The organism is Blautia intestinalis (genome assembly GCF_014297355.1).
Taxonomy (GTDB): domain Bacteria; phylum Bacillota; class Clostridia; order Lachnospirales; family Lachnospiraceae; genus Blautia_A; species Blautia_A intestinalis.
On record NZ_JACOQE010000001.1, the window covers coordinates 57,672 to 173,014 of the forward strand.

A 115,343-nucleotide genomic window follows, 5' to 3' on the forward strand; every position below is an offset into this window, starting at 1 on the left:
AGAGCTCGCAGGACTGCTTTCGGAATATACAGACCGTCCGGTGACTTATGCCGGAGGGATAGGAAGTATGGAAGATATCGAACTCCTCAGAAAACACGGCAAGGGGCGGCTGGATGTGACGGTCGGAAGTGCGCTGGATCTTTTCGGAGGGACGATTCCCTTTGAAACACTAATAAATTTATAAAATCAGGAGGTATCTATCATGAGTGACGTACTGGAAACAATCAAAAGCAGAAGAAGTATCCGCAAATACAAGAGTGACATGGTTCCGCAGGACAAACTTGGAAAAATCATCGAAGCAGGAACCTATGCGGCAACCGGTATGGGCAAGCAGTCACCGATCATCATTGCGGTAACAAATAAAGAACTCCGTGATAAACTCTCTGCGATGAATGCAAAGGTCATGGGCGTAAACAGTGATCCTTTTTATGGCGCACCGGTTGTACTGATCGTACTTGCAGATAAGAGCAGACCTACATATGTATATGACGGAAGTCTTGTCATGGGAAATCTGATGCTGGAGGCAGAAGCACAGGGAATCGGAAGCTGCTGGATCCACAGAGCAAAAGAAGAATTTGAAAGTGAAGAAGGCAAAGAACTTCTGAAATCACTTGGAATCGAGGGCGACTACGAGGGAATCGGTCACTGTGTACTCGGCTATACGGACGGTCCGGCTCCGAAAGCCGCACCGAGAAAGGATTCCTATGTATATTATGTAAAATAAAGGAAAACTCGTTTTACAGAAGAGGTCAGTGGGGAAATTTACCACTGACCCTTTTTTGTCCATTGAAAACAGAAACAGAATCTGAATATAATGTAGACAATAAAAATAATGATTGCCAGAGATGGAGGAAATACCAATGAACAAACTTAAACATGCGGCAGCAAAGAAGGTTTTTGCAGGAGTTGCTGATTATGCAGTCGCTCAGGTGCACAAGAATCCTGAAGCGGCATATGAAAAACTGATCGATACTGCTGAGAAATATTTAAAAGATTTTGGAAAGGGCGTAAACTGGGATTACCTGAGAAAAGTTGCCTGTAATCCGGAATATACATTAAACCGTTATGTAACATCCATGGTTCAGGATCTTCATCCGAATGTTCTGAAGACAACTCTGATGAACCTTGGATTTGAGGCTTTTTATAATGGAACAAAGACCATTCACGAGATGAGAGAAATACATAAATGTAACATCCCGTGGATCATTCTGATGGATCCTACCAGTGCATGTAACCTGCACTGCACAGGATGCTGGGCAGCAGAATACGGAAACAAACTGAATCTTTCCTTCGACGACATGGATTCCATCGTAACACAGGGTAAAGAGCTCGGTATCTATTTCTATATGATGACCGGCGGTGAACCGATGGTAAGAAAGAAAGATATCATCGAACTCTGCAGAAAACATAACGACTGTGTATTCTTTGCTTACACAAACGGTACACTTGTTGATGAAGCACTCTGCAAACAGATGCAGGAAGTAGGAAACCTCTTCCTTGCACTGAGCGTTGAGGGTGAACCGGATATCAACGATATGCGTCGTGGCGAAGGTGTATACAACAAAGTTATGCATGCAATGGATCTTCTGAAAGAGCACGGCCTTGTATTCGGTACATCTATCTGCTACACAAGCGCCAACTACAAGAGCGTTACAAGCGAAGATTTCATTCAGATGCTTGTAGAGAAAGGATGCCGTTACGCACTGTATTTCCATTATATGCCGGTTGGAAATGCAGCATCTGTTGATCTGCTCCTGAATCCGGAGCAGCGAATTTATGTAAAGAACCGTGTAAGAGAGATCCGTAACATGGAACATGGACCGGGAATCTTTACCATGGACTTCCAGAATGACGGTGAGTTTGTAGGCGGATGTATCGCCGGAGGAAGAAACTACTTCCATATCAATGCAAACGGTGATGCAGAACCATGTGTATTCATTCACTATTCAAATGGTAATATCCATGAAAATACGATCCTTGAGATTCTGAAACAGCCGCTGTTCATGGCGTATCATGACAATCAGCCGTTTAATGACAATATGCTTCGTCCGTGCCCTATGCTGGAAAATCCGGAGATTCTGCAGCGTATCGTAAAAGAATCCGGTGCACACTCCACAGACCTTCAGTCTAATGAGACAGCAGAGCATCTTTGTGGCAAATGTCTACATTATGCAGAAGAATGGGCGCCGGTAGCTGAGAAGCTCTGGGCAGAAGAAAAGGCTGAAAAAGCAGCAAAAGCAGCCGCTAAATAAAATTTTATAAAGAAATCATACAGCTCCATCCGTGACAGGTATCTGGAAATTCTGAATACTACCGGGTGGAGCTTTTTTGCGTTATAGTCTGAAATATTCTGGAACCAGAGAGAAAAAGCAACGGAAAGTGGTGCGTATGAGCGTTTCCGATGCCGAAAGGGCCAGAACCAGAGGGAAAAAGCAACGGAAAATGGTGTGTATGAGCATTTCCGATGCCGGAAGAGCCAGAACCAGTATTTATGGAAAAAGTTGTGTAACAGTGCTATGCAGACAGTAACAACAGGTACAAAAAAGTGTGAAGAAAGTGTGAAAAAATGTGGACAATGACAAGATCTGAGAGATATAATTAGAGCATAAAATTTATAAGGAGGGCAGATGCATGAAGAAGAAAAAACTGGCGTTGCTGCTGGCTGCGGCCATGACAGTGACAAGCCTTGACAGCACGGCTATGATGGTCACAGCAGCAGATTTTACTTCTGAAGAAGTGCAGGAACAAAGCGTAGAGCTTACGGACGAACCATCCGAAGCTGCAGTGGAAACAGACGCTGAAACCGAAGACGGGGGGGCTTTTTCAGACAGCTCATCAGAAGCTGAAAATGTAGAAATTGCCGAAGAACCGGAAGAAACAGGCGAAGATACCCAGCTCGACATTCAGGAAGAAGATTCCTCTGCTGAGGATGTGTTTGGAGCAGAGGGCGAAATCTCTGTGCAGGCGGATGGAGATTCCGGTACAGGAATCGATGAAGGTGAGGGTGACCTTGGAGACAGCAATTCTGAAGTATCTGCAACAGAGATGACACTGGGTGAGGTATATCCGGTAAAAATTGTTGAAGCAGGAAAAACAGTCTGGTTTAAATTCACCCCTGCAGAATCAGGAAGATATGAAATTTATTCTACAGGAAGGTTTGATACGTATGTGGAATTTTACGGTACAGACCCTACAGGAGACCGCATAGCTGAGAACGATGACGGTAACAAGGGTGTTAATTTCAGTCTGAAATGGAATTTAGAAGCAGGCAAAACCTATTATTACCGCACGAGGATGCTTAGTGAAGACGTTAAAGGCACATTTAATGTGCAGATAGTACAAAAGAAGGTATTAAGTGTAGAAGCCTCGGATGTTTTGACGGAGGGTATTGCAGGGACTGCTTTTTATACGTATGCAGATCTGACAGTTAAATCTGCAGATGATACGGTTATTTCAACAAAATTATCCTATAATGATAGGCAAGTGAGTGTATATGATGATTCCGGGTATATAGGCTCAATAAGCGTTTCTCTGACAAAAGATGGTCAGGAATATTCTCTGGGAGACTATCTTAATGCGGGCACTTATACAATGAAATTTGTGTATAAGAATGATGGGGAAGAGGAAGCATCAGTAGAAAGTATTCCATATACAGTGACAATCAGGGATGCAAATGATATCACGAACTCACCCCTGTATAAAGGAAGTCTGTCTCTGAATGAAACGACAGAGGTAAGTACACCACGCAAAGGCGTGGCTTACTATAGCTTTACAGCACCGGCAGATGGTGATTATTACATGACAAATTGTAAATCAGATTTTTCTGTCTATAGAGTAAATAGTGAAGGAACTGTTTATTATGCTGGACAGACCTGGACTGATTTGAAAAAGGACGACAGAGTTTATCTGCGTTTCTATGGCGGCAACTATTCCGACAGTGATAAAGAAACTGTAAGTGTTACAGTAAAACCGATAGTTGACATGGAATCTATGGTTTATGTAGCAGATTCAGACAGTGCGATAGACGGCCTGGAGAATCCGACTGTGTGGGAAAATATGCCCGGCAGACTGAGACTGACAGATAAAGAAGGCGGAACAGAAGAAATCGTACCAACCTGGGATAGCACTTTACGGCTTGCATCCGGATACAATATACACAATGAGGTATACACGATCAATGCGGATAAGTCAGAAACTAAATTTGAACGGTATGATGAGGAGAATTATGAAGCCAGACCATTTCCGGCTGGCAACTATAAAGTAAAATTTACATTATATGACAACAATGATTCAAAAACTGATATAACAGCAGAAACCACCTTCACTGTGAAGGCTCTGGACTACAAGAGCTTACCTGAACTGACAAAAGATTCCAATGCAATCGCTGCCAGCGGATCATATTATAAATGGTACCGCTTTACACCATGGAAAGACGGATATTATCATTTTGAGTGGCAGTCTGCAAAGGGAAATGGAAATTCAACTGGCTTTGACAGAAAATGGTATCGTATAGAGGATGGAAAACCTGTACTATACGACAATTATTGGGGTATCGAGGATGGCAATTCTGAACTGATAAAAGGTACACAGTATGTTATAGGAATCAAGTCTGCAACGGACAATCCTGTTACATTGAATATCACTAAAGAACCAGTAGCTGTTGAGATGAAGAATCTTGTTTATTCACCGAATCCGATGACGTTTACAGAAGGATTTGACGATGTCAGGCTGGATAAACTCAAGGGAACCGTTGTCTTTGACAATGATACAACAAAGGCTGTTTCCATGGGATATGAGGATTATGATAATGATCTGTCATATATGCTTGAAAATTCGGACGGTAATGCTGTTGATACGTCAAATCTTTCGGCTGGAAGCTATTCCTATACAATTTCATATAATGGAATCAAAGTGGCTTCTATTCCGGTTGCTGTCGTAGAACCGGAAATTACAGCGGACCTCAAAGCAGACAATGCCGGTATTGTGAAAAATAGCGGTTCTCAGATGATTGTTTCCTTTACACCGGAGAACTCTGGCAAGTATGAGCTGAATTTTAACGCAGGAGTAAGAAGCGTAAAATTAGCAACGAAAAATGAAGACGGTACATATACGCAGATAAATAGCTGGAGCAATTATTATGATAATCTGTATTCTGTATATGCAACGTTGAATGCCGAAACTACATATTATTTTGGAATTTCAGCAGAGGATTGTTATCAGGAGCTGCAGGTCACACCAAAGCTTCTTGCAGAACCTGTAAAGATTGAGACAAAGCTGCTGGAGAACAGAGAATACATAGAAGAAATTGATGATTTCAGAGATGTAAAGCTGGAAACAACAGTAACCTTCAGTGACGGCACTACAAAAAAAGTTTCAAACAACGAGACATTCGATGGATATAAAATAGAATATGAAGGATGTCTGGATGGTGAAGCTGAATATAACAGATTTTACTCTTATAGTAGTCTGAAACCGGGTACATGGAATATTCGCCCATGTCTTGTAGACGCAGATTCAGATGATGATGAGAGTGATATAGAGGGAGCTCTGACAGGAACTGAAATAACCATTAAGGTCAATTTGCTGAATGAAAAAATGTCAGCGTTTACTCCATTAGAAAAGGACAAAAAAACAGATGTAAAAGCAACGAATCAGGCACTGTACACCTTTACAGCAGATGAAGAGGGAACATATGTGCTGTCCGGCGAAGCGGAAATAGAAGGAACAGCATATATTTATGATGCCGAAGATGAGGATTGGTATGTATGTGGTCTTTCTGAAGAATTGAAACTTGCAGCAGGACAAAGCTGCGTGATCAAGCTTCAGCCATACTTTGACACCACAATTACAGTGTCCAAAAAAACTGAAGAAATTCCGGATCCAGATCCGGGTGACAAACCGACAGGAGAAACGACAAAGGATTTTGAGCTTACAGATGGAATGTCCGAAAAAGAGATAATAGTTGCAAATGTGGGAGATGTTGTATCTGCAACATTTACACCTCCGACAGATGGATATTATCGAGTAGATATCAGTGATATCAGTGATGATGAAGCCTATGTTTCAACTTCTTTATATCGTGATGATAATAGAGATAATATAACAACAACTTCATCCGATGCGTTAACCTGGAAGCTTGAAAATGGAAAGAAATATACCTATAAATTTGAACTTCGGGAAGAGGAGACGGATGATTACATAAGAGGAAGCTTCAAAGTATCTTTCCGGAAGGTTGAAATAAAAACAATCAAAAATATCGAACTGGTTTTGAAGGATGAATATCAGGCATCTGACTGTACGCTGTTTGATGATCTGTACGACTTCTATAATACAAAGATAACCTATCAGGATGGATCATCCAAGATCTATGAAAGGTTATGGGGCACAGATGAGTATGGAAATCAGTGGGATACGACTCATAAGGAAGACGAATCCACCAGTTATGCTTCAAAGGCAATTAAGCATCAGATATCTTTCAGGTATCTTGGAACAGGAGAGAGTGACTGGAAGGATATCGGCCAGCAGTCGATTAATATTACGGCACTGGCTTCCTTTGACGAGCTTGCAGTTAATAAAGAGGTGATGCCATTTAAAGATGAAGCAGAGAGGAAATATTACAGATTTACAGCACCGGAAACAGGAACCTACCGGTTTGACAGTAAGATGATCGGAACCCATTCATTAGGTGTTGATATATATACAATAGACGGTGCCTATAACGGCAACGAAAATCGATGGCAGTTAGAGAGAAAATGGATGAGTCAGACATATTTAGAAGCCGGAAAGGCAAGTTGCTATCTGCAAAAAGGTCAAACCTATGTAGTACAGGTTAACTGGCATTATGATGAAGATGCAAGTACATCTACTCTTCAGATTAAAAAAATAAAAACTCTGAAATCCATTGAAGTGGAAAAAAGACCTGATCAGACATCCGTGCTTCCGGGAAATTCTGATTTTCGTCGTGTTTCTCTTGATGGAATGACGATTAAAGCAACTTATACGGATGGCTCTGTGGAAAAAATTGTATATGGAAAAACTGATTCACAGGGAATGACATTCGATATTTATTCCACTAAATGGATAAATGATAAAATCTGCAGAGTAATGGTCGAGATGGGTGGCTATAAGGCATCCTTTGATCTTGAGGCCGCAAGCTGGGATGATGTTCCGGCACTGACACTTGAAAAAGAAGAAAATATAGTGTCAACAGCCAACAATGTGGCATTTCGCAGATTTGTACCTTCTGAATCCGGATATTATTCATTCAGCGGCAAGAATTGCTGGATACAGCTTTATGACTCCAGTGCGAAGGAAGGTCTGACTAAGGATCGCGCTTATCTGGAAAAGGGTGTACCTTACTGGGTTTATATCTATGTAACAAATCCGAAGGAAACTGCAACCATAAAAGTTCTTACAGGTGCCTGCCAGTGGGAAGTACTTGAAGAAGTTGAAGCAACCTGTACAAAAGATGGAAAAGTTGTGAAGAAATGCAAAACTCATGGTGATACAATTACAATGATCGACAGTGCACGCGGACATGAATGGGGTGCATGGACAACAATCAAAAAGCCGTCCTGCGCTGATGGTGAGCAGCAGCACGTTTGCGGCGTCTGCAAAACAGTCGAAAAGCGTTCCATCAAAGCAACTAAGGCACACAGCTTCTCTGCATGGAAGGTGATCAGAAAGGCAACTGTCCTGGCAGAGGGAACACAGGAGCGTACCTGCAGTGTATGTGGTAAGAAAGAAACTGCTTCCATAAAGAAGCTTCCGGCAACAATCGCCCTCAATGTCAAAGGAACGATTCCGCTGAAAGTGAAACAGTCCTTTACCGTAAAAATTACAATGGGTGCGGGAGACAGAGTTGTTTCCTGGAAGACAAGCAATAAGAAATACGTTTCTGTTAAGAATGGCAAGATCAAAGGCCTCAAAGCAGGAAAGAGCGCAACAATTACTGTTCAACTTGCAAGCGGTAAGAAGGCAAGCTTCAAAGTAAAAGTTCAGAAGCCTGCAGTTGCAACGAAGTCCATCAAGGTTACGAATACAGCAACCGGCAAGAATCAGGGCAAGAAAGCAACGCTGAAACGTGGCCAGAGCCTGAAACTTAAAGCTGCACTTACACCGGTAACAAGCTTGCAGAAAGTTACATGGTCCACTTCCAACAAGAAGATCGTAACTGTCAGCAAATCCGGTGTGATCAAAGCAAAGAAAAAAGGTAAAGCTACCATTACTGTGAAGTCCGGAAACAAGAAATACAACATTAAGATCACAGTAAAATAAATCAGTTTTCATGAAAGGAAACCCTCATGGCGGAAGCTGTGGGGGCTTTCTTTAGCTTTAAGTTCATGAACATAAAAAAACCGGGAATAATGCAGCATTTTCTGAGTTTGTCGAAAGAATGTAAAAAAAGTGTGGAAATCATGGACAGTGACGGGCTGAAATTATATAATTACGACATAAAATTTCTATAAGGAGGGCACATGCATGAAGAAGAAAAAACTGGCATTGCTGCTGGCAGTAGCTATGACTGTAACAAGTATGACAGCACTGCGATGATGGTCAATGCAGCAGATTTTACTTCTGAAGAAGTGCAGGAACAAAGCGTAGAGCTTATGGACGAACCACCCGAAGCTGCAGTGGAAACAGACGCTGAAACCGAAGACGGTGGGGTGCTTTCAGAGAATTCATCCGAAGATGAAAGCATAGAAATTACCGATGAACTGCAGGAATCCGCGGATACCGAGGGCGAAGACACCGGGATCGATGTTCAGGAAGAGGACGAAGCTTCGCCGGAAGATGTATTCAGTGCGGGGGATGAGATTGCTGTACTGGATGACGAAGTAAAGTCTGTATCGGCAACGAATGTTCTTTTGGATGGTGTTGCGGGGATTCCATTTTATACATCTGCTGATCTGGAGGTTACATATACAGGCGGAAGAGATGCCGTAAGAACATGTCAGTTTAACTATGAAGAGGTTAGTTTAAGGGATAGTTATACAACAGATGGTACGGAGATCACAGTTACATTAGAGGTGGCCGATGGGAATACATATGGTCTTGGAAGCAGACTGGCGGCGGGAACTTACACAATGAAATTTACCTGCGGAGATATTGTAAGTGAGCCATATAGAGTCAGTATAAAGCAGATGAGTGAATCTCCGTTGTATAAAGGCCCTGTAAATCTGAATCAGGATACAGAAGCAGAGAGCCCTCTTCAGGGGGTTGCTTATTATAGTTTTGAAGCTCCGGCAGCAGGAAACTATTATATGGATACCTGTGATTCAAACTATAGAGTGTATGTAGACGATGGTAAAAACAGTTATTCTGTTTATGAGAGCAGTAACTGGTATCAGGAAAAGCAGCAGACTGCTTATATAGGCTTTTATGGAGGCAGTCTGAACAGTGATGCAAATGAAGATGCCATTATGAAAATCAAAACACAGTCGGATATTACGTCTGTTGAGTATACTTCAGAGTCTGCGGCTGCGATAGAAGGCCTTGACAATCTGTGGCGGTATAGTTATATGCCGGGGCTCCTTAAACTGACATATAAAGATGGTACAACAGATACGCTCAGAGCAGAGTTTGGAAATACGGTATCTGATAAGCAGGGGCATGCAGTTTATTCAGAAACATGTGCTGTTGACGGAGAAAAAGAAACTCCGATTGACTGGGACAAGATAGGAAATGTACTTCCTGCCGGAAAGTACAGAATCCATTTTATGTTACAGCTAGAGGAACAGGATTCTGACAATTCAGTAAATACGCATACAGATCTGACAGTTAATAAGCTGGATTATGACAGCCTTACACCACTGGAGCTGGGAAATCATGAATTAGAAGCAGGTGAACTTCAGAAAAAATGGTATAGTTTTAGTCCGGAAGAAGCAAGTAAATATTATTTTAAGTGGAATGTAGGAGATTATTCCGGTGATTCAGAAGGATTTGTGAAAATCTGGTATAAATATGAAAATGGAAAACTTGATTCGTGCTTCGATCATTGGAATATGGAAAGGGGCGAGGTAAGCGTTTCCAAGGGTGTAAAATACATTGTAGGTGTTGTCAGTGAAAGAGGCAGGAAGGTTTCATTAAATCTTACAAAAGTGAAAACACTGAAATCCATCAAGATGACAAAACGTCCTGAACAGACCACGTTACTGCCTGGAGACAGAGCATGGGTTTCCCTCAGGGGAATGGAAATCACTGCATCTTATGCAGAGGGTGATGATGAAACAATTGCTTTCGGACAGACAGATTCACAGGGCATGGGGTTTAAACAAAATGGCAGTTATACATGGGAAAATGAAGACCTCTGCCGTGTACCGGTAAGCATGGGCGATCGCCAGATTTATGTAACATTTGAGGCTGCTGACTGGAATGATGTTCTGAAGATGGAGTTTGGTACAGAAGAAAAACTGGATACTGCACCTGGAAACCAGACAATTCGCAGATTCATCCCGGATAAGTCCGGATATTACTCCTTCAGTGCAACGAATGCTTATATAGATGTTATAGACTCCAAAACAGAGAAATGTCTCAGTGCGGAGAAAGCATATCTGGAAGCTGGTAATACATATCAGATTTATGTTGTAGCGTTGGAAAAAGATGTTATTCTCAAGGTTGGGGATGTTCCCTGCGAGTGGGAAGTAAGTGAACGGATTCCAGAGACCTGTACTACAGACGGAAAAATTGTAAGAAAATGTAAAGCTCATGGTGAAACAAGTACTACACTGGAGAGTGCTCCCGGTCATGACTGGAGCAGATGGAAGGTGACGAAGAATGCCACAGTTCTTGCAGAAGGTGTTCAGCAGCGCAGCTGCAGTGTATGTGGTAAGACAGAGACTGCATCTGTAGCGAAACTTCCGGCAACGATTGCTCTCAATGTCAAAGGAACGATTCCGCTGAAAGTAAAACAGTCCTTTACCGTGAAGGTTACAACCGGTGCAGGAGACCGTGTGAAATCATGGAAGTCCAGCAACAGTAAAGTTGTTTCCGTTAAGAATGGCAAGATCAAAGGCCTGAAAGCAGGAAAGAGTGCAATGATCACGGTACAGCTTGCAAGTGGCAAAAAAGCAAGCTTCAAGGTAAAAGTTCAGAAGGCAGCAGTTGCAACGAAGTCCATCAAGGTTACAAATACAGCAACCGGAAAGAATCAGGGCAAGAGTGCAGCACTGAAACGTGGACAGAGCCTGAAACTTGCAGCCGTACTGTCACCGGTGACCAGTGTGCAGAAGGTTACATGGTCTGCTTCCAACAAGAAGATCGTAACCGTCAGCAAATCCGGTGTGATCAAAGCAAAGAAAAAAGGTAAAGTTACCATTACTGTGAAGTCCGGAAATAAGAAATATACAATTAAGATCACAGTAAAATAAACATATATGCGAGAAACAAAAAAGTCGAAAATCGTTGCCCAAAATGCCTTGAATAAAAAGGGAAAGAATGCTAGTATGAAATCAAAGCAGAAGTTCGAAGTGGTAAAAGAAAAAGAACAACATGTTCCGTGATTCCTGCCCGAATTTCTTCGAAAAAACAAATCGGAGGTTATCGCGATGAGTATATTCGAGTACGACAAAGAGGAAGAAGAACGGAAGCTTCGAAAGGCAGAATACGAGGCGGGGGTAGAAGCCGGAAAAAAGGAAACAGCAGTAGTGATGAATAAAATGAAGTTTCCGGTGGAGAAGATCGCAGAGGTACTGCAGGTAGACAAAGATGTGATTGTGAAATGGATCGAGGATAAATAATATCATTCAGGAAACCCTCATGGCGGAAGCTGTGGGGGCTTTCTTTTGGCTTCTGCTAACGTTGGGCTTTCTTTTTTGCCTGCTTTGTATTAGAATAATAGTACTGAGTACAATGTAACGAACGGATTGGAGAAACTATATGAAGGTTGTGATTTTAGCGGGTGGTTTTGGTACCAGAATCAGCGAAGAAAGCCATCTGAAACCAAAGCCTATGATCGAGATCGGGGAGAAACCGATTCTCTGGCATATCATGAAGATGTATTCTGCTTATGGATTTAATGAATTTGTGATCTGCTGTGGATATAAGCAGCATGTCATTAAAGAATGGTTTGCGGATTATTATCTTCACAACAGCAATATTACCTTTGATTTCACCCAGGAAAATAAAATGATCGTGCATAACAATGTGCTGGAGCCATGGAAGGTGACACTGGTAGATACCGGGCTGAATACTATGACCGGCGGCAGAATCAAGCGCATCCGGGAATATCTTGATGATGATACATTTATGCTGACCTATGGGGACGGTGTTGCAGATGTCAACATCAAAGAGCTTCTGGAGTACCACCGTTCACACGGGAAGATGGCAACGATCACAGCCGCCCAGCCGGGTGGACGATTTGGCATCCTTGATATCAAAGAAGACGGAATGATCACCAACTTCAAAGAAAAGAAAAAAGAAGACGGCGGCTGGATCAATGCCGGATTTATGGTATTGGAGCCCTCTATCATGGATCTGATCGAGGGTGATGATACAAACTTTGAGAAAGGCCCTCTGGTGCAGGTAGCGCGCATGGGACAGTTAAATGCCTATAAGCACAAAGGCTTCTGGCAGTGCATGGATACACTCCGTGAAAAAAATCTGCTGGAAGAGCTCTGGCAGAGCGGAGAGGCACCGTGGAAGATCTGGAAATAAATATATATAAGAGAGTGAAGGCGAAATTATGAAATCATACAAAATAGCAGTCGCAGGTACAGGATATGTAGGTTTATCACTTGCGGTTCTGCTCTCACAGCACAATGAAGTACATGCAGTAGACATCATACCGGAGAAGGTTGATCTGATCAACCACCGCAAATCCCCGATACAGGATGATTATATTGAGAAATACCTTGCAGAAAAAGAACTGAATCTTACAGCAACAACAGACGGTGCATCCGCATACAAAGATGCAGATTTTGTTATCATTGCAGCACCGACCAATTATGACAGCCGTAAGAACTTCTTTGATACATCCGCAGTTGAGGCGGTGATCGAGCTGGTAATGTCTGTCAATCCGAATGCAGTCATGGTTATCAAATCCACGATTCCGGTTGGATACACCGAGTCTGTACGTAAGAAATATCAGTCTTCCAATATTATTTTCAGCCCGGAATTCCTGAGAGAATCCAAGGCACTTTATGATAACCTTTATCCGTCAAGAATCATTGTCAGCACAGACAAAGACGATGCTCATCTTACAGAGGCTTCTCATACATTTGCCGCACTTCTCCGGCAGGGCGCAATCAAGGAAGACATTGATACACTGTTTATGGGATTTACAGAGGCTGAGGCAGTGAAGCTTTTTGCCAACACTTATCTGGCACTTCGTGTATCGTACTTTAACGAGCTGGATACTTATGCGGAGATGAAGGGACTGGATACACAGGCGATCATCAACGGTGTCTGCCTGGATCCTCGAATTGGCAGCCATTACAACAACCCGTCCTTTGGCTACGGCGGATACTGTCTCCCGAAAGATACGAAGCAGCTTCTTGCAAACTATGCAGATGTACCACAGAACATGATGTCTGCAATCGTAGAGAGCAACCGTACACGTAAGGACTTTATTGCAGACCGTGTACTTCACATGGCAGGATATTATGATTATTATAATCGCGGGGATTTCAGCGCAGACTGTGAAAAAGAATGCGTGATCGGTGTTTACAGGCTTACCATGAAGAGCAATTCCGACAACTTCCGTCAGAGCTCTATTCAGGGTGTTATGAAGCGTATCAAGGCAAAAGGAGCTACGGTTGTTATTTATGAGCCGACACTGGAAGACGGCAGTACATTTTTCGGAAGCCGTGTAGTGAATGACCTTGCGAAGTTTAAAGAGATGAGCCAGGCAGTCATTGCCAACAGATACGATACGTGTCTGGACGACATCAAAGATAAAGTTTATACCCGCGATATTTTCAAAAGAGACTAAAGCGGTTTCATGGAGGAAGACTTTTGAGCGGAAAGGCAACGAGCTGCGATTACTGTGCGAATTATGTGTATGACGAGGACAGTGAGAGCTATTATTGTGATGTAAACCTGGATGAAGACGAATACTATCGTTTTATCAGTACAGAATACAAGGAATGTCCGTATTACCGAAACGGAGATGAGTACCGGGTAGTGCGCCATCAGATGTAAGGGAAACGGAGAAAACAAATGATTACAGTAGAGCTGGATAATTTCAGCCTGAAAGAAATCTGTCAGTCCGGACAGTGCTTTCGGATGTACGAGACAGAAGAAAATACGTATGAGCTGATTGCCGGAGATCAGTACCTGAAAATGACGCAGGACGGCGGTATTGTAAATTTCCACTGCAGCGATATGGAATTTATCTGTTACTGGGTGCCATATTTTGACATTGATGCGGATTACAGCAGCTATATAGCAAAAATAAATCCCAGAGATACTTATCTGAGTGCCGCGGCTGAGTGTGGGAGCGGCATCCGTATTCTGCAGCAGGATCTGTGGGAAATGATCATCACGTTTCTGATCTCACAGCAGAATAATATTTCCAGAATCCGTGGCTGTGTCGAACGGCTGTGCGAGGCTTATGGAGAGAAAAAAATCTCCGGAGAAAAAGAGTACTACGCGTTCCCGAACCCTGAGAGACTTGCGGCAGCATCGGAGGACGATCTGCGTGGTCTTGGGATGGGTTATCGGGCGCGTTATATTGTGGAGACGACGAGAAGTATTCTGAATGGAGAAATCTCGCTGGACAGGATATATCAGTACCGATATTACTCTCGGGCGAAGCAGGAGCTTCTGAAGCTGAGTGGTGTGGGGGAAAAGGTTGCGGACTGCATCTGCCTGTTTGCGTTGCATCATATGGATGCATTTCCGATTGATACGCATATCCGCCAGGTGCTCGATGAGCATTATAAGAGAGGGTTCCCGAACCGGCGATATCGTGGCATGAGAGGCATCATGCAGCAGTATATTTTTTACTATGAACTGAATAAAAAATAAGATTCGAGATCTGTCAGATTTCCTTTAATTTAAATGGAAGTCAGACAGATTTTTTTGACTTTATAGGAAATTACTCCGTAATGTGAAAAATGTGCGGAGAATTTATATTACAGAAAAGTTAAATGAAAATAACAAGTGTATTTCGTACTGTTTATACATGAAAAATATTATCAATTACAATTTAATTGAGAAAAAAAGTCGATTATGTGGTTAGAAAAAGCTAACGAAAATATGGACATTGAAAAATTTTTATGATATAAAAATACAGGTTAGAAGAAACTAACGGAAAAGAAAGAGGAGGAAGAACATGGCTAACAAGAATTTGTTAAAGAAAATTGCACCGGTTATCTTAAGTGCTACAGTAGCAATGACAGGGATGCCATCTGCAGCTTTTGCAGCCGAATTTTCAGATGAGGATATGATTCTGAATGAAAATGCAGAAGACGAAGAAAGTGATGTGGAAATCACAGATGAGGATGCCGCAGCAGACAATACCGATACAGATGTTACAGTCGAAGATGCAGAGGAAGAAGATGCTGAGACTGTCGATGAAGAAGAAAATACAGAGGCTGAAGATGCTTTTGGCACAGAGGCTGATGAGGGTGCTTTCAGCGCAGAAGATGAGGCAGACGCTGTTTCCGGTGATTTTGTATATGGCACAGCAAATATTCCATATGCCGATTTCTTTTATGGCGAAATGAATGATGTAGCGCAGAATGCGACAATGCAGTTAGATGCAGCAGATCCTGTGACAGCAGTAGGTTATCGCGATGAAGGTATGTATGATGCAGTTACAAGCTGCACAAACAACAAATCCAAAAGATATGATACATCCTATTATACAGAAAACACAGAGAACGGAAGCGTGACTCTTGAAGGAATTAAGGCCGTTAATATTGCAGTTCCGGCAAGCCTCTATAATGATGCAAAGAAAGCAATTGAAGAAGGGAAAAGCTGCTCCAATCAGCTCCTTAAGATTGCAGGCAGTCTCGAGAATGTAAGTGAGACAGCACCTGCCTCAGGAGAATACAAAATCCTGAATGGTGACGGAACACTGACAGCAATGACTACAGAAACAAAAGAACTGAATGTTGAATCTTCCATCACTGCATCCTCTCCATGGGGAAACTATCAGGTCAGCGTGGAATTTGGCAACAACAATCCAGATCAGCCAACAACAGCAAATATGATGGGTGTTATCTTTGAAACATCTGACGGTGAAAAATATGGAATGGAACATTCTCAGAATCTGTGGCTTCGTACAGGTGAGATTGCATTTGCTGTAAAGGATGGTTTCGTTGAACCACATAAGAATACAATCGACAGTAAACGCAGCGCAGGCCTTGAAGGAAAAACAATTACAAAGATCACTTACCTTGTAAAAGATGGTGCGGATATTGTTATTCCGACAAATCTTCTCTGCAAATACAAACTTGCAGACGGTCAGGGAATCACCGGACCGGAAGAGAAGGTTGTATATACAAACAATACATTTACACCGACCAAAGTACAGCTGACTTATAATGTGCCGGAAGGCAGCAGTTACAAACTGACCTCTGTAGAGTATGGCGGACAGGTGCTCAGTGAAGGCAGCTACAATGATTATACATATGATGATTCAACAAAAGTATTATCAGTATACGGAGGTGTCTTTGCGAAGACGGGTGTAGGTACTTATACTCTTACCTTTACAGACAGCTCCGCAGCTCCTTATGAAGACATCACAGTACCGATCGTATTGAGTGCAGATGATACAAAGGTTACCTTTGCTATCCAGAACAACAAGCTGGTGAAGGTTGACCCAAATGGTTCCACTACCTATGAAGTAAAAGATTATATCAAAAACATCACTGCTATCAAGGTTGACGGTCAGGCACTTGGCGGAAGAAAAGCCAATATCAGTGAAATTGCAAAGTCAGTATTTAATGAAAGCACAGGTGCTGTAAACTTTGATGCAAAAGTAAACAATGCTGCCGTATTTGCAAAGGGCGACGGCGGAAGCTACGAAATAGAGCTGACAGCATCCGGATTTAATACAGTTACAGGAACTGTTACACAGGATTCCGGTGAATACAAATACGTATACGCAGGACTTACATGGGATCAGTTCTGGGCATCTGAGGGTGTATACGAAGCAACAAATACTTCAGCTTCTGAGGACAAAGACAGACGTGGCGAAAGTGATATGGGCGGTTTTGATGCTGTCACAAGAGCAACTGCAAACCATGGTCTCCACAGAGGAAGTTTCCAGACAATGGCAACTGTTTACGATGTGAATGGAAAATCTTACGAACTTGCCGGATGGAAAGACAAAACAACAATGATTCTTACAGACGGAAACACTGTTTCCTGCAGTAAAGGAAAAATAAACGGTGCAGATGTCGCTGAGTATACAGTAACCGGTCTGAAATATATTCCGGTTAAAGTAAAAACAGCAGATTATGATGCATTCAAGAAGGCATTTAAAGTAGTAGAAAACGGCGAAAAACTGTTTGGCGGTTATGCTGAAAACAATCTTAGTGCTTATGAAGAAACAGCAGAAGTCAATGCAAATACCAACGGACTTAAGACTGCGACAAAGACAGCTGATGGATTTACATTCAGCGCAAGAGCAAACGGAACAACTTCCGGCCTTAAGGGAGAAGCGCTGAAAACAGCAGATGGCATTACGACTAAAATGAAGCCGGGAAGCGGTAGCTACGGTGAATTCCTCCGTGTAGACCTTACAGGCAACTATGGCGGTCTCGGTGGTGCAATGCAGGCTGTAAAATGGACATATTATGGTGATGACGATACATACAGCAATGCACTTCAGAGCTATGGTACAAAATTTGCGGCAGACAACTGGATGCACAAATTCCACGGTATTCAGCTTGGCCTGACAGATTCTGTACGCTGCAAACTTCCGGCAGATACTGACGGAACAGGATACTGGGAAGTAACCGTTTACGGTCTGGGATACAGCGATTATACATTTAGGTTTCAGGCAACAGACGAAAATATTGCAAAATCGGCAGGCGATGCAGATTCCACACCACTAAAAAATATTATTGCGGAAGCAAAAGCACTTAAAGAGGCAGACTACACACCGGACAGCTGGGATACTCTTGTAAACGAGCTGGAAGAATGCGAAGACATGCTGGCTAATATCGCAAATCAGACCCAGTATGGAATTGAAGAGCAGATTGGTCACTTAAGAGAAGCAATCGACAGCCTTGTAAAAGCAGAATTCAAACTGAATCAGACATCAGCAACACTTTACAGTGGTGCAGCCGTTACTCTGAGTGCAACAACAAATCTGACAGGTGATATTACATGGAAATCCAGTGATGCAAAAGTAGCGACTGTAGATGCAAAAGGTACTGTAACAGCCGTGAATGCGGGAAGAGCAACTATCACGGCAGCGCTTGGAAAAGTTTCTGCAACATTCACTGTAACAGTTAAGAACCCGTCGATCACAGCAAAAGCAGACAGTTCAGTTATTTACACAAAATCAAAAACTACTACAAAGATTAATGTTGCGAAAGACGGAGTAACCGGAAATGCGACATTCAGATCCAGCAATAAAAAGGTAGCTACTGTAAGTGCCAATGGTATTGTAAAAGCGAAAAAAGCTGGAAAAGTAAATATTACAGTTCAGGTTGGAAACCACAAACAGGTTGTTAAGATCACAGTTAAGAAACCAACTATGAAGCTTACAAAAGCTTCTGCGAAACTGAAAAAAGGCAAGAAGGTTACAATTAAAGTAAAGGCAGCACCAGTTTCAAAAGTAACATTCAAGAGCAGCAATAAAAAAGTTGCAACAGTCAGCAGCAAGGGCGTTGTAAAAGCAAAGAAAAAAGGTACTGCAACAATTACAGTAAAATGCAATGGAATTACAAAGAAATTCAAAGTAACTGTAAAATAATTCCTTTATAAAAAATATACAAGAGAACGGGGGCTGTTTATAACTGCCCCTTCTTTTGTATGTTAAGGGGTAAATGAAATGCATAAAAAGAATCTGATAAAACTCCTTCCTGCAGTAGCAGTAATCATCGCAGTCGCATCGGCGGGGCTGCAGACAGAAAGTGAGTTGAAAAATGAGAAAACGGTTCAGGCAGCAGAAAATAAGATCGTTGAATCAAAAGAGCTGAAAAGTCTTTTGACTTCGGCTTACTTTAGTGAACCGGAGAACGCGGATGAAGAAGAAAGTCTGTTGAAGACGGGCAGCAAAAAAAAGAGCAAAAAGAAAAAAGCAGGAATCACGACAGGCAAGGCCAAAGCACTTCCGGAGAAATCAGCAGAAGCTTCCGGTCAGGGACAGGGCTCTACTACGACTCCGACCACATCGGTTCCAAAAGACGGATATAAGGATGGCACTTATCAGGGAAGTGGAACAGGATTTGGCGGAACAGTTACCGTGCAGGTTACAGTTGCTGACGGGAAAATTACAGCAATTGATATAGTAGATGCATCCGGAGAGACACCATCTTACTTTGCATCTGCAAAAGGTGTCATCAGTAAAATGCTGGCAGGGCAGACTCCGAATGTAGATGCGGTCAGTGGCGCTACGTATTCCTCAAACGGTATTATTCAGGCCGTCCAGAATGCACTTTCCAAAGCTGGAAACAGTAAAACTAAAGTGACAAAAACAAACAAGAAGAATAACAAAACAAATAATAAAACAAATAATAAAACGACGAAGCCGGTTGAAATTCTAAAGCCATCAGAAAATGTTACTTATAAGGATGGAACATATACGGCAGAGGCTGAAGGGTTTGATGGATTGGTAAAAGTAACCGTCATGATCAAGAATGGAAAAATAACTGCAATCTCAAATACAAATACAGATACAAAACAGTACTTTAACAAAGCATGGCAGAAGATACAGCCGAAAATTTTGCAGAAACAGGCTGTCTATGGCGTGGACACAGTGAGTGGGGCGACATTTTCCTCAAATGGTATTTTGCAGGCTGTGCAGAAAGCACTGGAAAAAGCAGCAGTAAATACAACACCGATACCGCAGCCGACCGCAGTTCCACAGCCAGAACCGACAACGCCGACCGTGAAATACAAAGATGGCGTTTACACAGGAAACGCAAGGGGCTACTCAGGCATTGTAACAATTACTGCTACAGTAAAAGATGGAAAGATCACAGAACTGAGTAACACAAACAGTGATACAGGTTCGTATTTCAGAAGAGCCTGGAGAGTTATCCAGCCGGCAATCCTTGAGAAGCAGACCGCTGACGGAATCGATACAGTGAATGGAGCAACTTTTTCCTCAGAAGGAATTATCGGAGGAACACAGGAAGCGCTGAAAGCAGCGCTGATCTCAGCAACACCAGAGCCGACGGAAACACCAAAACCAACGACGGCTCCATCTGTAACACCAAAGCCGACAGCGACACCAAGCCCTGCTCCGACAGCAACCCCGACGACCGCACCTGAAGCAACCCCGACACCGGATCCTGTCCCGACAGCAACCCCGACACTGGCAGAAACTCCAGCTGGACAATATGTAGACGGAACCTACACTGGAAGTGGGGAAGGAAATTATGGTCCGGGCAGTGTAACAGTAACTGTGACTGTTGCGGGAGGTCAGATTACATCTGCTTCTTATACGACAGAGGATGATGAAGAATATTTTACAGATGCATGGAATGGGATTTATGGTCAGATTATGGGAAAACAGACAGATGAAGGCATTGATACAGTAAATGGATCTACCTATTCTTCGTATGGAATCATTGAGGCATTTCAGAATGCCCTCAGTCAGGCAAAACGGCAGTAAGTTGTTATATTTTAAGCGCAAAAGGAGAAAATGGAATGAAATACCAGAGTTTTTGTATGAGAGTTTTGTGTCTTCTATTGATTCTGGCAGCAGTAATAGGCTATAATTCAATGCAGAAAAAAGATACGCAGGATCAGGTGACACGGGAGCTTACACAGGTTGAAAAACGTGTGGACGCACTTGAGGAGCAGCAGAAAGAAATTCTGGCCGCTCTCGAGGAAGCAGCCCAAAATCAGGAAAATGCAAACGCGCAGGCAGAGACCGGCGCAAAAGAGAATACATCAAAAGAAGATGCAGCAGACAGCGAAGCTACAGATGCTTCCGAAAACTTCTACAAAGACGGTTCCTACACCGGTTCCGCACAGGGATTCGGCGGAGCGATCGAGGTTCAGGTGACATTAAAAGACGATGAGATTACAGATATTCAGGTGACAAGTGCATCAGGTGAAGATTCTACATATCTCTCCCAGGCACAGAGTGTGATAAGCTCGATCATATCTGCACAGAGCACAGACGTGGATACTGTATCAGGCGCTACATTCAGTTCAACCGGTATTATCAACGCTGTTATTGATGCCCTTGGAAAGGCGGAAAACGAATGAAAAAGAAGCAGAGAAAGGTCCGGCTGATCCGGACTGCGATACAGCTTGGGTTTTTCATTTTTTATCCGGCACTTTTTTCCACGGCATTTGCAGGAGTTAAATCAATTTTTCAGGCACTTGCCGCACATCAGCCGATCACATGGAATTCTTTTCTTGATGTGACAGGTGTGCTTCTTGTAATTACAATCCTGTTTGGAAGGCATTTCTGCGGATATGCGTGTGCATTTGGTTCGCTTGGTGATGCCATGTATGAGCTGACACTTTTTATCCGGCAGAAGATTTTTCATAAAAAGGGGCGCCATGGTTATCCGGAAAAAGTGGTGCGGGCACTTCAGAAAGTGAAATATATTCTTCTGGCCTTTTTGCTGCTTTCCATACTGACCGGATGGTATGCAAAGCTTCAGGGCATGAGCCCCTGGGATGTTTTTTCCATGCTGACTGCCGGAAAACTTCCGAATGCTTCCTATAAGATCGGAATCGTACTTCTTATTCTTATTCTGATCGGGATGTGTACGCAGGAGCGTTTCTTCTGTCAGTTCCTTTGCCCGATGGGGGCTGTTTTTGCAATGATGCCGATACTGCCGACAGCGCTTTTTCACAGAAACCGTGGGAAATGCCCGGCGAAATGTGGCCTTTGCAAAAAACGATGCCCGGCGCATCTGGAAATTGACGGAGATACCCCACTTTCGGGAGAATGTATTTGCTGCCATGCCTGTGAAGTGACCTGTCCGCGTAAAAATATACAGATTGGACCGGTGAAGGACCGGGAAACGGAGAAAAAATGAGGAATAAAAAGAAGGTTGTGACCAGTCTGCTCTGTGGTGTGAGCAGTTTGGTGCTGGCCGCGGTGCCTGTAATGGCAGACGCTGATATACAGAAATATACGAATACTGATTTTGCAATGGATACAGTCGTCTCAGAGACACTGTATACAACAGGTAAGGATCTGAATGAGACTGTCGGTGATAAGATCCGCGAAATTGAGACAGGACTGCTTTCATGGACTGATGAGAATTCGCAGATCGCGAAGCTAAATGCAGCTTCCGGTGAAACGGCAGAAGTATCCGATGAACTTGCCGGTTACCTGCAGAAGATTTTTCAGCTGGCGGAGGATTCTGGCGGAGCATTTGATCCGACGATAGGCAAGATCATACGTTTATGGGATATTGACGGAGAGAATCCACATGTGCCGGAACAGTCAGAGCTGGACGAACTTCTGAAAGATGCCGGATACGAGAAAGTATCTCTGGACGGAGATAAGGTAACACTGGAAAAGGGTGCCACACTTGATCTCGGGGCGACAGGAAAGGGGATCGGCTGCGATGTGGTCGCGGATTTTCTGAAAACACAGACCGAAGTGTCCGGAATGATATTGAATCTTGGCGGCAGCAGTGTAATGGCGTACGGCGAGAAACCGAATGGCTCCGACTGGAAGGTGGCGCTGACTGATCCGCGTGATACAGAGGGAGATTATCTCGGTGCGATCACGCTGAACGGAGGCGAGTTCCTTTCTACCTCCGGAGACTATGAGAAATATTTTATGGAGGATGGAAAGCGTTATCATCATATTTTAGATCCGAAGACGGGATATCCGGTGTGGAACGGCCTGGACTCTGTTACAGTTATCTGTGACAGTGGATTACTGGCGGATGGACTTTCTACCGCATGTTTTGTACTGGGGATGGAAGACGCGTTAAAGCTTCTGGATAAATACGATGCAGATGCAGCGTTTGTGGATGAGGATAAGAATGTTTATCTGACATCAGGGATGAAAGACCGGTTTGAACTGATGAAGAATACCTATACAGTCAGGGATTTGCAATAAAATTGATGCAGAGTATTGATTATGACTATCAGTACTCTGCATGTTTTATTTAGAAATGGATTCGTTTTAAAACTTCGTTCGTCAGGGTTCCGATCAGAAGCCCGGTGATGACACCGGAGATCAGAAGAGCCGGTGCATAGTAGATCAGTCCGGAAGTCATAGTGATGAGACTTGCGATGATCAGCTGTCCGATGTTGTGGGAAACACCTCCGGCAACACTGATGCCAAGAAGACTGAAGCCGGAAAACCTCTTCATGAGTGTCATGACGGTGAGACTGAGTGCCGCACCGGCAAGGCTGTAGAGAATGCTGAACAGATTTCCGAACATGAATCCGATCACGATGATACGGACGACGGAAACAAGCGCGGCTTCCTTCCATGTATATTTCTCCAGTATAAAAAGAACTGCCAGATTGGCAAGTCCAAGCTTCATTCCCGGGATTCCTGCAAAAAAAGGAATCAGTGATTCTACATAACCGAAAATGATAGCAACTGCGGCAAAAAGGCCGAGATATGAAAGCTTTTTCTGATTCATATGTGACATCCTTTATATTCAGACAACAGTATCAAACTCAGGGGAATCATCTTCAGAGGCGTCCCCCTTTTCCCCCTCTATAACAACCTTATTTGGCAGGCAGACGATTGTACCGCCTGTACTGTCGACCGCTTTTTGTTTCATGCAGAGGTGATCCGGACAGTTGGCTTCCGTCATGTGGATTTCTCCGTTTTTAATTTCACATACATTGGTATCATTGATGCGGATCACCTGATCCTTTGCAAGGGAGTAGATGCCGTATTCTTCACCGTTTACCGTGATTTGGACAGTCCCATAGTGACCGCGTCGGATAAAGTACATGCCAGTCCAGAGAATCAGGGCAAAAACAACGATGCCGATGATAAAAGTCAGTTCCTTTTTTTTCAAAGAGAATTCCCCCGAGTTTTCATTTTTCAAAATCAAGTCAGTAGTTCGCTGATTATCATAGCACATGAAACAGAGGTTTGACAAGAAAAAGTTAGTGCTGACGAACGAGGGCGGAGATTTTATGCCAGGCAATGAGGTGGTCACACTTTATTTAAGAAATATTCATTGTTTTATACGGTGGAAAGTGGTAAAATAGTAGGGATTTCTTAAATAGGGTAAATACGGATGATTTCGTATATAAAAGTGATCAGAATAAATATAGAAACAGGAGTTTGATATGAATTTATTTCAAAAAGTATTCGGAACACGAAGTGAGCATGAAGTAAAGCGTATTATGCCGCTTGTAGAGAAGACAGAATCTCTTCGTCCGGAAATGCAGAAATTAACAGATGAACAGCTGAGAGACAAGACCAGAGAGTTCAAGAAACGTCTGGGTGAGGGAGAGACACTGGATGATCTTCTTCCGGAAGCTTTCGCCGTAGTACGTGAAGGTGCGAAGCGAGTTCTTGGTATGGAGCATTACCGTGTACAGATCATTGGTGGTATTATCCTGCATCAGGGACGTATCGCCGAGATGAAGACCGGTGAAGGTAAGACACTTGTTTCCACACTTCCGGCATATCTGAATGCACTGGAAGGCAGGGGCGTTCACATCGTAACCGTCAATGACTATCTGGCAAAACGAGATGCTGAATGGATGGGTAAGGTTCATGAATTCCTTGGTCTGACTGTCGGTGTGGTACTCAATGACATGAAACCGGAAGAACGCCGTGAAGCATACGGATGTGATATTACTTATGTAACCAACAACGAACTGGGATTTGATTACCTTCGTGACAACATGGTTATCTATAAAGAACAGCTGGTACAGAGAGATCTGCACTACTGCATCATCGATGAGATCGACTCCGTCCTGATCGACGAGGCACGTACACCTCTGATCATTTCCGGACAGAGCGGCAAGTCCACAAAGCTCTACGAAGTGTGCGATATCCTTGCACAGCAGCTTGAACGTGGTGAAGCGAGTCACGAAATGACAAAGATGGCTGCCATCATGGGAGAGGAAGTTGTCGAGACCGGTGACTTCGTTGTAAATGAAAAGGACAAGATCGTCAATCTTACTGAGCAGGGTGTCAAGAAGGTTGAGAAATTCTTCAATATCGAAAACCTTGCAGATCCGGAAAACCTTGAGATTCAGCACAACATCACACTGGCACTCCGTGCACACAATCTGATGCACAAAGACCAGGATTACGTTGTGAAAGATGATGAGATTCTGATTGTTGATGAATTTACCGGACGTATCATGCCGGGACGTCGTTATTCTGACGGACTTCATCAGGCAATCGAAGCAAAAGAGCATGTTAAGGTCAAGAGAGAGAGCAAGACTCTTGCAACCATTACATTCCAGAACTTCTTTAACAAATATGACAAGAAGGGCGGTATGACCGGTACAGCTCTTACCGAGGAAAAAGAGTTCCGTGATATCTACGGAATGGACGTTGTAGAGATTCCGACCAACAGACCTGTACAGCGTAAAGACCTCGAAGATGCCGTATACATGACAAAGAAAGAAAAATTCAACGCAGTTGTTGAGGCGGTTAAGGAAGCACATGCAAAGCAGCAGCCGGTTCTGGTCGGTACGATCACAATTGAGACTTCTGAACTCCTCAGCAGAATGCTTCGCCGTGAAGGTATCCAGCACAATGTACTGAATGCGAAGTTCCATGAGCTTGAGGCTGAGATCGTTGCACAGGCTGGTCAGGCAGGTGCTGTTACGATCGCAACCAACATGGCAGGCCGTGGTACCGATATCAAGTTGGACGATGTGGCAAGAGAAGCCGGCGGTCTGAAGATCATCGGTACAGAGCGTCATGAGTCCAGACGTATTGACAATCAGCTCCGTGGACGTTCCGGACGTCAGGGAGACCCGGGTGAATCCCGTTTCTACATCTCTCTGGAGGACGACCTTATGCGTCTGTTCGGTTCTGAGAGATTGATGAAGGTCTTCACTTCTCTGGGTGTTGCCGAGAATGAGCAGATCGAGCATAAGATGCTTTCCAATGCAATCCAGAAAGCACAGGAGAAGATCGAGTTCAACAACTTCGGTATCCGTAAAAATCTTCTGGATTATGATCAGGTTAACAATGACCAGCGTGAGATCATCTATAAAGAACGTCGTCAGGTGCTGGATGGTGAGAATATGCGTGATACCATCTACAAGATGATCACAGATATTGTAGACAGCACAGTAGATATGTGCTTCTCCGATGAGGTGGAGTCTGTTGACTGGAATCTGGATGAGTTCAATCCTATGATGACTTCAATCATTCCGATCGAGCCTCTTACGACTGAGAAGGTTCAGGGCAAGAGAAAAGATGCGGTCAAACAGCAGCTGAAGGAAGAGGCAGTGAAGCTTTATGAGATGAAGGAAGCTGAGTTCCCGGAAGCAGAGCAGCTTCGTGAACTGGAACGAGTAGTTCTTCTGAAATCTATCGACAGCAAGTGGATGGATCATATCGATGATATGGAACTTCTTCGTCAGGGTATTGGTCTTGTAGGATATGGCCAGAAGGATCCGGTTGTTGAGTACAAGACGAGAGCGTTCAAGATGTTTAACGACATGATCGACGCTATTCAGGAGGATACGGTTCGTATGCTGTATCATGTTCATGTAGAGCAGAAGATTGAGCGTGAGCAGGTAGCGAAGGTTACAGGAACGAATAAGGATGATACTTCGGTTAAGAAACCGGTTCAGAGAAAAGAGGACAAGGTTTATCCGAATGATCCGTGTCCGTGCGGAAGCGGCAAGAAGTACAAACAGTGCTGTGGACGTAAACTGATGAAGGCATGATAAAGATATAAAGACAGAACACCCTCCATATATTGATTTACAGGTAACCGGATAACGATCTGGCGAACTAACTGCCAACTATGACTATACATTCTCTCAGGAGATCCTTCGAGAATGAGTCACCGTAGGCAGTGGATTTTGCCAGTATCTAAAAGCATCCGGTAAATTACCTGTTCATTCAATATATGGAGGGTGTTCTTGTTTATATTCAGCCGGTGGTGAACCGCGCGACGCGCCAGTCTGTCGGATGTGCAGCCAGAACAACGGAAGCCACGCTGAGTCTGTCGGATGTGCAGTCAGAACCATGGAAGCCACGCTGAGTCTGTAGGTTGCGCATGTGTTTTAATATTAGAAGAATTTTGCGATTTCGCTGATCTCTTTGCGTGGTTTGCGGGTCGGTTCTTCGGCGGCTTTGCCGACTGCGATAACGGCTGCGATGGTTTCTGTTTCAGGGATGGAGAGGATTTCGCGCAGTTTGTCAGCTTCGCGGAGCCCCATGATCAGGGTGGAAAGCCCGAGGTCGGTAGCTTTGAGAATCAGGTTTGCGTTCTGCAGCCCGAGATCGTAGCATCCCCATCCGTTTCCGAGTTCGTTATCTGGTGTGCCGTCGGTCTGGAAACCTGCGCGGTTATGTACGAAGGTGGTAACGATCAGCGCAGCATGTTCGGATTTTTCTGCATTTCTTGCGCCCGGAAGACAATTCTTGCGGATTTTGTTAACGATCTCTTCGGATAAAACACAGTAATAACGGCCGGTCTGGGAGTTTTTCCATGAGGGTGCTTCCTGTGCGGCGCGAATCAGTTCTTCCATCTGCTCTCTGGTGACAGATACATTCGGATCGTATTTACGAACCGATCTTCTTGTTTCAAGTACTTTCTGAAATTCCATGAAATTCAGTCCTCCTTATGTAAGAATTTAAAGGGTAAAAACGGTATACAGAGAAAAATCTGTATGTCATAATTATGACATTTTATCTGAAAGATTGCAATTATGTGGTGGTAGTTTGCAAAGTTTTGGTTGTATGTGAGACCGATAATCAATAACAGATATTCCATATGATCTCCTTTCCTGTGATAAAGGCATAGAACAAAAAAAGAGACTTCTACCACATCAAAAATGATTGGTAAAAGTCTCGTTGATTACAACAATAACCGGATATGTCAAATAAAATTTTTTATTTTGCGGCTTTACGAGCTTCTTTTATTAATTATGATTTTGGGAGCGTGTCCTTATAATCCTGGTATTTGCCTTCAGTAACCAGTTTTGCATATGCGTCATATGCGTCTTTCAGAGTATCGTATTTTGTACCGGCATTGATAAGCTGCTGATGATTGGTATAAGTAAGATGCTCTGCGATGGTCACATATTTGGAACTATTATTATTTCGGACAGCCGTGGTTGTTTCGGAAACATAAAATTTGTTATCAGCAGTACTTATTATAACGGGGATTGTTCGATTTGCCCCCACAGTATCTGTATGTACGGAAGTCCAAAATAAATATCTCTTAGATTTGTTAGAGGCGCTTCCCAGATATGCCCAGGTACCATTGTTTAATAAACTGTCTTTTTTAATCTTAGAACGCACGGAGGGAAGCATAGAGGAATTTGGACAGTTGGAATCGATTTCGAAGTAGTTATTATTGGCTTTGATCAATTCGTCAAGGACCCCACTTTTCTGTATTGGCTCATCCAGATTTTCGTTAATATCAAAGAAATATTTTTCTGTACTGTTCCCACTTCCACCTTTCCAGTTAAACAAAACACCGTTTTCAGTGAGAGAAACTTCACATACTCCTCCCTTGACCGGATCACCTATCCAGTGCTCGGTGTCCCCCTCGCCGTTAGTATGAGAAATACCGCCAATTGATACTGTGTTCATAGACTGCCAGCCAGCTATTTTCTGTTTCAGTGGTACAACTTTTGTTGTAGTCTGATTTTCTGTTGCATCTTCTATCATCAGCTCATCATATGCCGAGCGGACATTTGCAAGATCAACAGATTCCCGGCTCCTTTCAATATATTTTGAATAAGCCGGGGCGAGCAGCCCGACAAGAACTGCAAGAATGGAAACAACAACTATAAGTTCTATAAGTGTAAATCCTTTGTTCCGGTTTTGCATTTTATATTTACCTCAAAGCATAAAAAATCAATAGTAGGTTTTATAATAGCATTTATTTGCTAATACTGCAATCCGGAAGAAATGTAATAATTATGAATTTATTTCAATAGCAGAAATATACTAGTTCCTGACCTCATCTACGATATTTTTAATAATATCATCTGCAGGTACGGGCTGAGGCCGCCTGTTGTCAAATTCTGTAGTAAGAAGATGAAGTTTGTAATGTGCCTCCGGGTATTTCTTTTGTTGAAGAAGCGTCTGGAACGCTGTTATTTCTGCCGGAAGTTTTTCCTGATATTCGATAAATCCCTCAGGAAGATAATCGGTTGGAACAGGGGATTCACTTACACTATCCGGATCAGGGGATGTGGCGCGAGTTCGAAAGGTCTCTGAAAATGAGGAGAGACTGTTTAGAATTTTCTCGCAGTAGCGTTCGGCTTCCGGATATCGCTGCATGTCCATGAGATAAGTGATTCCAATCATATGAGTCAGAATGTCGTGGTTCCATTTGCGGATATTTTGTTTAAGATTATCCATAGAAATTCTCCTTTCCGTTGTGCATTGTAAGGCGGGCAAAAACATCCCGTACATGAGGATAGCGTGAACGGCTGACCGGGACGGAAACGCCGTTTCGCAGGGTGATGCAGGTATGATGGAGTGTCCTGACCTGATAAAGATTTACAGCAAAACTTTTGTGACAGGAGCAGAACTGTGAACCCATACGATTCAGAAGATCCTGCAGCTTTTCATTTGCGGAATAAACATGAGTTGCTGTATGAATGCAGGTTTGTCGGGCAATATGTTCCAGATAAAGAACATCGTTCTGCGGAACCTGATATTCTTTATAGGAAAACTGAAAATAAAGGTAATGTTCTCCACGAAGAGCATATTTTTCGTGGGCGGCTGTCAAAGCTTTGGGCAGGTATTCAAGGAGTTTTTCCTTGTTCACGAAATAGAGGTGTGAAGTTTCGTAAACGTCAGAAGCAAATTCCAGATACTGACTGACAAAAATAATCTGTGTATCGCCATTTATCTTATTGATTCTTTTGGCAACGGTAATTCCGTTGACGGATTGAGCTCCGAGATCGATATCTGTAATTACAAGCGTATAAGGGCAGCCGTGATCAGTAAGCGTATTCAAAAATTCAGTACCGGATGAAAAAAATTTTACCTCGTAAGGTACTGTGACACATGACTGCAGAATCGATCGGATTATTTCGGTGTAGACATAGTCGTCTTCGCAAACTGCAATTCTTATCATAATTTTTCTCCATGAATGTTCATGTTTTTTGAATAGCGTTTATTATATACTGGACACGGGCAGACTTCAAGTATATAGACGGGTAAATCGTTCGAGATACATCGACAGAATCAGACATGAGAAGGGGCATTTCCGAACTGTTTTTTGTAAGAGCGTACAAAGGTCGTATAGTCATTAAAACCGCTCATCTGCGCGGCTTTTATGACCGGAGACCCTTCATTTATCAGAGAACGCGCGAGGAGCAGACGTTTACTTGTAATGTAGTTGTGGATCGTGTATCCGGTCTCATTTTTGAACTTTCGCATCATATGATATTTGCTGAAAAAAAACTTCTCAGAGAGTCGGTCAATCGAGAGATCTTCGGTTAGATTACGGTTGATATATTTCAGAAGCTGTTCAACCTGAGAATCAGAAGAATAAGATCTGCGGTCAGGGATGGCGCTGGTCTGCAGAAAAATACGGTTGACATAAACCATAAACTGCGTAAAAAGAGCATTGCTGAGTATTTCATCACCAAAGTCCTGATTTTTTATGGAATTTTCAAGTTCACGCAGAAGATCACGGAGATGTTCCTGGACAGCAGAGTCTACGCGGACGAGGTTAAAACTGCGGTCAGTTGCTTTCTGGAAACAGGTATTTAATTCCTGCATGGAAAGGTCGTCGCGGATCCAGAAAATGTAACGCTCATATGGAACGGACGGATCAATTTCCGGTTTGTGGATCGCGCCCTGACTGACCAGAAGGATATCCCGTGGTTTGAGATGGTAGGCTTTTCCCTCAATGTGATAGGTGACTTTTCCGGAAAGAAAGACGATGATCTTGTGAAAATCATGGTAATGGTAAGAAAATTCACGGTCTGTGCGGTCATTGATGTGGAACAGACGGAATTCTTCTTTGAGATAACCTGTTTTTTCTAGTGTGTACTGCGAATAATCCATGGAAATCCTCCCGGAAAAAATAATTTTTGCATCTGTTTTAATTATAGAAAAATTCTTGTAAAAAGAAAAGTGGTATTATATCATGAGATTTAGAAAAATATTGATTTTTATCAGGGAGATATGGAAATGGAAAAGAGAAGAAAATTAAGCAAAAAAATCATAAGGGTTTTGCTTACGTTTATGTTGCTTGTGACGAGTATGGCGGTATCGGTTCCGGCAGCGCCCAGGATCACGATCCGCGATGGAAAAGTTTATCAGAATAACAAACCGGTCACGAATAAAATCGTGGGTTCAAAGGCAAAAGGATATTATTATGTGGATAAGACCGGGCGAAAGGTAAACACGAGAGAAATCCGCCAGGCAGTTGATTTTGTAATGAGAAATTCAAAAGCAGGAGACAGCAGGGCGAAACGTCTCAAAGTCTGCTACAGGGCATTGCAGACTTATCCGTATTTCGGAATGACAAATCGTGCGCCGAAAGCGAAAAATCTGTCTTCTTATGCGAGATATATGTTTAGCCGTCATCGTGGAGACTGCTATTATTATGCATCTACGATGGCATATATTGCGCGTGTACTCGGTTATGACAGCCGTGTAGCGGTAGGAGGCGTGACTGCGCGAGGACCGGCGGCACCGCTTTCTCTTCATGGATGGTGCGAAGTGAAATACGGAAAAAGCTGGAGAATGCTTGACTGCAGTATGCAGCGTGCACATCTTGACAGGAATCTTTGCCTTGTCACAAGAAAGAAATATCCGTTTCGTCTGCGCTGTGATAAAGTTTATACCATGACAGTTAAGAAGGCGAAGGTAAAATGGTCCTGAAGTTGAGGGGGTGAATTTTCCAATTGCTTTTTAGGGGAGATGAACGCATTTTTTGCAATATAACAAGCATTTTATTCTATATACATTGTAAAAACAAAACTATATACTGTAGAAAAAGGTGCGTATATTGTGAAAGAGAGGGTTTCGTCATGGAAAACAGCATTACAATGATTAAATATCAGGGACTTGGTAATGATTATCTGGTACTCGATCCAAATAAAAACCGTGTACAGCTTCAGGGAAAAAAGATTGCTCTCCTGTGTCAGAGAGGATTCGGGCTTGGCGCGGACGGTGTGCTTTACGGACCGGTCGAGATCAACGGAAAAATGGGTGTCCATATCTATAATTCTGATGGAAGCGAAGCTGCAATCAGTGGCAACGGTGTCCGCATTTTTGCAAAATATCTGATTGATCATGAATATGTGAAAGAGCAGAAGTTCAGCATTGAAACGCTGTCCGGTCCGGTTGAGGTAGAATGTCTGAACAGCCGTGCAACAGAATTTCGTGTGAACATGGGCAAAGCATCTTTTATTTCCAGAGAGATTCCGGTTACCGGAGAAGTCCGTGAAGTCATTAATGAAACTTTCACTTTTAATAAGAAAGATTACAAGGCAACCTGTTTGACTGTCGGAAATCCGCACTGTATTATTTTTATGGATGAAGTCAGCCCTGAGATTGCAAAAGATCTTGGACCATATGTGGAGAATGCGGATGAGTTTCCGGAAAGAATGAATCTTCAGATCTGCAGACGAATCGACAGCGGAAACCTGGACATCGAAATCTGGGAAAGAGGTTCCGGATACACCAAAGCCTCCGGTACAGGAAGCTGCGCAGCAGCCGTTGCAGCATACAGACTGGGGTTGACCGAAAGCCGCATCAACGTAAATCAGCCGGGCGGCATAATCCAGATCGATATCAAAGATGACGATACGATCTATATGACCGGAAGTGTTGGATATGTAGCTGATATGAGCGTGGCAGAGAGTTTTTTCTCATGACAATAATTCATAAATAAAAAGAATCTCCGGAATTTTAATCTGTGCGAAAAACAGATTGGGATTCCGGAGATTTTTGTTTTGTATCAGCAATAGCGAAGAAGAATGACTGATTCAAAAGTGTCTCCGCAGTCGTTCCACTGCCAGCTTCCGTCATATTTGCGGCAGATATCTTCAATGATAGAAAGTCCTAATCCATGATAAACAGAATCTTTCTTGGTGGTACTGTGGTTGAATACTATCTGAGGATCTTTGGTATTTCTGACAAGGATCGAGAGAAAGCCTTTTGAAGTTGTCAGTGACAGGGACAGATTTTTTTTTAAATCCTCAGAGGAACGGCAGGCCTCAATCGCATTATCCAGTATATTAAACAGAACACTGCTCAGATCCGAAGGCTGAATCATTGATTTTTCAGGAAGAAAGATTTGGTAATCTACGTGGATACCGGCTTGTTCTGCGAGCATTCGCCTGGATTCCAAAATGGCAAGAATGAGATTGTCCTCGCAATAGGGATGAAAACGCTCCCGCTGGAATGTCTCAAGAGTTTCATGAATGAGTTTTTCTGCTTTTTCACAATTACCGGTGTGCAGCAGGTTCCGGACAGTATGCAGCGTTTCGGTAAACTGTTTCTGTGTTTTGAGCAGGTCGTTTTCCTGCTGTTTTACTAACTGTAAGTGTTCGGCGTTTAAAGCCTGCTGTTTCTTTAGCAGGTTAAGTTCCGCTTCTGTTTTCTGACCGATAAAAATCTGCATCAGGAGCCGGTACAGATTGTAGCAGACGACAAGTGCGGACAGACATGTCAGTAAGAAAAAAAGATTCAGGTATTGTACGGTATAGTGTGACAGAAGATAAAATATCTGAAAAAGGATTAAAGAAATAATGAAAGTTATTTTTCTTCTCATAATACAGAATCCTCCTGACTGACAGATATGCAGGCAGAGGGCTGCTCCTCAGGTTTCGAACTGTTAAGTAATACGGAAGAACAGTATCTTTCTGCTTCATCTGCTTTACGGGTGCGTGTGAGATACTCCAGAGAAAGCAGATGATTTTCTATATCGTGATTCCACTTCCGTATTTTGACATATTCCTGTTTCATTTCTTCCGACACTTCCATCTGCTGTTTCAGCAACTCCATTTTGTGAAGATTCCGGTTGAAAGCAATTTGCTCTTTTTTGAATAAATGAAGCCCATGTATAAACAACGGGAAAGTTATACAGCAGCAAATAATATACAGAAGAACGGGGATAAGACTCTGCTGGAATTTGTAATACTGCGTAAATTCTGTTGTAATCAGGGGATGAATAATCGGCAGAGTAATGAGCAGTAACAAAGAGAATTTTAAATAATTAATACACTTCTTTAAGAGCGAGAAAATATTTTTATAAAACAAATAGCCAAAAGAAAAAATCATTATTTGTATCATCAGCTTTTCGTGGAAACTGCAAAGTGAATATATATTTGAGGCGGTGTATGCAGGCTGGTGAAAGAAATGGTTGTAAATCTGTATGTAAATATTTATGGACAGGATTTCGGTCAATATGGCGGTGAGAAGAAAGATAAAATAGGACAGAAGTTTTTGTTTTACCGGTCCTCTGAACAGGAAAAATACATTAAGAAAGATAAATAACTGCGACAGAGTCGTTGCCTCGGAGGCATGCTCATACAACTTGATAAATTGAAGCGCCCACAGAATAAAGAAGGATGCTAAAACGTGAATATAAATTTTGAATTTGTCCGTGCAGGAAAAAAGCTGCATAAAACAATATACAGGAATAACGGAATAATATACCGCAGTGAGCATTGTAAATGCCAGATTCTTTAACATCACAGGTCCTCGTTTTGACTTTTTAGCAGCAGCTGCGCAAAGGCATCTTTGGTTGACTGGTAACAGTTACGGCTTACAGGAAGGCGCGTGCCGTCAGAAAGCTCAATACCGGCATGACTTAAGGTATATATGGCATTTATATTGACCGCGAAGCTTTTGTGACAGATGCAGAAATCAGGCCGTAGTTGATCGATGAGATCCTGGATTTTGTCGCGGCAATAGTAAATCTGAGATTTTGTATGTATTTCGGTATTTCGCAGTTTGCGTTCCATATACAGAATGTCGGAACGGAGAATGCGGTAATCCCGAGAAAGATAACTGAAACAAAAATACTGCCGGTGAAGCTCGGACAACTTGCGACAGGCAGCCGAAAGCGCCCTGGGAAGATACTCTTCTATTTGCTGTTTGCTGACAAAATAAACGTGGTTTGTCTCATAAACAGCTGAGGCGTACTGAAGATACTGACTGATAAAAATAATCTGGGTTTCTGAATTGGAAAGATTGATCTTTTCGGCAAGATGAATGCCGGACATATCTCCGGAATCAAGCTCAATGTCCATCAGAACGATCTGGTAAGGACATTTTTGATCAGTGATCCGGGCAAGAAAATCATCCGCGGAAGTATAAATATCAACGTCGTATGCCGCCTGAAGACAGGAACAGGTCAGGTCGTGGATTTGTTTGCAGTGAATAGAATTGTCTTCGCATATGGCAATTTTTAACATATAGGCACCTCTGATCAAATAATAGAAATATTATAGCACAGTTTCAGCCCATTTTGTGGAAAATCAAAGAAAAAACTCCATCATATATGAAAGAGGTTTCGTATACGATGGAGTGTATTTGTTTATCCGTGTTAATATGGATTGGACAGTTGGGATATTTTATAAGTCCTTTGCCTGAAGTAGTTGAAGCTGCTCTTTTAGCATAGTAATGTCAGCAGATAATTTTTGCATCTGATGATCTTTTTCTGCTAATTGATTTTTTTGCTGGGCAATCTGGGCTTTCTGTTCATTAATAGTTTCCTGTATTTGGTCTACCATGTATTTTACGGTATTGCGGTCAAGAATTTTTAATTCCTCTGAAAATATTCCCATAAGCTCCTCCACATTCCGGCATATATTGTATACATGCTCATATATGACTTTGAATTCTGGGTAGACTGTGATAAGGTCAATAATCTGTTCTGGTTCGTCCATACTCAGAAATGCAAGCCAGGCGTCCAATTTGTTCTTGATACCTTTATTTTGTACATTCTCACGGAAAATGTCAAGTGGAATAAAGATATAATTTTGCAGAAGATCTATATTGAGACCGGTGTCAGATTCCTGATGGAATGTATGTACATATTTATTGGGAAATTCAGCAAATATTCCGGGACTTGTGTCCATTAAAATAATCGTATAAACACCTTTCACATCTTTATATGTGAATTTTTCTTTTTTCTGACTGCGGGCTGTTTTGTATTGGCGTAGCAGGAGATCAGAGGAATAACAGGCACTTCGTTCACCTGGAAATGCATAACCGATTTTTTGTACTTCCACATTGCAATAAGTACCATCTTCAAAACGGACTACAATATCCATGATAAGAAGTGACTGTTCATCTGCTATTCTACTGGAATCTCCCGGTAGAACTTCTACAATTTTTACCTCTCTTTGCAACAAGACACTTAAGAAATTTTCCAGCCGTTCCGGTACAGTTTTGGGATTCATAATTTCTTTAAAAAAGGAATCATATAACATTTTTACACCGCGAGCTCCTGAGCAGAAATCCAGAAACTCCTGCCGTTGGTGTTCTTTCAGACAATAGAATTTTTCCGTGAGTTTTACATTCGAATCAATCTCTTTTAAGATATCGTGTTTGTTTCGGATCATAGGGAAGTATTGTTGAAGTTTAGTTGGCATAGACATTTTCCTTTCATGTAGTGTAAGTTGGAGAATTTTGTTTCAGAAATGAAACTTGTAAGAATGCCCTGATAGGCATAGAAATTTAAGTAATGAAAATATAGCACATATTATACTTGAAAAACAAGAAAAATCGTTCGTCAAGTTGTTGCATATTGCGACATATTAAGAATTATTACAGCGTGGGCATTTTTTTAACGTGAAATTGGGATTAACGGTTAATTATGTATGCAAGTATATATGTTTATGTTGAGAGTGAAAATAAATGGAAATATGTGGTAAACTAAAAGAAAAGATTATATGGGAGGATTGGCTATGGAAAATTTGAAAAGAATGATAAAAAAGGTAATGATATTTTTATTGATTTTTGCGTTATGTGTTCCGGCAATGGAGCTTAACAATGCTCAGGCGGCAAAGTTATCATCCAGAAAAGTAGATAAATTATATTCGAATGCATTGAATAAATGGATTTCTCATCCTAAAAGAATGAAAATTACAGATGATTTGCGTGCGCGTTCCGGATGGAATTATAATGATACGGGAAAAAAGGTAGATATACACAGGATTTATTGTTCAGATATGTCAATGTGGATGAAAAAAGATCTAAATGCAGATGGGATTCCGGAATATCTTGCTTATTTGCCACAGGGGCAGATGCTTATTTTAACAATATACAAAAATAAAGTCAAAGTTTTAGGAGTGATACAGACTACTTCATGGGTTGGTCCCAGTGTTTATTACAACAAAAAGACAAATACTTTTACAATTACAGCTACGATTAATGCAAGAACTGTTTCACGTAATGTGTATAAGATACGAAAAGGTAAGATGTATCGGGTAGCAACATTGTCAGATTATGTAGGAATGGTAATGAATATAAACGGGTATCAGCCAATTTACAGATATCTAAATGGTAAAAAAGTTTCAAAAAAGAGGTATTATAAATACTACAATAAATATTGCAAGAAAATGAAATATATTAAATGGACAGCAAATCAGGGATAAAACGAGGAGGAAACATACATGAACACAGTGAAAAAGAAAATTTTGCACTATGGGATGCTTTTAGGAATAGGGTTGTTTTTATTCTTTCTTGTAGCAGGCGCGCAGCCGGTGAAGGCATTTTCAAATACAACTACAATCAGTGCAAATGGAAAAACATTTTATCTGACAGAAAGTTCTTTGAGTTCGCAATATAAAAATAACAGTAAGTTATATTTGAAAACCAGTTATGGAAGAAAACTTGTTGCAAGTATGAATTATGACGGAGATGCAGGAATAAGTTATAGTCTAAGTTATGGGAAGAAACTGTATTTTTGTGTTGAAAGTTCAGGTTTATACTACAATACATATACATACACGATTGGAAAGAAAGGCTTCCAGAAGGAAAGGAATAACCTTAAGCTGATAGAGCGAAGAGGAAAAAATGCAATTGCTTATATACATGAGGCAACAGATGTAGGGCCTAATCGGTATTGTCTGTATAATCTTTCTTCAAGAAAATGCAAAAATCTCGGTTATGGATATGGCATAAAATTTACAGGAAAACGAGTTTATTATGTAAAAGTTTCTCAGGATTTGAAACAGGCGCAGGTGATTCGTTGCAACTATAATGGGTCAAATAAAAAGGTACTGAAAAAATTGAAAAGCTCATGGAGGATGTCGAACTTCAGATTTGTTAATGCACACAAAGTTCGTTATCGCATCAGCACGTATTATAACTGGCAGTACAAGAGTGCAAATAAAACTGCAAAATTTTAAAATGTATTTTCCGGAGAGCGGGAGCAGCGCGAGCTGTTCCTTTTCTCCTTTCTTTAGCGCAAAATGGGGATTAACTGCTAATTATGTACGTAGATATGTCTGTTTATGTTGAGAGCGAAAAATGAGGGAGAAGATGTGGTAAATTAAAGAAAAAACACTATGCAAGGGGGAAAACAGATGAAGAAGAAAATAACAAGAGTATTATTTTCGCTTGGAATGGCAATGTCATTATTTGCTACACAGATAGGTGGTGCATTGATTGTAGAGGCAAGTGCACAGAATGATATAAATTTCGAGTTTATTATGGATGATGGAAATAGTATAGATGGAGAAGATGGAACGGAGATCTCAGGAGAGACGGGAGTTGAGGATTCAAATTCTGAAGACAATGAGGAGCCTTTAAAGATGGAGGCTGATGGAGACACTGATCCGGAAATAGAATTTGGAGATTCAGACTCTAATAATGGTAGTGTTTTCCAAAGTGATTCGGAAATTGAAATAGAAGAAAGTTCAGATACGGATGCGTTCGATGCAGGAGAAAAAGACGCAATAGAAATGTATGCGTCTTATAATAGCAATTGGAGATATTGGAATCAATGTCAGTCTGATGACTATTATATGAGAAAGTGGGGATGTGCGGTAGTTGCACAGGCAAAATTATTGTATGAGACAGGCGTTGACCGTTCGTCAACATTTAATCCCGACTCCTTTTTTGTATGGGAAAGAAATAATGGATACGCTGAGGAAACAACCTATCAATTGAAAACAGGATATGCGCCAACAGCATATGCAAGTCAAAAAGGAAAAAATTTAGAGTATTTGGGAAACTGGAATTCTGATGCAAATCAACTTTGGTTTAATATTAATGCAGGGTACTATACTATAGTAAAAGTCCCAGGACATTATGTATATCTTGATAATGAAAAATCTAAAGCTACAGGTCAACTTTATTGCGATGATTCCTCTGACTCGACGCCTTTTAACAGTCCACAACCTTTAAGTAGATATAGTTCGTGGTTAAGTTGCTATGTTTACAGATCCAATGGCAATGGAGGTGGAGCCGTTGACAGTGGAATCAGTACTTCATGGAGTGAATGGGAGGACAACGTTACAGAAACGAATGCATGCATTTACGGAAAGATTGATGTGAGTCAGCGCGTTCAGTTTACTGGAGCGGGAGTCAGTATTTGGGATGATGCAGGTAATTTGATTCACCAGAGTTCAGAGGGAACATCTGTAAATTATAATTACATGCAGATTAGTTATAATTTGCAAACTGAGCTGGGAGTGACATTATCTCCGGGACGAAACTATACATATCAAATGTTTGCTGATTTTGGTGGTCAAAGATATTATGGAAATAAGAAAACATTTAAAACTGCCGGACAAAGCAATAAAGTTCCGATTGGAAATGTAGATATTATAGAAGGCAGAGATGAGGCGGTCTATGTAAGAGGATGGGCATTTGATCCCGATACTGTTAATAGTAGTCTCTCAATAGATATTTATATTGGCGGTGAATTTGTTCAGAGAATTACAGCAGATCAGGAGAGACCGGATGTAGAGAAGGCATTTGGGGGAGTGGGAAATTTCCATGGATTTGATGCTGTGATAAATACAAAAAAGACTGGAAATCAGACAGTAGATGTTTGGGCTTTAGATACCAATCCACAGGGTCAGAATATTAAAATCGGAAGCGGAAATGCGGATATTACAATTGATACTGAGAGACCAGAGGTAAAAGTTAGTTTTGATTATGTGGGAGATGGCATTATTTCCTATGAAGTTGAAGTTTCAGATAAAAGCAAGACGAAAGTAAAATTTATTAATGATTCAGTGGTTTATCCGCATACAATATATGAAACAGATTACAGTATGCAAAAAATTCATAGGTTTACTTTTGACACGCAAGAAATAACGAGAAAAAGTACATATGATTTGTGGTGCTTGAAGTTGATTGTAGAAGATGAATCTGGAAACAAAAACGAAATAAGGGGAATGAACTGGACTGATGTATACGATATGACAAAAGTGCAACGTATTGTATTGCTGAAGGGAGGAAATAACTATTTACTGGACGAACTTAGTCCGAAGGAAGAGCAACCTTATTATATTACGTATGCGGTTAAATCCGATATCGCAAAAGTAGAGAATTATGAAATAATACCTAACTCGGTGGGTGTAACATGGCTTGCGTCCTTGAACATTAAAACTGGGAAAATACGTGCTTCTTGGGGAAAGTTAATTGAAGTAGTAGACAAAGAACAAGTGTGCCTGAATAAAGAATATGCAGAATTACATACAGTTGGGGACACTGTGCAATTGGCGTCAGACGTTACTCCGATAAATGTGACAGATAAATCAGTCACATGGTCCAGTAGCGATGAAAAAATTGCTACAGTATCGAAAAGTGGTCTTGTAACTGCCAAAGGCGAAGGCTGTGTAGATATTATTGCGACAAGTAAAATAAATAATGTTCAAGCAGTTTGCAGAGTAAATATAAAGGATACACAGCAACGGTCAAATGGGGGAACGGTAAATGCACCAACGGTGAAAGTACCAACAGGTTCTCTGAATCTGAACAGTATTTTATTAAAAGAACGTCAGAAGACAAATGTGCTGAAAGTATCTGGTCTGGCAACCGGTGATTATATCAAATCCTACAGTAGCAGTAATAAAAAGGTATTTACGGTTTCATCCGGTGGAAAGATTACTGCAAAGAAAAAAGGAACGGCAACATTGACGGTGACGCTGGCAAGTGGAAAGCAGTTGAAGGCAAAAGTCAAGGTGCAAAAAGGAACTGTAAAAACTTCCAAGATCAGTGTGAAAGAAAAAAACGTATCTTTAAAGAAGGGAAAGAAATACCAGATAAAAGCATCTATTTCTCCGCTCACCAGCCAGGAAAAGGTAATTTATTCTACCTCGAATAAGAAGATAGCAACCGTTGATAAAAAAGGAAAAGTAGTAGCGAAAAAGAAAGGAAAAGCAGTTATTACTGTAAAATCAGGAAAGAAGAAAATTAAGGTGAAGATTACCGTAAAATAATTTAAGAAGTAACAAAACAATAAAAGCTCCATCATATATGAAAGAGATTTCGTATATGATGGAGTTTTTCGTTTATAAAAGCAGTCCTGCGTTTATAGACAGAATTTGTCAAACTTTTTTCTTGCCTCGCACACGCAGAAATGCTAAAATAATCACATCATTTATTTATCTTTTGATCTGGCGTTTCAGCCGAAAATCTCAAATTAATGTAAAGAAGGATATGTAAAGATTGAATTTTTATAGTGAAGTTCGTATAATTAAAATAAGAACAAAAAGTTCTTAAAACGCATATCCAGAAAGAGAGGTGTGATGGCAAAAAAGGATATTCCTTCAATCAACTACTTTAAAGATAAAACACGGATAGCCGATCTGCTGAATGTGTATCTGTATGGTGGAAATAAAATCATAAGCCCGCAGGATGTTTCTGAGCTGAATCCGATACTGGCAAAATCATGGTGGAACGATAAGGAATTGAAGACAAATGTAAATATTACAGATGTTCTTTTTGAAGCTAAGATTCCAGTTGGAAAAGAAAACGATGTAAAGAATGCTGATAACGATATACAGAAGATACCGATTATCATATCCATTCAGAATCAGTCAGATATCAGTTATGTGATGCCGGTGCGCGTGATCAATGCAGATGCAAACGGCTATTATTTACAATGGAAAGACATTGAGCGAAAACACAAAAGAGAAAAACAGACATGGGCAGATCACGGAGAATTTTTATCAAAATTTAAAGAATCTGACAGGCTGAAACCAATTCTTACAATCGTTATCTATTTTGGGAAAGATAACTGGAATGGAGCAAAAAGCCTGAAAGAGATTACAGATCTGAAAGTCTGCCCGTTACATATACAAAAGCAAATGAAGGATTATTCTATTAATCTGATAGAAGTACGGAATTTTTCTGATGTTGAAAAATTTACTACTGACCTCAGAGAAGTTTTCGGATTTCTGCAAAATGATGGGAACAAACAACAATTAGAGAAATATGTAGAGAAGCACAGAGAAGGACTGCTCAGTCTTGAAGAAGATGCATATGATCTGATATGTGTGATGTCCGATATGAAAAAACTACAGGAACTTAAATCAGAATTAAGACAGGAGGGAGGCTGTAATATGTGTAAAGGTCTTGAAGAAATAATAGAAGATGAAACACGGCAACGGGAAACTTTAGTAAATATCTTGTATGAACATTTATATAATGATGAGCGAATGGGAGATATGAAGCGTGCATTTACAGATAAGGATTATCGCAGACAACTGATGAAAGAGTACGGATTGCAAGTAGAACCATATAGTTTTTCGTAATAGTAATTTTTAACACACTTTTCAGAATAGGGAGCAGCGCTGGCTGTTCCTTTTCTTTCTATATTATGGTATCATAATGGAGGCTTTTAGCGTGACACTACAACACAACAAACACAGGAGGAATTTCCATGAATATAACAATGCTCGGAACGGGAAATGCAATGGTGACGGAATGCTACAACACCTGCTTTGTGCTTCAGGATGGGGAGAAACATCTGCTGGTTGACGGCGGCGGTGGAAACACTCTGCTTCGCCAGTTGAAGCAGGCCGGTTTTGCCTGGCAGGATATGCGAGAGATTTTTGTGACTCACAAGCACGTCGATCATCTGATGGGAATTGTCTGGATGATCCGCATGATCTGCCAGCATATGAAACAGGGACAGTATGAAGGAGAAGCATGGATCTACGGTCACGATGAAGTGATCGGTCTGCTTAAAGAGATGGCAGAGCAGCTTTATCCAAAGAAACTGACCGATTTTATCGGCAAACGTCTTCATCTGGTTGTGGTAAATGACGGTGAGGAGCGTACCCTTATGGGACATAAGGTGACATTTTTTGACATTCGGTCCACAAAGGCCAAACAATACGGATTCTGCATGGACATGGGAAACGGTGAAAAACTGACCTGCTGTGGTGACGAACCATACAATGAATGTGAGAAAAAATATGCCGAAAACAGCAAATGGCTGCTTCACGAGGCTTTTTGCCTGTATGACCAGGCGGATGTGTTCCATCCATATGAAAAGCATCATTCCACAGCGAAAGATGCCAGTGAACTCGCAGAACAGCTTGGCGTAAAAAATCTGATACTTTATCACACCGAGGATAAAAATATTGCCCGCCGTAAACAATTATATACAGAAGAAGGCAGGAAGTATTTCCACGGCAGTCTGTATGTGCCGGAAGACCTCGAAAAGATTGAATTATAACGGATTTTATGTTATTGTATTTTTGATAACTGTTCAGCAGAAAGCACTGCACAGTTACTATGATTATTATAGAAAGAAGGTGAAGCTGTGGTTGAATTAGATCAGTTCAAGAGCATTCTTGCAACATACACAGAACCATTAGTGGAAGTGAGGGATTCACTTTGACCTCGCTAACAAAGAGCAGCGGGTTGAAGAATTAGAGCGTGAGATGGAAGCGCCTGATTTCTGGGATGACGCAGAAGTTTCCCAGAAAAAAATGAAAGAACTCAAAAGCATGAAAGACGACATGGAGATTTATCACAGTCTGGAGAGCCAGATGGAAGATATGGAAACCATGATCGAGATGGGCTATGAGGAAAATGATCCGGAGATCATTCCGGAGATTCAGGAGATGCTGGATGAATTTGAGAAAAACTTTGACAGCATCCGTGTTAAGACATTATTATCCGGAGAATACGACAGCGAAAATGCAATTATCAAGCTGAATGCAGGAGCAGGCGGCACAGAGGCCTGTGACTGGTGCGGCATGCTTTACCGTATGTACAGCCGTTGGGTAGACCGTAAGGGATTTACCATGGAAGTACTGGATTATCTGGATGGTGATGAAGCCGGTATTAAGTCTGTTACTTTTCAGGTAAATGGCGAAAATGCCTATGGTTATCTGAAATCCGAAAAGGGTGTACATCGTCTCGTACGTATTTCACCGTTTAATGCAGCCGGTAAGCGTCAGACCTCATTTGTATCCTGCGACGTTATGCCGGATATCAAGAAAGATCTGGATGTAGAGATCAATGACGACGACATCCGTATCGATACTTATCGAAGCAGTGGTGCCGGTGGTCAGCACATCAACAAGACTTCATCTGCGATCCGTATTACGCATTTTCCGACAGGAATCGTAGTACAGTGCCAGAATGAACGTTCACAGCACATGAACAAAGACAAAGCCATGCAGATGCTGAAAGCAAAGCTGTTCCTTCTGAAACAGCAGGAGGCAGAAGCCAAACTTTCCGGTATCCGTGGTGAAGTGACAGATATCGGATGGGGTAATCAGATCAGATCCTATGTAATGCAGCCGTACACGATGGTAAAGGATCACAGAACAAGTGAAGAAACCGGTAATGTAGATGCTGTTCTGGACGGCGAGATCGATCCGTTCATCAATGCATATCTGAAATGGATCGCACTGTCAAAGAAAACGGCTGAACAATAATAAATTCAGCCTTGGAGCCTGTCAGGATTCATAAAAGCCATTGCAGAAGCGGGCATAATATGGTAATATATCCCTCGTAGGAGAACACGTGTCTCTTATAAACGGACATATCTCCGCGGGGGTATATACTGTAAAGAATGTGGATTCAACAGGAGCAGGAAATTGGAAATGGAAAAAACAACACAGAAGAAAAAGTATTTTGTAGTCAGGGAGCGGGCAGTTCCGGAGGTATTGCTGAAAGTTGTACAGGCAAAGAAATTACTGGATTCCGAGAAGGTAAGTACGGTACAGGAAGCAGCAGAGCAGACCGGGATCAGTCGAAGCTCCTTTTATAAATATAAGGATGATATTTTTCCGTTTCATGAAGAAACGAGAGGAAAGACGATCACCTTTATCATTCAGATGGATGATGAGCCGGGAATTTTGTCTGTAGTCCTTCAGGCCATAGCGCATTTCCATGGAAATATTCTTACGATTCACCAGAGTATTCCGATCAATGGAATCGCAACGCTCACGCTCAGTGTGGATATTCTGCCGGGCGAGGGTGACGCGGAAGCCATGATAGAAGAAATTGAGAGTCAGGAAGGAATCCATTATCTGAAGATACTCGGTAGAGAATAGATAAAATTTATGAACTGTAACATATTACACAGGAGGAAGACATGATAAATATTGCGGTATTAGGATACGGTACAGTTGGAAGCGGTGTAGTGGAAGTCATCAACACAAACCACAAAAGCATCAATAAGCGCGCAGGCGCGGAGATCAATGTAAAATATGTTCTGGATCTGAGAGATTTTCCGGGTGACCCGGTCGAAAAGGTTCTCGTACATGATTATGAGATTATTGCAAACGATCCGGAAGTCGATATTGTAGTCGAAGTTATGGGCGGAATCGAGCCGGCATATACCTTTGTAAAACGTGCACTTGAATCAGGCAAAAGTGTCTGCACATCAAACAAAGCTCTGGTTGCGAAGCATGGTCCGGAGCTGATGGAGATTGCAAGCGCAAAGAACATCAACTTCTTATTTGAAGCAAGCTGCGGTGGCGGAATTCCGATCATTCGTGCGCTGAATTCTTCTCTGACAGCAGATGAAATCGATGAGATCACCGGTATCCTGAATGGAACGACCAACTACATGATGTACAAAATGGCGACAGAAGGATCAGAATTTGACGCAGTTCTGAAAGAAGCACAGCAGAAAGGCTATGCAGAGGCAGATCCGACCGCGGATGTTGAGGGTTATGATGCATGCCGCAAGATTGCAATCCTGTCTTCTCTTGCATATGGCAGATTTCTCAATTATGAGGATATTTATACTGAGGGAATCACAAAGATCACGCCGGAAGATATGGAGTATGCCGAAGAACTTGGTATGACGATCAAACTCCTCGGTACGAGCCGCAAGATCGGGGATGATTCTTTTTATGCAATGGTTGCACCGTTCCTTGTAGGTCAGACCAGTCCGCTCTACAGTGTAAACGATGTATTCAATGCAGTTTTCGTACATGGTAACGTGCTCGGTGATGCGATGTTTTACGGAAGCGGAGCCGGAAAGCTTCCTACAGCAAGCGCCGTTGTTGCAGATGTTGTGGATGAAGCAAAACATCTTCACAGAAATATCATGACAAACTGGTCCAGCCGTCCGCTGAAGCTTATGACAATGGATGAAGTCGAAGGAAGATTCTTTGTACGTGTCAAAGGTACGACGGTAGAGCAGGTGGAAACCGTGTTTGACAATGTGCAGATCGTAAACCTTAAAAATCTTCCGGGCGAATTTGGATTTATCACAGAATGCATGAAGCAGGGTACATACGAAGAAAAGGTACATAAATTAAATGGTAATGTAATTACCATGATCCGTGTAAAGGATTGAAAATATAATTCCGGGAGGAAGCTATGTTAATAGTAAAGAAATTCGGCGGCACATCTGTAGCGAATAAAGAAAGAATCTACAATGTTGCGAACCGATGCGTAGAAGAATACAAAAAAGGCAATGACGTGGTGGTTGTGCTTTCTGCAATGGGAAAATACACTGATGAGCTGATCACCATGGCAGAAGATATCAACGAAAAACCGCCAAAAAGAGAAATGGATATGCTTTTTACAATCGGTGAGCAGATGTCTGTATCACTGATGGCAATGGCTCTTGACAAGCTTGGAGTACCGGCGGTATCTCTGAATGCATTTCAGGTATCCATGCATACGACCAGTGTACACGGCAATGCACGTCTGAAACGAATTGATACAGAGCGTATCCGCAGAGAACTGGAAAACCGCAAGATCGTAGTTGTCACAGGTTTTCAGGGAATCAATAAATACGACGATTATACAACGCTTGGAAGAGGCGGTTCCGACACGACAGCCGTTGCACTGGCAGCAGCCCTTCATGCAGATGCATGTGAGATCTATACAGATGTGGATGGCGTTTATACTGCTGATCCGCGAAAAGTGCCGAATGCACGCAAACTGAAAGAAATCACTTATGATGAGATGCTGGATCTGGCAACGCTTGGAGCCGGTGTGCTTCATAACCGTTCTGTCGAAATGGCGAAAAAATATGGCGTACCGCTGGTGGTACGTTCCAGTCTGAATAACAGTGAAGGAACTGTCGTAAAGGAGGAAGTAACAGTGGAAAGAATGCTGATCAGCGGAGTGGCTCTTGACACAGACGCTGTACGAATTGCCGTGATCGGACTTAGAGATGTGCCGGGTGTGGCGTTTAAATTATTTGATGTACTTGCCAAAAAACATATCAACGTAGATGTGATCCTGCAGTCTATCGGACGTGCCGGCACGAAGGATATTTCCTTTACTGTTGACGGCAAAGATCTGGATGATGCGATGGCAGCACTGGAAGAACACAAAATACGCCTTGGCTATCAGGAACTGCATGCCGAAAGAAATATTGCGAAACTTTCTATCGTCGGAGCAGGTATGATGAGCAATCCCGGAGTAGCAGCTAAGATGTTTGAAAGTCTTTACAATGAAGGAGTCAACATCAACATGATCTCTACTTCCGAGATTCGTGTCACCGTTCTGATCAACGAAAAAGACGGCGTAAGGGCAATGAACGCTGTACATGATGTTTTTAATCTTGCGGACTGATTCAGCAGATTAAATAAATAAAAAGCACAGGGGGCAATTACTTATGAAAATGAAAACATTAGCGATGGTACTGACAGCATGCATGATGATGGCACCGGTATCTGCATTTGCAGCAGATGCGACAGAAGAAGCGGCTGCCGAAACAACAGAAGCAGCAGGAGAAGCGACTGATTCTGAGATCGCAGAGGGGCTGGGAGATGACATCTACAGTTTCAGCATGGAGTTTGACGGTCAGATAATGAAATTTCCTATGACATATCAGGCGTTTACTGATATGGGGTGGGAATTGAGTTCAAGAGAAGATCCGGATACAAAGGTATCCACCAATTCTTATGGATTGATGACGTTTAACAAGGGTGCAAGCAGTGTTTATGCAGATGTGATAAACCTTGGAATCAACGAAGCAGGACTGGAAGACTGTCTGATCGGTGGAATCACGGTGGATGGCTCATATGATATTGATCTGAGTACCGTTTCTGTGAAGCTTCCGGGCGGTCTTGAATTAGGCAAAGCCACACTTGATGACATCAAAGCTGCATATGGAGAACCGAGTGACACATACGAAGGCGATCTTTATACAAAATTAACCTATGAGAAGGATAGTTATCAGGAAGTAGAACTTTCTGTATATAAAGATGACAATACTCTGAAAGAAGTAGATCTGAGAAACTTTGAGGAACCGGAAGATTATGATAAGGGAACAGTCAGCGATGAAGTTCCGGATATTGTTACTTCTTATGAAACACCGACAGCGCTTGGTGACGATATGCTGGATACAGCTGTCGAATACATGGGAGATCTTTACAGTCTTCCGGCACCGGTATCTGCATTTACAGCAAACGGATGGGAAATCCAGGATGCAGAGGACACTCCGTATGTAGAGGGCGGCGGAATTGCATTTATTGATATGATGAAAAACAATCAGAGCATTCATTTTTCTGTTTATAACGAGACAGAAAATGCAACGGCTCTTGAGAACTGTTTTGTCAGAGAACTGTCTTTCGCAACTTATGATCCGGAAAGCATTGAAATGAAACTTTCCGGAGATATTACACTTGGAGCGGACAAGGCAGAGCTTATTAAAAGGGCAGATGAAAAAGGTTACATTTCCGAAGAAAATGATGATTATTTAAGAATTTATCCGAATAAAGATGCGAAGATCAGAAACTATGTGGAATTCTGGTTTAACAAAGATGAAGACAGCAACAAAGCTGCTTCCGTAACAGCTCATCACGAATAAAAACGGAAGAACTTTTTTCAAAACTGCTGAAAAGGAGTTTTTATGAACGGCAGTATAAAATACTGGAAAAAACAGGCAAAAATGAACCTCAGTGGACACTGGGGTTCTGCAATTGCCGGTGTACTCGCAGTTGGCGCGGTAACTTTTATCGGAAATATACTTTCCATACAATTATTTCCCGGAAGCACACTATGGCCAATGGTGGCAGGACAGGTCTTTGTATTTGTCTTTTCACTGATTGCCATGGTCTTTCGGGCAGGATACAGCTACATGCTTCTGAATATGGCTCGTGACAGGGAGGTTTCCTTAGGAAACCTTCTTTATCTGTTTCACAACGGACCGGATCGGGTGCTGGTGGCAGGATTTATTCTTTCACTTCTGAATACTGTGGCGCAGCTGCCATTTTACTACGTGTCATTTATAGTGAAAGCAGGAAACACGGAAGCAGAGCAGATTGCATGGATCGAGCTGTGTCTTGTGATGCTTCTGGTTGGAGTTGTTCTGGAGGTAATCCTGACGAGCCCGTTTATGCTGACTTTCTGTCTGCTTGCAGACAGTCCGGAAATGGGCGGAATAGAAGCACTGAAAACAAGTGCACGTTTGATGAGAGGACATATCCTGAAATACTGGCTGATGATGCTCAGTTTTATTCCGCTGGCGATTTTATCGCTTTTTTCGATGTATATCGGTCTTCTCTGGCTCTTCCCGTATATTTATATGAGTGAGACAGTTTTTTATATGGAGCTTATTGGTACAGAGCCGCAAAATAATACATTTTACAGTGAGACATAAAGGAGAATACAATGGACATTATTCAGGTCATAACCAGAGAACTTAAAGTAGAAAAATGGCAGGTGGAGGCAGCTGTCAAACTTATTGATGAAGGCTGCACAATTCCTTTTATTTCCCGTTACCGTAAAGAAGCTACAGGTTCTCTGAATGATGAACAGCTTCGTACACTTCACGAAAGACTGACATATCTTCGTAATCTGGAAGACAAGAAAAATCAGGTGCTCGGAAGCATCGAGGAACAGGGCAAACTGACACCGGAACTGAAAAAACAGATTCTGGATGCGCAGACACTTGTAGTCGTTGAGGATCTTTATCGTCCTTATCGTCCGAAACGTCGTACACGTGCAATCATAGCAAAAGAAAAAGGTCTGGAGCCACTGGCAAATATTATTATGCTTCAGATGACAAATAAATCTCTTGAAGAAGAGGCAAAGGCATTTTTGTCCGATGAAAAAGGTGTGGAAACGATAGAAGATGCGATAAATGGCGCAAAAGATATTATCGCAGAGCATATTTCTGATGAAGCAGATTACCGTATCTATCTCCGTAAATTTACCATGGACAAAGGAACTGTAGTATCTGCAGCCAAAAATCCTGAGGAATCTTCTGTTTATGAGATGTACTATGAATTTGAAGAACCGATTAAAAAACTTGCAGGACATCGTGTACTTGCGCTGAACCGTGGTGAAAAAGAAAAAATGCTCACTGTCAAGATCAGTGCACCGGAAGACGAGGCAATGGGATGGCTTCAGAAACAGGTGATCACCAGAGATAATCCGGTTACAAAACCGGTTCTCCGTGAAGTTGTAGAGGACAGTTACAAACGTTTGATCGCGCCGGCAATTGAGCGTGAGATCCGAAGTGACCTGACTGAAAAGGCAGAGGACGGAGCAATTCATGTATTTGGCAAGAATCTGGAACAGCTTCTGATGCAGCCTCCAATTGTCGGCAAAGTGGTACTCGGATGGGACCCTGCATTCCGTACAGGATGTAAACTGGCAGTTGTAGATGAGACCGGAAAGGTTCTCGATACAACAGTTATTTATCCGACTGCGCCGACAAACGATGCAAAGATCCGCGCGGCAAAGGAAACTCTGAAAAAACTGATCAAAAAATATAATGTATCTCTGATTTCTCTTGGAAACGGAACTGCATCCAGAGAATCTGAACAGATCATTGTAGAACTTCTCAAAGAGATTCCTGAGAAGGTACAGTATGTGATCACAAATGAGGCAGGTGCGTCTGTATATTCTGCAAGTAAGCTGGCAACGGAAGAGTTCCCGAATTTCGATGTAGGACAGAGAAGCGCGGCTTCGATCGCAAGACGTCTGCAGGATCCGCTTGCAGAGCTGGTTAAGATCACACCGCAGTCTATCGGTGTCGGTCAGTATCAGCATGATATGAACCAGAAGAAGCTTGGCGAGGCTTTAAGTGGAGTAGTTGAGGACTGTGTAAATAAAGTCGGTGTGGACCTGAATACAGCATCTGCGTCCCTTCTGGAATATATTTCCGGCATCAGTAAAGTGATTGCTAAGAATATCGTTGCATACCGTGAAGAAAACGGCAGATTTGAAAGCCGTCGTGAGCTTCTCAAAGTAGCGAAACTCGGACCGAAAGCGTTTGAGCAGTGTGCAGGTTTTGCGCGCATCACCGGAGGCAGGAATCCTCTTGATGCGACAAGTGTGCATCCGGAAAGCTATGAGGCAGCAAAGAAAGTTCTTGAAAAGCTTGGCTACACACCGGAAGATATTATGGGTGGTAAACTGAGTGGTATTTCAAAGCAGATCAAGAACTATAAGAAGCTTGCAGAAGAGCTCGGAGTCGGTGAGCCGACACTTCGCGATATTGTAAAAGAACTGGAAAAACCGGCACGAGATCCGCGTGATGAAATGCCGAAACCGGTACTTCGCACAGATGTACTTGATATGAAAGATCTCAAAGAGGGCATGATCCTGAAGGGAACTGTCCGTAATGTCATTGATTTCGGGGCATTTGTGGATATCGGGGTTCATCAGGATGGACTGGTGCATATCTCCGAGATGAGTGAGAAATATATCAAACATCCGCTTGAGGCAGTGTCCGTTGGGGATGTGGTGGATGTAAGAGTACTTGGAGTGGATATGAAGAAGAAGAGAATCAGCTTGTCCATGAAGGGGATTAAGTAAAACAAAGTAAATAGTATATAAAGGATCGGCAGATATTCGCTGCTCATGACTGGGTGTGAGGATGAGGTGTGCAGGATGAATGTGCATTGATTTCAGAAACGGCTTCATCGTCCAGAAATACTAAGATTATTCCCGTCTGTTAAATACATGGATCAAAAGTGCAAAACTCGCCTGACGGCTCAAACATTGCACTTTATGCTCCATAACACAGCCAGGATATAATCAAGTATTTCTATGGACTCTTGCAGATGTTTCTGAAACCAATACACATTTCACCTGCACAAGCATCTTCTCATTACGATAGGTCATAGAGCGAATATTTGCAGATCCTTCTTTATTTTATCGCTTTTTACAGCAATCCCCATCGTCCTGGACAGCGCTATTGGCAGTTGTGCGCGGGATGGAAGCAGTGCAGCGCGCCACCGAAATTATCCTATTATAGATTGCTTTGAACGGCGCGCGGTCCGGGTACCCTCCTGGCAGGAGGTAGCTGAGTAGGATAAAATAAGATAAAAAAAGAATCGAATACAAAAATTGCAATAAAGAAAATATGAAACATATAGAACAATGTAGCATAAAACGAAGTTGTTTTACTCCACAGCAACAAAAAAGATATATGATTCTTCAACATCTGCAATCATCCCGGAAGCTCTTAGGAATGTTCCGAATGTGTTATTCATAAAAATCACATTGTTTGAGCGACAGCGAGTTTGTGATTTTTATGAATGCACTTAACATTCGGGTTATTCCTTAGTACTTCCAGATGATGAAGCCGTTGAAAAATCATATATCTTTATAAGTTGCGTGAACTATCAACATCTTTATAAGTTGCGTAAATTAAATCTTTTTTTACTCCCTTATCCTAGCTCAGCAGAGCAGAATCATTACTAAACTCCTGTCCGCTTGCTTTCTCAAACTGATCCAGCAGATTTCTCACGGTAAGTTTCTTTTTCTCCTCGCCCTGAATATCCAGAATAATCTTACCTTCCATCATCATGATCAGACGATTTCCATGTGTGATCGCATCCTGCATATTATGAGTGATCATCATAGTTGTCAGATGGTCACGGTTGACGATCATTTCTGTGATTTCAAGTACCTTGGCTGCGGTCTTCGGGTCGAGGGCAGCAGTATGCTCATCCAGAAGCAGAAGCTTTGGTTTCTGCAGTGTAGCCATCAGAAGTGTCAGTGCCTGACGCTGTCCACCGGAGAGAAGTCCGACCTTGGAAGTAAGACGGTCTTCCAGTCCGAGACCTAAAACTTTCAGCAGTTCTTTATATTCTTCACGCTCTTTCTTTGTGATTCCCGGTTTTAGTAAACGTGTTTTGCCACGGCGTTTTGCAAGAGCAAGGTTTTCTTCGATTCCCATAGTAGCAGCAGTTCCGGTCATAGGATCCTGGAATACACGACCGAGATATGCGGCTCTTTTGTGTTCGGATAATTTGGTGACATCGATACCATCGATAATGATCTGTCCTTCATCGACCTGCCATGTGCCGGCAACTGCATTCAGCATGGTAGATTTACCGGCTCCGTTACCACCGATAACGGTAACAAAATCACCTTCATTCAGTGTGAGGTTCAGACCGTTCAGAGCCACTTTTTCATTGATGGTTCCCGGATTAAATGTTTTATATATGTTTTTCAGCTCAAGCATCAGTTGTTACCTCCACGTTTCGTAGGTTTTGTAAAATATTTTGTTTTCCAGTAAGGTACTGCAAGGAAGACAGCTACAACAAGTGCAGACAGCATCTTCAGAAGGTCAGTGTCGATTCCGAGCCAGATAACTGTCTGAAGTACCAGATAGTAGAGAATAGAACCGAATGCAACACTCAGAAGACGAAGTGCAAAATTGCGGAAAATACGTCCGAAGATTGCTTCACCGATGATGACTGCAGCAAGACCGATAACGATTGCTCCACGTCCCATGTTGACATCGGCAAATCCCTGATACTGTGCAAGGAGTGCACTGGAAAGTGCAACCAGACCGTTGGAGATCATCAGGCCGAGTACTTTACATACGTTGGTATTGATTCCCTGTGCACGGGACATATTCGGATTACATCCGGTAGAACGGAGTGAACATCCGAGTTCTGTTCCGAAGAACCAGTAGAGAATTGCAATCAGTACGACGACAAAAACAGCAACGATCAGAATGGTATTCTGATAAAATGGAACACCTTTTACATTACGAAGGGAAACAAGAAGATTGTATTTGTTTCCGTTGACTGCCTGATTTGCCTTGCCCATGATCTTGAGGTTGGCGGAGTAGAGACCAAGCTGTGTCAGGATTCCGGCGAGGATTGCCGGGATTCCCATAAAGGTGTGAAAGATTCCGGTTGCGAGTCCTGCCAGCATTCCGGCTCCGGTAGCGGCAAGCATAGATACCCAGATGTTATGACCACTCATCAGCATCATGACACAGACAGCACCGCCGGTACACATGGTACCGTCAACAGTCAGATCGGCAACATCCAGAATACGAAAGGTAAGATAGACACCAATCGCCATGATTCCCCAGATCAGCCCCTGCGCGGCTGCACCCGGGAGTGCGTTTATTAAGCTAAGAATATTCATTTTGTGATTCCTCCTGACGACACAGAAAGCGAGAAAGGATATTCCTCTCCCGCTGTCTGTATAAATTTGTGTTTTGGGCTTAATTATGAGAAAAATTATTCAGCTTCTTCAGTTGTTTCTTCTGCTGTATCGTCTGCAGCATCTGCAGCATCCTCAGAAGTTTCTTCTTCTGCGTCTGCACCGATTGCAACATAGTCATCCGGAACTTCGATTCCGAGTTCTTTACAGATTTCAGGATTGTATTCTTTTGTGAACTGTGGTGCATACTCGATCGGCATTTTGGAAATATCTTCACCGTCTACCAGAACTTTCAGAGCCATCTTACCGGTAGCAACACCGAGGTCATAATAGCTGATGGAAAGAGTGGCAACACCGCATCCCTCGCAGATACCTTCTTCACCGGCGATTACCGGAACTTTCTCCGGAAGGCAGATGTTATTGATGATTTCTGTGTTGGATGCAACGGTGTTATCTGTTGGTAAGTAGATAACATCACTTTCTGTAGCAGCTGTTGTAGCTACGGAAGAAAGATCGTTGGAATCTGAGAATGCATAGTATTCACAGGTATAACCTAATTTCTCAAGAGCTGCTTTTACTGTATCCACCTGATACTGGGAGTTTGCTTCTGCGGAGCAGTAAACAAGTCCGACATTTTTGGCATCCGGGAAGAGCTCGTTAAGCATTGCCGCCTGATCTTCAAGTGGAGCAAGGTCTGAGGTACCGGAAATATTATTTCCAACAGTTCCGTCAAAATCGTCAAGGTCAAGTGCTACACCGTATTCTGTAACAGAGGTTCCGAGAATCGGGATATCTGCTGTACCTGCTGCAGCTGCCTGAAGAGCAGGAGTTGCGTTTGCAAGAATCAGGTCTACATTATCGGAAACAAAGTCTGTGATGATAGTAGAACAGGTATTGGAATCACCCTGTGCGTTCTGCTCATCAAATGTTACTTTGTCGCCAAGTTCTTCTGTAATGGCATCTTTGAAGCCCTGTGTTGCAGCATCCAGAGCCTCGTGCTGTACGAGCTGGCAGATACCGATGTTATAAGTTTTATCGTCAGCATCATCTGCTGCAAATACGCTGACACCACCCATGCCAACTACCATTGTTGCAGACAGAACGCCTGCTAAAATCTGCTTTTTCATATTTTAAGTCCTCCTGTATTGTTGATTCACGTTCGAATCGAATTAACTTTTTAAAGTATAACGCTTTAACGCGAAGAAGTCAAGAAGTAATAAAGAAAATAACTCAAAATCAACATAAACGGAATGGAAAAATGAATAAAGCGAATATATTTTGCGGATTCCTTTCTTATAAATATACAAAAAAAATTAGGGTGTCAAATAAATAGTATGTTTTTGCTTGAATTTATTGACAATTCACAAAATGACATGTATAGTAAAAGCACTTGCAAAGAGGCGTAACAGTAATTGTTGTGCCTCTTTTGTTCGGTAACAGGAGTAAGAGGAGAAAATGGAGGAAAGAAAGATGAAAAAAGCATTGGCAATTGGACTTGCAGCAGCAATGGCAGTTACGATGACCGCACCTGTATATGCAAGTGATGACAGTGAAAGTGGTGCAGGCATTGCAAAAGAAGATTTAAAGATCGGAGCAATCTACATCGGTGATGAAAACGAAGGATATACAGCTGCACATATGGCTGGTATCGATGAGATGGTAGAAAATCTTGGACTTGATGATTCACAGGTTATCGAAAAAACTCTGATCGGTGAAGACGAAGGATGCTACGATGCAGCAGCAGACCTTGCAGATCAGGGATGCCAGATCATTTTTGCAAACAGCTTCGGACATGAGACCTATATCCTTGAAGCAGCAGGAGAGTATCCGGACGTACAGTTCTGCCATGCAACAGGAACTCAGGCAGCAGCAAGCGGACTTTCCAACATGCATAACTACTTTACAAATATTTATGAAGCTCGTTATGTATCCGGTGTTGTAGCCGGTCTCAAACTGAATGAGATGATCGAAGACGGCACAATTACAGAAGATAACTGCAAGATGGGTTATGTTGGTGCATTCCCATATGCAGAGGTTATTTCCGGATATACTTCTTTCTACCTTGGTGCTAAGAGCGTATGCCCATCCGTAACTATGGAAGTTAAATACACAAACAGCTGGGCAAGCTTTGACCTCGAAAAAGAATGTGCTGATGCATTGATTTCTGACGGATGTGTCCTGATCAGCCAGCATGCAGATACTACAGGTGCTCCTACAGCATGTGAAGCAGCAGGCGTTCCTTGCGTTGGATACAACATCGACATGACATCCGTTGCTCCGAATGAAGCACTTACATCCGCATCTATGGACTGGGGTGTATATTACACATATGCAGTACAGTGCATGCTTGACGGAACAGCAATCGACACTGACTGGTGCAAAGGATTCTCCGATGGCGCTGACAAGATCACACCACTCAATGAGAAAGTTGTAGCAGAAGGAACAGATGAAAAAGTAAAAGAAGTTGAAGATGCACTTGCAGACGGATCTCTTCATGTATTTGATACTTCTACATTCACCGTAGATGGCAAAGAACTTACTACCTATAAGAAAGACGGCAGTGATACAGAATACATTTCTGACGGATATTTCCATGAATCAGAGTATGGTTCTGCACCGGCATTTGATATAGCAATCGACGGAATCACATCCATCACAGAATAAGACTTTGGAACAGGCGGAGCTGCTTGCCAGCAGCTCCGTTTTTTGAATTGTATATAGAGGAGGCGCCGGTGGTGCGTCTGCTGATTCTTGTTATATGTGTAAAGGAAATCTCCTCCGGTTGGATATGGAGGTTTCTTTTGCACATATGACAATTTGTGATATGGAAATCAGGCCATAAAGGAATGACTTTATGACTGGGATAAAAGGAGGGAATGACAGTGGGAGAAACTTATGCACTTGAACTTAAGGATATTTCCAAGCGTTTTGGATCAGTCCAGGCGAATGATCATGTAAATCTCACGCTGAGAGAATCAGAGATTCTTGCAATCTTAGGTGAAAACGGAAGCGGCAAGACGACTCTGATGAATATGATTTACGGAATTTATTATCCGGATGAGGGACATATTTTTGTGAATGGAAAGGAAGTAACGATCCGTTCACCAAAAGATTCCTACGAACTGGGAATCGGTATGGTACATCAGCATTTCAAACTGGTAGATGTGCTGACGGCAGCCGAAAATATCGTACTGGGACTGCCGGGCAGGGCAAGACTCAATATGAAAAAAATCACGGAAGATATTCAAAAACTGGTAAACAAATATGGGTTTGATCTGGATCTTTCCAAAAAAATATATGAGATGTCTGTCTCAGAAAAACAGACTGTAGAAATCGTAAAAATGTTGTACCGTGGTGCGAGAATCCTGATTCTTGACGAGCCGACTGCCGTTCTGACGCCACAGGAAGCAGACCGTCTGTTTGATATTCTGCGTAATATGCGTGATGACGGATGTGCGATCATTATCATTACACATAAATTGCAGGAAGTGCTGGCATTATCTGACCGTGTGGCAATTCTTCGAAAAGGACAGTATATTGATACGGTAGAGACTGCTGCTGCAAATGTGCAGAGCCTTTCCGAGATGATGGTTGGCGCTAAGGTCGATCTGAATATTGAGCGTCCGAAACCGGAAAATGTAAAGAAACGTCTGGTGATCGAGGGGCTGAACTGCAAAGACAAAGATGATGTAAAAACGCTGGATGATGTTGAGCTTTCGGTCAATACAGGCGAGATTCTCGGTATTGCAGGTATTTCAGGAAGCGGACAGAAGGAACTTCTGGAAGCAATTGCCGGATTACAGGAAGTGGAAAGCGGTTCAATCCGTCTGCTGGATGACAATGGCGGAAGTATGGAGCTTTCCAAAATGGATTCCATTTCTATTAATGAAGCAGGAATCAGTCTTGCGTTTGTCCCGGAAGACCGTATCGGTATGGGACTTGTCGGAGACATGGATATGACCGACAATATGATGCTTCGAAGCTACCGCAATGGAAAAGGACCATTTCTGGATCGTAAGGGACCGAGGGCGCTTGCATTAAAGATCAAAGATGCACTCGAGGTTATGACACCGAGTATTTCAGCTCCGGTTCGTCAGATGTCCGGTGGAAATGTACAGAAAGTTCTGGTTGGCCGTGAGATCGCGCAGAGCCCGAAGGTGCTTCTTGTTGCATTCCCGACCAGAGGTGTGGATATTAATACTTCTCATGTCATCTATCGGCTTCTCAATGAGCAGAAGAAAAAAGGCGTGGCTGTAGTCTGTGTCATCGAGGATCTGGATGTGGTACTTGAACTCTGTGACCGTATTGCAGTGCTCTGTGGCGGAAGAATCAGCGGAGTGGTTGACGGAAGGACTGCAACAAAAGAGAGAATCGGTCTTCTCATGACGAAACATGAAAAAGGAGGGGCTGTCAATGAATAAAGAACCTTTCTTACAGGTAAGCAAAAGAAGAAATAAAGCCGGATGGCAGGAAAGACTTCTGATTCGCTTTATAGCACTGATTCTTGCACTGATTGTGTGTGGAGCAGTAATCGTAGCACTTGTCAAAATGAATCCGGTGGATGTATATAAGGCAATCTGGGACGGAGCAATGGGTTCCGAGCGCCGTATCTGGCAGACGATCCGTGATACGATGGTGCTTCTGTGTATCGCAATCGGTCTGGCACCGGCATTCAAAATGAAATTCTGGAATATTGGTGCAGAAGGTCAGATCTTGATTGGTGGAGCATGTTCCGCAGCAGTGATGATCTATGCGGGGGATAAAATGTCTCCGGTAGTGCTTCTGATCGTGATGTTTGTTGCAAGTGTAGTCGGTGGTATGATCTGGGGAATGATCCCGGCAGTGTTCAAAGCATACTGGAATACAAATGAAACTCTGTTTACCCTGATGCTGAACTACGTTGCCATGCAGGTTGTTACATACTGTATCGTTTTCTGGGAAAATCCAAAAGGTTCCAACACAGTTGGTATCATTAACCAGACTACTCAGGCAGGATGGCTTCCGGAACTGTTCGGACAGAAATATGGATGGAATGTCCTGATCGTTATGATCCTGACGGTCGGTATGTTTATCTACCTGAAATACTGCAAACAGGGTTATGAGATCGCAGTAGTCGGAGAGAGCGAAAATACTGCAAAATATGCAGGCATTCATGTAAAGAAAGTTATTATCCGTACTATGGCAATCTCCGGTGCAATCTGTGGTATTGCCGGATTTGTTATTGTCAGTGGTGCAAGTCATACAATCTCCACTGCGACAGCTGGCGGCCGTGGATTTACGGCAATCATTGTTGCATGGCTTTCCAAATTTAATACTTTTATTATGGTGGCTGTTTCTTTTGGTATTGTATTTATGAATCAGGGTGCGGTACAGATTGCAACACAGTATGGATTGAATGAGAATGCATCCGATGTTATCCTCGGTATCATTCTGTTTTTCCTGATCGGTGCAGAATTCTTTATCAATTACAGAGTTAAGCGTGCGAAAAAATAGGAGGTAGATGCAATGAGTGTACTGATAATTTTTATTCAAAAAGCAATTGTCCAGGGCATCTGTATTCTGTATGGTGCGCTTGGGGAGATTATGACAGAAAAATCCGGCAACCTGAATCTTGGTATTCCGGGAATCATGTATATGGGCGGTATTGCCGGACTGATGGGAGCTTTCCTTTATGAAAAAGACAATCCGGATCCAAATGCTTTTATAGGTGTACTGATTTCTTTTGTATGCGCATTTGCATGCGCTATGATCGGAGGTCTGATCTACAGTATCCTGACGATCACGCTTCGTGTAAATCAGAATGTAACCGGTCTTGCACTGACCATCTTTGGTACAGGGTTTGGTAACTTCTTCGGTGGTTCTATTTCCAAACTTGCAGGTGGTGTCGGACAGATTTCCGTAAAAGTGACCGGAAGTGCCTATACGGCAAAAATCCCGGGACTTTCAAAGATTCCGGTGATCGGTGATATTTTGTTTAATTATGGTTTTATGACATATCTTTGTGTGATCGCGGCAGTTGTACTGTCTTTCTTCTTATTTAAGACAAGAGCGGGACTGAACCTTCGTGCAATTGGGGAAAATCCGGGAACTGCGGATGCGGCAGGCATCAATGTAATCAAATACAAGTACTTGTCTACATGTATCGGCGCAGGTCTTGCAGGTCTTGGCGGACTTTATTTCGTCATGGAATATTCCGGTGGAACATGGACCGACAATGGATTTGGTGACCGCGGATGGCTGGCTGTTGCGCTGGTAATCTTTGCATTGTGGAAACCGTTGAATGCAATCTGGGGTGCATTCCTTTTCGGAGCACTGTATATTCTGTATCTTTATATCCCGGGACTGGGACGAAGCATGCAGGAGGTATTTAAGGCATTGCCGTATGTGGTAACGATCATTGTGCTTGTATTTACAAGCTTCCGAAAGAAGAAGGAACATCAGCCGCCGGCAGCGCTCGGATTACCGTATTTCCGAGAAGAAAGATAGGATAAAGGATTCCCGGTGAGGGGAATTTGAAGCAAATGAACTCCAGGAAGGGGAATGTGTAGAGCCTTCTCTGGATCTGTCTCAATTCAGAACTTCTAAGGTACCATGGTGTACAGAACTTTGCTAAAAACGATACGGAAAATGCTGAACTCGCTGACGCTCAGACAGCAGCATTTTCTGTATCAACGCAAAAACCTGTACGACCAGGAACCTTCACGAAGTTCTTCAGGCGAGACAGTACCAGAGCAGGCTTATAAAATCCCTTGGCTGGAGTTTTTAACTTTCATTCCACCTCATCGGACTTTATCTGAGGTAGCGGCGCTGCCGCGGGTGAAGCTGGGGATTCCCGTGGGGCGCGCCCCGGTGGGCACCATTGCAATATGAAAAGTGAAAATCAGATATAGAGGAAGAATGAGTGTCTGAAATAACACAGGAAAGATGCCATCTATGTGCAGAGGATATGGGATGCTTGTGAGGCTTTCGTTATGACGTGCAGGCAAGCTGCCACCATTAAAGCCCATTGTCTGAGGCGAAGCCGAGTTTGGGCGGCTGGTGGCAAATAAGCGCATGCACGGAATAGAAAACGCAGCAGTATCACATTCCCTGCATATGGATGGCATCTTCCGTCAGATATAATTCCCGGAAAATTATATCTGTATATACTGATTTTCATCAATTTTATATTGCAATCTCATAAAGTTAGATATATAATACAGTCATGTAAAAGAAAATTCTTCGGGGCAGGGTGACTGAATACAAATCAGAATTCCCTACCGGCGGTAAAGTCCGCGACCCGCGTAAAGCGGCTGATCCGGTGACTGATCACAAGTCAGAATTCCGGAACCGACAGTAAAGTCTGGATGAGAGAAGAACACGAATAATTCATACGTGCTCATTATCCCGGGAAGAAACTTCCGGGATTTTTTTATGCATAAGAAAGCCAACAGACAGAATCTTTCTAAAGCATAGCGTAGAATTTTCTTTTAAAAAAGAACAATTCAAAGGAGAGACAAGTATGAGTGAACAGGTTTTAAGAAATGGAAACGTAATGGAAAGAAGCCGCACCAGAACGATCACACAGATCGCAATGCTGGGCGCGCTGGCAGGAGTATTAATGAATATTGAGTTTCCGATCCCGTTCCTGGCACCATCTTTTTACCAGTTGGATTTCTCAGAGATTCCGGTACTGGTTGGGACATTTGCCATGGGACCTGTAGCAGGTATTCTGATTGAAGTTGTAAAGGTTCTGGTACACCTTGTAACAATGGGGACAGTAACAGCAGGAGTTGGTGATTTAGCAAACTTCATTTTCGGATGTACATTTGTAGTGCCGGCAGGTCTGATTTACAGACTGCATCACACAAAGAGCCGCAAACATGCTGTACTCGGAATGGCAGCAGGAACGCTCCTTACAACAGCAGCAGCCTGCCTGATGAATGCATTTGTACTTCTTCCGGCATATGGCAAAGCATTTGGAATGCCGATTGAAGCATTTATTGAAATGGGAGCTGCAGTCAATTCTTCTGTACACAGCCTTCTCGGTTTCGTGGCACTGATCATCGTTCCGTTTAACTTATTTAAATACACCCTCACTTCCGTAATCGTATTCTTTATTTATAAGAGAATCCGTGTTATCCTTAAAGGAGACTGATCATATCAGCCTGCAGACCGTATCTTTATATGGCTGCAGGCTGTTTTACAAAGATGCATGGTATACTTCATGCAGAAAAGAGGAAACCTTATGGGAAAGATTCATAATGTAGAAAAAATGACCGACAATCGTTTTGTCAATCTGTATCATGTAGATGCTACCAGCGTACACAACACTCCGGTATCCTATTATGTGGCATCCAGGGCAAATGATGTACCTTCATTGAAACTTAAGACCGGGCGCAATGATCCGGACGGTGTAATTATCTACAGCATTTACGGAGAAAAAAGAGACAAAGTCGTTCTGGTGCGCCAGTACCGCTATACACTTGGTGATTATATTTATGAATTCCCGGCAGGGCTTGTCGAGTCGAACGAAGATTTTCATGAGGGAGCTGTTCGTGAGATGTATGAAGAAACCGGACTGAAATTCGAACCTCTGAAAGTCAATCCGGCATTTGAAAAACCATACTTTACAACGGTTGGTATGACTGACGAATCATGCGCGACAGTTTATGGATATGCAAGCGGTGAGATCAGCAAGGAAGCACAGGAAGATACAGAAGAAATTGAAGTCGTCCTGGCAGACCGCAATGAAGTGAAACGAATCCTCAAAGAAGAGCGAGTGGCAATCATGTGTGCATATATGCTGATGCACTTTCTCAAAGATGAAGAACCATTTGCATTCCTCGAAGAATGAGAAGAGACTGCATATTATACCGGTGAAAATTTTGGATTGCAGTCGAAATATACTGATGCATAAAAGGTATAAAAAAACATCATAAAAACTACAAAATTACAAAAAGAGCGGGTTGACAAAAACTTAATGACCATGTTATATTTTGTTTGGTTGTAGTGTGTAACTCGATTTAGGAGGCATTAACTATACATAACAAGGAGTGTTTATGTATATTAGTGCCTTTTTTTGTACAAAAACCGGTTAAAAAGCGCTTTTATATGTACTCACTTCTGGAAAAATATACAGAAGGAGAGTCTCAAATGAAAGACAAGATTTTTAGTGTTTTACAGCGAGTAGGAAGAAGCTTTATGCTCCCGATCGCGATCCTTCCGGTAGCCGGACTTCTTCTTGGTATCGGAAGTTCTTTCACAAATGCAACGACGATCGAGACATACGGACTGACAAAGATCCTGGGCGACGGAACGCTGCTTCATTCCCTGCTTGTGATCATGAACAGTGTAGGAAGTGCAGTATTTAATAACCTTCCGCTGATCTTTGCAGTTGGTGTTGCCATTGGTATGGCACAAAAAGAAAAAGAAGTTGCAGCTTTATCCTCAGTAATTGCATTTTTTGTAATGAATACAGCAATCAATGCGATGCTGACAATCACAGGACAGATCCTTGATAATGGCGAGATCGCAGAAAACGTTCTGGAAGGAACGATTACTTCTGTCTGCGGTATTCAGTCCTTACAGATGGGTGTGTTTGGCGGTATTATCGTAGGTTTGGGAGTTGCAGCCCTGCATAACCGATTCTACAAGATACAGCTTCCGAATGCGCTGTCATTCTTTGGAGGAACCCGTTTCGTACCGATCATTTCCACGATCGTGTATATGTTTGTCGGAATCCTTCTTTACTTTGTATGGCCGGTCGTTCAGACCGGAATTTACGCTCTGGGCGGTCTGGTAACAGGCTCCGGCTATGTGGGAACACTGATTTTTGGTCTGATCAAACGTGCACTGATTCCGTTCGGTCTGCACCACGTATTCTATATGCCATTCTGGCAGACAGCCGTTGGCGGTACGATGGAAGTAGCAGGACAGATGGTACAGGGCGGTCAGAATATTTTCTTTGCGCAGCTTGCTGACTCTGCAAATATTGCACATTTCAGCGCAGATGCGACAAGATACTTTTCCGGAGAGTTCATTTTCATGATCTTCGGTCTTCCGGGTGCGGCACTTGCTATGTATCAGTGTGCAAAACCTGAGAAGAAAAAAGCAGCAGGCGGTCTTCTTCTGTCTGCAGCACTTGCATGTATGGCAACCGGAATCACCGAGCCGCTGGAATTTTCCTTCCTTTTCGTGGCTCCGGCACTGTTTGCTGTTCAGGTTGTTCTGGCAGGTACGGCATACATGATCGCACATATGCTGAATATTGCCGTAGGACTGACTTTCTCCGGCGGTCTCCTCGACTTCTTCCTGTTTGGTATTCTTCAGGGAAATGCAAAGACAAGCTGGATAAGAGTTATCCCGGTTGGTATTATTTATTTCTTCTTATATTATTTCATTTTCAAATTCATGATCAAAAAGTTCAATTTCAAAACTCCTGGTCGTGAAGATGATGATGTCGAAATCAAGCTTTATACAAAGGCTGATGTAAATGCCCGCAGAGAAGCACAGAACGGCGAGGGCGGAGAGGTGCTTTCCGATCCTGTCAGTGAGGCAATCACACGAGGCCTTGGCGGTAAGAAAAACATCAACGATGTAGACTGCTGTGCAACACGTCTTCGCTGCACTGTGAAGGATGCATCTCTGGTAAATGATGGTATCTTAAAGGCAACAGGTGCATCCGGCGTCGTACACAAGGGACTTGGTGTGCAGGTCATTTACGGACCGAATGTAACTGTGATCAAATCAAATCTTGAAGACTATCTGGAAACAGCACCGGATACTCTGGAAACACCGGCAGAAACTTCTGAGACAGTACCGGAAAGTGAACAGAAAGAAGAAGCTGAGCGCAAAGTCGTTGACCGCATTGTGATCTCAAGCCCGATCACAGGTGTGGCAGCAGATCTTGCAACTGCACCGGATGAGGCTTTTGCCCAGAAAATGATGGGTGACGGCGCAGTGGTTACACCGGAAGATCCGTATGTACGCGCTCCGGAAGACGGAGAAGTTGCCTTTGTCTTTGATACCAGACATGCAATTGGATTTGTAACAGAATCCGGAATCAGTCTGCTGATTCATGTTGGAATTGATACTGTTAAATTAAATGGTGAGGGATTTGAGGCACTGGTAGAAAGTGGTCAGGAAGTGAAGAAGGGAGATCCGATGCTGAAACTGGATCTCGACTATCTGAGAAAAAATGCACCTTCTATTGTTTCTCCTGTTCTTTGTACAGAACTGGAGGATAACCAGAGAATCCATCTGTTGAATGAGGGTCAGGTCAAAGCCGGAGAGCCACTTTTCGAGATCGAGGTTCTTCAGTAAGAACCGCCCGGATGGGGAAAAGATACGGATGTTGTACAGGATAGCAAAGATTTTAAATCACAATTCCTTTATAGGAATTTCGGACGAAAATGATCAGGAATGTCTGGTTATGGGAAAAGGTGTGGCTTTTGGCAAAAAGGTCGGACAGACCGTGTCGGCTGCCACAGAAGCAAAGGCTTATTCTCTGAAGGAGATGACGGAGAGAGGTGACGCCAAAGATATCATCAAATCCGTCTCGCCGCTCTGTCTCGAGCTTGCGAATGAAGTGTTGAGTCGGGCAGAAAAAGAATTCGAAAAAGTAGACCGCACGATACTTTTTACCATGGCAGATCATCTTGATTTTGCAATTCGCCGTGTGCAGAATGGTGAGCAGATCAGCAATCCTCTGACAGATGACATCCGTGTCATGTTTTATAAAGAATATAAGGTGGCATCCTGTATCCGGGAGCTTCTTAAGGAAAAACTGCAGATAGAGATTGATGACCATGAGATCGGATATATTGCACTTCATGTACATGCCGCAGTTGTAGACGAAAATGTCTCTCAGGCAATGGAAATCGCAAGAACCGTCCGAGAATGTATTTCCCTGGTCGAGAAGGAAACAGGAAATTCCATCGATGTCATGTCTCTCGGCTATAATCGTCTGATGAACCATGTACGTTATATGGTTGCAAGAGCGATTCATGGCGAGAAACTCAAAATGAATCTGAATGAATATATGTCTGTGAAGTTTCCGGGACCGTATATGGCAGCAGAACGTATCTGCCGTCAGATGGAAAAAAGCCTGAAACTTCCGGTACCGGATATAGAGATCGGATACCTCGCCATGCATCTTGAGAGAATGATTGAGACTAATGTAAATGAGTAAAAATAAAATATAATATAAAAGGAGATAAAATTATGAAAACATTCGAGTACACAATCAAAGACGAACTGGGAATCCACGCAAGACCGGCCGGACTTCTTGTAAAAGAAGCCAAAAAATTCGAGTCTGAATGCACTATCACAAAAGATGGCAAAACTAAGAAACTGACACAGCTTATGATGCTGATGTCCCTTGGTGTAAAACAGGGCGATACTGTAACAGTATCCGTAGACGGCGCTGATGAAGATGCAGCAGTTGCATCACTGAAGGAATTCTTTGAAAACAACTTATAATTCACCGGAATACTCATATTTACTTTATTTGCAGATGTGAATTCAGGGAGGAAATAAGAAATGCAGTGTTTTCAGGGAAAATCTGTATATAAGGGAATCGCAATGGGACCGGTTGTGGTTCTTAAGAAAAATGATTATCAGGTAAAACGTACCAGAATCGAAGACGCAGAGACAGAAGCTGCACGTGTGGACGTGGCACTGAAAGCTTCTCAGGAGCAGCTTCAGAAACTTTATGACAAAGCGGTTAAAGAAGTCGGAGAGGCCAGTGCGGCAATCTTCGAAGTACATCAGATGATGCTGGAGGATGAGGACTATCTGGAAGCAATCCAGAATATGATCCGCACCGAACAGGTCAATGCCGAGTATGCAGTTGCAGTTACCGGCGACAATTTTGCAGAAATGTTTGCTTCCATGGATGATGATTACATGAAAGCACGTTCCGCGGACATTAAGGACATTTCCGAGCGTCTTGTCCGCAACTTAAGTGGTCAGGGAGATGTGGACTTAAGCTCGATTGAACCGTCTGTGATCGTTGCAGATGATTTAAGCCCGAGTGAGACTGTACAGATGGATAAGGACAAGATCCTTGCATTTGTAACAGTTCATGGTTCTACAAACTCTCATACCGCAATCCTTGCACGTATGATGAACATTCCGGCACTGATTGGTGTGAAGATGGATCTCGAAGAACTTCAGACCGGAATGACTGCTGTTGTAGATGGTTTTGGGGGAAAAGTGACTTTTGAGCCGGATGAAGAACTCAAAGCACAGACTGAAGCCAGAATGCAGGAAGAAGAAGAAAAACTGAAACTTCTTCAGGAACTCAAAGGCAAAGAAAACATTACTCTGGATGGCCGTAAGATCAATATCTATGCAAATATCGGAAGTGTTGGCGATATCGGTTATGTAATGGAAAACGATGCCGGCGGAATCGGACTGTTCCGAAGTGAATTCCTGTATCTCGGAAGAAATGATTTCCCGACAGAGGAAGAACAGTTCCAGGCATACAAGCAGGCAGTGCAGATGATGGCAGGAAAGAAAGTGATCATCCGTACACTGGATATTGGAGCTGACAAGCAGGTAGATTATTTTAACCTCGGAAATGAAGACAACCCTGCAATGGGTTACCGTGCGATCCGTATCTGTCTGAAACAGCCGGAGATTTTTAAGACACAGCTTCGTGCACTTCTCCGTGCCGCCGTATATGGAAATCTTTCTATCATGTATCCGATGATCACTTCTACAGAAGAAGTAAAACGTATCTACGAGATCGTTGCAGAAGTGGAAGGAGAACTGAAAGCGCAGGAAATTCAGTATAAGATTCCGGAACAGGGAATCATGATCGAAACTCCGGCAGCAGCGATCATCAGTGACAGACTTGCAGAGATGGTTGATTTCTTCAGTATCGGAACCAACGATCTGACACAGTATACTCTGGCGATCGACCGTCAGAATGAAAAACTCGACGAGTTTTATAACCCGCATCATGAGGCACTTCTCCGCATGATCCAGATGGTTGTGGACAATGCGCATAAGTGTGGCAAATGGGCAGGTATCTGTGGAGAACTTGGTGCAGATCCGACTCTGACAGAGCAGTTTGTACGCATGGGACTGGATGAGCTTTCCGTAGCGCCGTCCATGGTTCTGAAGCTTCGTAAGATCGTAAGAGAGATGAAAGTGGAAGAATAAGAATATAGTGGATAAATAATATCTGTCCGATATGAAAGTGTGGATAAGCATTTTTATGGCGGGCAGATTTTTTTGAAAAAAAGTAAAATGAAAACCGTTTTCATATTGACACGAAATCAGAATGTGCTATAATATGAAAACGGTTTTCAATTTGTATAAAGTATAAAATGTAGATTTATTTGCCGGAAACTCCGGTGGAAGGAAGCTATTATGGGAACGAAAGCGCCTTATCAGACAAAGCAGATGAAACAGATCCTGTCCTATCTGCAGACCGTAGAAGGGACACATGTAACGGTTGCAGATGTCTGTTGTTTTTTTAAAGAGCAGGGGATTACGATTGGGACAACGACTGTCTACCGCAACCTTGAAAAGATGGTAGAGCAGGGGATGGTTGCGAAGTACAACGTAGATGGGACGAGCAGTGCCTGTTTTGAATATCTCGGGGCAGATGAGCATTGCCACAAGACCTCCTGTTTCCACTGCAAATGTGAAAAATGTGGAAAACTGATCCATCTTCACTGCGAGGATGTGGTTAAACTGGAGCAGCATCTGATGGACAGCCACGGATTTCGGATGGATCCGTGCAGGACTGTTTTTTATGGTATCTGTGAAGAGTGCAGAAGTGTGGAAGATGAAGCATCAGAGACTGTACATATGAAAGCACGATAATGTGACAGGATGGTATGTAGATAGATTTGTACCTGCTGATTCGATTCGGCAGAAGTGTCTTTATATAGAAGAAAGAGAGCAGAAAATGAAAAAATGGATCATGGGTTCGCTGGCAATTCTGCTGGGCGTGATGAGCATCAGTATTCCTTTTGCCGGAATACACACAGCGGAAGCAAAGACGACAGAAGAAACAGACAAAAAACTGAACATTGTAACAACCATTTTTCCGGAGTATGACTGGACAAGAGTCATTTTGGGTGACCGGGCAGATGATGTGAACCTGACTATGCTCCTTGATAACGGTACGGATCTCCACAGCTTTCAGCCGGCGGTCAAGGATATTATGAAGGTTTCAAGCTGTGACCTTCTGATCTATGTGGGCGGTGAATCTGACCAGTGGATCGAGGATGCTCTGGAATCCGCGCAGAACAAAGATATGAAGACCATTAATCTGATGGAAGTCCTTGGTGATTCGATCAAAGAAGAGGAAACAGTTGAGGGCATGCAGGAAAGTGATCACGACCACGACCATGATCATGAAGATGAGGAAGAAAAGGAATATGACGAGCATGTCTGGACGTCTATGAGAAATGCCGAAGTGATCTGCGATGCGATTGCGGAAACTCTTGAAGAAATGGATCCGGAGAATAAAGAAATCTATCAGTCCAACGCAAAAACTTACAAAGAAAAACTTTCTGCGCTGGACGAAGAATATCAGGAAACAGTCGACAGTGCGAAGCAGAAAACACTGATCTTTGCGGATCGTTTTCCATTTCGCTATCTGGTAGATGATTATGGACTGAATTATTATGCGGCATTTTCGGGATGTTCCGCAGAATCTGAGGCAAGCTTTAAGACAGTTACTTTTCTTGCAGGAAAAGTGGATGAACTTGGAGTTAAGAGTGTGCTGACGATGGAAAAATCCGATGACCGGATTGCACAGACTGTTATTGAGAATACCAGAGCAAAAGATCAGAAGATCTTACAGCTTAATTCCATGCAGTCGATCACATCAGAAGAAATTGCAGATGGAGCAACGTATCTTTCCGTGATGGAAGACAATCTGGGAACTCTGAAGAAGGTGCTGAACTAAGAGAACGATCGGACAGGGACAAAATCTGTCCATTTGAAATAACAAACTGTCCATGACAGGAGGGACAAGAATGGCACAGCTTACATGCAAAAATCTTACAATGGGATATGACAACCGGGCAATTCAGGAAGATTTGAATTTCTCCATTGATGCAGGTGATTACCTCTGTATCGTCGGTGAAAATGGTTCCGGTAAGTCTACTTTGATGAAAACATTACTTCATTTGCAGCCGCCGATCAGCGGAAGCATTGAGCCTGGTGATGGATTAAAGAAAAACGAGATCGGTTATCTGCCTCAGCAGACACTGGTGCAGAGAGATTTTCCGGCATCTGTCCGTGAAATCGTACTTTCCGGGTGTCAGAGCCGGTGCGGATGGCGTCCTTTCTATAACAAAGAAGAAAAAATGGTCGCACAGAAAGCAATGGAAAAAATGATGATTCAGGATCTTGCGGATCATTGTTACCGTGAGCTTTCCGGCGGACAGCAGCAGAGAGTTCTTCTTGCAAGAGCGCTTTGTGCTGCACAGAAAATCCTGCTTCTCGATGAGCCGGTGTCCGGTCTGGATCCACGTGTGACCGCAGAAATGTATCAGTTGATCAAAGACCTGAATAAAAAAGACGGAATTACGATCATCATGATCTCACATGATATTGCAGCGGCAGTTAAATATGCGACACATATTCTTCATATCGGAGAACACTGCTTCTTCGGAACGAAGAAACAGTATCTGCAGAGCAGTCTGGGCAAAGCATTTACCGGACAGGAAGGAGAGGACGAATAAGATGTTTGAAACACTTCATATGTATTTTCAGTATCCGTTCGTTCGGTATGCACTGATCGTCGGTGTTCTGATCGCGCTCTGTTCCTCGCTTCTTGGCGTGACGCTAGTACTGAAACGATTTTCCTTTATCGGTGACGGACTTTCTCATGTGGCATTTGGTGCGATGGCGATTGCATCTGTCTTAAATATTACAAACAATATGCTGTTTATTCTTCCGGTAACGGTAGTATGTGCGATTTTTCTTCTTCGTGCCGGACAGAATACCAGGATCAAAGGTGATGCGGCAATCGCGATGATTTCCGTCGGAGCGCTTGCAATCGGTTATCTTCTGATGAACCTTTTTTCGACAAGCCCGAATATCTCAGGGGATGTCTGCAGTACGCTGTTTGGTTCGACTTCTATTCTGACCCTGACAAAAGGCGAAGTATGGCTGTGTGCGATTCTTTCCATCGTGGTTGTAGCGATTTTTATTCTGTTTTACAATAAGATTTTCGCAGTGACATTTGATGAGAATTTTGCGAGAGCAACGGGGACGAGAGCCAATGCATACAATCTGCTGATCGCGGTTGTGATCGCAGTGATCATTGTACTTGCAATGAATCTGGTCGGTTCGCTTTTGATTTCAGCGCTTGTGATCTTTCCGGCGCTGTCCGCAATGCGACTTTTTAAATCCTTCCGTTCCGTTACGATCAGTGCGGCAGTGATGTCCGTACTCAGTGCAACGGCCGGAATCCTGATTTCTATTCTTGCCGGAACACCGGTTGGCTCTACGATTGTAGCAGTGGATATTGCAGTATTTCTTGTTTCCTATGGAATCGGGAGAATTACGGGAAGATAAAAATATCTCAGTCAGGGTTCAGATCCCGACTGAGATTGTATTTTGTAAATATTGATTTACAGCAGGAATTCCTGTGGAGGTCAGATCTCTGCAAGGATTCCTTTTTCTCTGTCATAACGGCAGTATTTGCCATTGCCGGAAATAAACGGCTGATATGTATCGGTGCGTACATCTTTGACATAAACGACACCGGTTGCGATCATCTCAACAAGAGAGAATCGTTTGCTCAGGCTGGAGATCCAGGCATAAGTTTTTTCACTGTCGGAATCCGCCGCAATCAGGCTGTAGCCGCCGTCGCATGCTTTCAGTGAGAAGTAGATCTTCTCCGGTTTTATGACTTCTTTAAAAACCTGGCTGGCGATGTAGGAAGAGAAATTCTCTTTTACAAATTTCTGGAAGGTTTTTGTGGTATAAACTTCTCCGGATACTTCATCTGTGATTCGGTCACCGCGCTCCAGGCGATTTTTGATCAGTGTCAGAACCTCAATAGTCCAGTTGATAAAGGAGATACTGCTGTAGGTCATGCTTTCCTGAAGCTGATCGATCAGCTTTTTTGTCAGGACGTTTGATTTCGCTGCTTCGTTAAAAAGTTCTTCGTTCATAATGTTCCCTCCATAAAGATTTATGTGGTAATTGATAATTTTTATTATAAAAGGTCGTTGTGCAAAAAGCAATGAAAAAGCCGTAAAATAGGATGAAAATTATATAAAGTATACATGCGGATTTTGAAGTTACAGATGCTAAAAAGCTGCGGGTTTTTGTAGTCAAATAGATTATGCAGCGACAGGCAGAACCAGGTTGAGAAAAGAAGATAAATCGGCTATAATGAGCATAAGTGTGAAAATAAGAGTTAAAACTGTAAAAGCAGTTACAGCAATCCAAAATTGTTTACTGGCAGGATGGGTACAGTATGAAGATAACAGGGAAAAAGCAGACCTTTTTCTTGCGCACGGCAATGATGGTTCTTACGACTATTCTGATTGTATTATTTTTTGCAATCATGTCCATGGTAGGCAAGATTCAGGGAACAGCGCGTGTAGTAAATTACGCGGGTCTGGTGCGCGGTGGCACGCAGCGAATGGTAAAACTTGAAATTTCAGGGACACCGCAGGACAAAATGTATCAGACGATTTCTTCTTATATAGAAGGACTTCGAAACGGTAGCGACGAACTCAATTTTGTATGTCTGGATGATCAGAAATTCCAGAGGAAAATGGATGAACTGGCAGGATATTTTGAAGAGCTTCGGGATGAGATACTTCTTGTCCGTGAAAAGGGATATGAAAATACAGATATTATCGAAAAAAGCGAGATTTTTTTCCGGCTCTGTGATGAGGCAGTCGGACTTTCTGAAGAGTATTCACAGCGTAAGGCAACGGCGCTGGATTACCTCGAAAAAGTTGTTATAGTGGATATTCTCGGGCTGATCCTGCTCATTGGTGCAGAACTTATCAAAGCGGTCCGTTTTGCTGCCCAGAATAAAGCACTACAGAAAAAAGTCTACCTCGACGAGGCAACCGGGCTTCCGAACAAAAACAAATGTGAGGAAATCCTCAATGATCCAAATCCGATCCCGGATGAAGAACTGGTTGCCATGTGCGTATTTGATATGAATAATCTCCGGACGATCAACAATACGCTCGGTCATGACAAAGGTGATGAATACATCCGCTCCTTTGCAATACAGCTCCGAAAGGCAGTTCCGGATGAATTTTTTGCAGGACGTGACGGCGGTGATGAATTTATTGCTGTTCTGAAGGGGCTGGATCATACAGGTGTGCGCGAATGTCTTAAGAAGATCCGTGAGCAGTCCGCTGAGTATTCCAGACAGCATCCGGAGATGCCGATCAGCTATGCGGCGGGCTATGCGCTTTCCAGTGATTTTGAGGGAAGCACGATGCGGGAGCTGTTCCGCTTTGCCGACAAAAATATGTACATCGACAAGAACCGTGCAAAGATGGAAGAGGCGGCTGAGAAACAAAGGATGAATATCTGCATCCTTGAAAAAATCACGGAGAAGGGATATCAGTTTTCTGACTGTATTTACTGTGACGCGCTTTTGGATCAGTATTATGTGCTGAGAGCAAGTTCGGGCTTTTTTCTTGCGGAAGATGGCAGCTATTCCGGTGCGGTTGAGCAGATCATTCAGGAACTGGGGACAGATGAGAACCGTAAGACAATGCGTATGGAACTTCAGACTGCATATCTGGCAGAACATCTGAAGGAAGACGAGAAAATTGAACTGCTGTATCAGTATGAAAGAGACAAAAATGTTCGACGGGGAAGAATGACGGTACTGCCCGGTAACAGGACCGAGGACGGCAGACTGCATCATTTTATTCTTGGATTTGAGCCATTTCAGACTAAGAATGAGAACTCTGCGGTTGAGAAAACGCGTCTGAACCGTTATTATGAGCAGCTGAAGCAATCTATTGTTGAAAATGGTAATTATGCGGAGGCGCTCTTGCAGACGGCGCATGCGGTTTATACGGTTGATCTGACGAATGACCGTCTGGAAAGCACTTATTATCATACAGATGCGAAAGATTTTGACAATGATGTGCAGACTCCATGCTCTTACAGTGATTACTGCAGCGGACGAAGCCGGTATGTTACGGAAGACACACTGGAGAATTACAGAATCGTGGATTCTTCGTTTAAAATCCTGAAGCGTTTTGCGACCGGATCGAGACAGATCACGGTGGAATACTGTGAGACAGGAAAAAACGGACATCCAGTCTGGTTACAAAAGACTGTCCTGATGTCCAGAGACACCGTATACGATGCGAAGACAGATAAAGAAAGTCAGGTTGTGCATGGAATCATCCTGTTCAAAATTACTTCAGATTTCCACGAGAAGGAGCAGCAGGAAAAAGAGCGTCTGCAGATAGCGTTTGAAGAAGCAGATGCTGCAAACAAAGCAAAAACGGAATTTATGAACCGTATGAGCCATGATATCCGCACTCCGATCAACGGTATCATGGGAATGGTGGATATCATCCGTAAGAACCGCAATGACTGGGAAAAGGTCGATGACAGCCTCGAAAAGATCCGGCTTTCAACCAGACATCTGCTGGAACTGGTAAGTGATGTACTGGATATGAGCAAGCTGGAAGCCGGTATGTTTGAAATTGAAGAAGATGCTTTTGATATGAGTGAACTGATGGATGAGGTTGCAGCACTGGTAGATGCACAGTTGGTTGAGGCAGGAATCACACATCACCGACTCAGAAAAAACATTCAGCATACCGCACTGCGTGGAAGTTCCCTGCAGCTGCGCCGTATCATGCTGAATCTTCTGAGTAATGCGATCAAGTACAACAAACCAAACGGAAGCATTGATACGTATGCCGAGGAGCTTTCCTGTGACGGCACGACTGTATGGTATGAATTCAAGATTGTGGATACCGGAATAGGAATGAGTGAAGAGTTTGTTAGAGATCATCTTTTCCAGCCATTTACACAGGAAAAAAATGATGCGCGCACCCTCTATAAGGGAACCGGGCTTGGGATGTCGATCGTCAAAGCACTGCTTGAAAAAATGGGTGGATGTATTGACGTCGAAAGTGTTCACGGTGAGGGAAGTACCTTTACATTCCGCCTGCCGTTTAAGGTAAATGATGTACTGATACAGAAAGAAGAAAGAAACGAATCATCAGAAAAACCGCTGGCAGGTATGCATTTCCTTCTGGCAGAAGATAATGAGATCAACATGGAGATTGCAGAGTTTTATCTGACAGACCTCGGTGCGACTGTCAGCAAAGCATGGAACGGAAAAGAAGCGCTTGAATTATTTGAAGCGTCAGAACCAGAAAGCTATGATGTCATTCTGATGGATGTGATGATGCCGGAGATGGATGGTCATGAGGCAACACAGCGGATACGCGCATTGAAACGTCCGGATACACAGACTGTCCGGATCGTGGCGATGACAGCCCAGACATCAGAGGACAGCATTCACAAGTGCCTGGATGCGGGAATGGACGGACATATTGCAAAGCCGATCAATGAAGAAAAGATTTTATCAGCACTGCATAAAAATATAGAAACTGAATAAAATACATGACTTTATTATTTTTCTGTGGTTTTACAATAAGAAAACTACTCCACATAAGAAAAATCGTCAGTGCCCAAGAGACTGGAAAGACTACAAACTAAACAATATCAGGGAACTATTTATGGATAAAAAGAAAGATAAAAAAATTATAAGAATCAGAGCCGGGCTTGTTTTTCTGGTTACCCTGCTTCTGATGCTTGGCTGTACGTTTCTGGTAAATCAGAATCAGCAAAAAAGGGAGAAACTAAAGGCTGCATATACGGCTGAATCCACAATAAGCAGGATTGAAGTTCAGCTGAACCGTTATCTTGCGGAATCAGATCTGGTCAAAAAGAGTATAGAAGAAGGTCTGACGATAAGTGATAAACAGTTTGCGACATTATCCAGGCTGATGCAGGATGAAGATAATATCATAAAAGTCCATGAAATTGCAAAAGACGGAATCGTTTCGCAGATATATCCTATGGAGGGAAATGAGGATGTGATCGGGCTGAACTTGATTGAAAATCCGGAAAGAAAAAAGGAAGCGCGTCTGACAAGAGACAGCGGAGAATATACGATTGCCGGTCCGTTTGAACTGGTGCAGGGAGGAAACGGTGTGTTGCTTTTTGACCCGGTATACAGAATGGATGACAAAGGCTGTAAGAAGTTCTGGGGATTTTCTATTCTTGTTATAGACTGGCAGAAATTTATCAAAAAAATGGACCTGGATCAACTGGAAAATGCCGGATATCACTATCAGATATGGAAAAAAGGAACGGACGATGAAAAAATCGTAATTGCGCAGTGTGACAATTTACAGGAAACAGATACATTGGAGGTTGCATGTACAGTTCCGAATGATACCTGGTATTTTGAGATTGTACCGGAAAACGGATGGGTGACAATGACTCAGAAACTCTGGGGACTGCTCATTTCGGTGCTGACAGCTTTCATTGTAATGATCATATATCTGCAATTCAAAATGAGACGCTACAGAGATGCGCTTCATGAAAAAGAACTGGAAAAAGCTGTTCTCGAAGCAAAAAATGCGAACGAGGCAAAGACACGGTTCCTTTTTAATATGAGCCATGATATCCGCACTCCGATGAATGCAATCATTGGCTTTTCGGAGCTTCTGGAAAAACATATAGATGAAAAGGATAAAGCAATTGATTATCTTGGCAAGATCAAAAGTTCCAGCAATTTCCTTCTGTCACTGATCAACTATGTGCTGGAGATGGCACGGATCGAAAGTGGCAAACTGGCTCTGAAAAAAGAAGTCGGATGTGTGACGGAGCTGATAGAATCTCTGACAGATGTTTTTGAGCCGGGAGTGAAAAAGAAGTTCATTACATATTCATGTGAAACAGATATACAACATAAATATGTGATTGGTGATGAGACAAAAGTCCGGGAGATTTTTATCAATATCATCGGAAATTCTGTGAAATATACTCCGGAAGGCGGAAAGATCTCCGTAAGTGTTAAAGAAGAACCATTTGAAAAAGAAAATTATATAGCTTACAGGATTATTGTAGAAGACAATGGCATCGGCATGAGTAAAGAATATCTTCCTCATATTTTTGAAGAGTTTTCACGTGAGCATACAAGCACAGAGAGTAAAGTGACAGGTACCGGTCTCGGACTGCCAATTGTAAAATCTTTGATCGATATGATGGGAGGCACGATTGAAGTTGAAAGTCAGCTTGGATGCGGAACAAAGATGAACGTTGTTCTGCCATTTGAGCTTGCTTCAGAGAAACAGATCCTGGAAGAGAAGCAAAAAGAAAAAGAGAAGATTTCAGACAGTATACTGGGAAAAAGAGTGCTGCTTGCCGAGGATAATGAGCTGAATGCAGAAATAGCAATGACAGTTCTGAAAGAAAATGGTCTGAAAGCAGAACGTGCTGCGAATGGAAAACAATGTATGGAAATGTTGAAAAAGATGCCGGAGGATTATTATGATATGATACTCATGGATATCCAGATGCCGGAGATGGACGGATATGAAGCAACAAAGCGGATTCGTAATCTTGATGATGCGCGGGCTGACATTCCGATCGTAGCCATGACTGCCAATGCATTTGAAGAAGACAGGCAGAAAGCTCTGGAAAGCGGCATGAATGCACATGTTTCCAAACCGGTAGATATGAATATGCTGTTTAAGGTAATGGCACAGATTCTGAAAAAATGAGTCGGAAAGTAGATATGGGAGGGCTGTTTATGGAGCAGCGGGAAAAGATCAATACAAAAGAAATTCTGCGTGCATCCCAAATGGGAATGTGGTGTGTGGAAATGGAAGAAGGAAAGCCACCGAGATTTTATGCGGATGAAGTGATGGATGAATTGCTTGGAATCGACAGAGATATCACACCGGAAGAGAGATTTGTATTTCACCGTTCGCGTATACATCCGGAAGACATGCAGCTGTTTCAGGAGTATTCGGATAAGCTTACAGAGGTAAGGACGGAAATCGTTTATCGTTATATTCATCCGGTATCCGGAGAGATGTTTGTACGCTGCGGTGGTGCGAGAGACACATCGGTGACAGAATATGTGGCTGTCACCGGAATACATCAGGATATTTCTGAGACAGTGCGTATTGAAAAAGAAAAAGAGGCAGAGCGACGTCTTGCAGAACTGAATGATTCTCTGCGCAAAGAAAAACTGCGACAGGATATTTATTATAAAGAACTGCTTGATATAGAAAACTGCGGTGTCCTTGCATATACAATGCCGGGACACAAGGTCATACATATGAATGCAGAGGCGCTGAGAATGTATGGGATTGAGAGTGTCGAAGCCGCACAGAGGGAGCTCGGACCGCTTCTGAGGCAGGTTTATTATCCGGATTCGGATGTGCTCAATCAACTGAAAAAGCTTCGAAATGAAGATGATATGGTGGATTATGAGTGCATTATCGGTAAGGGTAAGGCAAACGAATGTCATGCACTTGCCAAAAGCAAAGTTGTCCACATTCCGACGGGAGAGAGGGCAGTACTTACTACGTTTGTGGATGTGTCTGATATGGTGATGCTCAAAAATGCCCTTCGCCGTGCGGAGGAGGGAAGTCGTGCGAAATCGTCTTTCCTGTTTGCAATGTCTCACGATCTGCGTACACCAATGAATGCGATCATTGGTTATGCGGAGTTGATGGAAGCACACTGGGGTGAAAAAGAAGCAGCAACAAACTATCTGCAAAAGCTGAAAGGCGCGAGCCAGTTTTTGCTTGCGCTGATCGGCAATGTGCTTGAGATTGCACGTATTGAAAGCGGTAAAGAGACACTGAATGAAGCTCCGTGGAATCTGATGAAGCTTGAGGAGACACTGGATATCCTTCTTGACAGAGAGATTTCACGCAAGCAGCTGACTGTAAACAGAAATGTAAATATCCGGCATGCAAACGTATACTGCGATGCCCTGAAAATCCGAGAGATCATTATGAATCTTTTGAGTAACGCAGTGAAATATACAGCGGAGGGTGGCAAAATAGTCCTTGATATTGAAGAAAAACCGTCAGTTCAGGATGATTTTATGACTTTGCAAATCCGTGTGTCAGACAATGGCATCGGTATCAGCAAAGAATATATACCACATATTTTTGATGCATTTACGCGTGAGCGGAGTTCCTCTGAGAGTGGTATTATTGGAACAGGTCTGGGACTTCATATCGTGAAATCATTTGTAGATCTTATGAATGGTGACATTTCTGTAGAAAGTGAATCCGGGAAAGGTACCTGTTTTACTGTCGAAATTTCATGCAGAAAGGTACCGGAGGAAGAATTGCAGCAGCAGATGGAAGAACAGCCGGAAAATGTATCGTTGGCAGGAAGAAGGCTTCTTCTGGCAGAAGACAACGGACTGAATGCAGAGATTGCCATGACGATCCTTCAGGACGCAGAGGCAGAAGTGGAACTTGCCGCAGACGGAAAAATTGCGGTCGATATGTTAAAGGATGCTCCGGTGGGCTATTATGATACAGTTCTGATGGATATTCAGATGCCAAATATGAATGGCTATCAGGCAACGGGAGTAATTCGGAAACTTCCGGATGAACGGGCGAAAATTCCGATCATTGCAATAACCGCAAATGCATTTGAAGAAGACCGTCAGGCAGCACTTGCCGCCGGAATGGATGATTATGTTGCGAAGCCGGTTGAGATCTCAGAGCTGTTCCGGACGATTATGAAAAATCTGTAACGTTTTTATCTCATATATCGTCATATATGTGAAGGAGGACAAGAGTACAAAGAGAGGAGAAACAAATGCTGAATATTCAGGAAGTATACGAAAAATACTTCACAGTCGTATACCGCTATCTGCTCTCGCTTTCACACAATACCCACATTGCAGAGGAACTTACACAGGAGACATTCTTCAAAGCACTGAAAAAAGTCGACGATTTCAGAGGGGAATGTGACCTGCGTGTATGGCTCTGCCAGATCTCCAAAAACACATATTATGACTATCTGAAAAAGAATAAAAAATACGTGCCGGAAGCACAAAATGAATTTGCGGAAGAGGTATTTTCTGTTGATTTTATTCAGGATTTTTCGGACAAAGAAACGGCATTTCGTGTCCACAAAGTTCTGCATAAACTTTCGGAACCGTACAAAGAAGTCTTTTCCCTCCGGGTATTTGGAGAACTGTCATTTAGTGATATATCAGATCTGTTTGGCAAAAGTGAAAGCTGGGCGAGAGTTACTTATCACCGCGCATGCAAAAAAATCAGGGAGGAATTAGACGATGAAAATCACCTGTAATATTATTGAAGATCTGCTTCCGCTTTATATTGATGATATGGTCAGTGAGGACAGCAGACAGCTTGTAGAAAAACATCTGAAAGAGTGTGCCGCCTGCCGCAAAATGCTGGATGAGATGAAAAAGGAGAATCAGTTGCGGACTGTTTCAGAAAATGCAGAGAGGAATTCAGACCACCGTACTGAGATTGCACCATTAAAAAAAATCCGCAGACGTATCCGTCGGAAACGTATTATTTCCATTATTTTAGCAGCAGTACTTGTGCTGCTTGCGAGTGGAATCGGGCATTACTGGTATTATGACAAAAAGACTTATATATCCTGGGAAGATGCCGGAATGACCTTAAGGGATGGAAAAATTTACAGCAAAATTGATCCGGACGGACATAAGACAGCTATCTTATCCGTGGACCAGAAAAACATGTTTTACATGCTTTCCGAGACGGCATGGATACGTAAAAATTACCCATCTGCACAGGATGCAGAGAATCTAATGTTTGATCTTGATGAGTTTCAGAAGGCACATGACCGCCTGCCGGATACAGCTACTGATGAAACTTCATTGCCGACCGGTATCGAAAATGTTTATTATGTAGATCCGGAAAATATAAAAGAGGCATTTGCTCTCTGGGATTATCAGGATGAGCCGGACAAAGCGCAGCAAAAAGAACAGGAACTTGCAGCGAAGTGTCACCTGATCTGGAGCGCTGACTGAACCGGGATATGATTCGTAATATTACATTTGACAATAAATAAAATACAGGAGAGCATCGTGAAGAATATTATAGAAATCAATGATTTTAGCGCACCGGAGCTGGATATTTATGCGCGGACATCAGAAGTTCAGCTTCTGCGATATAACGAACCGGCCCCGGGATTTTTTATTGCAGAAAGCCCGAAGGTGATCGAGCGCGCATGCAGCGCAGGCTACGAGCCGGTTTCGTTTCTGGTCGAGCACAAAGATCTTGAAGGAGAGGCAAAAGAACTTTTGGAACGTTTTCCGGAAATTCCGGTCTACACGGCAGAATATGAGACACTTGTCAAAATGACCGGATATGCGTTGGCGCGGGGAATGCTCTGTGTGATGAGACGACGCGCGCTTTCGTCCATAGAAGAAATCTGCCAGAATGCCAGACGTATAGCAATTCTGGAAAACGTTGTAAATCCAACCAATATCGGAGCGATTTTTCGTTCAGCGGCGGCACTTCACATGGATGCCGTCCTTCTGACCAGTGGATGCAGTGATCCGCTTTACCGCCGTGCTTCCCGCGTAAGCATGGGAACTGTCTTTCAGATCCCATGGACTTATTTTGATAAAAAAATATCCTGGCCGGATACCGGTATGCACATTCTTCGGGAACTCGGCTTCAAAACCGTGGCAATGGCACTGCGGGATGATTCTTTCAGCATTGATGATCCGCAGCTTCATGCGCAGGAAAAGCTTGCCATCATTTTAGGCACAGAAGGGGATGGTCTGGCGGCAGAAACAATTGCTGACTGTGATTACACAGTGAAAATTCCGATGTCTCATGGTGTTGATTCTCTCAATGTAGCAGCAGCGAGCGCGGTGGCATTCTGGGAGCTTGGAAGGAAATAACAAATCATTTCGTAACTGTTCAGTACCCTCACAGTTACGAGTCAAAATGCATGCCAAAACGCCTCGCGGAATACTCCCTATTGAATAGTATAAGTTATTCCCCGGGACTTCTTGTTTTTTATCAGAATCTTCTTTATAATGGAAAAGCTAATAAAATTGAAAGAAGATAAAGGGATTTATAAATGTTAAAACGATTTTCCAAATATGTATTTCAGAGTGTTGCGGGCATGATCGGTGTTTCCGTCTATGTTCTGGGAGACACCTTTTTTATTTCCGTCTATGCCGGGGCGGATGGTCTGGCGGTTCTCAACCTGATTCTCCCGGTATATGGTCTTATCTATGCGATCGGTTCGATGATCGGCATCGGCTCCGCGACCCGATATGGCATCAGCAAAGCAAAGGGTGAAAGAGCAGATTATTATTTTACACAGGCAATTGCCTGGAGCGTCCTGATCAGCATCCCGTTTGTCCTGCTCGGAATTTTTATTCCCGATAAATGTCTGGCACTGCTCGGCGCGGATGACGGACTCGTTGCACTCGGCAAGACCTATCTGCGTATCATCCTCATAGGAACACCGTTTTTTATGTCGAATTATTCCGTCACGGCATTTGCCCGAAATGACAATGCAACATCAATCGCAATGGCCGGATCTCTTGCCGGCAGTGTCTGGAATATCGTTTTCGACTATATTTTTATTTTTCCGGTTGGTCTTGGATTTGCCGGAGCGGCACTTGCAACAGCGTTCTGTCCGATCGTTACGATGTCCGTCTGCATGCTGCATTATTTTGGAAAAAAATGTCACATCGGATTCAAATGGAAGAAAATGTCTGTCCGACATCTGATCTCATGCTGTCAGCTCGGTGTATCCGCGTTTGTGGGAGAAATTTCTTCCGCCGTGATCGCATTTGTGTTTAATATGCTGATCCTTGGACTCGCAGGCAGCGTTGGTGTGGCCGCTTATGGAATCGTAGCGAATCTTTCCATTGTCGGAATGTGCATTTTCAATGGCCTTGCACAGGGCGCGCAGCCGCTGATCAGTGAAAGCTTCGGCAGGGGAGAAAGTGAGCATGTCAGAAAATATCTCCGCTGGGGCATGAACAGTACGATTACGATAGAAATCGTAATGATCGCTCTGATCTGGCTGTTTACAGATCCGCTCGTTGTGATCTTTAACAGCGAAAATAATGCCATGCTACTGCAATACGCACATACCGGCCTGCAGCTGTATTTCCTCGGATTTCTGTTTGCCGGAGTAAATATCATGCTTGTCGCGTATTTCTCTGCAACAGCGAATGCGCGTCCGGCAATCATCGGTTCTCTGATGCGTGGAGCAATCGCCATTGTACTCTGTGCGATCGTACTTTCCAGAATACTTGGAATGAACGGAGTCTGGCTGTCTTTCCTTGCTTCTGAGATGCTCACGTTTGTCGTGATCCTGATCCTTTCCAGAAAGAAAGAGAGTGTGTCCAATGACTACATTTGAGATATTGCTTCAACAGATCGGACTGTTTGTAATCTATATTCTGGCGGGCGTGACACTTGTCAGAACAAAGGTACTCAACAGAGAAACACTGGAGCCCATTTCAAAATTTGTGATCAAAATGGCGTTGCCGGTCATGATCTTTATCAATATCATCGATGGTGTAAACAAAGAAATTCTGACCGGCTCCTGGTCAATCCTGCTGATCGCGGCGGGATTCTATGTCGTGATGTTTCTGGTCAGCTTCGGCATGACGAAATTTTTTCATCTGTCCGAAAACCGCGCCGGAATCTGTCAGGCGATGATGCTGTTCGGAAATATCGGATTCATGGCAGTCCCGGTGATTTCCAGTGTTTTTCCGGGAAATGGGATTCTGTACGTTTCTGTATTTATGGTCTTTGATCAGCTTATGCTCTGGACGCTGGGTGTGAAGCTCACAACACCAACCGGAAGCGGTGGCTTTGAATTGAAGAAGCTGATCAATCCGGCAACAGTGGCAATCCTGATCGGGATGCTCCTGATGCTGACGGGTGTGCGGATTCCGGCACTTCTCGATATCGGGCTTCAGAAAATCGGTGCCACAACATCTCCTCTGGCGATGATCTACATAGGCGGTATTTTTGCGGAGCTTTCGATGAAAAAATATCTGAAAGAGCTTTCGCTGTATGGAATTGTGCTTGTGCGCATGCTGCTTGCACCGCTCCTGATGTTCTTTGTTCTCGGATTTTTTTCGGTCAGTGCGGAGATACGACTTGCAATGGCACTGATTACCGGAATGCCGACGATGACTGCGGTTGTGATGATGGCGAACGCGTCAGGAATGGATGGAGAATATGCACTCGGGGGCGTTTTTATCACAACGCTCTGCGGAATCGTAACCTTGCCGTGCATCTGCTGGCTGCTTTGTTACTGATTTATCTTCTCAATTATATTGATACAAAAATCTTGCATGGCTAACGAAATTAGTCTATACTAACTAAAGAGTTAGATTAATAAAACTCGCGTATAAATGAATCAGGCGGATGTCGGTATCGATCAGGAACCGGCGTCCGGACTGAAAAGCAGCAGAAAGGGGAATGGTCATGTACCTTGAAATTGAAAAAGTAACAGGAAGAGAAATTCTGGATTCCAGAGGAAATCCGACAGTCGAAGCAGAAGTTTATCTGCTGGACGGAACTGTAGGCAGAGGAACCGCACCGAGCGGCGCATCTACCGGTGAGTTCGAAGCTCTGGAACTCCGTGATGGAGATAAAGCACGCTATCTCGGCAAAGGTGTGCAGAAGGCAGTTGAAAACATCAACACTGTGATCAATGAAGCAATCGAAGGACTGGATGCAAGTGATATTTACGCAGTTGATGCAGCGATGATCGCAGCAGACGGAACAAAAGACAAATCAAAACTTGGAGCAAACGCAATTCTTGCCGTATCTATCGCATGCTGCAGAGCAGCCGCAACCGCACTTGAGATTCCGCTGTATCGTTTCCTTGGCGGGGTGTCCGGCAACCGTCTTCCGGTACCGATGATGAACATTGTCAACGGCGGATGCCATGCGCTGTCATCCGGACTGGACGTACAGGAATTTATGATCATGCCGGTCGGTGCACCTTCTTTTAAAGAATGCTTAAGATGGTGTGCCGAAGTTTTCCATGCGCTGGCATCCATCCTGAAAGAGCGCGGACTTGCCACATCCGTTGGTGATGAAGGTGGTTTTGCACCGGCACTGAAATCGGATGAGGAAGCGATCGAGACAATTCTCGAGGCAGTAAAGAAAGCAGGATACGAACCAGGCAAAGATTTCAAGATCGCGATGGACGCAGCTTCCTCCGAATGGAAGAGCGAAAAAGGTAAAGGCTATTATAAACTTCCGAAGGCCGGAACAGAATATACATCTGAAGAGCTGATTGAGCACTGGGCAAAACTCTGTGACAAATATCCGATCATTTCCATCGAAGACGGACTGGATGAAGAAGACTGGGAAGGCTGGCAGAAGCTTACCGCAAGACTTGGCGACAAAGTACAGCTTGTCGGCGATGACCTGTTTGTAACAAATACCGAAAGACTTTCAAAGGGAATCGAACTTGGTGCAGGTAATGCAATTCTGATCAAGCTCAACCAGATCGGTTCCGTATCCGAGACACTGGAAGCAATCAAGATGGCACACAAAGCAGGATACACTGCAATTTCTTCACATCGTTCCGGTGAAACAGCTGATACCACGATCGCTGACCTTGCAGTCGCACTCAATACCTGCCAGATCAAGACCGGTGCGCCGAGCCGTTCCGAGCGAGTTGCCAAATACAATCAGCTTCTCCGCATCGAAGAAGAACTTGGCGCAAGCGCAGTATATCCTGGAATGAAAGCATTCAATGTAAAACAGGATTAAAAAAGGAGGAGCTGCCGTTGGCAGCTCCTCAGATTACGTTCGAGAGCCCTTTCTGGAGTGCAACGATTTTGTCATAGATCGCATCCGCCAGTGCCGCATGATCTTTTTCGTTCAGATGCTCTCTGTCAGTGATACTCGGCAGTGCATAATCTGCGGCATTCAGGAAAGCAGCATGATTCTGGAGTGCAACCTTGCGGTATTCAGCGGCAAGATTTCTGGAAACAACTTCAGAATTTTCGTCAAATTCCGGATCGAAGTCGGGTTCGCCGACACCATGTCCGAGATGGATCGGGGAGATCACCAGCAGGTCAAAATGCTGCGAGGCATTCTGACGTGCCTTGCGGATTACCTGATCAAGACCTTTGGATATCAGGCTGGCAGATGCGCGATAGTGACTTTTGCAGTCATTGGTTCCGAGCATGATGATCATGAGATCAATCGGATTATGTATCTCGACCGTAGCGCCAACCATATCCAGTCCGCGGCGGTTTTCACGAAGTTCATCCTGAAAGATGGTCGTTCTTCCACAAAGTCCTTCTTCTATAATATGATATTCGGGCCCGAGTTTCTGCTGCAAAAGGCCGGTCCATCTTGTATTCTCATCAAAACGGCCTTTTCGGTCGGGTCTGTATCCCCAGGTGTTTGAATCGCCAAAGCATAAGATATTCATGAGATCACACTCCTTAACTGAATAAATCATACAAACATACCAAATAAATATGTTAATATAATAAACGCTTTATATGGAAATGTCAAGTAGCTGTGACTGAAATGAACAAATGAAATTACGAAAACAAAGAGATTATTGTATTAAATAATCTGACCGGTGGAAAATCGTGTTTATCAGAAAGTCAGGATTCCGAGATGCTCCAGGAGAATTTTCAGTCCCAGAAGAACCAGAATCAGGCCACCGATAAATTCCGCCTTACTTTTGTACCTGCCTCCAAAAAAGTTTCCAACGATCACACCGATGATAGAGAGAACCATAGTGGTGATTCCGATAATTGTGATTGCCTCAATAATTGGAGTGTTCAGGAAGGCAAATGTGATTCCGACTGCAAGTGCATCGATACTGGTGGCAACAGCCAGAACGAACATGTTTTTGTGGTCGATCGGTGCATCCATAACCTCAACGGTTTCTTCTTCATTCCATTCACGGACAGCTTCGACCATCATCTTGCCACCGATGAAGCCAAGCAGAATAAAAGCAATCCAGTGGTCAATACTGGTGATATATTGCTGGAACTGACTGCCAAGAAGCCAGCCGATAAGCGGCATGAGCGCCTGAAATCCGCCGAAATAAAGACCGATGATCAGAGCCTGCTTTTTATTGAGTTTTCTCATTCCGAGCCCCTTACAGACAGAGACGGCAAAGGCGTCCATGGAAAGCCCAACACCTAATAAAAATAATTCAATAAACAGTGCCATAATGATATCTCCTTCTTCTTTTGGTTAAGAAAGTATCTGAATACACAAAAAAACCCACGTATGCCATGAATAAATACAGATTAGAATCTGTATATAAAACATGACATACATGAGTCTCATTCATTAAGATTTGCCAGGTACAGGTACCAGTATGTTGACAAATCACACGTTCGTGCAAATTACTCCCTCACGTAACTTAATTGCTCCAACTATAACAAATGCAGAATGGCTTGTCAATATTTTTTCTCATTAAAGGATAAGCAATTGCGTAAGATATATAAAATTGTTATACTGTTCATAAATAAAGTTAGAATAAACTAACATAAAGCAAATAGTGTCACTGTGCATAAGATATTATAAATATGGAGGATATATATGGATATGAATATGTTCTACGGAATATTGATTCCGTTCGTTGGGACATCGGCCGGTGCAGCCTGCGTCTTTTTTATGAAAAAGGATCTGAACCAGTGGGTGCAGAGGTGCCTGACAGGTTTTGCAGCAGGTGTTATGGTAGCTGCATCTGTGTGGAGTCTTCTGATTCCGGCAATCGAGCAGGCCGGGGGGATGGGAAAATTATCGTTTATTCCTGCGGCAGCCGGATTCTGGGCGGGTGTGCTTTTTTTGCTTCTTCTGGATCATATTATTCCGCACCTGCATCAACAAACTGATAAAGCAGAGGGACCGAAGAGTAATCTGCAGAGAACAACCATGCTGGTTCTTGCTGTAACGCTGCACAACATTCCGGAGGGAATGGCAGTTGGTGTTGTCTATGCGGGGTATCTGACCGGAAATGCACACATAACATTGATGGGCGCTCTTGCATTGTCGCTTGGAATCGCAATCCAGAATTTCCCGGAGGGCGCAATTATCTCCCTGCCGCTTCGTTCTGAGGGAATGGGCAAGATGAAGGCTTTTGCGGGAGGCGTTTTGTCTGGAATCGTGGAACCGGTCGGCGCAGTACTGACAATCATGGCCGCGGGACTGATCGTGCCGGCACTGCCGTATCTCTTAAGTTTTGCGGCGGGGGCGATGCTCTATGTGGTGGTAGAGGAACTGATTCCGGAGATGTCCGCCGGAGAACACTCGAATATCGGTACCATTTTCTTTGCAGTTGGATTTTCGCTGATGATGATCCTGGATGTGGCGCTGGGGTGAAAGCAGAGAGAGGGAACATCGGGATGTGAAGAAGCAAGTGAACTCCGATGCTAGGAACGGCAGAATCAGGGGAATCAAGCATCGGTCATGAGGAAGCCCTTAACTTCCGATGCCGAGAGGGGCCAGATCAGAGGAAATGAGCATCGGTCATGAGGAAGCCCTTAACTTCCGATGCCGAGAGGAGCCAGATCAGAGGAAATGAGCATCGGTCATGAGGAAGCCCTTAACTTCCGATGCCGAGAGGAGCCAGATCAAAGGAAATGAGCATCGGTCAGGAGGAAACCCTTAACTTCCGATGCTGAGAGGGGCCAGATCAGAGGAAATGAGCATCGGTCAGAAGGAAGCCCTTAACTTCCGATGCCGTGATGCGCCGAATCAGAGAAAGCGAGCATCGGTCAGAAGGAAGCCCTTAACTTCCGATGCTGAGAGGGGCCAGATCAGAGGAAATGAGCATCGGTCATGAGGAAGCCCTTAACTTCCGATGCCGAGAGGGGCCAGATCAGAGAAAATGAGCGCCAGACCAGGCCGAATCAGCGATAGTTGATGCTCGGACACATACAATATGCACAAAAAAATATGAGTAAAACTGTGAAATATATTCGGAAATGAGGTTGATGTTTTGGGAAAAAAGGAGTAAAACATTAGATAAATAAAAAAGAGAAATGCATAGATCAGGACAGGTCACAAAAGGAAACCGGATTACAGAGAGCCGCAGTTGCTGAGAAGCGGCAGAAAGTATTTTGTGATATCACCCGGGAGCATCCCACTGAATAAGAAAGAGTTTGAGTAAGCTGGGACGTAGTCTTCACGTTACAGAAGAGGCTGTTTATACAGACAGCAGTAAGAGATTGTATTTAGTGATAAATATGATAATACAAAGTGGCACCACGGAAGACTCCGCCTTTGTTATCCGAAAGGATAGCAGAGGCGTTTTTTTGTGGAACAGGAGATATCTGTGAAGCAAATATAAATTACTACATAAGAAAGAAGAGGGCAGAGATTATGAGTGGAATCTTAATGATGGTAATAGCCATTGTAGTGCTCGGTGGAGCATATCTTCTGTATGGTCGTTATCTCCAAAACAAATGGGGCATTGACCCAAAAGCTAAAACTCCGGCATATGAAATGGAAGACGGAGTTGACTATGTACCGGCGGATACAAATGTGGTATTCGGACATCAGTTTGCGTCAATCGCAGGTGCAGGCCCGATCAACGGACCAATCCAGGCAGCAATCTTCGGATGGCTTCCGGTTTTACTCTGGATCCTTATTGGTGGTGTATTCTTCGGAGCAGTACAGGATTTTGCATCTATGTATGCATCTGTAAAAAATAAGGGACGTACAATCGGTTATATCATTGAAGAGTATATCGGTAAGTTAGGAAAGAAATTATTCCTTTTATTCTGCTGGCTGTTCTGCATCCTGGTTGTTGCCGCGTTTGCAGATGTTGTAGCAGGAACCTTTAACGGATTTGTTGCAAACGATGCCGGAGAACTGACAAAGGTAGCAGCAAACGGAGCTGTTGCAACAACGTCCATGCTGTTCATTCTGGAAGCAGCTGCACTTGGATTTTTCCTTAAATATACAAAGTTTAATAAATGGATCAATACAGCAGTTGCAATTGTATTACTTGTAGTGGCAATCGTGCTCGGACTTAAATTTCCGATATATGTAAGCCTTGGAACATGGCATATTATCATTTTTGCATACATTCTGGTAGCCAGTGTCGCTCCGGTATGGGCTTTGCTTCAGCCACGTGATTATCTGAACAGCTATCTGCTGATCTTTATGATCGTCGGTGCGGTCATCGGTGTTTTTGTAGCAAATCCTTCATGCAACCTCAAAGCATTTACAAGCTTTAACGTAGACGGACAGTATATGTTCCCAATCCTGTTTGTAACAATCGCATGTGGTGCAGTTTCCGGTTTCCATTCACTGGTATCCTCAGGTACCGCATCCAAACAGATCAAAAATGAAAAGAATATGCTTCCTGTTTCATTCGGTGCCATGCTTATGGAAAGTATGCTTGCCGTTATCGCACTGATTGCAGTTGCATCTTTTGCCAACGGAGAGGCAGCAGCACAGGGACTTACAACACAGCCGCAGATTTTTGCAGGAGCTATCGCAAACTTCCTTTCTGTAGTAGGTCTGCCGCATTCACTTGTATTTACACTGATCAACCTTGCAGTATCAGCATTTGCACTGACATCTCTTGACTCTGTAGCCAGAGTAGGACGTCTGTCATTTCAGGAATTTTTCCTTGACTCCGATACAGATGAGAAAAACATGAGTCCGTTCTTAAAAGTAGTAACAAACAAATACTTTGCAACAATCATCACTCTGGTACTTGCATACCTGCTTACAAAAGTTGGATATGCGGAAATCTGGCCGCTGTTTGGTTCCGCAAACCAGTTGTTATCCGTACTTGCACTTGTAGCCTGCGCCGTATTCTTAAAGAAAACAAAACGTCAGGGCTGCATGCTCTGGATCCCGATGGTATTCATGATGGCTGTTACCTTTACAGCACTTGGCATGACCATCACAAAACTTACCAAAGCACTTGTAACAACAGGTCTTGATCTTGGAAATACTCTGCAGCTTGTTTTTGCGGTATTACTGCTGATCCTTGGTGTACTGGTTGCAATTCAGGGCGTTAAGAAACTGTTTGAAAAAGCAGATGACAAAAAAGCAACAGTATAAGGAAGTTTTACAACTCCTTTGTAGATGGAGAAGATACTGCCGAAAAATCCAACGATCAGACCCGCGTAACCACCGGAGCAAAGAACAACAGTTACTTTGACAAGTGCAGCTGTATTCTGAAGAAACGGACAGATCAGAGCACCGGCAAAAAGTCCGACTACTGTCCATCCGAGTACCAGAACCGGGAGAAAAAGGGATGCTGTAGTATGTTTTGTTATGTATGCGCGGTAATGAAAAATCTTTGTAAAAGAATAACATTATGAGACATCGTGTATTATATAAGTAAGTATTTAAGTGAATGGATCAGTTATGCCGGATCAGAAAATTGATAATCTTTTGAATCTTGCAATGGATGCAACACCAGAGGAACGGACAAAGTCTGAGAATTTGAATGTCGGATTTGATCTTGAAGAAAAAATGTGGGACGTGATCGTAAAATACAGTGGATCGGAAAGTGTGCTGACCGGTGAGGATATTCAGGTAGTGCCACTTCTCGGAGGATATGCAGTAGTCACTCTGCCGGAGTCTGAAATTGATGCATATTCTGACAGAGAACGGATCGAATTTATTGAAAAACCTAAACGACTGTATTTTGAAACTTTTCAGGCGAGAGAGGCGAGCTGTATCCTGCCGGTACAGGCTGGAAGTAATGGTTTGACCGGCAAAGGAATCCTTGTAGGTGTGGTGGATTCGGGAGTGGATTTTTTTCATCCGGATTTCAGAAATGAGGACGGCAGCAGCAGGATCTTACGTTTGTGGGATCAGAGCATACCCGGAAATCCTCCGAAAGGCTACACAAAAGGAACGGAATATACGAAAGAAGAAATTGATAAGGCGCTTGCACTTGGGGAAACCGAAGGTAGGCGCCTTGTTCCATCCAGAGATGTCAGTGGACATGGAACGGCAGTGCTCGGAATTGCGGCGGGAAATGGGACAGTATCGGAGGGTGTGAATCGGGGTGTGGCTTATGAAAGTGAAATCCTTGTTGTGAAGATGGGAAATGCAGGGACAAATTCTTTTCCGCGGACGACGGAGCTGATGGAAGGAATCGACTATCTTGTGCGGCAGGCGACCGCAATGGGGAAGCCGATTGCAATCAATATCAGTTTTGGAAATAATTATGGTTCACATGAACCTTATAATTAAGGGAAAACATAAGAAAACACTGATATTTCCTGTGTTTTCAGGCAATTCAGTGTTTTACTCGGATTCATGTTTGGTTGTTGTTTGAGTCTTATAATACTCGGTCAGGATCATGTTAATCTGCTGGGAACGTGTACGATAGTTCGCTTTTGCATCCTTATCAATCTCAGCAACCAGTTCTTTGGACAAAGTAGTATAGACCTGAATATTGTTGGAACTGATAGCCATGTGGCACCTCCGATTCAATTTAATAGAATTATTCTATCATACTTCTTCGGGAGGGGCAATGTGAACTGAAAATTGAAGAATTATTGTTACTGTAAAATTGGAACGGTCGTAAAGAAAATCTATGAATAGAGAACGATAAGAAAGGTAGAACAGACAATGAAGAAAACAATTTTTGAAGAGATGGGCGGTACTTATATCAGACATGGGGATTATCTTATCCCTGCTCTTACCTTACCGAAGGAAGAAGAACAAAGGGTTGTCGGTGTATGGGGACAAAGACATTTGCGGTATTTGAAGGAATACCGCAGATTGCTATATCTGAATATGCTTACAAGCGGCAGGCTGAATGGTTATTTGGCTGATATAGAAGAACAGGCACAGGAACGCTTTGAAAGACTTGTAGAACAGATGAAACAGGCACAAGGCATTACAGAACAGCTAAAGGTGGAAAATGTCTTGGAATGGATAGGAAGAATGAACAATATACAAGTATGTGCGAGGGAGATTGTGGATAAAGAGATAATTTATCAAGAATGAAATGTAAGATAAATAGTGTATAAAATGTAGCAGGGCATCATAAGATAAAATTGTAATTGCATTTTCCACATAGTTCGTGTAAAATGTAATTAGAAAAGCTGTGCATCAGCGGTGGGTTGACACCTAAAATCTGATACGTTTTCCGAACGAAGGTGTCGGAGGTTGGCAGGCAACGGAAAAACCTGATATTTTCCAGACGAAGGTGCTGGAGGTTGGCAGACAACGGAAAAATCAACCATGAGAAGGGAATGTTTAGTGCTGCGGCGTGAACATTCCCTTCTCTAAATTTTATGGGATAAGGATTAAGTTATGGACAAAAGACGTGCAATTCAGATTATGACAAAAGCGGCACAACTATATAAAGAACATCTTGAGGATCAGAAGGTTTTGTTCCTATATGGCTTACCGAAAGAGGTGAATAAGCAATTACAGGAAAGTAATAAGATTTTGTCATCTGTACAGGGATATGAAGTTGTTTTCCATAGATACAATTTTTTACATTTGACAGGAGTTCGATTGAATAAAAAAGAGACAGCTTCTGCAATTCATTTTTACCAGAAATGCCTGGATAAGCGATTAACAGAAAATGATTTTGTTTTTGCAAAAGATGGCTCTACGGGGCAAAAATTGGATATATTGGAACGTATGATGCTTATTAAGAAAAACGTAACAATGATAGGAGAATTTACAGATCGAGGACCGAAATTATATACAGAAAAAGCTGCCGGGAATATATGTGGTTGTATTGGCTTCGTAAAAGATAAAAATACGAAATTAAATGTACCGAACACATTGCTGAAAAAGGACATCAGAGATGTAACAGCACAGCCTACATATAAAGTATTTGCTGTAATATCAAAACACTATACAGATGAGAAATATACAAATCTTGTGAAGATGGACAAAAGTATTGATTTGAAAGAGTGTTGTTTCTCAGAAACAATAGAAAATATGATAGATAGAGAAAATCTATAATGAAATATAAAGAAACCATGCTACTGCTTTTTGTAACAGTATCATGGTTTTATTGTTTGTCGTCTATATTTTAAGTTGATTATTACTTTACAAAATTGGCAATGTTATAATTATCATTGATTTTAGAAGAAGGGAGTATCGAGGGAAATTAGTGGAACTGGTTTTGCAAGCATAGCGTTTGGATATCCAAACGCACTTTGGGAGCCCCCCAAACCCCATTTGTTGGCTTTACAAAGTAGGAATTTTTTGCTCAAGATAAAAAGAGAGTGCGTAAGCGGAAAGAAATCAAATTATGCTTACGCACTTTGTGCCTCACTTTTGCTCGGTGGTTAGCAGTTTGTGAATTATTGGGATGAAGCAATATAACTGTTTTGAGAAAACGGGATATTTTTTATATTAGTAGTTTAAACATTATAGTTCTGTGTTGTGCGATTTTTGCCTGGATTGAACAGGATGTTTTTTTTGCAATTCCTGTTTCCTCTGATATTCAAGTTCCCAGGTACGATGAGAGAAGCTATAGGGATCTTCCATATTGAGATCATCCACTTCATGGGTTGCGATATCACGATAGTGATAGTCATAATATTCACCAAAAGTACCTTTGAGCTGCTCAATCAGTTTCTCTCGGAAAGTAGGTCGTATCTGGATTCTGGCATCCAGTAATTCTGTATATTGCTCTGGTTTAGGCCGGAGTTTTTCCTCTTGGAAAGCGACAGCATCTTTTTCAAGCTGCTCTTTGAGAGCCATATCCTGAGAATCGAGAATATCCAGATTCTTATCCATCTGGTCGTATTTTCTGGAAAGGCTCGCCATATCTTTCTCTGTGGAGCATTCAGCCTGAAACAGCAGCTGTTCTTTGGCAGATTTCAGTTCCTCGATTTCTTCTGTTACGGTTGTAAGCTGCTGGTTTAACTTTATATGCTGGAAAGGATTTAGAATACTGGTTTTACTTTTTTGCACATTTAGTTCTTTCTTTTCAGTAACTTTCGCTTTGAGCTTTTTCTTAATGGTATCATATTTATTTAGGATAGGACGAAAATGCTGCATCCAGTCATGGATCACTTCTTTTTGCATTTCATTATGAAGTAAATGATATTGTGTAAAAATCATATGATTGCGGATTGCTTCTAATGTTTCTGCAATTACCGGAATAGATTTTTCGACAGCTTGAACCAATTTTTTTATCTGTGTTTTTAATTCCCGTAGTATTCTGTTATCCGCACGAACCCGACGGTTGATTTCACACCGGTCTGCTATCATGCCTTTCTTTTCCATATTCTGGGCAATGTAGCCTTCGTGGATGGTTGGCTGTTCAGTGATTCCCTGAGCTGCAAAACTGCGGTGATCAATGGCGGCATTTATCTGATTAAGGGCAAGCATTTTATTTACGGCATCTGCCCAGTTTGCTCTCCAGAGGCAGAGCTGTTCCTCACTGTTCCATTGTTCGGAAATCGGGTTTTGTCTGCCATACCGGGTGCTTTTTGGATGTTTGTCGATACGTTCATAACCTTTCTCCTGTGCTGCCGAGGGAGTCAGATATACTTTCTTTTTCCCAGCTTTATAACGATACTGTTTTTCCCAGCCCTCTTTCTGAGCATCCTTAAATTCAGAAGCAGTAAATCCCTTTTCCTCTCCATCTTTGATGCATAGATATTCTTTTTCGGTTTTATACTGCCATGTTCCGTTTTCGTTTAATGGACGGACAGTAAGTAGAATGTGTGCATGGGGATTGTGACCATCTGTATCGTGAATGGCGAAATCGGCACACATTCCCATATCTACAAAATTCTTTTGAATAAAATTCTGAAGAAGAGAAATATTGCTGTCTTTATCCAACTCAATAGGGAGTGCGACAACAAATTCTCTTGCCAGTCGGCTGTCTTTTGTTTTTTCAGCAGCTTCTACAGCATTCCAGAGTTGCTCCCGGTTTTTCCATTTAGGCGGAGCCATAGGGGGAAGCATTACTTCCTGATAGATCAGTCCATGTTTTCGGGTGTAGTCATGCTGGATGCCATCGTAATCATTGTATATGCGGCTACAGCTCATATAAGCAGATGCAGCGACAGCAGACCGCCCGGAACCACGGCTGACGACCTTGGCTTGCATATGATAAATTGCCATATCTGGCACCTCCTTTCGATGTTGCCTGCAACAGCGGATAGCCCTCGGCAGAGCGCACGAGCCCCGTAGGGGATACCACCGCCCGATTTATCGGGTGGTGAGTAAGTGCGCCCTTCGGGAGTAGAACTTGTGTATTTACATTCCTCTTAGCCGGAGCATCAGCTCCCGCTTTAGGGTATCTAAATCCATTTCTTTAATATGTGGAGCAATGCTTTCCAGAATCGCTCCTTCTTGAATCAATCTGCGTGTTCTGGCATTACGTTCCTTTTTACGGTTTCTTGCTTCGATTTCTTCCAGTCTGTGTTTTGCCTGTAAAAGCACTTTTTCTTCTGGTGTCATAATTCTTTTATTTGCCATATCTGGCACCTCCTTTTTATGCCCGTATCCGGGCGATTTAGTTTTAAAATCTTGTGGTTTAGTACTATAGTTTTAGATAACTGACAGTGGCATGTCTCTGGTGATAAATAAGAAAAGAAAGTAGTACTACTGTCAGTGAAAAATAGTTATTGTGCGATGCTGCTTTGTTTCAACTCTGGTTTGAAGTGTGATTATCTAACAGAATTTTTTTCGTTTTTTTTAAATTAGCTGTTGCATTGTCCTGACGGATATTCCGGTTATTGATACGGATGGGAACACATCTCTCCAGAATCCGGTCATAAATTCGCTTGTGTGCGATATCAGCGGCGTTATTCAGCTCTGATAAAGTGAGATTGGTTGTTATGATCAGGGGCTTTTTACTGCGGTAACGGCTGTCAATCACATTGAATACCTGTTCCAGTGCAAAGTCAGAGTTCCGTTCAATTCCGAGGTCATCAATGATCAGAAGGCTGTAGCGGTTTAAGCTGTGGATGAACTGATTCCTGTCTTCAAAATGCATTCCGGTAAGGGTATTCAGAATCCGGGAAAAGTTGGTCATCAGTACCGGGACGCCTTTTTCCAGAAGGGCATTGGCAATGCAGCCTGCAAAGAAAGATTTTCCAGTACCGACATCGCCCCAGATGAGAAGTCCGGAAGCGTTTGCTTTCATCTCTTCCCAGTTACTTACATAATTGTGTGCAAGTTTCATTTCCGGATTGCTGCCGTTATCTTTGGCAAAGGTGTAGTCATAAAGTGATTTGTCCTGTAAGCCGCTGGTTTTGAGATGCTCTATTTCCATTTGCTTTTCATGAAGTTTTCTCTGGGCTTCCTCCTGTTCAAAGATCTCCTGCTGGCACTTACAGCGGATGGAAGGAATAAGAACCTTTCCCTGTAATTCATGCCTGCACTGTCTTGGCGTATTGCATTTGGAACAGTAGATCAGGTGATTTGTTTCGTTAAAATATTCATCAGACTGAAGCTCTCTGTTTGGTGTGATAGCTGTTGGTTTTTCTGTAAATGTTGTCATAATGTTTCGTATTCCTCACTTTCATAATTTCGTTGCCGGGAAACAGGATGATCCTGTCTTGCCCAACGGATGATGGTAGCTGCATGGTTTTGGTATTGCTTTCCGGTAGAAGCCATATAACCGGATAAGCGTTCCATATAGTCCTGCCAGTCAGGGATTGTCTGCCGGATATTTTCCAGCTCCGTCTCTGACAGAAAAACATTTTGAAATGTTCCATAGGGTGAGCGTGGCTCTTTACTCCCTCTTATTGTTAAATGGTTCTTTTTTATCTCTTTCTTATTACTGGACAGTTTTCTGTCTGTATCAGGGAAAGAATCCTGTCTGTCAATAGGACAGTTTTCTGTCTGTCTTGAGGAAAGAATTCTGTCTGTATTGCTGAGGGTTTCTTTCGGGATTTTTACATAGATCCGATTAGGGTGTCCGGGTCCCTGCCGTTTTCGGAAGATAAGCTCTTGTTTTTCCAGTACTGCCAGAGCAGTTTTCACCGTCATCTGGCTTTTGTGGAGAACTTCTGCCAGTGCTTCAATCGTAAAGTAGAGGAACACATGACCATTTGTATCTGACCAGCCCTCATTTTTCTGGGAAAGCCTTGCACGGTCGAGCAGGATCATATAAAGCATTTTGGCAGTTTCGTTTATTTCCATGTCCAGAAGAAAACGGGGAAACATCATATAAGATGGCAGGCTTGTGTCTGCTGTCAGAAAGTCCGTCATGTGTTCACCTCCAATCACAATGGTTTATTCTCCAAGAAAATCCCAGTCTATATCACGATCCGGCTGTTCTTTTTCAGGAGCTGGAAAGGGCATCCTGATGGGGGATTCCCTTTCCAACATGCCTGCAGTCAGCCCGGACAGAAAAATCGGCAATGACTGTTTCAGGCTGTGTTCTACTGCTTCTACAATCTGTTTCACAAAAAGTTCTTCCCGTTCCCTTGTTTCCAGATAGGGATCAGCCTGAGTGCGGTAGTAGCGGTCAAAATAATCGACCAGTGCAAGGGAGATTACCTGGCTGTAAGATTTAAAATTCTGTCTGTCCATCGTCTGTAAATATTCCCAGGCTCTCCGCTGCTGGTCTTTGTCCAGATTAAATCGCAGGTTTGTGTTGCGGATATGGTTCTGCATGGCTTATCCCCTCCTTTTCAGGCTCATATAAGCCAGAGATTCATAACCTTTGGCAGTGGCACAGATATCATCAAGGATGGTAACTCGTGATTTGTCATACGCTCCAAAGTTACGGATCAGGCATCCACCGCCTCCGACCACATACAGGCGCATCAGGCCAGGATTGTATTCATATTTGCGGAGCGTGGCAAAAATATCTGTGACATACTGTCTGGCAACAGCAGTAATACAATCCAGATAAGACGCTGAAATGTCAGCGGTTCCAAACCGCAGAATCTGCTCTACGGTAGATTCTTCAATCTTTACTCCGAAGTTGTCCAGAACAGCGTTTTTAGCGGCAATCATGCATTGGTTTACGCCAAACTTTTCTGTCCAGCACCGGCTTTCCTGTGCTTTCTTATTATTGATATACAGAATGTTCATGGTTCCGTTGCCGATATCTGCAAGAAGATTTGTCCCCTTGAAATCTCCAAGTCGGTTTACGATAGCCGGATATCCCTGCGGGTAAAGGCTGCATCCCACAAAACGGAGATGATACTCTTTGCTGTTAAATCGGTAATGGACTTCTGGATTCTGGAGCAGATAGGAACGGAAATCTTCTCTCTGGTTTCTGATCCATGTCAGAGGAAGCCCGGCAGCCAGATGAACGTCTGCTTCACGGATGGAAAAGACATTCAGTTCCCTTGCAATCGCCATGAGAGTTAGAAGATAATATTCTTCGTCCATAGCTTTATCTGGGATAAATTCTTTGTGTCCTTCGCCAATCCGGTAGTAAATGCCGTTATATTCCAGAATATTCCCGGTGAAGATGGGTTCTGTTTCATAGGCTTTGATTCCGGTTGGTGTGACGGTATTTGCTGTTTTCATGTTGCCGTAGCCGTGATCTACAGCAATGATTTTTGTGTTTCTGAGTTCTCGCATAAAAAACACCTCCATTTTCGTATTGATTAATTCAGCAGGCTGTACCGGTGTGGTACTGCTTTGCTGTGAGATAAGCATACGAAAGTTGGAGGAAAAAGACATTGAGGGAAAATTGAGTTGGAATTGAAAAATAGGATATAATTTTGTAAAATAGAGCAATTTCTTTAGTTTTTTATAGCCCTGCATTTTTTTGTTATAAACGTTCATTAAATGTTGACATGTTATTATATAAATGGTAAAATTGTACAATAAAATGTGGAAAGTTGGATGGAATTTATTGAATTATAATAAAACTAATCGTACTTAACTGGCGGCTTATGTATTTGTAGAACTTAGAATAATAGAAAATTTAAAATATTATCAATTTTTACAGCTGTTGCAATGCTTTCAGTAGGAACAACAGTTTTTGCAAGTCCTTAACTGTTGTTTGATAAGGAGTGTAGTTTTATACAAATAGTGATATTATTGCAAAAAACTAGGATTTTATAAAAATAAAAAAATCAAGTCTATAGCTGTTTGAAGTGAGGAGAAAAGCGTATGAGAAATGTGTTGGCAACGGACATAAAAAACAATATTCGAAGCATTCGCTTTATTTTGGGGATTTTTCTAATCGTTTCGGCTACCCTGATGTCTGAGCATGAGATGTTGCAGAAGATCATAAATGCAGGCGGATCTGCAGAAGGACCAGGCTGGTTCGTAGCATACACCTATTGTATGAACAGCGTTAATATGCTTCTGTTTGTTCCCATTGCCGTTGCTTTTGCGGGTGGAGAGAATACGGAGGCTGAGCTGCACAGTCGTTTTTTTCTGTTCAGTTATATCCGTTCAGGGAGAAAACAGTATCTCGTAGGAAAAGCAGCAGGATTGTTGGTCTCCGGAGGTTTGACAGCTTTTTTAGCCATGGTGTTCCTTCTTGTAATCTGTATACTGAGGTTCGGTCAGTATCCTTCTCTGATTGACGGAAATTATGAGATGGCAGTGCTTGTGGGCAGAACGGCGGTAAGCTTTCTGAGATTGTTTTTAAATGGCGCTTTTTGGGCGCTAATTGGCGGTACGTCGGCTGTCATAACAAAAAATCGCTATATGTCCTATGCCGTTCCTTTTATTCTTTATTATGTCCTGACCGTATTTCAGGAGCGTTACTATCAAAAAGCATTCTTTCTGAGTCCCCGCTATTGGGCGGCGTCTATTTACTACAATGATATCTTCTGCATTGCTATATTAGCGGTTGGAAGTTTTTTAACGGCACTGATCTTTATGTGCGCAATAGAAAGAAGGTTGCGGTATGCGTGATATTAAACAGGCTTTTTGGATTGCAGGCCAGAATTTCTATGGATGGAAAAAAAGTCCGAGGATCTGGATGACCTTTATTTTGGCAGCTATATTATGTCTGATGCTGTCGGATCAGATTATTTCCCATGCGATAAAATATGAGACAATCCTTCAGGTATTCGAGCCGTTTATTTGGACATATGGGGATGCATCCTCTGTTATGCTGTCCTCCCTGCTTTTAATCCTGCTCTTTGCGGACATGCCATTTATCAGTCAGGCAACTCCGTATTGGCTTGTACGCACAAAACGGAAGATATGGCTTGCGGGTCAGATTATCTATGTGATCCTGGCGACTGTGATCTATAATATTTTTTTGGCTGTGATGCTTGGAATTATGGGAGCTCCCTTTTCCTTTACGGGAAATGTGTGGAGCGAAACAGCGGCAATGTTGGGCTATGGCGGTGGGGAGAGCATAACCGTTCCTGTTTCCATAAAAACAATGGAAAGCTCAACTCCTTATATGTGCGCAGCAATAGTGTTTGGACTTGTACTTTTATATACTCTTTTTATCGCAGTTCTCATGTTGTTTTTAAATCTGGCTGCGGGAAATATGGCAGGGGTGATCGGTGCTTTTGCAGTCAGTCTGTATGGGCTCCTGCTGAACCCAGATGTTTTCCGGAAACTGTTTCATTTTACAGAAAGTCAGGAATATAGGGCGAACGTGTTCTGCGGCTGGCTGTCTCCGTTGAACCAAGCTACCTTTCCCATGCACAGCTTTGGTTATGATTACCTGCCAGGGATCGGGATGAGCATGTTCATATTTGCAATATTAATCATAGCGCTGATCGGCTTGTCAGCCGTCCGAATTAAGGGCTATAATTTCTCTTTTACGCAGACAAACGAATAAATGGAGGGCAAAATGGAATATGCAATCAGGTTGAAGGGACTGACAAAATCCTTTCAAAAAGAAAAAGTATTAAAGAACATTACCCATGATTTTGAAAAAGGGAAGATTCATGGGATTATGGGGTTTAACGGTTCAGGGAAAACCGTAATGTTTAAATGCATCTGTGGATTTTTACAACCTGAGAGCGGCACAGTGCTCGTAGGGGGAAAACAGATCGGGAAGGAGCTGGACTTTCCAGATTCCGTAGGCATTATCATTGAAAACCCTGGCTTCTTTCTGGATCTCAGCGGTTTTGCGAATTTAAAGAGACTGGCGTCTCTGAAACACCGTATTTCCGATGACGATGTGAGGGCGACGATGCGTGCCCTAGGGCTTGATCCTCTGTCTAAAAAGAAGGTAGGACAGTATTCTCTTGGAATGCGTGAACGTCTTGGTATCGCACAGGCAATCATGGAAGATCCGGAGCTTTTGATATTGGACGAGCCTTTTAATGGTCTGGACAAGCAGGGGGCAGGAGAGGTCTGCGAGCTTTTGCGGGGATTAAAGGAACGAGGGAAGACTATTCTTATCGCAGCACATAACATGCTGGAGATCGAATGGCTCTGCGATACGATCTGTGAGATGGATGCAGGTGTCCTGACGCAGATAAAATAAAAATACGGGGGAAAGAATATGGGAAAGGTATTAATTAAATGCATTCAAACACCGAAGAAACTCAACAAAAATATGAAGAAAAACAGGAACACGATTGAGTCTTTTGGGTGCGTTTGTGGATGTGGTTGCCCATGTTCATATTGTGCTGCGACTTGGTTATCTCAGCATAATGCGGATGCTTCAAGAGTGGTTATTAGTAATGACAATAGCGTAATGTACTAACAAGTTATAGTTACTAGTACATAGAACAGACTGCCTTATACATTAAAATAAATAAGGTAGTCTGTTTCTAAAAAATATACGAAAACGTTAATAGTGTCAGGAAGGTATTTATAAGTTAAAGAGTTTATAATTGAAGTTTCGTGAAAAAGCGACAATTCTATAAGATATATGGAGGAAAAATGAAAAAAAGTGTTCTAGCAATTATGGTAGGTGCGTTGTGTATTATTCTTTCCAGCTGTCAGGAAACACCAGAGGAGAGTTCGGTAGTCAGCAAAGTGGATGGGATTAGCGAGGCGGCTGTCTGTGAACCTCTTAAAAAAGGAGAAAAGAGAGAGACAAATGTTCCAACGCATTGGAAATTTGAAGAAAAGAAAAGCAACGACCGTGTGGTTATCCAGGCAGATATTAAGTTGGGCGAACAAAGCATTGGCAATCTTCCAGTCATAGAGATGCAAAATCACGAGTTAACGCAGGAAGAACTGAATGGATTGATTGATTATTTTACGGACGGTGAGGAACTATATATGCCACAGATGGTGACAAAGGATGCGTATCAGGAAGTGTTAGACAGGATTTCCAGCAAGGAAGGAAGTTACTTGCAATCAGCATATTCTACATCGATTGCAGGGATTCAAAACGCAACCCGAGAGGGGATGGAGCTTGCACCGGATGAAGCGTCTGCACCGGAAAAGATGGAGATAAAATTTCAAAAAAAAACAGAGGATCACGGTGTGGAAGCGGCACGGAGTTGGATGAGTACTGAATTGGAAAACACAGATACAGAGGATTATTTTACTGCAGATGTGGGCGAGGACAGGAAGGCATATATAGAAGCAGAGCGGTATAATCAGGAAATTGACAATGACAGTAGTTTTCTCTGGATGGAGGGTTCTAATTTTATAGAAGAAGAAACAATAGAAACTGAGGAAATGCAGAGTGAGTATTACAGTAGCTTTGGCATGGATACCAACGGCTATACAGAGAAATTTCATGAACTGGCAGATGCGTATCGAAAGTGCATGGACAAGATCACCTTTACAGAGGAAGATGGAAAGGAACAGGCAGAACAAGTTTTAGAGGATTTAGGTATCGATGGAATGGGCCTTGTAGATTCTGATCGTACCGTGTGGTTCCCGAATGGCGCATGTTCAGAGCGCAATGGTCTGGGACTTGGTAGTGATGCTTTGTGGCAGGGAGATCTGGATAGAGGATTACCGGGATATCTGTATTGTTTTTCGAAAAGTGTAGAGGGTATTACTTCAGTTCCTGATGGCGTGGTTGCGGAAGAAACAGTGGATAGTTATGTGCCTCCGTTCCAGGTAGAAACAATCTCTATTCTGATAACAGAGGAAGGAATTAAATATTTTAAATGGGATGGGATATCGGAAGAAGTCTGTACGGTGACGGAAAATACAAAGCTTCTGCCTTTTGAAAAAATACAGGCAAAGCTGACAGATCAGATTTTTTATTGGTATTCCGGAAAAGGCCAGTCTGCCAACGACACTACCGCACTGGAGTATGATGTGGTAAACGCAAAATTGCAGTATACTTATACCACAGCCTATCAGGAGCCGAAACACGCATGGTTGGTTCCAGCATGGATTTTTACTGTCAGGGAAAGTATTGGTGGAAATTCTCTACAGGAGCTTTCTTATGTGATCAATGCTTATGATGGCAGTGTGATTGGAGAAGCATATTAGGGTTCAGCGACACTTGAATTTTTATTGACCATAGAATTACAAGGTTTATCATGAGAATAATAAATATGCGATATTTGGCTTGGATATATAACAGGTAAGAATAGGAATAGTGCAAATGATTAAGCTCGCATTGATTGATAACGGTATACCTTATCATATGAGAAATAACAGGAATCAAAGGATTGTTCATAAATCTTTTTTGGCTTCTAAATGCGATCCAAGTGAGTATAAAGACGATAAATCATTCCATGGCGCTGTATGCGTCGGAATTATCACAAGCATATGTAGTGATATAGAATTATGGGACTTGAATGTGACTGACTCTGCAGGAACAACACAGATCACAGTTTTGCTGGAAGCTTTGGAATGGTGTATTCAAAATAAAATAAAGTTAATTCACATGAGTCTTGGAACAATCAATTATTTTGATATTAAACCCTTATGGATTCAAATAAAAAGATTACTTGATGCTGATGCGATTATAGTAGCAGCATATCATAACAGAAATATAAAGACTTATCCAGCTGCATATCCAGGTGTTTTTGGTGTCAGGCAGGATCGTTATGGTCTTTTGGGAAATGGTCAAATTCTGTTTCAAGAACAAAAAGGTTATAATATTGAGAATTCTATTATAGCAAATTTTTCGTGGAATGGGATCGTAAATCAAGCCAATAGTTATGCGGCTCCTGTTGTCACTGGACATATTGCTACATATTTAAACAGAAAGCCCACAGCAGGATTTGATGATGTTATGGACTTTTTGATGACTATAGCAACGCATAAATCTGATTATCCGGATATACTAGAAAATGTAATAAGGGATAAAACCAATATAGAGATACCGGTAATTGCCGGTATTGATTTAGATTACGAGGAAATGATACAGCTAAAAGTGATGTTTAGTCAGAACGGTTATTACGCAATAAATCTGCAGAAAAATCCTTTAGATGAAAATGTAATTCCTTTAGAATATTATGACGATTCCAATGAGTCATTGAACGATATCCTTTATACAGTATATATAGCTTATGAACCTGATATTATTCTTTTGAATCAAGAGGAAGAAATATTTGAAAGTAGTAAGGCATCAGATATAGATATGTATATTGTGCGTAAAAATAATATGTATGAATTGTATGCAGAAGATCGAATAGGAATAACTTACAATATAGAGGATATATATGAGCTTGTTTGTCAATATTTTGCTTAACGAATAGTGAGGATGGCAATTGGATATGAGAGAAAATGGGAAAACATGGTATCGAATTTGTAAAATGTTGTGTGAATATAAAAAGTATTTTCCAGGGATTATCTGTTGCCTTTTGGGTTCATCATTCATAACGTTTATACACCCACTGCTTATAAGACAAATAACAGATTGTGGTATATTGCAGAAAAACATGAAATACATTCTTTTATTTTCTGTTATATTAATAATAATTTCTTTAACCCAGCAAGAGTTAAATATAATCCAAACAAAATTATTTTCAAATGTACATAATCAGTTTACACATTCTCTCTATAAAAAGACTTACTGGAAAATCAATAGGATGAAAATACAGTATTTTGCTGAAAGAGGAAGTGCAGAGATTATAAATACAATTGGTATGGATATTGATAATGTGTCATCTGTTGTGGATCAGATTACTCAGTTTTCTATATCATCAATTCTCCAAATAATAGGAGGAGTAGTTGGGCTGTCCTTATTAGACTGGAAATTAGCAATATTGATAGAAGCAATTATTCCACTGAAATTTATAATAGTGTCCTATTGTGCAAACAAGAAACGGGAAGTGTTTGAACAGTGGATTGAGGATAAACGAAAGTTTATGAGTTGGTTTGCCGAGTGTATAAATGGAATTCATGAAATGAAGCTCTGGAATCTGTTTCAGGTAAAAAAATCTCAATTTGAAGGTCTGCAAAAAGATTTGATGGATTCATATAAAAAGAACGCAATGCTAGATGAATATAGTACTGTCAGTGTTGTAGTAATAGACACGGTTGTAAATGCGTTATTATATATATTAAGTGGGCTTTTTATAATAAAAGGAGAATTCACTATAGGCGGAGCATTTGCTTTTATTACATATTGAACAAGCAGAGGAGCATATTTACAAGTTCTCAGGCATTGATGAAGGCAATATACCTAGACTATAAAAAATTTGAGATAGGAGGAGCGAAAAGTGTCAAAAAAAGAAAAGTGATCCTTATGTAAACGCTCCATGTCTAAGAAAAAATGGAAATGGACAAGCGCCTAGTCTTGGAGTGTATCTCAAAACTAGGCGTTTACATTATTGAGGCAATATATTTTACAAGTGTTTGTAGGAACCGTTAGTGCTTGGTGAGAAGAATACTTTTTGCCAGAGCAATTCCAGCTTGTGGATACAATTCTTGAATTGCTTGATATTTTTCTTCAATCAATTCGGGTTCGTCTGCCCATATATCCTCATAAATTTTCAAGGCTTTTTTAAAATGGGTTTTCGCTTGCGAAATATTTGCAGTGATCAGGCAGATACTTCCAAGGGATTCCTGTACCTGGGCATAATCCAAACAGTGGTTTGAATTATATTCTTTGATAATCTGTGCTAATTTCTGAAGAGCAGACAGGGCAAGGTCAGGTTCTTGTATTTCAATTAAGAGGACAGCATAATTATTAATCTGAGGAATACTGTCATTAGTATAAAGAAGCTGGTATTGTTGTAAAAGAGAGATACCCATTTTCATGTGCCTTTTAGCGAGATCAAGTTGTCCGTTGATTCGGTAAAGCCCTCCAAGATTGGAATGGAGGTTGGAAACCAGGTGGGCATTTTCTTTTGTGGTTTCTTTTATTTGAGCAAGTGCTTCTTTTTCTAATTTTATCGCTTTTTCTGTTTTGGGTTCCAGAGTTGCCTGATAATCCAATAGTAAGGCACGGTCAGATGCAGTCCCGTAAGTATTTGCTTTTATAAAATGCTGTAGTTCCTGGATGATTTTTTTCATACCCTTTTGATAGTGGTACTTCTCCATATATGGAAAAACATCTTCTAAAAATAACAGGTATTGGGGAATATCGTCCTTTTCAATGAAAAGCATGATGTTTTCTACTGTTTGAAATAATTTTTTATAATAGCTAACTTCAATGCCATGCATCAAACATATTTTTTGCAGAGAATCCAATAACGTGTGGCAGCTTGTAACAGAAGGTGCGGTCTCGGAAACTGCAATTTCCTGAATCATTGGATGCAGAGAAATAGTATGCCGGAGACTTGACTGTACAAAACCTGTCTCGATCAGATCATTCACGTCATTTAAAGTAGGCAGCTCCAGCCATTTGGAAAATATACGGGCAGAAATACCAGATGAAGGCATAAAACACATATTGCACATAATATCCTGCTGTTTCCGTGATAAGGAGTATAACGAAAACAGGGTATGGATATGGTTGTAATAGGTGGCTTTTTTGCTCTGACCATCTTTCATTACTTTAATCTTATCTTCATTATGAAGAGAAGCCTTTTCCTCTTGAAGTTTTATCAATAATTGCTCTGGAGTTAAAATTCCATTTTCCAGAAGTTTGGCTGCCAGTTCGACAGCAAAAGTATGGTAGTGTACAGTTTCTATGATTTTTTCTACGATTGCCCGGTTTTCCTCTGCTTCTGAATAAAATACAGATGTCAGTTGAAAAAGAGTGGGTATATCTTTCAGTTCTTTTAATTGAAAACTACAGTATTCAGACAGTTGGCTTCTGGTTGTAAATAAAACCCGGCAACGGTATTTTAATACGACTGACAGGCAACTGTCCTGTGTGGATGTGACATTAAAATTGTCTATGATCAGCAGTGTATCAGATTTCAAAGAGCGTAAGAAACGGTTATGTCTTTGAAAACGTTCCTGCTCACTGATTTCTGGTGGATCATCAATAAAATCCATGTCTACAATATCTTGATATAGATTACCGGTGTATTCCATATAGAGAATATTGGTGTACTGTTTTCTGTATTGCTTTGCATAGGCTTTAGCAAGCTCGCTTTTTCCAATTCCGGCAATTCCATAAAGAAATATATGTCGGTTCTCTTCAAACAAAGTATGGAGTTCATCCAGTTCTTCTTCTCTTCCTAGAAAATGACGGCATGGTTTTGGGACTTCGCTGTCCATAATGTAATCCAGAACAATCGGAGATAGAACACCTCCTGCAATCAGTTTTTGATTTCTTGTATCACGTTTAATAAATTGCCGTTCCATACCAAAAGAAAGTACTTTTGCTAAAAACAACAGCCTTGAATCAGAAGGTTTATATAGAGATACAAGTTCCTGCTTTTTTGTATCCGAAATCGTATCGTCCTGTATGAATAACGTGTAAATGTCCTGTATAACCATGTTGCAGTCTGCCATTAAGGGAAGTAAGTTCCGCTGAATGGTTGTTGCCAGTTTTTTCTGATTGCTGGGTTTTGCATAATATGAGGTTATTTTGGGACTGATTTTTGCTTGTCCGGTTATCCAGCGGCAAATTAGACCATTATCCATAGAAAAATCTTCATTTATCGGATCATTCATAAAATCTTCAAATAATTCGTATAAAAAATCAGGTTGGTTCATCTGATTGCTTTCACTGATTTGATTTTTTAGGCATGTGCTAATAGAAGAAAAATCACATCGTTCCAACAGAAATCCCTCCTTTGGTTTTCGTGTTTTATATTCTTAAAGTCTTTTTATTATAACACGAACAAATGTTCCGGACAATAGGAATTGATACTGTATAGGAAGAAAATGAATCTTAAAAACTCAATCTGCGGTCAATTTCAATTCAATGTGATTGGTGCAGAATAATTTTAGAATGTAATCAGGCTTTCGAAAGCCGAATTCAATTCATACAGAACTTTTGTACAATCCTGCCGGCATAGGATGTAGAGAGAACTGTATGCTGAAGGAGGCATATAGCATGAATACGTTATTTGATTCTGTAGAAGTTCTGGATACAAAAAAAGAAATCCAAAAAGAGAATGTAAGCTATGAACATGCAGGATATCAGATTCGAGTGCATTTTAATGGGGAAAAGACATTGATCCAGTGCATTCAGAATCTTACTGAACGAAAAATTGCAGGTTGATTTTCTTAAGTTCTTGTTGTAAAATAAAGACAATTAAAGACAATGACTACGCAAGACCGATGAAAAGAGGGATAGAATGTATCAGGCAGGAATTTATTGCCGAATTTCCATTGAAGAGCAAAATAAAGAGGGTGAATACAGCAATAGTATTCACTCTCAGATTCAGATGGCAAGAGATTATATTGCAGAGAATAAAGATATTGCAGAGAAAAAAGTTTATGTAGACGATGGGGCTTCTGGAAGTAATTTTGAAAGAACTGAATTTCGGAGGATGCTGGCAGATATTGAGCTTGGTGTTATCAATATGGTGATTTTTAAGGACGTATCTCGACTTGGAAGAGAACATATTGATACCAACTATTATCTAGGCAAATATTTCCCGGAGAAACAGATTCGGATTGTTTCGATTCTGGATAATTATGATTCAGCCGTTGGAACTTATGATGAAATGTTAGAAATAAAAACTTTGCTGAATGATATGTATTTGAGAGATACATCCAGAAAGATTAAGACAACGATTCAGACCAAAAGAAGTATGGGCGAATATACTCCGAAACAGCCCCCCTTTGGATATGTGAAAAGTAAAACAATTCATAATCATCTGGAAATTGATCCTTATGCAGCCGAGGTTGTTCGAAGAATTTACAGAATGTATCAAAATGGATTTGGCTGTACGGTTATTTGCAGGACTTTGAATGAAGATGAAATCCCTTGTCCCGCAAAATATAAAAAGGAAGTTTTAAAAACCAATTATGTATGGGATTCGGGAAAAGGTCTGTGGACATCGTCTACTGTAAGTGGAATTTTAAAGAATCCGGTCTATACTGGGGCGGTTGTGATTCGGAAACATGAAAGACCGTCTTATAAGCTGAAATACAAAAAGGCAATTCCCCTGGAAGAAATGGAGCTGGTGCCGGATGCACATGAGGCAATCATTTCTAAAGAAGAGTTTGATAGGGTTCAGCAAATAAGAAAGGGGCGCAGAGTTTCCTATTTTGATAAAAACAATGAACCACATAAATATGTGGGACTGCTCTTTTGTGGGAAATGTAAAACAGCCATGCGAAAACGTTATCTGGCATCTCATAAAGACTATGACGGATATATGTGTGGTTTTCATCAGAAGCAGGGGCAGAATTACTGTGAGCTGAATCATATTACATTTGAAAAGCTGGATGAACTGGTTGTATTTGCAATCAACCAGCAATTGAAACAGATGAAGATGGATATGAAGAATCTGGAAACTCAGATCAGACAGAAACAGCCGGAACTGGATGGTAAAATTGCAAAATTGCAGGCAAAAATAGAAAGAAATCTGGAATACCGGAAACGAGCATATGAACAGTTTATGGATGAAGTACTTTCCAAAGAGGAATATCTGGAATTAAAACAGATGTATGAAACAGAGAATCAGAAATATCAAAAAGAATTATCAGAACTGAACCATGAAGAGCAAAGGCAGCGGGCGGCGGTCAATGAAACAAAGATATGGTTGGAGCACTTTAATCGCAGAAGAATAACGGTAAAGCAGCTTACCAGAGAAGCGCTTGTGGAGTTAGTTGATAAAATTTATGTATATCCAGAGCAGAAAATAGATATATATTTTAAGTTTGCTTCAGTAGAGAGTTCACCAGATAGAATACTTGAGAAAGATGGGGTGATATGATGTATCAGATGGGTGTATATTGTCGTCTGTCGAAGGATGATGGAGAGAATAAAGTTAGTGAGAGTATTGAAAATCAGATGAAACTGATTCGTGAGTATGTGACTAAATCAGAGGATCTGGAAATCGCAGATATTTATATTGATGACGGTTATTCGGGGCTTTATTTTGCGAATAGACCGGAATTTCAGCGGATGATGGAGGATATCTACAAAGGGAAAATTCAAGGCGTTATTACGAAAGATATTTCCCGGCTTGGGCGTGAACATATTGAAACCAGTAACTATATTGAGCGTGTTTTTCCATCTTTGGGTGTGCGTTATATTGCAATTTTGGATGGCGTGGATTCTGTTCATCACAGTAATGAAGAATTGGCACAGTTTAAGACGTTGTTTAATGATATGTATAGTCGTGATATATCTAAGAAAATCAGAGGTGCATTGACCGCCCAGAAGAAACGGGGACAGTTTATGTCTGGGTTTGCCCCATATGGATATGTAAAAGATCCGGCAGATAAGCATCATTTTCTTGTAGATGAAGAAGCAGCTAAAGTGGTACGGAGAATCTTTTATATGAGTTTGGAAGGATATTCCAGGGATGGTATTGCAAAGAAACTGAATCAGGAAGGAATTCTGACACCGTCAGAGTATAAGAGAAAGGTGCAGGGATTGAAATATGCCAATGCATTAGAAAAAGCGGGTGCAAAGGGCTGGGCATATCCTACGATCAATGTAATTTTGCGAAACAGAGTTTATACAGGGGCTATGGTACAGCATAAATCAGAAAAGATATCCTATAAAGTGGAAAAGTATCAATATATTCCAGAGGAACAGCAGTATATTGTGGAAGGAATGCACGAAGCAATTATTAGCAAAGATACTTTTGAGCAGGTACAGGAACTTATGAAGAAAAGAACACGGACACCGGGATTTAATAGCGAAGTGAGAAAGGTAAATCCATACGCAGGAATTATTGTTTGTGGAGATTGCGGATATAATTTCCAGAGGGTTACTTGTCGGGACGGTTATGAGTGCGGTACCTATCACAAAAAAGGAAACACAGTTTGTTATTCTCATTTCATTAAAAAAGAAGTATTGGATTCTATTGTAAAAAATGAAATCCAAAGACAAGCGGAACTGGCACTGAAAGAAAGTGATAAGGATGAAATATTAAAAGTAGCAGATAGGAAGAAGGAGGTGCAGAGACGATGTGCAGAAGCAGACCAGCAGATTGAACGGTTACAAAAAGAACTTGCGGCTGTCCAAAAGTATAAAAAGAAAACTTACGAAAATTATGTAGATGGTGTTCTGGATAAAGAAGAATATCTCTCCTATAAGGCAGAATATGAAAAGCAGGATAAAGATATCAGGGCGAAGATTCAGTTGGCAGAACAAGAGAAAGACAGCTTTGGAGAGGCAGAAGAATCTTATGAAAACTGGATAGAGAAATTTATCAAGTATGGAACATTATCCGAAGTGACAAGAGAAATTGTGACAGAATTGATTGAAAAAATTGTTGTGAATGGAGATAAGAGCATTGATATTGTATTTAAGTATCAGTCGCCTTATCCGGTAGAAAAACAGGCAGTGTAAAGACTGCAAATTTTTTTACAGTAATTTTCCCCTAGTTATAATGAACACATCAGGGGGATTCGCTTCTGGAGACTTATATCAGCAACGTGGCAAACGTGGGGCGGTCTGTCATTTGCGTGGGAAGTGGAAACAATGGAAATGACCGTATCCATACCGCGGGAAGACTGCAGCAAGGGCAGAGCGAGATCGTGGAGATGAGCATAGGAGCCTATGAGACGACGTTAAACCTGCAGTTATGGAAAGCTTATGCAGATGAAATTGAAATTTTTCTTGAGACACCTTCGGGAGAAAATTTACCGGTTCTGTCGGAGAGAATCGGTACTCAGAGATATCGGGCAGGCGAGACGGAGCTGCTGGTTTATTATGGAAAACCGGGACCTTTTCAGGTAACACAGGAGATCTACGTTGATTTTCTCCCAACGGGAACATATCTCACTTCAGGTATCTGGAAAATCCATCTGCAGGGCAGGAGAATCAGAGAAGGAAATTATAATCTGTGGCTTCCGGGCGGAAATGTGTTGAATCCTGTGACAGGATTTTACCGGCCGGTTGCGGCAGAAACCCTGACGATTCCATCGACTGCATCGAAAGTGATCACAGTAGGGGCATATGATTCGAGGTTAAATGCATTTGCTGATTTTACCGGCCGGGGCGGAGAAAACCTGCCTTATCCAAAACCTGATCTGGTCGCGCCGGGGGTCGACATCCTTGCACCGTCGGTTGGAGGCGGCTATACAGGTGTGACGGGAACATCTTTTGCGACGCCGTTTGTGACAGGGGCGGCAGCATTGATGATGGAATGGGGAATTGTAAGAGGAAACGATCCTTTTCTCTGGGGCGAAAAAGTGAAGGCATATCTCCGCCGCGGTGCCCAGCCCCTGCCCGGGTTTGACCGGTACCCGAATGAAAGTGTGGGGTGGGGGGTACTATGTACAGCACAAAGTCTCCCGCAGGAATGATAATTTTTGCATCCATGTGCAATCCGCATGAACCTAGCATTTCCACTTGGCAGACTGCAGGCTAATGATTATTGGATTGTATATATCAAAGATATAAAACTTTTATAAAGTGTGTGAGTTATCTTGTTGATGAAAATAGTACATGTTACAATAAGACTGTAATAATCTTTTGATCTGTGATTTGTTTCCGGTTAGGAGGCAAAATGGAAAAAGCATCACAGGACAGAAGAGAAAAGAACGCAAGCTACCAGCCGGAAATACATGTGAGAAATGCAAACAGTCGGGAGATTTTTAAGAATAACAGGCTGACAAGCCAGTTTCTGAGAAATTACACAAATATTCCGTTGTTGTCAAATGTGATGCCGGAGGATATTGAGGATGTATCAGAGAAATATCAGGCATTTCTGGGTGTGGAATTTGAGTCGGACACGATCAAGAAAGTATATATCCGCAAAGCAGATGGTATCATAGAAAGAGAAGTATACGTATTGTCATTGATCGAGCACAAGAGTGACATTGATTATGATGTGGCAATGCAGTTGCTTCGGTACATGTGTGTGATCTGGCAGGAGTATAAAGCGACTCAGAATAAAATCCAGGAAGGAAGTAGCCGACGTAAAAATTTCCGCTATCCGTTGATTATTCCGATTGTATATTATGAGGGAAAATGGAAATGGACTGCAGATTTGAATCTGAAAGACCGCATTGAATTTTCAGAAGAAATGGAAAAATACATCCCGGATTTTACATATCAGGTAGTGAGTGTGAGGCAATATACAAATGAAGAACTCAGCAAAAAACAT

Annotated in this window: 95 protein-coding genes and 1 riboswitch (2 of these 96 cut by a window edge); of the genes, 70 read left to right on the forward strand and 25 right to left on the reverse strand. The window is 42.3% G+C overall.

All coding sequences use genetic code 11. The annotated features are described in order from the left end of the window. The 15 genes from hisA to H8Z79_RS00330 all read left to right on the forward strand — a co-directional run. A protein-coding gene (gene hisA, locus H8Z79_RS00260; protein WP_118039290.1) for a phosphoribosylformimino-5-aminoimidazole carboxamide ribotide isomerase crosses the window boundary here: on the forward strand, window positions 1–184 show its final stretch. Its footprint begins 584 nt before the window's first position; only the last 184 of its 768 coding nucleotides appear in the window; the start codon falls outside the window, past its left edge; it ends in the stop codon at window positions 182–184. 18 nt (window positions 185–202) lie between these two features. Continuing rightward, a complete protein-coding gene (locus H8Z79_RS00265) occupies window positions 203–724 on the forward strand; it encodes a nitroreductase (RefSeq protein ID WP_015541786.1) in 522 nt (173 codons plus the stop codon). Window positions 725–860: 136 nt separating this feature from the next. Beyond that, the gene (locus tag H8Z79_RS00270; RefSeq protein WP_015541787.1) at window positions 861–2,252 is read left to right on the forward strand and encodes a radical SAM protein; all 1,392 of its coding nucleotides are present in this window, start codon (window positions 861–863) and stop codon (window positions 2,250–2,252) included. 379 nt (window positions 2,253–2,631) lie between these two features. Beyond that, on the forward strand, window positions 2,632–8,277 hold the full coding sequence (locus H8Z79_RS00275) for an Ig-like domain-containing protein (protein WP_015541788.1): 5,646 nt from the start codon (window positions 2,632–2,634) through the stop codon (window positions 8,275–8,277). Between the two features lie 200 nt (window positions 8,278–8,477). After that, complete coding sequence (locus H8Z79_RS16790) at window positions 8,478–11,369, forward strand: Ig-like domain-containing protein (protein WP_225876892.1); 2,892 nt, start codon at window positions 8,478–8,480, stop codon at window positions 11,367–11,369. A gap of 177 nt (window positions 11,370–11,546) precedes the next feature. Next, window positions 11,547–11,738 (forward strand): hypothetical protein, encoded by a 192-nt coding sequence (locus tag H8Z79_RS00285; RefSeq protein WP_015541792.1) that lies wholly within the window; start codon window positions 11,547–11,549, stop codon window positions 11,736–11,738. Window positions 11,739–11,877: 139 nt separating this feature from the next. Continuing rightward, window positions 11,878–12,654 (forward strand): glucose-1-phosphate cytidylyltransferase, encoded by a 777-nt coding sequence (gene rfbF, locus H8Z79_RS00290; RefSeq protein WP_015541793.1) that lies wholly within the window; start codon window positions 11,878–11,880, stop codon window positions 12,652–12,654. Window positions 12,655–12,682: 28 nt separating this feature from the next. Continuing rightward, on the forward strand, window positions 12,683–13,930 hold the full coding sequence (locus tag H8Z79_RS00295; protein WP_015541794.1) for a nucleotide sugar dehydrogenase: 1,248 nt from the start codon (window positions 12,683–12,685) through the stop codon (window positions 13,928–13,930). A gap of 23 nt (window positions 13,931–13,953) precedes the next feature. After that, window positions 13,954–14,139: a DUF6472 family protein gene (locus H8Z79_RS00300; RefSeq protein WP_118039291.1), complete on the forward strand. Its 186-nt coding sequence runs from the start codon at window positions 13,954–13,956 to the stop codon at window positions 14,137–14,139. An 18-nt stretch (window positions 14,140–14,157) separates the two neighbouring features. Continuing rightward, window positions 14,158–14,967 (forward strand): DNA-3-methyladenine glycosylase family protein, encoded by an 810-nt coding sequence (locus tag H8Z79_RS00305; RefSeq protein WP_015541795.1) that lies wholly within the window; start codon window positions 14,158–14,160, stop codon window positions 14,965–14,967. A gap of 307 nt (window positions 14,968–15,274) precedes the next feature. Next, window positions 15,275–18,874 carry a penicillin-binding Tp47 domain C-containing protein gene (locus tag H8Z79_RS00310; protein WP_118039292.1) on the forward strand — a complete coding sequence of 1,200 codons (3,600 nt, stop codon included), beginning with the start codon at window positions 15,275–15,277 and terminating at the stop codon, window positions 18,872–18,874. A gap of 78 nt (window positions 18,875–18,952) precedes the next feature. Further along, entirely contained in the window at window positions 18,953–20,740 is a 1,788-nt protein-coding gene (locus tag H8Z79_RS00315; protein WP_015541797.1) for an FMN-binding protein, read from the forward strand. A 35-nt stretch (window positions 20,741–20,775) separates the two neighbouring features. Continuing rightward, window positions 20,776–21,342: an FMN-binding protein gene (locus H8Z79_RS00320; protein WP_015541798.1), complete on the forward strand. Its 567-nt coding sequence runs from the start codon at window positions 20,776–20,778 to the stop codon at window positions 21,340–21,342. Next, window positions 21,339–22,127 (forward strand): 4Fe-4S binding protein, encoded by a 789-nt coding sequence (locus H8Z79_RS00325; protein WP_015541799.1) that lies wholly within the window; start codon window positions 21,339–21,341, stop codon window positions 22,125–22,127. The genes H8Z79_RS00320 and H8Z79_RS00325 overlap by 4 nt, the downstream gene beginning before the upstream one ends. Further along, the gene (locus H8Z79_RS00330) at window positions 22,124–23,167 is read left to right on the forward strand and encodes an FAD:protein FMN transferase (protein ID WP_187002653.1); all 1,044 of its coding nucleotides are present in this window, start codon (window positions 22,124–22,126) and stop codon (window positions 23,165–23,167) included. The genes H8Z79_RS00325 and H8Z79_RS00330 overlap by 4 nt, the downstream gene beginning before the upstream one ends. A 49-nt stretch (window positions 23,168–23,216) precedes the next feature. On the opposite strand, the gene H8Z79_RS00335 is transcribed toward H8Z79_RS00330, so the two are convergent. Continuing rightward, entirely contained in the window at window positions 23,217–23,702 is a 486-nt protein-coding gene (locus H8Z79_RS00335) for a Gx transporter family protein (RefSeq protein WP_015541801.1), read from the reverse strand. Window positions 23,703–23,720: 18 nt separating this feature from the next. Beyond that, window positions 23,721–24,089, reverse strand: a complete 369-nt coding sequence (locus tag H8Z79_RS00340) for a NusG domain II-containing protein (protein ID WP_225876893.1) — start codon at window positions 24,087–24,089, stop codon at window positions 23,721–23,723. A 277-nt stretch (window positions 24,090–24,366) separates the two neighbouring features. On the opposite strand from H8Z79_RS00340, the gene secA reads away from it, so the two are divergent. Then, on the forward strand, window positions 24,367–26,943 hold the full coding sequence (gene secA, locus H8Z79_RS00345) for a preprotein translocase subunit SecA (RefSeq protein ID WP_015541802.1): 2,577 nt from the start codon (window positions 24,367–24,369) through the stop codon (window positions 26,941–26,943). A gap of 348 nt (window positions 26,944–27,291) precedes the next feature. Here secA and H8Z79_RS00350 read toward each other — a convergent pair whose 3' ends face one another. The 5 genes from H8Z79_RS00350 to H8Z79_RS00370 all read right to left on the reverse strand — a co-directional run bounded on the left by H8Z79_RS00350 (window position 27,292) and on the right by H8Z79_RS00370 (window position 31,261). After that, window positions 27,292–27,831, reverse strand: coding sequence for a nitroreductase family protein (locus tag H8Z79_RS00350; protein WP_015541803.1), 540 nt, complete (start codon window positions 27,829–27,831; stop codon window positions 27,292–27,294). A 319-nt stretch (window positions 27,832–28,150) separates the two neighbouring features. Continuing rightward, window positions 28,151–29,062, reverse strand: coding sequence for a type II secretion system protein (locus H8Z79_RS00355; protein WP_015541804.1), 912 nt, complete (start codon window positions 29,060–29,062; stop codon window positions 28,151–28,153). A 120-nt stretch (window positions 29,063–29,182) separates the two neighbouring features. Continuing rightward, the gene (locus H8Z79_RS00360) at window positions 29,183–29,599 is read right to left on the reverse strand and encodes a hypothetical protein (protein WP_015541805.1); all 417 of its coding nucleotides are present in this window, start codon (window positions 29,597–29,599) and stop codon (window positions 29,183–29,185) included. Further along, window positions 29,592–30,323, reverse strand: a complete 732-nt coding sequence (locus tag H8Z79_RS00365; RefSeq protein WP_015541806.1) for a LytR/AlgR family response regulator transcription factor — start codon at window positions 30,321–30,323, stop codon at window positions 29,592–29,594. The genes H8Z79_RS00360 and H8Z79_RS00365 overlap by 8 nt, the downstream gene beginning before the upstream one ends. A 110-nt stretch (window positions 30,324–30,433) precedes the next feature. Beyond that, window positions 30,434–31,261 (reverse strand): helix-turn-helix domain-containing protein, encoded by an 828-nt coding sequence (locus H8Z79_RS00370; RefSeq protein ID WP_015541807.1) that lies wholly within the window; start codon window positions 31,259–31,261, stop codon window positions 30,434–30,436. Between the two features lie 126 nt (window positions 31,262–31,387). Here H8Z79_RS00370 and H8Z79_RS00375 point away from each other — a divergent pair, with 126 nt between their 5' ends. Together H8Z79_RS00375 and dapF are read left to right on the forward strand one after the other, a co-directional pair. Then, window positions 31,388–32,083 (forward strand): transglutaminase-like domain-containing protein, encoded by a 696-nt coding sequence (locus tag H8Z79_RS00375; RefSeq protein WP_015541808.1) that lies wholly within the window; start codon window positions 31,388–31,390, stop codon window positions 32,081–32,083. Between the two features lie 149 nt (window positions 32,084–32,232). After that, window positions 32,233–33,081 carry a diaminopimelate epimerase gene (gene dapF, locus H8Z79_RS00380; RefSeq protein ID WP_015541809.1) on the forward strand — a complete coding sequence of 283 codons (849 nt, stop codon included), beginning with the start codon at window positions 32,233–32,235 and terminating at the stop codon, window positions 33,079–33,081. A gap of 83 nt (window positions 33,082–33,164) precedes the next feature. On the opposite strand, the gene H8Z79_RS00385 is transcribed toward dapF, so the two are convergent. Both H8Z79_RS00385 and H8Z79_RS00390 read right to left on the reverse strand, forming a co-directional pair. Further along, the gene (locus H8Z79_RS00385; RefSeq protein WP_015541810.1) at window positions 33,165–33,980 is read right to left on the reverse strand and encodes a sensor histidine kinase; all 816 of its coding nucleotides are present in this window, start codon (window positions 33,978–33,980) and stop codon (window positions 33,165–33,167) included. Further along, entirely contained in the window at window positions 33,977–34,213 is a 237-nt protein-coding gene (locus H8Z79_RS00390; RefSeq protein WP_147348524.1) for a hypothetical protein, read from the reverse strand. Before H8Z79_RS00390 ends, H8Z79_RS00385 begins: the two co-directional genes overlap by 4 nt. 345 nt (window positions 34,214–34,558) lie before the next feature. Here H8Z79_RS00390 and H8Z79_RS00395 point away from each other — a divergent pair, with 345 nt between their 5' ends. Further along, window positions 34,559–34,705 carry a hypothetical protein gene (locus H8Z79_RS00395; RefSeq protein WP_181985362.1) on the forward strand — a complete coding sequence of 49 codons (147 nt, stop codon included), beginning with the start codon at window positions 34,559–34,561 and terminating at the stop codon, window positions 34,703–34,705. 197 nt (window positions 34,706–34,902) lie between these two features. Here the strand turns inward: H8Z79_RS00395 and H8Z79_RS00400 are convergent, their stop codons facing one another. Both H8Z79_RS00400 and H8Z79_RS00405 read right to left on the reverse strand, forming a co-directional pair. Then, window positions 34,903–35,628, reverse strand: coding sequence for a LytR/AlgR family response regulator transcription factor (locus H8Z79_RS00400; RefSeq protein WP_015541812.1), 726 nt, complete (start codon window positions 35,626–35,628; stop codon window positions 34,903–34,905). Window positions 35,629–35,787: 159 nt separating this feature from the next. Beyond that, on the reverse strand, window positions 35,788–36,810 hold the full coding sequence (locus tag H8Z79_RS00405; RefSeq protein ID WP_118039295.1) for a PD-(D/E)XK nuclease family transposase: 1,023 nt from the start codon (window positions 36,808–36,810) through the stop codon (window positions 35,788–35,790). Window positions 36,811–37,125: 315 nt separating this feature from the next. Between H8Z79_RS00405 and H8Z79_RS00410 the strand changes: the two genes are divergently transcribed. The 12 genes from H8Z79_RS00410 to H8Z79_RS00465 all read left to right on the forward strand — a co-directional run bounded on the left by H8Z79_RS00410 (window position 37,126) and on the right by H8Z79_RS00465 (window position 52,381). Continuing rightward, window positions 37,126–37,815 (forward strand): hypothetical protein, encoded by a 690-nt coding sequence (locus H8Z79_RS00410; RefSeq protein WP_118039296.1) that lies wholly within the window; start codon window positions 37,126–37,128, stop codon window positions 37,813–37,815. Window positions 37,816–37,833: 18 nt separating this feature from the next. Further along, on the forward strand, window positions 37,834–38,571 hold the full coding sequence (locus H8Z79_RS00415) for a hypothetical protein (protein WP_118048527.1): 738 nt from the start codon (window positions 37,834–37,836) through the stop codon (window positions 38,569–38,571). Window positions 38,572–38,748: 177 nt separating this feature from the next. Continuing rightward, entirely contained in the window at window positions 38,749–41,616 is a 2,868-nt protein-coding gene (locus H8Z79_RS00420; RefSeq protein ID WP_187002654.1) for an Ig-like domain-containing protein, read from the forward strand. 309 nt (window positions 41,617–41,925) lie between these two features. After that, complete coding sequence (locus H8Z79_RS00425) at window positions 41,926–42,933, forward strand: Rpn family recombination-promoting nuclease/putative transposase (RefSeq protein ID WP_118039299.1); 1,008 nt, start codon at window positions 41,926–41,928, stop codon at window positions 42,931–42,933. Between the two features lie 128 nt (window positions 42,934–43,061). Further along, a complete protein-coding gene (locus H8Z79_RS00430; protein WP_118039300.1) occupies window positions 43,062–43,862 on the forward strand; it encodes an MBL fold metallo-hydrolase in 801 nt (266 codons plus the stop codon). Between the two features lie 87 nt (window positions 43,863–43,949). Next, window positions 43,950–45,075, forward strand: a protein-coding gene (gene prfB, locus H8Z79_RS00435; RefSeq protein WP_118039301.1) for a peptide chain release factor 2 whose coding sequence is annotated in 2 segments (ribosomal slippage) — window positions 43,950–44,024 and window positions 44,026–45,075 — 1,125 coding nt in all. Because the reading frame shifts where the segments join, the coding sequence is not laid out codon by codon here. Between the two features lie 168 nt (window positions 45,076–45,243). Next, window positions 45,244–45,696: an ACT domain-containing protein gene (locus H8Z79_RS00440; RefSeq protein ID WP_015541818.1), complete on the forward strand. Its 453-nt coding sequence runs from the start codon at window positions 45,244–45,246 to the stop codon at window positions 45,694–45,696. 41 nt (window positions 45,697–45,737) lie between these two features. Then, window positions 45,738–46,952: a homoserine dehydrogenase gene (locus H8Z79_RS00445; protein WP_015541819.1), complete on the forward strand. Its 1,215-nt coding sequence runs from the start codon at window positions 45,738–45,740 to the stop codon at window positions 46,950–46,952. A gap of 23 nt (window positions 46,953–46,975) precedes the next feature. Continuing rightward, window positions 46,976–48,184, forward strand: coding sequence for an aspartate kinase (locus H8Z79_RS00450; protein ID WP_118039302.1), 1,209 nt, complete (start codon window positions 46,976–46,978; stop codon window positions 48,182–48,184). Between the two features lie 43 nt (window positions 48,185–48,227). Then, window positions 48,228–49,424: a hypothetical protein gene (locus H8Z79_RS00455; RefSeq protein WP_015541821.1), complete on the forward strand. Its 1,197-nt coding sequence runs from the start codon at window positions 48,228–48,230 to the stop codon at window positions 49,422–49,424. A gap of 42 nt (window positions 49,425–49,466) precedes the next feature. Then, window positions 49,467–50,216: a DUF975 family protein gene (locus H8Z79_RS00460; RefSeq protein WP_118039303.1), complete on the forward strand. Its 750-nt coding sequence runs from the start codon at window positions 49,467–49,469 to the stop codon at window positions 50,214–50,216. 11 nt (window positions 50,217–50,227) lie between these two features. Continuing rightward, a complete protein-coding gene (locus tag H8Z79_RS00465; RefSeq protein ID WP_118039304.1) occupies window positions 50,228–52,381 on the forward strand; it encodes a Tex family protein in 2,154 nt (717 codons plus the stop codon). An 862-nt stretch (window positions 52,382–53,243) separates the two neighbouring features. Here H8Z79_RS00465 and H8Z79_RS00470 read toward each other — a convergent pair. The 3 genes from H8Z79_RS00470 to H8Z79_RS00480 all read right to left on the reverse strand — a co-directional run bounded on the left by H8Z79_RS00470 (window position 53,244) and on the right by H8Z79_RS00480 (window position 56,103). Continuing rightward, window positions 53,244–54,038, reverse strand: a complete 795-nt coding sequence (locus tag H8Z79_RS00470) for an ABC transporter ATP-binding protein (protein ID WP_015541825.1) — start codon at window positions 54,036–54,038, stop codon at window positions 53,244–53,246. Further along, window positions 54,038–54,958: an ABC transporter permease gene (locus H8Z79_RS00475; RefSeq protein ID WP_015541826.1), complete on the reverse strand. Its 921-nt coding sequence runs from the start codon at window positions 54,956–54,958 to the stop codon at window positions 54,038–54,040. The genes H8Z79_RS00470 and H8Z79_RS00475 overlap by 1 nt, the downstream gene beginning before the upstream one ends. A gap of 95 nt (window positions 54,959–55,053) precedes the next feature. Beyond that, window positions 55,054–56,103: an ABC transporter substrate-binding protein gene (locus tag H8Z79_RS00480; protein WP_118039305.1), complete on the reverse strand. Its 1,050-nt coding sequence runs from the start codon at window positions 56,101–56,103 to the stop codon at window positions 55,054–55,056. Between the two features lie 379 nt (window positions 56,104–56,482). Between H8Z79_RS00480 and H8Z79_RS00485 the strand changes: the two genes are divergently transcribed. The 14 genes from H8Z79_RS00485 to H8Z79_RS00550 all read left to right on the forward strand — a co-directional run bounded on the left by H8Z79_RS00485 (window position 56,483) and on the right by H8Z79_RS00550 (window position 72,508). Further along, complete coding sequence (locus tag H8Z79_RS00485) at window positions 56,483–57,640, forward strand: BMP family ABC transporter substrate-binding protein (protein WP_456298198.1); 1,158 nt, start codon at window positions 56,483–56,485, stop codon at window positions 57,638–57,640. A 218-nt stretch (window positions 57,641–57,858) separates the two neighbouring features. Continuing rightward, entirely contained in the window at window positions 57,859–59,397 is a 1,539-nt protein-coding gene (locus H8Z79_RS00490) for an ABC transporter ATP-binding protein (protein ID WP_118039307.1), read from the forward strand. Further along, the gene (locus tag H8Z79_RS00495; RefSeq protein ID WP_118039308.1) at window positions 59,369–60,469 is read left to right on the forward strand and encodes an ABC transporter permease; all 1,101 of its coding nucleotides are present in this window, start codon (window positions 59,369–59,371) and stop codon (window positions 60,467–60,469) included. The genes H8Z79_RS00490 and H8Z79_RS00495 overlap by 29 nt, the downstream gene beginning before the upstream one ends. Before the next feature lie 12 nt (window positions 60,470–60,481). Then, window positions 60,482–61,462: an ABC transporter permease gene (locus H8Z79_RS00500; protein ID WP_015541830.1), complete on the forward strand. Its 981-nt coding sequence runs from the start codon at window positions 60,482–60,484 to the stop codon at window positions 61,460–61,462. A gap of 727 nt (window positions 61,463–62,189) precedes the next feature. Further along, window positions 62,190–62,338: riboswitch (FMN riboswitch) on the forward strand. 139 nt (window positions 62,339–62,477) lie between these two features. After that, the gene (locus tag H8Z79_RS00505; RefSeq protein ID WP_118039309.1) at window positions 62,478–63,113 is read left to right on the forward strand and encodes an ECF transporter S component; all 636 of its coding nucleotides are present in this window, start codon (window positions 62,478–62,480) and stop codon (window positions 63,111–63,113) included. A 90-nt stretch (window positions 63,114–63,203) separates the two neighbouring features. Continuing rightward, window positions 63,204–63,812 carry an NUDIX hydrolase gene (locus H8Z79_RS00510; RefSeq protein WP_118039310.1) on the forward strand — a complete coding sequence of 203 codons (609 nt, stop codon included), beginning with the start codon at window positions 63,204–63,206 and terminating at the stop codon, window positions 63,810–63,812. A 299-nt stretch (window positions 63,813–64,111) separates the two neighbouring features. After that, window positions 64,112–66,280, forward strand: a complete 2,169-nt coding sequence (locus H8Z79_RS00515) for a PTS transporter subunit IIABC (RefSeq protein ID WP_118039311.1) — start codon at window positions 64,112–64,114, stop codon at window positions 66,278–66,280. Between the two features lie 28 nt (window positions 66,281–66,308). Next, window positions 66,309–67,148 (forward strand): PRD domain-containing protein, encoded by an 840-nt coding sequence (locus H8Z79_RS00520; protein ID WP_118039312.1) that lies wholly within the window; start codon window positions 66,309–66,311, stop codon window positions 67,146–67,148. A 32-nt stretch (window positions 67,149–67,180) separates the two neighbouring features. Next, a complete protein-coding gene (locus tag H8Z79_RS00525) occupies window positions 67,181–67,438 on the forward strand; it encodes an HPr family phosphocarrier protein (RefSeq protein ID WP_015541834.1) in 258 nt (85 codons plus the stop codon). Window positions 67,439–67,498: 60 nt separating this feature from the next. Continuing rightward, on the forward strand, window positions 67,499–69,127 hold the full coding sequence (gene ptsP, locus H8Z79_RS00530; protein WP_118039313.1) for a phosphoenolpyruvate--protein phosphotransferase: 1,629 nt from the start codon (window positions 67,499–67,501) through the stop codon (window positions 69,125–69,127). A gap of 210 nt (window positions 69,128–69,337) precedes the next feature. Beyond that, on the forward strand, window positions 69,338–69,796 hold the full coding sequence (locus tag H8Z79_RS00535; protein ID WP_118039314.1) for a Fur family transcriptional regulator: 459 nt from the start codon (window positions 69,338–69,340) through the stop codon (window positions 69,794–69,796). An 85-nt stretch (window positions 69,797–69,881) separates the two neighbouring features. Continuing rightward, a complete protein-coding gene (locus tag H8Z79_RS00540) occupies window positions 69,882–70,889 on the forward strand; it encodes a metal ABC transporter substrate-binding protein (RefSeq protein WP_118039315.1) in 1,008 nt (335 codons plus the stop codon). Window positions 70,890–70,959: 70 nt separating this feature from the next. Continuing rightward, a complete protein-coding gene (locus tag H8Z79_RS00545) occupies window positions 70,960–71,670 on the forward strand; it encodes a metal ABC transporter ATP-binding protein (RefSeq protein WP_118039316.1) in 711 nt (236 codons plus the stop codon). 1 nt (window position 71,671) lies between these two features. Then, window positions 71,672–72,508, forward strand: a complete 837-nt coding sequence (locus H8Z79_RS00550) for a metal ABC transporter permease (protein ID WP_015541839.1) — start codon at window positions 71,672–71,674, stop codon at window positions 72,506–72,508. Between the two features lie 80 nt (window positions 72,509–72,588). Here the strand turns inward: H8Z79_RS00550 and H8Z79_RS00555 are convergent, their stop codons facing one another. Beyond that, window positions 72,589–73,110, reverse strand: a complete 522-nt coding sequence (locus H8Z79_RS00555; protein ID WP_015541840.1) for a hypothetical protein — start codon at window positions 73,108–73,110, stop codon at window positions 72,589–72,591. Window positions 73,111–73,418: 308 nt separating this feature from the next. On the opposite strand from H8Z79_RS00555, the gene H8Z79_RS00560 reads away from it, so the two are divergent. From H8Z79_RS00560 to eno, 9 genes are all read left to right on the forward strand, one after another. Further along, complete coding sequence (locus H8Z79_RS00560) at window positions 73,419–76,565, forward strand: response regulator (protein WP_015541841.1); 3,147 nt, start codon at window positions 73,419–73,421, stop codon at window positions 76,563–76,565. Between the two features lie 121 nt (window positions 76,566–76,686). Then, complete coding sequence (locus tag H8Z79_RS00565) at window positions 76,687–78,741, forward strand: ATP-binding protein (protein WP_118039317.1); 2,055 nt, start codon at window positions 76,687–76,689, stop codon at window positions 78,739–78,741. 29 nt (window positions 78,742–78,770) lie between these two features. Further along, complete coding sequence (locus H8Z79_RS00570) at window positions 78,771–80,747, forward strand: hybrid sensor histidine kinase/response regulator (RefSeq protein ID WP_015541843.1); 1,977 nt, start codon at window positions 78,771–78,773, stop codon at window positions 80,745–80,747. Between the two features lie 65 nt (window positions 80,748–80,812). Next, window positions 80,813–81,310 carry an RNA polymerase sigma factor gene (locus H8Z79_RS00575; protein ID WP_118039319.1) on the forward strand — a complete coding sequence of 166 codons (498 nt, stop codon included), beginning with the start codon at window positions 80,813–80,815 and terminating at the stop codon, window positions 81,308–81,310. Next, the gene (locus H8Z79_RS00580) at window positions 81,294–82,022 is read left to right on the forward strand and encodes an anti-sigma factor family protein (RefSeq protein ID WP_118039320.1); all 729 of its coding nucleotides are present in this window, start codon (window positions 81,294–81,296) and stop codon (window positions 82,020–82,022) included. The genes H8Z79_RS00575 and H8Z79_RS00580 overlap by 17 nt, the downstream gene beginning before the upstream one ends. 57 nt (window positions 82,023–82,079) lie before the next feature. Next, window positions 82,080–82,904 (forward strand): TrmH family RNA methyltransferase, encoded by an 825-nt coding sequence (locus H8Z79_RS00585; RefSeq protein WP_118039321.1) that lies wholly within the window; start codon window positions 82,080–82,082, stop codon window positions 82,902–82,904. 182 nt (window positions 82,905–83,086) lie between these two features. Continuing rightward, window positions 83,087–84,388: an MATE family efflux transporter gene (locus tag H8Z79_RS00590; protein ID WP_187002655.1), complete on the forward strand. Its 1,302-nt coding sequence runs from the start codon at window positions 83,087–83,089 to the stop codon at window positions 84,386–84,388. Further along, entirely contained in the window at window positions 84,375–85,298 is a 924-nt protein-coding gene (locus H8Z79_RS00595; protein ID WP_118039323.1) for an AEC family transporter, read from the forward strand. Before H8Z79_RS00590 ends, H8Z79_RS00595 begins: the two co-directional genes overlap by 14 nt. Window positions 85,299–85,461: 163 nt before the next feature. Next, window positions 85,462–86,769, forward strand: a complete 1,308-nt coding sequence (gene eno, locus H8Z79_RS00600) for a phosphopyruvate hydratase (RefSeq protein ID WP_015541848.1) — start codon at window positions 85,462–85,464, stop codon at window positions 86,767–86,769. 28 nt (window positions 86,770–86,797) lie between these two features. On the opposite strand, the gene H8Z79_RS00605 is transcribed toward eno, so the two are convergent. Then, the gene (locus tag H8Z79_RS00605; RefSeq protein WP_118039325.1) at window positions 86,798–87,439 is read right to left on the reverse strand and encodes a GDSL-type esterase/lipase family protein; all 642 of its coding nucleotides are present in this window, start codon (window positions 87,437–87,439) and stop codon (window positions 86,798–86,800) included. 173 nt (window positions 87,440–87,612) lie between these two features. After that, complete coding sequence (locus H8Z79_RS00610; RefSeq protein ID WP_015541850.1) at window positions 87,613–88,197, reverse strand: manganese efflux pump MntP; 585 nt, start codon at window positions 88,195–88,197, stop codon at window positions 87,613–87,615. Between the two features lie 375 nt (window positions 88,198–88,572). Between H8Z79_RS00610 and H8Z79_RS00615 the strand changes: the two genes are divergently transcribed. From H8Z79_RS00615 to H8Z79_RS00625, 3 genes are all read left to right on the forward strand, one after another. Further along, window positions 88,573–89,355 carry a ZIP family metal transporter gene (locus tag H8Z79_RS00615; protein ID WP_118039326.1) on the forward strand — a complete coding sequence of 261 codons (783 nt, stop codon included), beginning with the start codon at window positions 88,573–88,575 and terminating at the stop codon, window positions 89,353–89,355. 1,002 nt (window positions 89,356–90,357) lie between these two features. Next, window positions 90,358–92,055, forward strand: a complete 1,698-nt coding sequence (locus H8Z79_RS00620; RefSeq protein ID WP_015541853.1) for a carbon starvation CstA family protein — start codon at window positions 90,358–90,360, stop codon at window positions 92,053–92,055. A gap of 309 nt (window positions 92,056–92,364) precedes the next feature. After that, complete coding sequence (locus H8Z79_RS00625; protein ID WP_187002656.1) at window positions 92,365–93,201, forward strand: S8 family serine peptidase; 837 nt, start codon at window positions 92,365–92,367, stop codon at window positions 93,199–93,201. Between the two features lie 54 nt (window positions 93,202–93,255). Here H8Z79_RS00625 and H8Z79_RS00630 read toward each other — a convergent pair whose 3' ends face one another. Next, the gene (locus tag H8Z79_RS00630; RefSeq protein ID WP_005428285.1) at window positions 93,256–93,426 is read right to left on the reverse strand and encodes a hypothetical protein; all 171 of its coding nucleotides are present in this window, start codon (window positions 93,424–93,426) and stop codon (window positions 93,256–93,258) included. A gap of 156 nt (window positions 93,427–93,582) precedes the next feature. Between H8Z79_RS00630 and H8Z79_RS00635 the strand changes: the two genes are divergently transcribed. Together H8Z79_RS00635 and H8Z79_RS00640 are read left to right on the forward strand one after the other, a co-directional pair. Continuing rightward, window positions 93,583–93,963 carry a TnpV protein gene (locus tag H8Z79_RS00635; RefSeq protein ID WP_005428283.1) on the forward strand — a complete coding sequence of 127 codons (381 nt, stop codon included), beginning with the start codon at window positions 93,583–93,585 and terminating at the stop codon, window positions 93,961–93,963. 336 nt (window positions 93,964–94,299) lie between these two features. Then, window positions 94,300–94,938 (forward strand): PBECR4 domain-containing protein, encoded by a 639-nt coding sequence (locus tag H8Z79_RS00640; protein WP_004614763.1) that lies wholly within the window; start codon window positions 94,300–94,302, stop codon window positions 94,936–94,938. Between the two features lie 411 nt (window positions 94,939–95,349). Here H8Z79_RS00640 and mobQ read toward each other — a convergent pair whose 3' ends face one another. The 6 genes from mobQ to H8Z79_RS00670 all read right to left on the reverse strand — a co-directional run bounded on the left by mobQ (window position 95,350) and on the right by H8Z79_RS00670 (window position 100,485). Next, entirely contained in the window at window positions 95,350–97,059 is a 1,710-nt protein-coding gene (gene mobQ, locus H8Z79_RS00645; RefSeq protein WP_023924145.1) for a MobQ family relaxase, read from the reverse strand. Between the two features lie 135 nt (window positions 97,060–97,194). Then, on the reverse strand, window positions 97,195–97,416 hold the full coding sequence (locus tag H8Z79_RS00650) for a hypothetical protein (RefSeq protein WP_005428277.1): 222 nt from the start codon (window positions 97,414–97,416) through the stop codon (window positions 97,195–97,197). 169 nt (window positions 97,417–97,585) lie between these two features. Continuing rightward, a complete protein-coding gene (locus tag H8Z79_RS00655; RefSeq protein WP_005428275.1) occupies window positions 97,586–98,443 on the reverse strand; it encodes an ATP-binding protein in 858 nt (285 codons plus the stop codon). Further along, entirely contained in the window at window positions 98,440–99,156 is a 717-nt protein-coding gene (locus H8Z79_RS00660; RefSeq protein WP_005428274.1) for a replication initiator protein A, read from the reverse strand. Before H8Z79_RS00660 ends, H8Z79_RS00655 begins: the two co-directional genes overlap by 4 nt. A gap of 24 nt (window positions 99,157–99,180) precedes the next feature. Further along, on the reverse strand, window positions 99,181–99,564 hold the full coding sequence (locus H8Z79_RS00665; protein WP_005428271.1) for a hypothetical protein: 384 nt from the start codon (window positions 99,562–99,564) through the stop codon (window positions 99,181–99,183). 3 nt (window positions 99,565–99,567) lie between these two features. Next, entirely contained in the window at window positions 99,568–100,485 is a 918-nt protein-coding gene (locus tag H8Z79_RS00670) for a ParM/StbA family protein (RefSeq protein ID WP_009245410.1), read from the reverse strand. Between the two features lie 537 nt (window positions 100,486–101,022). On the opposite strand from H8Z79_RS00670, the gene H8Z79_RS00675 reads away from it, so the two are divergent. From H8Z79_RS00675 to H8Z79_RS00700, 6 genes are all read left to right on the forward strand, one after another. Beyond that, window positions 101,023–101,778 carry a hypothetical protein gene (locus H8Z79_RS00675; RefSeq protein WP_005428267.1) on the forward strand — a complete coding sequence of 252 codons (756 nt, stop codon included), beginning with the start codon at window positions 101,023–101,025 and terminating at the stop codon, window positions 101,776–101,778. After that, complete coding sequence (locus H8Z79_RS00680) at window positions 101,771–102,664, forward strand: hypothetical protein (protein WP_005428264.1); 894 nt, start codon at window positions 101,771–101,773, stop codon at window positions 102,662–102,664. Before H8Z79_RS00675 ends, H8Z79_RS00680 begins: the two co-directional genes overlap by 8 nt. Before the next feature lie 12 nt (window positions 102,665–102,676). Continuing rightward, a complete protein-coding gene (locus tag H8Z79_RS00685) occupies window positions 102,677–103,318 on the forward strand; it encodes an ABC transporter ATP-binding protein (protein WP_009245407.1) in 642 nt (213 codons plus the stop codon). 401 nt (window positions 103,319–103,719) lie between these two features. Beyond that, window positions 103,720–105,240 (forward strand): DUF6034 family protein, encoded by a 1,521-nt coding sequence (locus H8Z79_RS00690; RefSeq protein ID WP_005428257.1) that lies wholly within the window; start codon window positions 103,720–103,722, stop codon window positions 105,238–105,240. Window positions 105,241–105,355: 115 nt separating this feature from the next. Beyond that, window positions 105,356–106,450 carry a S8 family serine peptidase gene (locus tag H8Z79_RS00695; RefSeq protein ID WP_009245400.1) on the forward strand — a complete coding sequence of 365 codons (1,095 nt, stop codon included), beginning with the start codon at window positions 105,356–105,358 and terminating at the stop codon, window positions 106,448–106,450. 25 nt (window positions 106,451–106,475) lie between these two features. Then, complete coding sequence (locus H8Z79_RS00700; RefSeq protein WP_015526198.1) at window positions 106,476–107,333, forward strand: ABC transporter transmembrane domain-containing protein; 858 nt, start codon at window positions 106,476–106,478, stop codon at window positions 107,331–107,333. A gap of 238 nt (window positions 107,334–107,571) precedes the next feature. Here H8Z79_RS00700 and H8Z79_RS00705 read toward each other — a convergent pair whose 3' ends face one another. Then, window positions 107,572–109,815, reverse strand: coding sequence for a tetratricopeptide repeat protein (locus H8Z79_RS00705; RefSeq protein WP_005428247.1), 2,244 nt, complete (start codon window positions 109,813–109,815; stop codon window positions 107,572–107,574). Window positions 109,816–110,158: 343 nt separating this feature from the next. Here H8Z79_RS00705 and H8Z79_RS00710 point away from each other — a divergent pair, with 343 nt between their 5' ends. The 5 genes from H8Z79_RS00710 to H8Z79_RS00730 form a co-directional block, all read left to right on the forward strand. Then, complete coding sequence (locus H8Z79_RS00710) at window positions 110,159–110,326, forward strand: hypothetical protein (RefSeq protein WP_009245398.1); 168 nt, start codon at window positions 110,159–110,161, stop codon at window positions 110,324–110,326. A gap of 76 nt (window positions 110,327–110,402) precedes the next feature. Beyond that, a complete protein-coding gene (locus H8Z79_RS00715) occupies window positions 110,403–111,992 on the forward strand; it encodes a recombinase family protein (RefSeq protein ID WP_009245397.1) in 1,590 nt (529 codons plus the stop codon). Beyond that, window positions 111,989–113,581: a recombinase family protein gene (locus tag H8Z79_RS00720; RefSeq protein WP_005428244.1), complete on the forward strand. Its 1,593-nt coding sequence runs from the start codon at window positions 111,989–111,991 to the stop codon at window positions 113,579–113,581. Before H8Z79_RS00715 ends, H8Z79_RS00720 begins: the two co-directional genes overlap by 4 nt. An 86-nt stretch (window positions 113,582–113,667) precedes the next feature. Beyond that, window positions 113,668–114,540: a S8 family serine peptidase gene (locus tag H8Z79_RS00725; RefSeq protein WP_330607514.1), complete on the forward strand. Its 873-nt coding sequence runs from the start codon at window positions 113,668–113,670 to the stop codon at window positions 114,538–114,540. 203 nt (window positions 114,541–114,743) lie between these two features. Continuing rightward, a protein-coding gene (locus tag H8Z79_RS00730) for an Rpn family recombination-promoting nuclease/putative transposase (RefSeq protein WP_118039328.1) crosses the window boundary here: on the forward strand, window positions 114,744–115,343 show its 5' portion. It continues 510 nt past the right edge of the window; only the first 600 of its 1,110 coding nucleotides appear in the window; its start codon is at window positions 114,744–114,746; the stop codon falls past the right edge of the window.

Coding starts and splice junctions, on each gene's coding strand:
- H8Z79_RS00265 (WP_015541786.1), top strand. CDS start 203: ATGAGTGACGTACTGGAAACAATCAAAAGCAGAAGAAGTATCCGCAAA.
- H8Z79_RS00270 (WP_015541787.1), top strand. CDS start 861: ATGAACAAACTTAAACATGCGGCAGCAAAGAAGGTTTTTGCAGGAGTT.
- H8Z79_RS00275 (WP_015541788.1), top strand. CDS start 2,632: ATGAAGAAGAAAAAACTGGCGTTGCTGCTGGCTGCGGCCATGACAGTG.
- H8Z79_RS16790 (WP_225876892.1), top strand. CDS start 8,478: ATGCATGAAGAAGAAAAAACTGGCATTGCTGCTGGCAGTAGCTATGAC.
- H8Z79_RS00285 (WP_015541792.1), top strand. CDS start 11,547: ATGAGTATATTCGAGTACGACAAAGAGGAAGAAGAACGGAAGCTTCGA.
- rfbF (WP_015541793.1), top strand. CDS start 11,878: ATGAAGGTTGTGATTTTAGCGGGTGGTTTTGGTACCAGAATCAGCGAA.
- H8Z79_RS00295 (WP_015541794.1), top strand. CDS start 12,683: ATGAAATCATACAAAATAGCAGTCGCAGGTACAGGATATGTAGGTTTA.
- H8Z79_RS00305 (WP_015541795.1), top strand. CDS start 14,158: ATGATTACAGTAGAGCTGGATAATTTCAGCCTGAAAGAAATCTGTCAG.
- H8Z79_RS00310 (WP_118039292.1), top strand. CDS start 15,275: ATGGCTAACAAGAATTTGTTAAAGAAAATTGCACCGGTTATCTTAAGT.
- H8Z79_RS00315 (WP_015541797.1), top strand. CDS start 18,953: ATGCATAAAAAGAATCTGATAAAACTCCTTCCTGCAGTAGCAGTAATC.
- H8Z79_RS00320 (WP_015541798.1), top strand. CDS start 20,776: ATGAAATACCAGAGTTTTTGTATGAGAGTTTTGTGTCTTCTATTGATT.
- H8Z79_RS00325 (WP_015541799.1), top strand. CDS start 21,339: ATGAAAAAGAAGCAGAGAAAGGTCCGGCTGATCCGGACTGCGATACAG.
- H8Z79_RS00330 (WP_187002653.1), top strand. CDS start 22,124: ATGAGGAATAAAAAGAAGGTTGTGACCAGTCTGCTCTGTGGTGTGAGC.
- H8Z79_RS00335 (WP_015541801.1), bottom strand. CDS start 23,702: ATGAATCAGAAAAAGCTTTCATATCTCGGCCTTTTTGCCGCAGTTGCT.
- secA (WP_015541802.1), top strand. CDS start 24,367: ATGAATTTATTTCAAAAAGTATTCGGAACACGAAGTGAGCATGAAGTA.
- H8Z79_RS00350 (WP_015541803.1), bottom strand. CDS start 27,831: ATGGAATTTCAGAAAGTACTTGAAACAAGAAGATCGGTTCGTAAATAC.
- H8Z79_RS00355 (WP_015541804.1), bottom strand. CDS start 29,062: ATGCAAAACCGGAACAAAGGATTTACACTTATAGAACTTATAGTTGTT.
- H8Z79_RS00360 (WP_015541805.1), bottom strand. CDS start 29,599: ATGGATAATCTTAAACAAAATATCCGCAAATGGAACCACGACATTCTG.
- H8Z79_RS00365 (WP_015541806.1), bottom strand. CDS start 30,323: ATGATAAGAATTGCAGTTTGCGAAGACGACTATGTCTACACCGAAATA.
- H8Z79_RS00370 (WP_015541807.1), bottom strand. CDS start 31,261: ATGGATTATTCGCAGTACACACTAGAAAAAACAGGTTATCTCAAAGAA.
- H8Z79_RS00375 (WP_015541808.1), top strand. CDS start 31,388: ATGGAAAAGAGAAGAAAATTAAGCAAAAAAATCATAAGGGTTTTGCTT.
- dapF (WP_015541809.1), top strand. CDS start 32,233: ATGGAAAACAGCATTACAATGATTAAATATCAGGGACTTGGTAATGAT.
- H8Z79_RS00385 (WP_015541810.1), bottom strand. CDS start 33,980: ATGAGAAGAAAAATAACTTTCATTATTTCTTTAATCCTTTTTCAGATA.
- H8Z79_RS00390 (WP_147348524.1), bottom strand. CDS start 34,213: ATGGAGTTGCTGAAACAGCAGATGGAAGTGTCGGAAGAAATGAAACAG.
- H8Z79_RS00400 (WP_015541812.1), bottom strand. CDS start 35,628: ATGTTAAAAATTGCCATATGCGAAGACAATTCTATTCACTGCAAACAA.
- H8Z79_RS00405 (WP_118039295.1), bottom strand. CDS start 36,810: ATGCCAACTAAACTTCAACAATACTTCCCTATGATCCGAAACAAACAC.
- H8Z79_RS00410 (WP_118039296.1), top strand. CDS start 37,126: ATGGAAAATTTGAAAAGAATGATAAAAAAGGTAATGATATTTTTATTG.
- H8Z79_RS00415 (WP_118048527.1), top strand. CDS start 37,834: ATGAACACAGTGAAAAAGAAAATTTTGCACTATGGGATGCTTTTAGGA.
- H8Z79_RS00420 (WP_187002654.1), top strand. CDS start 38,749: ATGAAGAAGAAAATAACAAGAGTATTATTTTCGCTTGGAATGGCAATG.
- H8Z79_RS00425 (WP_118039299.1), top strand. CDS start 41,926: ATGGCAAAAAAGGATATTCCTTCAATCAACTACTTTAAAGATAAAACA.
- H8Z79_RS00430 (WP_118039300.1), top strand. CDS start 43,062: ATGAATATAACAATGCTCGGAACGGGAAATGCAATGGTGACGGAATGC.
- H8Z79_RS00440 (WP_015541818.1), top strand. CDS start 45,244: ATGGAAAAAACAACACAGAAGAAAAAGTATTTTGTAGTCAGGGAGCGG.
- H8Z79_RS00445 (WP_015541819.1), top strand. CDS start 45,738: ATGATAAATATTGCGGTATTAGGATACGGTACAGTTGGAAGCGGTGTA.
- H8Z79_RS00450 (WP_118039302.1), top strand. CDS start 46,976: ATGTTAATAGTAAAGAAATTCGGCGGCACATCTGTAGCGAATAAAGAA.
- H8Z79_RS00455 (WP_015541821.1), top strand. CDS start 48,228: ATGAAAATGAAAACATTAGCGATGGTACTGACAGCATGCATGATGATG.
- H8Z79_RS00460 (WP_118039303.1), top strand. CDS start 49,467: ATGAACGGCAGTATAAAATACTGGAAAAAACAGGCAAAAATGAACCTC.
- H8Z79_RS00465 (WP_118039304.1), top strand. CDS start 50,228: ATGGACATTATTCAGGTCATAACCAGAGAACTTAAAGTAGAAAAATGG.
- H8Z79_RS00470 (WP_015541825.1), bottom strand. CDS start 54,038: ATGCTTGAGCTGAAAAACATATATAAAACATTTAATCCGGGAACCATC.
- H8Z79_RS00475 (WP_015541826.1), bottom strand. CDS start 54,958: ATGAATATTCTTAGCTTAATAAACGCACTCCCGGGTGCAGCCGCGCAG.
- H8Z79_RS00480 (WP_118039305.1), bottom strand. CDS start 56,103: ATGAAAAAGCAGATTTTAGCAGGCGTTCTGTCTGCAACAATGGTAGTT.
- H8Z79_RS00485 (WP_456298198.1), top strand. CDS start 56,483: ATGGCAGTTACGATGACCGCACCTGTATATGCAAGTGATGACAGTGAA.
- H8Z79_RS00495 (WP_118039308.1), top strand. CDS start 59,369: ATGAAAAAGGAGGGGCTGTCAATGAATAAAGAACCTTTCTTACAGGTA.
- H8Z79_RS00500 (WP_015541830.1), top strand. CDS start 60,482: ATGAGTGTACTGATAATTTTTATTCAAAAAGCAATTGTCCAGGGCATC.
- H8Z79_RS00505 (WP_118039309.1), top strand. CDS start 62,478: ATGAGTGAACAGGTTTTAAGAAATGGAAACGTAATGGAAAGAAGCCGC.
- H8Z79_RS00510 (WP_118039310.1), top strand. CDS start 63,204: ATGGGAAAGATTCATAATGTAGAAAAAATGACCGACAATCGTTTTGTC.
- H8Z79_RS00515 (WP_118039311.1), top strand. CDS start 64,112: ATGAAAGACAAGATTTTTAGTGTTTTACAGCGAGTAGGAAGAAGCTTT.
- H8Z79_RS00520 (WP_118039312.1), top strand. CDS start 66,309: ATGTTGTACAGGATAGCAAAGATTTTAAATCACAATTCCTTTATAGGA.
- H8Z79_RS00525 (WP_015541834.1), top strand. CDS start 67,181: ATGAAAACATTCGAGTACACAATCAAAGACGAACTGGGAATCCACGCA.
- ptsP (WP_118039313.1), top strand. CDS start 67,499: ATGCAGTGTTTTCAGGGAAAATCTGTATATAAGGGAATCGCAATGGGA.
- H8Z79_RS00535 (WP_118039314.1), top strand. CDS start 69,338: ATGGGAACGAAAGCGCCTTATCAGACAAAGCAGATGAAACAGATCCTG.
- H8Z79_RS00540 (WP_118039315.1), top strand. CDS start 69,882: ATGAAAAAATGGATCATGGGTTCGCTGGCAATTCTGCTGGGCGTGATG.
- H8Z79_RS00545 (WP_118039316.1), top strand. CDS start 70,960: ATGGCACAGCTTACATGCAAAAATCTTACAATGGGATATGACAACCGG.
- H8Z79_RS00550 (WP_015541839.1), top strand. CDS start 71,672: ATGTTTGAAACACTTCATATGTATTTTCAGTATCCGTTCGTTCGGTAT.
- H8Z79_RS00555 (WP_015541840.1), bottom strand. CDS start 73,110: ATGAACGAAGAACTTTTTAACGAAGCAGCGAAATCAAACGTCCTGACA.
- H8Z79_RS00560 (WP_015541841.1), top strand. CDS start 73,419: ATGAAGATAACAGGGAAAAAGCAGACCTTTTTCTTGCGCACGGCAATG.
- H8Z79_RS00565 (WP_118039317.1), top strand. CDS start 76,687: ATGGATAAAAAGAAAGATAAAAAAATTATAAGAATCAGAGCCGGGCTT.
- H8Z79_RS00570 (WP_015541843.1), top strand. CDS start 78,771: ATGGAGCAGCGGGAAAAGATCAATACAAAAGAAATTCTGCGTGCATCC.
- H8Z79_RS00575 (WP_118039319.1), top strand. CDS start 80,813: ATGCTGAATATTCAGGAAGTATACGAAAAATACTTCACAGTCGTATAC.
- H8Z79_RS00580 (WP_118039320.1), top strand. CDS start 81,294: ATGAAAATCACCTGTAATATTATTGAAGATCTGCTTCCGCTTTATATT.
- H8Z79_RS00590 (WP_187002655.1), top strand. CDS start 83,087: ATGTTAAAACGATTTTCCAAATATGTATTTCAGAGTGTTGCGGGCATG.
- H8Z79_RS00595 (WP_118039323.1), top strand. CDS start 84,375: ATGACTACATTTGAGATATTGCTTCAACAGATCGGACTGTTTGTAATC.
- eno (WP_015541848.1), top strand. CDS start 85,462: ATGGTCATGTACCTTGAAATTGAAAAAGTAACAGGAAGAGAAATTCTG.
- H8Z79_RS00605 (WP_118039325.1), bottom strand. CDS start 87,439: ATGAATATCTTATGCTTTGGCGATTCAAACACCTGGGGATACAGACCC.
- H8Z79_RS00610 (WP_015541850.1), bottom strand. CDS start 88,197: ATGGCACTGTTTATTGAATTATTTTTATTAGGTGTTGGGCTTTCCATG.
- H8Z79_RS00615 (WP_118039326.1), top strand. CDS start 88,573: ATGGATATGAATATGTTCTACGGAATATTGATTCCGTTCGTTGGGACA.
- H8Z79_RS00620 (WP_015541853.1), top strand. CDS start 90,358: ATGAGTGGAATCTTAATGATGGTAATAGCCATTGTAGTGCTCGGTGGA.
- H8Z79_RS00625 (WP_187002656.1), top strand. CDS start 92,365: ATGCCGGATCAGAAAATTGATAATCTTTTGAATCTTGCAATGGATGCA.
- H8Z79_RS00630 (WP_005428285.1), bottom strand. CDS start 93,426: ATGGCTATCAGTTCCAACAATATTCAGGTCTATACTACTTTGTCCAAA.
- H8Z79_RS00635 (WP_005428283.1), top strand. CDS start 93,583: ATGAAGAAAACAATTTTTGAAGAGATGGGCGGTACTTATATCAGACAT.
- H8Z79_RS00640 (WP_004614763.1), top strand. CDS start 94,300: ATGACAAAAGCGGCACAACTATATAAAGAACATCTTGAGGATCAGAAG.
- mobQ (WP_023924145.1), bottom strand. CDS start 97,059: ATGGCAATTTATCATATGCAAGCCAAGGTCGTCAGCCGTGGTTCCGGG.
- H8Z79_RS00650 (WP_005428277.1), bottom strand. CDS start 97,416: ATGGCAAATAAAAGAATTATGACACCAGAAGAAAAAGTGCTTTTACAG.
- H8Z79_RS00655 (WP_005428275.1), bottom strand. CDS start 98,443: ATGACAACATTTACAGAAAAACCAACAGCTATCACACCAAACAGAGAG.
- H8Z79_RS00660 (WP_005428274.1), bottom strand. CDS start 99,156: ATGACGGACTTTCTGACAGCAGACACAAGCCTGCCATCTTATATGATG.
- H8Z79_RS00665 (WP_005428271.1), bottom strand. CDS start 99,564: ATGCAGAACCATATCCGCAACACAAACCTGCGATTTAATCTGGACAAA.
- H8Z79_RS00670 (WP_009245410.1), bottom strand. CDS start 100,485: ATGCGAGAACTCAGAAACACAAAAATCATTGCTGTAGATCACGGCTAC.
- H8Z79_RS00675 (WP_005428267.1), top strand. CDS start 101,023: ATGAGAAATGTGTTGGCAACGGACATAAAAAACAATATTCGAAGCATT.
- H8Z79_RS00680 (WP_005428264.1), top strand. CDS start 101,771: ATGCGTGATATTAAACAGGCTTTTTGGATTGCAGGCCAGAATTTCTAT.
- H8Z79_RS00685 (WP_009245407.1), top strand. CDS start 102,677: ATGGAATATGCAATCAGGTTGAAGGGACTGACAAAATCCTTTCAAAAA.
- H8Z79_RS00690 (WP_005428257.1), top strand. CDS start 103,720: ATGAAAAAAAGTGTTCTAGCAATTATGGTAGGTGCGTTGTGTATTATT.
- H8Z79_RS00695 (WP_009245400.1), top strand. CDS start 105,356: ATGATTAAGCTCGCATTGATTGATAACGGTATACCTTATCATATGAGA.
- H8Z79_RS00700 (WP_015526198.1), top strand. CDS start 106,476: ATGAGAGAAAATGGGAAAACATGGTATCGAATTTGTAAAATGTTGTGT.
- H8Z79_RS00705 (WP_005428247.1), bottom strand. CDS start 109,815: ATGAACCAACCTGATTTTTTATACGAATTATTTGAAGATTTTATGAAT.
- H8Z79_RS00710 (WP_009245398.1), top strand. CDS start 110,159: ATGAATACGTTATTTGATTCTGTAGAAGTTCTGGATACAAAAAAAGAA.
- H8Z79_RS00715 (WP_009245397.1), top strand. CDS start 110,403: ATGTATCAGGCAGGAATTTATTGCCGAATTTCCATTGAAGAGCAAAAT.
- H8Z79_RS00720 (WP_005428244.1), top strand. CDS start 111,989: ATGATGTATCAGATGGGTGTATATTGTCGTCTGTCGAAGGATGATGGA.